The sequence below is a fragment of the Telluria sp. RB2R28 genome (assembly GCF_059685835.1).
In genome coordinates this window covers 625,405-738,591 of record NZ_JCASIK010000001.1, presented here as the reverse complement: position 1 = coordinate 738,591, position 113,187 = coordinate 625,405, and the positions used below count along the sequence as shown (strand labels likewise).

The window sequence follows — 113,187 nt, the reverse complement described above, 5'->3', positions numbered from 1 at the left end:
CTGGTTGGCGTCGCCCTCGTGGATCATGCCGATGCCGTCGATCCGCTGGCCGATGGCCTCGCCTGCGGACCAGCCGAACAATTCTTCGGCGCGGCGGTTCCACAGCGTGATGACCAGGTCGCGGTCCCATTCGATCACGGCCAGCGGAGTGTTCTCGATCAGGTAGCGGGTCTGGTCCAGCGCCCGTGCCAGCGCTGCACTGGCCTCGGTGCGCTCGGTGATGTCGTCGATGACGATCACGGCGGAGGCCAGTTCGGCGGCGCTCTCGCGCAGCGGCGCGCCGCTGACCGCGTACACACGGCGCGCGCCGCCCTGCACGCTCTCGATCATGGCATCGTCAAAGGCCCGGCCGCCGATTGCGCGTGCGACCGGTTCGCAGATCAGCTCCAGCATGCCCTTGACGCCGTCGGCCCCGAAGTGGCGCGCCATCTGCGTAGCCTGGTCGTTCGCCATCACGCAGCGGCCCTGGGCATCGACGATCAGCACACCGTCGGGCAACTGGCGCAACACGGTGCCGAGCAGGCTTTGCCACTGCGCGTGGGCACGCGTTTCAATCATTTCCTGGAACGTCGCATGCAGGCGCGCATGCAGCGCGATATTGTCGATCACCAGCGCGCCCAGCACGAACAGCGACGTGGACAGTCCGTACACGCGACCCGCATAGAAACCGAGGTCGTAGAGACCACTATTGAACACGCAGGACAGGCCCACTTCGAACACCCATGCCGCCATCGCCACCGTCAGCCAGACATCGAGCACGGTGCGCGGGCGCTTTTGCACCGTGGCGTACAGCACGTAGACCGACAGCGCAAGTATCGCCGCCGAGATGCCATGGTAGAGCGGCAAGGTACGCGTGCCGTCGATCAGCCTGGGCAGATACGGCGCGCCGGTCGTGCCAACCAGCACCAGCAGCGACACGAACAGCGCGGTCAGCAGCGCGCCGATGCGCATGAAGTGTGGCGGCAGCGGCGCCCCGGCCAGGCGCCCGCGCGCGCTGCGCGAATAGCCGAGCACGAACAGCGGATACAGCGCGTGCCAGGCCGCGTGCAGCCAGGCGGAGGTCTGAAGATTCCCGCCGAGGACGCCTTTGTCACCGAGCAGGCCGTGGAACGTGAGCATGTGGGCGCCGGCGATCAGCGCCGTGAACAGATAGCCGAGCGCAAGAATGCCCAGGGCCAGCGAGCGCCGCGTGTGGACATGACCGAGCAGCAGGATGCCGGTGACGAAATTACTGGCGATCAGTGTCGACAGATAGATCGGCAGGAATTCCGGCGCATGTGGCAAGGGCACGCCGGCTGCCGGCACCAGGACCGCAAACAGCAGCCCCAGTGCCGCCAGCACCATGACGGCCCAGCGCAGCTGGGCGCTGCCCGGCGGATGCTTGACCAGGTCGATCGGTTCTGCGAGCACACCATCTCTCATGAGGATTCCGCTGACGAGGTCTGTCGGAGATGCACAGTTTTCTGTATTGTTCTTTCTACAAAATATAGCCTAAATGAATATTGTTTGGCGCGTATTTATCCGCTTATCGTCCAGGAAACGCACTGGACCAAGCTTACGGCCTGCCTCAGGTGCCGGTCGTCACGGGGTAACCAGCGCCGTCAATGGCCGCCGCCAGCGGCGCCAATTCGGCAGCGCTGTCGATGCGGACCTTGCCGCTGGCAAGATCAATGTTCACCGTGGCGGCCGGGTCGACGGCGTGGACGGCGGCCGTCACGCGGCCAACACAGTGCTTGCAGGTCATGTCGGCAACAGTCAATTCATACATGGGAATCTCTCCTTTGGTTGGGGGCACGGGCGCCCCGGTGGTGGGGGTGGAATGGGGCGCCGCGCGCCAGCGGCGCAGCAGCAATGCGTTGGCCACGACGCTGACCGAACTGAGCGCCATCGCGGCGCCGGCCAGCACCGGATTGAGCAGGCCGAAGGCGGCCAGCGGCACGCCGATCAGGTTATAGACGAAGGCCCAGCCGAGGTTCTGGCGAATCTTGCGCCAGGTACGCTGCGAGACGTCGAGCGCGTCGGCCACCAGCATCGGATCGCCCCGCATCAGCGTGATGCCGGCGCTGTGCATCGCGACGTCGGTCCCGGTCGCCATCGCCATGCCGACATCGGCGGCGGCCAGCGCCGGTGCATCGTTGATGCCGTCACCGATCATGGCGACCGTGCGGCCAGCCTGGCGCAGCGCCGCGATGACGTCGGCCTTGTCGGCTGGCAGCACCTCGGCATGCACGCGCGTGATGCCGAGCGCGCGCGCCACGCCCTGCGCGGCCCCGGCGCTGTCGCCGGTGAGAAGCACGGGCGTGATGCCGCGCGCAACCAGTCGTGCGACGGCGTCCTGCGCGCCGGGCTTGAGACGGTCGCCGAACGCGAGCAGGCCAAGCACGGTGACGGCGTCGCCGCGCCGCTCGGCCAGCCAGGACACGGTGCGTCCGGCCGCTTCATGCGCTTCTGCCTTGCCGGCCGGTACGCCGAGTTCGTTCATCAGGCGCCGGTTGCCAAGCAGGATCGTCGCGCCGTCGACGCCGGCTTGCACGCCGCGGCCCGGCAGCGCGCGCCCGTCGGTCGCATCCGGCACGGGCAGCGCGCGCCGCGCCACTTCGTCCAGCACGGCGCGCGCGAGCGGATGGGCGCTGGTTTGCTGGACCGCAGCGGCCAGCGTGAGCAGGCGCGTTGGGTCTGGCCCTTCCAGCGCCAGCAACTGCGGGCGGCCTTCGGTCAGGGTGCCGGTCTTGTCGAACACGACGACATCGACGGCGTGCGCCGTTTCCAGTGCCTCGGCGTCCTTGATCAAAATGCCATGGCGCGCGGCCACGCCGGTACCGACCATGATCGCCGTCGGCGTGGCCAGGCCCAGCGCGCACGGACACGCAATCACCATCACGGCCACCGCGTTGAGCAGCGCGCCCTGCCAGTCACCCGTGCCCACGCCCCAGGCCAGCAGCGTGACGAGCGAAATGGCCAGCACTACCGGTACGAACACGGCGCTGACGCGGTCAACCAGGCGCTGGATCGGCGCCTTGGCCGCCTGCGCGTCTTCGACCATGCGGATGATCTGCGCAAGCGTCGTGGCGCTGCCGACGGCGCTGGCGCGCACCAGCAACAGGCCCTCCGCGTTCACGGCGCCGCCCACGACCGCGTCAAGCGGTCCCTTGGCCAGTGGCAGACTCTCGCCGGTCAGCAGCGACTCGTCGACGTGGCTCAGGCCCTCGAGCACGACGCCATCGGCCGGTACCCGCTCGCCGGGCTTGACCACCATGACGTCACCCACGCGCAAGGCCGCCAACGGCACGCGCACATCGGCGCCATCGCGGCGCACGAGGGCGTCGGCGGGCTGCAGGCGCTCCAGCGCGCCCAGTGCCTCGATCGTCTGGCGGCGGGCACGGCCTTCCAGCCATTTGCCGAGCAGCACCAGGGTGATGACGACGGCGGACGACTCGAAATACAGGTGGGGTACAGCATGCCCGCTCTGCGTCAGCAGCAGGTACAGCGACAGGCCGTAGGCGGCGCTGGTGCCGATCGCAACGAGCAAGTCCATATTGCCGGCGCGGGCGCGCAGCGCGCTCCAGCCAGCGCGGTAGAAACGCGCGCCGAGCCAGAATTGCACGGGCGTGGCCAGCAGCCACTGCATCCAGCCCGGCAGCATCGCGTCGATGCCAAACGGCGCCAGGAACATCGGCAACACCAGCGGGATGGACAAGAGCGCGCCGACGGCGACCGGCCACCAGGTGGCGGCGCCGGTCTTGACGGGCGCGGGCGGCGCATCAGCCGTCTCGATGCGGGCCGCGTAACCGGCCGCTTCGACGGCGGCCACCAGTGCTGCCGGTGGCGCAGCGCCGTCAATGCGGGCCTTTTCGGTGGCCAGGTTGACACTGGCGCCCGTGACGCCAGGGACGTGTGCCAGGGCTTTTTCGACGCGCGCCACGCAGGAGGCGCAGGTCATGCCATCGATCGCCAGTGTGACCGGCGGCTGTGCGGGAGAGGTAGTATTGGCATCCATCCGACAAGGATAAACCTTCCCACTACGGGAAGGTCAACACCCTCGTAAAGTCTGCCTGAGGTTAGCTGCCGAAGTTGAACAGCACGCCCACCGCGAGCTCGACCCACAGCGTGGCAAACACCAGCATCAGCACGCCGATGACGGCAACGCGCTGCCACAGGACCAGGCGCGCGACACGGCGGCCCGTGCGCAGACACGTCCAGCCAGCGCTGGCCAGCAACACTGCGGCCACCGTAAAATCGAAGCCGGTCCACTGAACACCATGCGCGAACTGCATCCCGGCCAGGGGAACGAGCAGGATCATCGCCGTTGCCAGCGCGACGCGCACGGCGTCGATGCCCATCGACGCGCGCAGTGCGCCGTCGTTCGGAGGGGCGTCCCCGCCGCCTGCCATTGTCATGAAATGCTCCGGTAAGTCGCCGGCCAATCGTGCCGGAGCCGCCAGTGTAGTCCTATTGCCGGCCCGATGACAGCCACGCTTGCAATCACGCATGCAAAAACGGGTTTTTCCTGAAACATTCTGTTACATTCGTAACGTGCCAGAGTTCATATACTGGCATACAGCTTCAATGGACCAGTCATCATGCGCGCCCTGCCGTCCGCTCTAATCCTGTCATGTGCACTTGCCTCGGGCACCGCGACGGCGCACGTGCCGCTGCTGGGCGCGCCGCCCGGCCTCGCCGTTACGACCGCGCAGTCGCCACTGATCGTGGCGCTGCGCGATGCCGAACGGCACCTTGCGGAGGCCGTCGCCACACGCGATGTCGATGCCCTGCGCGACCTGATCGCCACCGACTACTATCACGTCGAAACCAATGGCCGCGTGCGCACGCGCAGCGAATTCATGCAGGTACTGGCGCGCGACGACTACGAGTTTCGCTCGTACAGCAATGTGAGCATGGAAATCCAGTTGCTCGACAGCGGCCACACAGCCATCATCCGCGGCCGCATGCAGGCCGATCTGCAGCCAGCCGGCGGGCCGCGCGAGTTTCGCGGGCGCTATGTCCGCGTCTGGCAGCTGCAGACCGACGGCTGGCGCAACACGATGATGCAGAGTACCGAGATCCGGCCAGCACGTTGATCAGTGCCTTCGCGCTCACCCTGCGCGGCAGCCAATTGCAGATGCTGGTATTCTGGACAAGTCAGGGCGCACGCTGAACAGGTTTCAGCGGGTGCCCCGGGGTGTGCGTTGCCCATCCCACGTTGACCAGCACATGCACGACGCCGGGCCGTGACGAACATGGCCCTGGTGCCTCGCTTCATACCGGAACAGTGTTCCCAACCATCTGAACGGAGAATGATCATGCCATACGCATTGCCACCACTGCCTTACGCCTACGATGCCCTCGAGCCGCATTTCGATTCGCGCACGATGGAAATCCACCACACGAAGCACCATCAGGCCTACATCACCAACGTCAACAACGCGCTGAGCGAAGCTGGCGTCGCCGAGATGCCGGTCGAGCAGCTGATCGCCGACATCGGCAGCCTGCCGCAAGCCGTCCAGGGCGCCGTGCGCAACAATGGCGGCGGTCACGCCAACCATGCGCTGTTCTGGACCGTGCTGACGCCCGAAGGCGGCCAGCCAACCGGCAAGGTCGCACAGGCAATCGAAGACGACCTGGGCGGTTACGAGAAGTTCAAGGATGCCTTCACCAAGGCGGCGCAGACCCGCTTCGGTAGCGGCTGGGCCTGGCTGACCGTCGGCAAGGACGGCAAGCTGCTGGTCGAAAGCAGCGCCAACCAGGACAGCCCGCTGATGGGCCAGTTCGCCGGCATGTCGGGCGGCACGCCAATCCTCGGCCTGGACGTGTGGGAACACGCGTACTACCTGCAATACCAGAACAAGCGCCCTGACTACATCGCGGCCTTCTTCAACATCATCAACTGGGCGGAAGTCGAACGCCGCTACGAAGAAGCACTGGCAAAATAAGCCGGTGCCCGGGCCTGCCATGCAGGCCTTGCTTCACACGCGAGGCCGGCCATGACGCCGGCCTCGCGCCGTTTACGCCTGCATACACTTACATTAAGGGACACCAATGAAACTGCTGCTGGCTGGATCGAGCGGACTGGTTGGAAGCCACGTGCTGGAGATGGCGCTGGCCGACCCGAAGGTCACGTCGGTGGTGGCGCCCACGCGGCGTCCGCTGCCGGCGCACCCGAAACTGCAGGCGCCCGTCGTCGACTTCGACGCCTTGCCGCTGGACGCCGCCTGGTGGCAGGCCGACGCTGTCATCTGCACGCTGGGCACGACGATGCGCAGCGCCGGTTCGCAAGCTGCGTTCCGGCGCGTGGACCACGATTATCCGCTGGCCGTGGCCAGACTGGCGCGCCAGCACGGCACACCGTGTCATGTGCTGAACTCGGCCATCGGCGCCGATCCCGGCGCACGTTTTTTCTACAACCGCGTCAAGGGCGAACTCGAACGCGATCTGGCCGGGCTGGGATTCGCGTCGCTGACCCATGTGCGGCCGGGCCTGATTGGCGGAGAGCGCCGGGAACAGCGCCCGGGCGAACGCGTGTCCGGCATCATACTGGGACTGCTCGGGCCGGTGCTGCCGCGCCGCTGGCGCATCAACCCTGCCCCGCGCATTGCGCACGCCCTGATCGACGCCGCACTGCAGGCGCGCCCGGGCATGCACATCGTCAGCTCGGAGCAGCTGGCCTGAGCAGCCTACAACTTCACGTTCAGTGAAATATACGCGGCGCGGCCATTGCCCGATGAGAACATCGGCTGCGCCTGGCTTGCCGGCCAGAAGAAATTGTCGTACCACGCGTACTCGTAATTGCGGTCGGCGATGTTCTTGACCTGGACATCGATGCTGGTGCGTGGCGAGATCGCGTAGCGCACATTGGCGTCGAACAGCACGAAGCCGCCGAACTTGCCTTGCTCGTTCGGATTGTCGATGTAGTAGCTGCCCTGCGAACGGCCCTGCAGGCCGAAGCGCCAGCTGTCCGAATGCTTGTAGTCCAGGCTGACATTGGTGATGTGGCGCGGCGTCGAGAACACTTCCTTGCCGGCCAGCGAGACGCCATTCGCGCCCGTGGCCTTGAGCACTTCCGCCTTTTGCAGCGAGTGCGACAGCGACAGTTCGAGCTTGTCGGTGACCTTGCCCGACAGCTGGAAGTCGAGACCTTCACGGCGCGTCTCGCCCAGCCCGACCGTAGTGCCGGTGGCCGGCATATTCGCCACTTCGCCGGTGGCATCCTGGCGCCAGATCGCCAGGCGCAGGTCGCTGCGCGTGGTGGGCTTGAGCTTGACGCCGACTTCCTTGCCGGTATTGACCGACGCGTCGAAAGGCGTCTGGCCCGGCACCAGGTAGGCCGGCCCCACGGAACCCGTCAGGATCTGGAACGTGCGGCCCCAGTTGCCATACACGCTGACGTCCGTCGCCGGACTCCAGACCATGCTGAACTTGGGCTGCTTGATCCAGCCGTAATCCTGCAATCCCGCGCTCGTGCCACCCGCCAGCGGCTGGTTGCCCGTGAAGCGGTCAACGCGGTAGCCCGGCACGAGCTGGATGGTGTCCGTTGCCTTGATCACCGCCTGCACATAGGCACCGACATTGTTGAACTTGTAGCGGTCATCGTTCTGGATGCGGGCCGGCGTCGTGAAGTCCGTCGGGATGGCGAAGTTGTAGCGCAGGCGGCGGTAGCCGTTGTCCTGGCGCTCGGTATTCACACCGCCGTCGACCGTGACGCGCTCGTTCGCCCGCCATGTCAGGGTGCTCATGAAACCGAGCTGCTCTTCATCCCATAGACGGCGCTGGCGCGGTGCATTACCTTCGGGATTGCTGGTAAAGGTGACGCGGCGGTCGTCCTTGTATTCGTTGTAGTACAGCTTGTTGCTGAGGAACGCGTTCGGCGTGATGTGCCAGTCCAGGTGCGCGCTGGCATGGTGCATGTCGCGGTCGGTCTTGTCATTGGCGTTCTTGCGCGGTGACTGGCGGCGGTCGGCGTCCAGTTCCGCCGCAGTCAGGAAGCCCGGCTCGCCCGACGCGTGCTGGTAGGTGCGCACGACCAGGCCGGCCGTGACCGCCTTGTCGTCCGAGGTGACGAACCACTTGCCGCCGACCGTGTATTTGTTGGAGTCGCCGTTCGCGCGGTAGCTGTCAGTCAGCTGCCTGGCCACGAAATAGTTTTGTGCAAAGCCATCGGCTTCGCGGCCATATGCGGCCTGCACTTCGCGCGTGTTGAAGCTGCCGTAGGTGAACCGGCTGTCGAAATAATTGCCGCCCTGGCGCGTGCCGATATTCAGGTTGCCACCGATATTGTGCAGGCCATAGCGCGGGTCGTTCGTGCCGCGCACCACCTCGATATAGTCGACTTCGAGCGGAAAGATCATGTCGATGAAGCGCTGGTTGCCGCTGTTGACATTGCTCGGGATGCCGTCGATCAGCACCTTGATGCCATTGATATAGCCTTCGCCATTGAATGCGCGAAAACTCGCCTTGCCCGATTCGGCGCCCATCCGCGTTTCGGTCAGCTGCACACCAGGCAATTGGCCAACGAGCTCCCAGCTATTGGTCACGTTCTTGTCTTCGATCTTGTCCGCGCCCAGCACATCGACCGATGTCAGGACGCGGCTCGAACGCAGGGCGCCGGCATCGCGCTGGGCGCTGACGCGCACCTCGCCCATGACGATCGCGGGATCGGCGGCGTGGGCGAACGTGGAACCGAGGGTTGCCAGAGCAAGTGCATGGGCAACAGGAAGGAGCTTGAATGTCATCAGAAAGACCTTGTCATGGACAGCGCAAGCGGCAATGCTTGCTGAGTCAATAATGATAAACCATTATCAGTAGGGATGGCAATATGCCGGATGGTGCCGGGTATGTCCTGTTCTCAAACTCAGTTCGACTTCCCGAAGTCCGAAAACGCACGCGCCGTGCAGTACCACAAAGTAAAAGGCGAAAAAAACCGCAGTGCGGATGATGCCAGGCTTGGCGTCATCCGGACTGCGGCAGTTGCTCTAGAGGCAGATCAGCGGTTCGGCACCACGCGCCACACCGTATTGGCCAGGTCGTCCGCAATGATCAGCGCGCCGCGCGGATCGACCGTGACACCGACCGGACGGCCACGCGTCTTGCCATTGGCATCCCGGAAGCCGGTGGCGAAGTCGATTGCCGCGCCGGCTGGACGACCGTTGGCGAACGGCACGAAGATCACCTTGTAGCCCACCGGATTGTCGCGGTTCCAGCTGCCGTGTTCGCCGACAAACGCGCCATTAGCAAATTTTGCGCCCATCGTCGGCAGCGAGAAGTGCAGACCCAGCGCCGCGACGTGCGAGCCAAGGCCATAGTCCGGCTTGATCGCAGCCGCCACCTTTTTCGGGTTCGGCGGCATCACGCGCGGGTCGACGTTCTGGCCCCAGTAGCTGTACGGCCAGCCATAGAAGCCGCCCTCTTTCACCGACGTCAGGTAATCCGGCACCAGATCCGGGCCCAGCTCGTCGCGCTCGTTCACGACTGACCACAGCTGGCCCGTTTCCGGGTTCATCGCCAGCGCCGTCGGGTTGCGCAGGCCCGTGGCGTACGGCTTGTGGGCGCCCGTCGTCACGTCGATCTGCCACACCATCGCACGGTCGACTTCGGCTTCCATGCCGCGCTCGGTGATGTTGCTGTTCGAACCGATACCGACGTAGACATAGCGGCCATCAGGGCTGATGGTCATGGCTTTCGTCCAGTGGTGGTTGATCTCGGCGGGCAGCTGCGTGAGCGTGACCGGCGCCGCGGCAGCCTTGGTCTGACCCGGCTGGTAATCAAAGGTGACGACCGCATCCTGGTTCGCCACGTACAGCTTGTTGTTGGCAAAGGCCAGGCCGTATGGGGCATTCAGGTTCTCGGCGAACACGGTCTTGAGCTCGTACTGGCCATCACCGTCCGCATCGCGCAGCAACGTCAGGCGATTGCCGCCCTTGACCTTGGTGTTGCCCTGCGCCTTGATGTAGCCGGCAATGACGTCTTTCGGTTTGAGCTTGGCCGCGCTGCCGCCACGCCCTTCCGCCACCAGGATGTCGCCGTTCGGCAGCACCAGCATCTGGCGCGGGATCTTCAGGTCGGTCGCGATGGCCGTGATGCTGTAACCCTCCGGCACGGTCGGCTTTTGATCGCCCCATGCGGTTGGCTCGGCAATCTTCATGCTCGGGAACAGGCCGCGCTCGGGCGCCGGCAGTTTCGGATCCGGGCCGCTGGCCAGGTTGGTATTGGCTTCGTTACTGCAGGCGCTGGCCAGCAGGGTCATGCTGAACAGGGCAAGTGCGCTCGAGCGATTCATTTCAGTCCTCCCGAACGTGGGTTAAGGCCTACGACAGCGGTAATGCAAATCAGGATAAACACGATGACCGACAGCAACAGGCCGGTCGGCATGAGCGCCCAGGCATCCTTGGCATGCTGGAAAGCATTGACCAGGCCGATCACGAAGGTCAGCAGCAGCAGCACGAAGTAGTTCAATGGACGACCGGCCATTGGCCTGGCGCGCAGCAGATTGACCAGCGCGAACACGAGCGCCAGTCCGGCGAACAGCAAGGCGCCGGCGTTCAGCCACGAAGCAAAATTGCTCCACTGGATCTGGTAGGTGTTGTAATAGGTGTAATCGCTGAGCAATGCGCCGAGGAACAGCGACACGCTGCCTGCGAGCAGGATCGTGTGGAGCACGCCTGGCGCGCGGACATAGCCTGCGCTGGCCGTGGTGACAGTAGACATGGGGTTGACCTTATTGGTAATTTTGATAACGCAGACTATAGCGGCTATGCCAACTGACTGTCGCCTCGTTGAGCACGCCGCACATTGCGCGTCGTCTTCCGACCAATAATCCCGTTCACATAGCGATGGCGAAGACGATGTTCGCCCGTAGCACCGGGCTTCAATAAAGCGCTCAATGAAGCCTTCAATGAGGCCGTTGCGCCGCCAGTGCAATCCGGTACACGGCGCATGCGCCATCGGGCGCCGGCCGGTGGTCGATCGCGACCGTCAGCAAGGGGCGGCGGGAAGCGCCCGAGCCAGCCAGGGTCTCGGGCTGCATCTGCGCCTCCCCGGCAGCGCAGACATAGCGCAGGGGGCGCGCCACCGGCCAGTCGGTGCAGGCTTCCAGCCGGGCGTTGCGCGTGAATACCTGGAACACCAGCGGCAGCACGACACCACGCTGTGCTGCCGCCGATGCCTGCGCGGCATCGCACCACAGTTCGGCGCCATTGGGCGTATGGCGCAGCAGCAAGCCTTTGCGCAGCAGCAGCGCCGTCGTCTCGAGGCTGGGGATGAAGCGCAGGTCGATGGCCCTGCCCACCAGATGCGGGTGGCTGATCACGATGGCCAGCATGGGCCGGTACCTGGCCATCGCCTCAAAGCGTTCGCAGGAAAAGGCAACGGGGCAGGTGTTCCTGCAACGCTGCCATGCAGCGCGCGGCCATCTGCTCCTGGTCGCCGATGGCGTTGTCGCTGTCCAGGTCGCTGTCACGGGCACGGTCGAACTGCGCATACCACAGCACTGCCCCGCCTGCCCCCTGCCGCAGGATCAGGGAAACCCGCAGCAGCAGGGCGTCCTGGCGCACGGCGCCCTCGAGCAGGTAGAGGGCGCGGGGCCGGTCGGCCGGCGGCGACGCGCGGTCGGCGCTTGCCAGACTGAGCGAGTGGAGTTCACGGTACAGCCGGAATCCCAGTTCGTCGTTCAGGCCTGCAGTAAAGTGCGCGGCCTGCGCGTCGCCGCACAGGCAGATGAGTGGGCTGAACAGCACCAGCGGCGCAGCGACGCGGCTTGCGGGGCCTGCCGGCTGGCTGTCGGCGAGTGCGATGCGGGCGTGGTAACGGCCTTGCGGCACCGTGATGCGCAAGGGATCGGCGGCGCCCTCATCCGCATAATACGCCGTCAGGCGCAGGCGCAGGCGTCCGGCCTGAACCCGGACGATGGGATCGTCTGCGGGGAGATACGATGCCGGATCGCGGCCGAACACGGCAACGCCGATCTCGTGTTCCGGCGGCGAGGCAGCCGTCTCGTCGCACAGCAGCACGCGCTCGACCAGATAGTTGAGCAGCGCCGTGCAGCGGCGCGCCTTGGCAAATCGCTTGCTCGTCACCACACGCTGCAAGGCCTCGCGGACGACGTCATCGGAGCATGGCCGTGGCGCATTGGCGACGGCCGGTGTTCCGGTGATGAGTGACAATGCGGGGGGTTTCATCGTGCTCTCCTGTAGCGCGCGTCGTACGCACTGTGCCGAGTCATCCTATGGCAACCCCGGCGTCGGCGCCTTCCGGTTACCTTCCCGCGCCTGCACATATTGCAAGTCACTGATTCAAATGAGCAAAGTGGCTGCTGTCCCCTGCCCGCTCCCGCGCCTGCGGCCAGCGGCGCAGCGCGGCGCCCACCCAGATAATCACCGTCAGTGCAACTGAAAGATTGTCAGGTTTACAAAACCATCTTTCCCGTGAGATATTTACAGCCTACAAAGTCGGCGGGCCCTGTCCCGCCTGCCCCGGCCGACCGGGATGCGCTTGACCCACCCCCAGGGAGTGATCTTGAACTACGCATCACCACCGGAATTACGTGCGCTGCGCGAGGGCGACCCGCTGGTCGACAATGGCCGCTTCCTGCTTGGCGACTGGACGATCGACGTGGCCGCGCACCGGATCGCGCGCGGCGACGACGTGATCGCGCTGGAGCCGCGGCCGATGGCCGTGCTGGCTGAACTGTGCCGTCGTAGCGGCGAGGTCGTGACTGCCGATACCCTGCTCGATGCCTGCTGGCCCGCCCAGGTGCAGGGCGACAACCAGGTGCACAAGGTGATAGCCGGCCTGCGCCGGGCGCTGCAGGACGCAGCCGCCAGTCCCCGCTATATCGAGACAATCCGCAAGCAGGGCTACCGGATGATCGCCCCGATCCGCGTATTGTCCGATGGCGGCCCGCGCAGCCTGAGCGGCGCCTGGCGCGGCGCGTCGCCGTTTCGGGGACTCGAACCCTTCGGCACCGAACATGCGGCCGTGTATTTCGGCCGTGATGACGCCGTCAAGCAATTGCATCGGCGTCTTGGTGAGCAGCAGGCGCGGGGCCATGCGCTGGTAGTGCTGCTGGGTCCGAGCGGCTCCGGCAAGACTTCGCTGGTACGGGCCGGCCTCATTCCCGCCATGCTGGCCGCGCCCGCGCCGGGCGATGCGCGCGTGCGGGCTTGCACCGCGACGGTGCTGGACCTGGGTGCACTCGACGAGACCGGCCCGTGGCAGGCGCTGGCCGGCGCCCTGCTCGATTGGGAGATCGACGATGTCGCGCTGTTCTCGGGCCACAGCATCACCTCGCTGGCGGCGCTGCTGCGCGCCGAACCGGACGACGTGCTGCGGCTGCTGCGGATCGGTTTGCAGGCGCGGCGCGCCGGCAACCAGGACCTGCCGCTGCTGGTACTGGACCGCCTCGAGGGCCTGTTCGTCCCGGCCATGACCGCGGGCCTGCAGGAGTTTCTGGACTGTATCGGGCGGCTGGTACGCAGCAGCCTGGTGCTGGTGCTGGCCGTGTGCCGCAACGATGTCTATCCCAGCCTGTCGTCCCACCGCCTGTTCATGCACGACAAGGAATTTGGTGCGCACATGGACCTGGCCCCGCCCGATGCCCAGGCCATCATGCAGATGATCCGCCTGCCCGCCCGCGCGGCCAACCTGACCTATGGCAGCGATGCAAGCAGCCTGAACCGGCTTGACGACCGCCTGTGCGCCGATGCCATGCAGGCCGGCGACGCCTTGCCGCTGCTGCAATACACGCTGCAGGCCCTGTACCTGGCGCGCGCGCCGGGCGACGAGCTGACCTGGGCCGCCTACGATGCGCTGGGCGGACTGGAAGGCGCCATCGGCAGCCGGGCCGAGGCGATCCTGGCGGCCTTGCCAGTCGCCCAGCAGGCGGCGCTGACGCGCCTGCTGCCGCGCCTGGTGACCCTGTCGGCCGACGACGCCTCGCCCAGCAGCCGCTCGGTCACCGGCGCCAGCCTGGCCGACGTGCATGAGCGGGCACTGGTCGATGCGCTGATCGAGGCGCGCCTGCTGGTGGCCGACCGCCTCGGCGGCGGAGAAATCGGCTTTCGCGTCGCGCACGAAGCCTTGCTGCGCCGGTGGCCACGGGTCACTGCCTGGATTGCCCAGCACCGGGCAACGCTGACCGCCCGCGCCGAGCTGGGTCCGTGGGTGCGCCGCTGGCTGGACAGTGGCCGCGCCAGGGCATGCCTGTTGCCGCGGGTGCCGTTGCTGTGGCAATCACGGGATGCGGTGCGCGCTGCGCCGCAACTGTTCGGACGCGACGAGCATGACTTCGTGACGCGCTCCCAGGCGCGTCTCACGGCGCTGGCGCGCTGGCGCGTGGCCGCGCTGGCCGGCGCACTGGCGCTGGCGTTGAGCGCTGGCCTGGCCGCCGTGCACAACGCGCGGCTGGCCGAGACCGTAACCGCACGCGAGCACCAGAGCCGGCGCCTGGCCACCTTCATGCTGGGCGAGCTTGCCGACCAGCTGCGGCCAATCGGCAAGCTCGATCTGCTGGGCAGCATCGGAGAACAAGGCTTGCAGGTACTCAACCCGCAGGATGTCCGGGACGAGCTGCCGGCCGACACCTTGCAGCGCGCCAAAGCGCTGGTGGTGATCGGTGAAGTCAACAGCAGCCGCGGGACGCACCAGCTCGCGATGGCCGGCACGGCGCTGGCGCGCGCCTACGCCCTGCTTGCGGCCATGGGACCGGCGCCGGGCATCGATCCTGGCGAGTACTACAAGACGCTGGGCGCCAGCGCGTTCTGGCTGGGCCAGATCGCCTATGACGCCGGCCGCCTGGATGACGCCACGGTGCAGATGGCGCGCTATCGCGCGGCCAGCCAGGCCTGGCTGGCCGCCGCGCCAGCGCATCCCCAGGCACGGGCCGAGCTCGGATTTGCGCTTGGCAGCCTGAGTTCGATTGCGATGCGGCGCGGCCGCTGGGATGACGCGCAGCGCGGCTTCGAGGCATCGCTCGCGCTCAAGCTGGCGGTGCTGGCCGACCATCCGGAAGATATCGACGCGCAGGATGCGGTTGCCAGCGCGCGCGCCTGGCTGGGCCAGCTCGCGCATCTGAAAGGTGACAGCCGGCGCGCGCTGGCGTTGTACGACACCGCACGCGGCGTGCAGGGGCAACTGCAACAGGCACGCCCGGGCGAAGCGGTGCGGCTGCGCGATCTGGGCGTCATCGAGAGCCGGCGCGCCGAAGCCTTGCAGGCGCTGGGCCGGCCCCTGGATGCCATCGCGGCCAGGCAGGCGGCCGCACGCTGGATGCGCCAGGCGCTGGTCGATGGCGCCAGCAACGCCTTCTGGCAGGCCGAGAGCCTGCTGGCCGACAGCGCCCTGCTGCTGGCGCAGTCGGATGCCGGCATGCCCACCACCGCCGGGCTGGCCGCGCTGCAGCGCCGCCTGGCGGGTCACGACCAGGCCGGCCAGGCCATGCGCGAGTGGCGCCAGAGCGTCGTGCAGGCGCGCCTCGTGCGCGCCGGGCAAGCGCTGCAGGCACGCGACCCGGCCGAAGCGCGCGCCGAGGCCAGCGCCGCGGCGCAGGACATCCGCGGCCTGATGGCGCAGTACCCGTATCTGTGGCAGGGCCGGGAGCTGCAGGCACGGGCCGCCATGCTGCTGTTGCAGGCCGAGGCAGGCGCGGCGACTGCGTCCTATCCGGCCGCGCAGTGCAAGGCGGCGCGCAGCGCCTTGCAGCCGGCCGTCGACACGGGCCAGGCGGGCTTCGTGCGCGAAGCCTGGCTGGTGGCACGGGCATGTGCAGGAGAAGGCGCCGTCACCGGCGCCGATGTGCAAACGCTGACGCAAGGCGGCTACCGACCGCAATCGCCGGCATTTCTTAACGCAGTTTCAACCAGGATCGCACCATGACAACAGCAGCGCCGTTCTCCATTGCCGCATCCGTGCCAGGCAGTGCCCCCATCTTCTTCGTGGTGCCCGTCATTCCCGACGACGGCAGCGTGGAAAACGTGTTCTATTACGCGCAGGCTGGCAGCGACCAATATTGGGAAAAGATCTCGCCCAAGGACCTCGACGCCAGGCGTGGCGGGGGCGATGCGAATGGCGTCATGCTGTTCCAGCCTGACATCGAAGCCATCCTTCAGCACACGCACCTGACGGGCGACCGGCTCGACCGCAGCGTCACCCTGTACGCCGGCGTGGCGCGCACGCTGTCGGTCACGGTCGATCCGCTGCCGAGCGCCTGCCTGTTTGACGCCAACCGGTTCATGGTCATTCCGGTGGTTCCCCACACCACGCGCGGCGTGATTCTCGTGTTCAGCAAGCAGTCGACCGGCAAATCGCCCGCGCCCGTGTTCGAACTGATTGCCACCACGGATCCCGAAATCAAGAACGGCGTGGGCAAATAGACCGCCAGGACTACCCGGACTCACCAAGGGCGCGCGCTGCGGCGCCCCGCCAGTAGAATTGCGCACGGCTGCGCCAGATGATCAGCAGGGTTGCGCACAGCGTTGCCGTGGCGGCCCAGGCAAACGATCCTGCGCCGAAGTGGCCCAGCAACATGCCGCCCACCACGCTGCCGGCGAAGATCGCAAGATTCCACACCGTCGTCATCATCGACTGCGCCACATCCTGGCCAGGGCCGGATGCATTCGACAGCGACGTCACGAACAAGGTCGCCGCCCCGCCGAATGCCAGTCCCCAGATGGCAATCGCCACGTACACCACCGCTGGCGCGCCGGGCCACAGCGCCAGCATGACGCACGCCAGCAAGAACAGACCCGTGCTGGCCATGACCAGCTGGCGCAGCCAGCGGTCGACCAGCATCCCCACCAGCAGCAGGCTCAGTAACGCGGCGCCGCCGAACAGCGCAAGCAGGAAATCCACGCGCGGCGCCAGCCCGGCCAGCGTCACGAGCGGCGCGATATACGTGTACAACAGGTTGTGCGTGACGACGTACAGCAACAGCACCGCCAGCACGGTGTGCACGCCGGGCAGCGCGAACACTTGCGCCACACTCTGACGTTGTTGGCCGGGAATGGCGCGCAGCGCCGGCAGCCGCAGCACGATCCACAGCATCAGCAGCGCCGCCAGCGCACTGAGCGCGCCGAACGCGATGCGCCAGCCAACCAGGTTGCCGACATAGGTGCCAAGCGGGATGCCGACTGTCAGCGCCAGCGGCGTGCCCGCCATCGCAATGGCGATCGCCCTGCCCTTGTGCTGTGGCGCGACCATGCGCGCAGCGTAGCCGACCAGCATGGCCCAGGCCAGGCCCGCGGCCACGCCGCCCAGGAAACGGGCGACAAAGATCAGCGCCAGGCTCGTGGACAGCGCAGTGATCGTGTTGGCAATCACGAAGCCGGCCAGCGACGTGAGCAGCAAGGTGCGGCGGCCAACGCCTTGCGTGGCGGCCGCCAGCGGGATCGCGGCCAATACCGAACCCAGCGCGTAGATGCTGATCAGCTGGCCCATCACGGATTGCGAACTGTTCAGGCTGGCAGCAAGCTGCGGCAGCAGCCCGGCGGGCAGGACTTCGGTGAGGATGACGACAAAGCTGACCATCGTCAGCGCCAGCAGAGAGGTCAGTGGCAGCTTCGGGACGGCGGGTTGCTCACGGAGTTGGTCGGGGTGCGTTAAGGTATCTGGTGTCATGGGTAATGCAATGGCGAACGCCGCAGCAGCGACGCATGATTGACACACGAACAGCGGGGGTCAGGTCTGACATTCGGACACGATCTCGACAGTCGGCAGTCGTAACTAGCTAGAATCGGGCCATCCTGATACTGGACAAATTACCATTGGAAGTGGCCAAGGCTGAGGTCGTGTCTGAATGCCAGACCTGACCCCGCCTGTACGAACAGCGGGGGTCAGGTCTGACATTCGGACACGATCTCGACAGTCGGCAGTCGTAACTAGCTAGAATTGGGCCATCCCGATAATGGACAAATCGCCATTGGAAGTGGCCAAGGCTGGGGTCGTGTCTGAATGTCAGACCTGACCCCGGCTGTGACGCCGGCTGTACCGGCTGTACAAGCGTATTGTTCGGTTGATGCGACCGCAAAGAAAAAAGCCACCTTGCGGTGGCTTTTTTCATCGTTCTTGGCGGAGACGGTGGGATTCGAACCCACGATACAGGTATAAGCCGTATGCATCCTTAGCAGGGATGTGCCTTCGGCCACTCGGCCACGTCTCCAATCAGTACCAACGTTTCCGTCAGCGCTGAGTGCAAGCATCTTAAGGGTTGGTGCTCATTTGGTCAAGAAAACACACCCAAAAAATTGCAAACTGGCTTAACTTTGTTCGAGATTAAATGACTTGTGCAGGGCGCGCACGGCCAGTTCCATGTACTTCTCGTCGATCAGCACCGAAATCTTGATCTCCGACGTCGAGATCATCTGGATATTGATGCCCTCTTCCGACAGCGTGCGGAACATGTCCGAGGCCACGCCGACGTGGCTGCGCATGCCAACGCCCACGGCCGAGACCTTCGAGACCTTGGCGTCGCCGACGATCTTGGCTGCGCCCAGGATGTCTTTCTGGTCTTCCAGCACTTTCATCGCCTGCACGTAGTCGTTGCGCGAGACCGTGAAGGTGAAGTCGGTCTTGCCGTCCACCGACTGGTTCTGGATGATCATGTCGACTTCAATATTGGCTTCGGCGATCGGGCCCAGGATGTGGAATGCGACGCCCGGCTTGTCCGGCACGCCCAGGACGGTGATCTTTGCTTCATCGCGATTGAAGGCGATGCCGGAGATGACGGCTTGTTCCATATTGCTTTCTTCCTCAAACGAAATCAGGGTGCCGGAGCTGGCTTCTTCGGCCAGGGGCATCAGGGGATCGGTCAGCGACGACAGCACGCGCGTCGGCACCTGGTAGTTGCCTGCAAATTCCACCGAGCGGGTTTGCAGCACTTTCGAGCCCAGCGAAGCCAGCTCGAGCATTTCTTCGAAGGTGATCTTCGACAGGCGGCGCGCCTCGTCGACCACGCGCGGGTCGGTCGTGTAGACGCCGTCGACGTCGGTGTAGATCAGGCATTCGTCGGCCTTCAGCGCGGCCGCAATGGCAACCGCCGAGGTGTCCGAACCGCCACGGCCGAGGGTCGAGATATTGCCGTCCTCGTCCATGCCTTGGAAACCCGTGATGATGACGATCTTGCCGTTGGCCAGGTCGCGCAACACGCGCGTGTCGTTGATCGACTGGATGCGCGCCTTCGTGAACGACGAGTCGGTGCGGATGCCCGCCTGCCAGCCGGTGTACGAGACCGCGTCCTTGCCGATGGCCAGCAGCGCCATGGCCAGGAGGCCCACGGACACTTGCTCGCCGGTCGAGGCGATCATGTCCAGTTCGCGTGGATCGGGCTGGTCCATGATCTGCTTGGCCAGACCGATCAGGCGATTGGTTTCGCCCGACATGGCGGACGGCACGACGACGATTTGGTGACCTGCGTCGTGCCACTTGGCCACACGGGCCGCGACATTCTTGATACGGTCCGTCGATCCCATCGACGTACCGCCATATTTGTGGACAATTAAAGCCATATCAGGAAGGGTTCCAGCTAGGGGTAAGGATCAAAAAGGGACCCTCACTCTAGCATGGTGCAGCGCGGCATCACAAGGCTCGTTGGCGTAAAAGCTATACGAAAAGAAAATAACCTAATGCGTTTTGCAACGAAGTCAGCAGGTCCCTTTAGCCAGCGTTGGCTTCCCAGCGCAATTCGATCCTGTCCTCGCCGCCTTCCAGCACATGCGCGCAATCCATCCCGATGCCGGCGGCGAACAACAGCTCGCGACCACGGCTGACGGTGGGCAGGCGCTCGCGCTCCCAGGCCGGCACGCCCAGCGCCTGGAAGTGCGCCTTCAGGCCGCGCGTGGGCCGGTTGGCCGCCGTCTTGAGGCGCTCGCCGCCCTTGCGGAAATCGATCATCAAAGGCAGTGCGCGCAGCCAGGCGGCGTCGAAGCCGCGGGCGGCCGGCACGAAGTGCAGCACGCCGCCGTAGGCCGGAAACGCGATCGACGCTTCGCCCTGCCAGCGAAAGCGCTGCCCTTCCTTGACGAAGATGCCGAGATCGTCCGGGTCGCGCATGCCTTCCAGTTCGGGCAAGTGCGGCGTCAGGTACAGCTTGCCGCGGTGGCGGCGGATGTGGCAATCGGGATGCGTGACCTTCAGTTGCGCATCCTCGCGCGCCGAGAACAATTGCCAGACCATTTCGGCGAGCCACGCGGTCGATGGCATCGCCAGCCCACGTACGGCAAACAGATGGCGCAGGCAATTGTCAATGCGGTCGGCACTGAGCGCGCCGAGCACCGCGAGGTCGACCGCATCGCCATCCAGGCAGGCGGCCAGGTCCTGCGCCGCCAGTTCTTCGAGCATGCGCTGGGCCGACGCGACGTGGGCCGCGCCGCGCGCCAAGCGCGCCTGGAAGCCAGGAAAGTTCGCGGCCAGCGCCGGCATCACCTGATGGCGCAGCGCGTTGCGTGCATAGCGCGCATCCTGGTTCGATTCATCCTCGACCCAGCGCAAAGCGTGCGTCGCGGCGTAGGCCTCGAGCGAGGCGCGGGGCTGCGTCAGCAGCGGCCGTGCCATCACGGTAATGTCGTCGCCCAGCAAACCGGGTGAGCGGTTGGCCGCTTCCATGCCGGATAAACCGGCCGGGCCCGAGCCGCGCAGCAATTGCAGCAGCACGGTTTCGGCCTGGTCGTCGAGGTGGTGGGCGGTCAGCAGTAGCGTCGCGCCATGCGCACGGCACATGGCCCCCAGCGCCGCATAGCGTGGGCGGCGTGCAGCAGCTTCCACGCCGGAACCGTCGACCGGGATCGTCACGTGGCGATGGTTGAACGGCACGCCTAATTCAGCGCAGCTGCGTTCGCAGTGCGCAAGCCAGGCGTCGGCATTCGGGCTCAGGCCGTGGTGAACATGAAAGGCAAATAGCGGGATGCCCTGCTGCGTGCACCAGGCGCGGGCCAGGTGCAGCAAGACCATCGAGTCGAGGCCGCCGCTGCAGGCGATCGCGATCGAGGTGGGCGTGTAGGTGGTGAACAGGCGCGAGAGCGCCTCATTGCATGCTGCCGGGACCGATCCGGCTGGATCGGTCCCGCGATTGGTTCTGCTCACTGTTGAGACTCGCTTACTCTTGTTGCTTACTCTTCGCGCGGCGGCGTTTCCTTGAACTTACCGTATGCCATCAGCTTGGCGTGACGGGCTTCAAGCAGGTCCTTGGTCTTCATGCCCTGGAACTGGCGCAGCGTGTCTGCCAGTGCGCGCTTGAGCAATTGCGCCATCTGTTTCGGGTCGCGGTGCGCGCCACCCAGTGGTTCGTTGACGATCTTGTCGACCAGGCCCATGGCCTTCAGGCGGTGTGCGGTCAGGCCCAGTGCGTCGGCAGCATCGGCCGCGCGCTCGGACGTCTTCCACAGGATCGATGCGCAGCCTTCCGGCGAAATCACCGAGTAGGTCGCGTATTGCAGGATCAGCACGGCGTCGCCAACGGCGATGGCCAGTGCGCCGCCCGAGCCGCCTTCACCGATGATGGTGGCGATCAGCGGCACTTTCAGTTCGGCCATCACGTACAGGTTGTGACCGATGGCTTCGGACTGGCCACGTTCTTCGGCTTCAATGCCGGGGAATGCGCCCGGGGTGTCGACGAACGTGAAGATCGGCAGGCCGAATTTTTCGGCCAGCTTCATCAGGCGCATGGCCTTGCGATAGCCTTCGGGCTTGGGCATGCCGAAGTTGCGCATCGCGCGCTCTTTGGTGTCGCGGCCCTTCTGGTGGCCAATCACCATGCAGGGCTGACCGTTGAAACGGGCCAGGCCGCCGATGATCGACTGGTCGTCGGCGAAGGTGCGGTCGCCGTGCAGTTCATGGAAATCGGTGAAGATCGAGTTCACATAGTCCATCGTGTACGGACGCTGCGGGTGACGCGAAATCTTCGACACTTGCCACGGAGTCAGCTTGGCATAGATGTCTTTGGTGAGCTGCTGGCTTTTCTTGTCCAGGCGATCGATCTCCTCGGAGATATCGACGGCGGAATCATCTTGTACGAACCGCAGCTCTTCAATCTTGGAATCGAGCTCGGCGATCGGCTGCTCGAAATCGAGGAAAGTTAATTTAGTCATTGTCACTCCGGGGTAATGTCTTGGCCGTGCTCTGAGGCTGCGCGGCGGATCAGGGCGCTATTCTACCGTAAGCCGGTGGCGTGTCGGGCGGATCGGGGGCTCAGGCCGCAGGGGCGACCGGGTCCAGGCTGCGCCACAAATACCAGGTCGCCACCGTGCGCCAGGGTTCCCAGTTGGCCGACACCTCACGCGCATCGCTGCGCGAAACAGGTTCGCCCGAGAAATAGTTTTGGCTGATGCCCTGGATCAGGCCGGGATCATCCAGTGGCAGGACGTTCGGCCGCAGCAGATTAAATATCAAAAACATCTCGGCTGTCCAGCGGCTGATGCCGCGAATCCGGATCAGCTCGGCAATCACCGCCTCGTCATCCATTTCGGACCACAGGTCGGCGTGGACGCGCTTGGCCTTGAAGTGGTCGGCCAGGTCCAGGATGTATTCGGTCTTGCGTTTGGACAGGCCGCAGCCGGACAACTGGACTGCGCCCAGCTTGATGATCTGGCTCGGGCCCAAGGTCGGGCAGACCGCCAGCAGCTTGCCCCAGGCCAGATCGGCCGCCTTCGGCGTGACTTGCTGGCCGACGATCGAGCGCGCGAGCGTCGTGAACGGGTCGGGCTGGCCACGCAGGTGCAGGTCGCCGAACTGCGGGATGAGCTTGTTCATGATGCGGTCGCGCTGCATCAGTTCGCGCTTGGCTTCGGCCCAGTAGATGGGCACGGCGAGCGCATCGTGCGCCGGCGACGTGCCTGCCAATGCAGCCACGCTGCCCGACTTGTCCTTGTTCGCTGGCATTATGTACGGCGCCAGGTCGTTCCGTCGGCCTTGTCTTCCAGGACGATGCCCGCCTCCGTCAACCCCTTGCGAATGGCGTCGGCGCCGGCGAAGTCGCGCGCGGCCTTGGCGGCTGCGCGGCGTGCGATCGCATCCTGGATCGCCGCTTCGTCCAGGCCACCCTCGCCCGCATCGGGGCTACCCGCCTGCAGGAACGCCTGCGGTGAGCGTTCGAGCAAGCCGAGCACGGCGGCCAGCGCCTTGAGCTGGCGCGCGGCATCCACGGACCGGGTGCGGTTGACTTCGCCGGCCAGATCGAACAGCGCGGCCACTGCCAGTGGCGTGTTGAAGTCGTCGTCCATCGCGTCGCGCACGCGGCGGGCGTGGGCTTCGTCCCAGTCGACCGCGACCGGCTCGTTGCCAAGCTCGATCCCGTTCAGCGCTGTGTACAGGCGGGTCAGCGCTGCCTTCGCGTCGTCGATATGGACGTCGGAATAATTGAGCGGGCTGCGGTAATGGGCGCGCAGGATGAAGAAGCGCACGACTTCGGCGTCATACTTCTTGAGCACGTCGCGGATCGTGAAGAAATTGCCCAGTGACTTGGACATCTTTTCGTTATCGACGCGCACGAACCCGTTGTGGATCCAGTAGTTGACCATCGGCGCGCCGAACGCGCCTTCGGACTGGGCGATCTCGTTTTCGTGGTGCGGAAACTGCAGATCGGCGCCACCGCCATGGATGTCGAAATGTTCGCCCAGCGTCGCGCACGACATGGCCGAGCATTCGATATGCCAGCCCGGCCGGCCCTGACCCCACTGCGAATCCCATTTGGCATCAAGCGGCTCGGATTGTTTGGCGGCTTTCCACAGCACGAAGTCGAGCGGATCGCGCTTGCCGGTGTTGACGTCGACGCGCTCGCCGGCGCGCAGGTCGTCGAGCGATTTGCCCGACAGCTTGCCGTAGCCGTCGAAGCCGCGCACGGCGTAATTGACGTCGCCGTCTTCGGTCTTGTAGGCCAGGCCTTTCTGTTCGAGCTTGCCGATGATCGACAGCATCTGCGGGACATATTCGGTGGCGCGCGGCACGACGGTGGGCGGCAGGATGCCAAGCGCAGCCGTGTCTTCATCCATATACCCGATGAAGCGGCCCGTCAGCGAACCGATGGTTTCGCCATTCTCGACGGCGCGCTTGATGATCTTGTCGTCGATGTCGGTGATGTTGCGCACGTACTCGACCTCGTAGCCGGACGCCAGCAACCAGCGGTACACGACGTCGAACGCCATCATCATGCGTGCATGGCCAACGTGGCAGTAATCGTAGACAGTCATGCCGCAGACATACATGCCGACCTTGCCGGCGACCTTCGGGACGAAAACCTGCTTGTCACGCGCCAGCGTGTTGTAAATCTTGAGTTGGCTCATTGAATTTTCGGTTCGCACGAGGATGGCAAACGCTCGCCGGCGCCGCAACGACCATCCCGGCGCGGCATTGCATGCGCGCCAGCCGGACGGGTGCGGCGTGGGGTGCGCCTGGGGCCTCGGTGTTATTCTTATTTGATAGAATGGGACGTTGTTTGTAAGCGCTTCTCTTGTGCGCTTCAAGGAAAGTATAGCATTGATAAAAACCCGGCTGGCCCCATACGGACCAGCTTTATTTTTGGGACAACCCTTGACAGCGCCACGTGCGCGGTCCATCAGAGGAAGCCAGATGTCATCGTCATTCAACCGCCGCTTCGCCCTCGTGCGCGTCGCTGGCGCCACCGCTGCCCTCGCCTGCGGCCTCCTGTTCTCCAGCAGCGCGCTGGCGGCCGACATGCCGCAGTATTCGATCAAGACCAGCATGGGCGAGATCGTTGTCGAACTCGATCAGGAGAAAGCCCCCAAAACGGTGGCCAACTTCGCGGCCTATGCCAAGTCGGGCGCCTACAACGGCACGATCTTCCACCGCGTGATCGATGGCTTCATGATCCAGGGCGGCGGCATGAACGAAAAGTTCGAAGGCCGCAAGACACAGAAGCCCATCAAGAACGAATCGAACAACGGCCTGTCGAATCAGCCGTACACGATTTCGATGGCGCGCGAAGACAATCCTGACAGCGCCACCTCGCAATGGTTCATCAATGTGGCCGACAATTCGGGCATCGATTTTCCGTTCGTCGGCGGCTCCGGTTACACGGTGTTCGGCAAAGTGGTCAAGGGCCAGGAAACGGTCGACAAGATCAAGGCCGTCGTGGTTGACGACGTGCGCGGCATGCAGAACGTGCCGGTCGTGCCGATCAAGATTACGTCCGTGACGCTGCTCAAGGGCGACAAGCTAGTAAAATAACGGTTCCGCCGCGCCTGCATCCGGCGCGCACGCCCATCAACCAATTACAAGGACACCACATGACGACGATTCTCATCACCACCAATCAGGGCAACATCACCGCTGAACTGGACGCTGAAAAAGCACCGAAGACCGTTGCCAACTTTATCGACTACGTCAACAAGGGCCACTTCAGCAACACGATCTTTCACCGCGTGATCAAGGACTTCATGATCCAGGGTGGCGGTTTCGAGCCAGGCATGAAGCAAAAGCCAACCCCGGCAACCGTTGAGAACGAAGCCAAGAACGGCCTGAAGAACGACAAGTACACGCTGGCCATGGCCCGTACGTCGGACCCGCATTCGGCATCGGCCCAGTTCTTCATCAACACCAAGAACAATGCCTTCCTCGACTACCCGGGCCAGGATGGCTGGGGTTACGCCGTGTTCGGTAAAGTCACCGGCGGCCAGGAAGTCGTCGACGCGCTGAACAACGTCAAGACCAGCCGCGGCGGCATGCACTCCGACGTGCCGGTCGACCCAGTCATCATCGAGAAAATCGAAGTCCTGTAATGTTCGGCGCGCACCAGCATCAGTCGGTCTCATGAGCGTTCTCTTGAGCGCTCCCACGACGCTGCCTGCGCGCCCGTTCGCGCTGTTCATCTCCGACCTGCACCTGCAGGTCTCGCACCCGCGCACGCTGGACGCATTTCTACGCTTTCTTGCCGAGCGCGCGGTGCATGCCGAGCACCTGTATCTGCTCGGTGATATCTTCGAATACTGGGCCGGCGACGATGACGTTGCCGATCCGTTTCACCAGACCATCATCACGGCGATCCGCGCCGTCGCCGATGCCGGCGTGGCAGTCTATTGGATCGCGGGTAATCGCGACTTCCTGGTCGGGGCAGGCTTTGCGCACGCCGCGCACCTGACCCTGCTGCAGGAACCCCATGTCATCGAGGCCGGCACGCGCCGGATCGCGCTCGTGCACGGCGACGCGCAGTGCACGCTCGACACCAAATACATGGCATTTCGCGCCCAGGTGCGCGCTCCCGACTGGCAGGCACAATTCCTCGGCATGCCGCTCGCACAGCGCAAGGGCATCATCGCCGGACTGCGCGAAGGTTCGCGCGAAGCCCACACGGGCAAATCGTACGAGACGATGGACGTCACGCCGGATGCGGTAGCCGATGTGTTTGCCTCGCTCGATGCCGACGTGATCATTCACGGGCACACGCACCGGCCCGCCGTGCACGCGCACGGCGACAAGCTGCGCTACGTGCTGCCCGACTGGGAACTCGACGAGGTACCTGCCCGCGGTGGCTGGATCGCGCTGTACCAGGATGGCAGCCTCGTGCGCCACGACGTCGACGGCACCGTCCTGACATCCCTGTAGGGTGGGCGGCTGTGCCGCCCACGCGTTCAACGTAACGTGGTGTACCGGCGTGCGAGCGTCGCTCGAACGCGTGGGCGGGAAACCCGCCCACCCTACCCGCACTGGATAATCGCGCGTCTGCATATTGACCTCTGCGCCGCCACTGTTATACTCAACTACAACACCACTTCAACACACCACCATGAGGAGGCAGGCATGCGCATCACCCTGACGCTGCACCGAACCACCACGGAGGCCCCCGATGACCGTCGGCTGGAACGATAAAACCCCGATTTACCGCCAGCTCAAGGAGCGCGTCGTCGGCATGATGCTCGACGGCGATCTCAAGGCTGGCGACGCCCTGCCCTCGGTGCGCCAGATCGCCGCCGACTATCAACTCAACCCAATCACCGTGTCGAAGGCCTATCAGGAACTGGTCGACGAGAACCTGGTGGAAAAACGAAGGGGAATTGGCATGTATGTCACCGAAGGCGCCAGCGAGAAACTGCTGGCAAGCGAGCGCGCACGTTTCATCAGTGAAGAGTGGCCGGCGATGCTCGAGCGTATCCGCCGCCTGGGCCTGGACGTCAAGGAGCTGCTGACCAACGCGGACCACGGAGGTGCGGCATGAGCGCCGTCATTTCCGCGCGTGGCTTGAGCAAACACTACGGCAAGCGGGTCGCCGTCGACAGCATCGACATCGAGATCGCCGCCGGCCGCATCGTCGGCCTGATCGGCCCCAACGGCTCGGGCAAGACGACGACGCTCAAGGCGGCCCTTGGCCTGATCCAGTGCGAAGGCGAGCTGTCGGTACTGGGGCTCGATCCGCGCACCCAGCGCGACGAGCTGATGAAGGACGTCTGCTTCATCGCCGACGTCGCCATCCTGCCGCGCTGGCTGCGCGTGACGGATGCGATCGACTTCGTGGCGGGCGTGCATCCGCGCTTCGACCGCAGCAAGGCCGAACGCTACATCGCCAACACCAGGCTGACGCCGACGATGAAGGTCAAGGAAATGTCCAAGGGCATGATCGTGCAACTGCACCTGGCGCTCGTGATGGCGATCGACGCGAAGCTGCTGGTGCTGGACGAGCCGACGCTGGGCCTGGACATCATTTACCGCAAGGCGTTTTACCAGAACCTGCTCGAAGACTATTTTGACGAACACAAGACGATCGTCATCACGACGCACCAGGTCGAGGAAGTCGAGCACATCCTGACCGACCTGCTGTTCATCCGCGACGGCAAGATTGCGCTGGCCGCGTCGATGGAAGAGATCGGCGAGCGCTACGTCGAAGTCATGGTGGGCAGCGACAAGGTCGCGGCGGCCAGAGCGCTGCAACCGATCGACGAGCGCACCGTGTTCGGCAAATCCGTGATGCTGTTCGACGCACTGCGCGCCGGCGGCCTGTCCCGCACCCAGCTGGCCGCACTCGGCGATGTCCGCAACCCGAGTGTGGCTGACCTGTTCGTCGCCACCATGAAAGGAACCTACGCATGACTACGCCAATGAGCACCATGAAATGGCTGATCCGGCGCGAACTGTGGGAACACAAGGGCGCGTTCTTCTGGGCGCCGCTGGTCGTGGCCGCCGTGCTCGTGCTGCTGTTCGGTGGCGGCTTCCTGTACGCCATCATCGCCAATCCGTCGTTCCACGTGCAGGTCAGCGGGGAACAAATCATGACGGTCAATGGCTTGCCGCCTGCGGTGCTGGCCAAGCTGGCCGCGGCCGCTGCGTCGAGCTACTTGGTGATCACGGCGCCGCTGTTCTTCGTGCTGCCGGTGGTCGTGTTCTTCTACTGCATGGCGGCGCTGTACGACGACCGGCGCGACCGCAGCATCCTGTTCTGGAAGTCGCTGCCGATGTCCGATGCGCAGACCGTGTTGTCGAAGGCCCTGACGGCGTTGCTGGTTGCGCCACTGGCGACGATCGCGATCGGCATTGCGGCCTCGTTGATCCTGCTGGTGATCGGCCTGCTGGGCGGCGCCATCAAGGGCATCAACCTGATCGCGCCGGTGCTGGCCAATATCGACTTCTACCTGGCGCCGGTGTATCTGATCAGCTTCCTGCCGCTGTACATCCTGTGGGCGCTGCCGACAGTCGGCTGGTTGCTGCTGGTGTCGAGCTGGGCAAAGTCGCGCGTGTTCCTGTGGGCCGTCGGCGCGCCATTGGTGGCGCTGGCGATCCTGGCCTGGTTCGATTTCCTGGCCGGGCGTTTTGCCGGGGTGTCGATGAACGTCAAGTGGTTCGGCGAAGAGATCGTGGCGCGGGTGCTGCTGGGCGTGTTCCCCGGGATCTGGTTCGGTGAAGTCAATGGACAGGCGCTGGCGCAGCAGCAACAGGCCGGGCTCGATGGTCCGCTGCTGTTGGGTACCTCCTACAGCACGCTGCTCACGCCGGGTGTCTGGATTGCGGCCGCCGCCGGCTGCGCCATGATCTACGGCGCGATTCGCCTGCGCCGCTGGCGTGACGAGGGGTAAGCGCGATGCGACTTCCCTTCATCCTGATACTGGGCATGCTGCTGGGTGTGAGTGTAAGTGTGAGTGCGAGCGCCAGCGGTGCCGACACGCCACCGGACAGTCCCGAGACTATCCACGTCAACGCGATCCGCAAACCGGAAGTGCGCAAGTACACGGCGATCGTCGCGGGCTTGGACGCCTTCGAGCGCCATCACAGCATGGCACCAAAAGCGAAGATCCTGCGCTTCCGGGTCGAGCGGCGCGCCTGGACCGACAAGACGCCCAAGCCGGGTGAGGCGCCACTGGCGCTGCGCCTGGAAGGCAAGGACGGCTTCGTGCTGCCGCTGACCCTGAACGACGCGGTTGAGACGATCGTGCCGCGCAGCAGCGCTGCACTGGCGGCGGACAGCGAACTGGTCCTCAATCGGAAACGGCGGATGTACCGCGTGACGCCGCTGGTGCGCTCGCCTGGCCTGCCGGAGAATGTACGGCGCCTCGGCGACCTGCGGCTTGAATGCCACGTGATGGTCGCGATCGGCAAAGAGGAGCTTGGCCTGATGCGCACGCTGTTCGTCAACAGCGTGCTGCTGACGCCCAACTGGTGCAACTTCTTCAATGCCGAGCGCGAGGGCTTTCAGTTCGACACGCCGGAGCGTCTCGCGCGCGCCACCTTGCGTGAAGGTGATCGCATGAAAGAACTGCCGGTCGAAGGGCAGAGCTTTCGCACCGCCATGAACGATCCGGACTGGAGTGACGACGCGCTGATCGAGCTGGCGTTCGAGCCGGTTACTGGAACTGCTGGCGAAACGCCTCGAACTGGCCCTTGAGGTCTTCCATCTCGCCGCGCAGCGCGGCGACTTCTTCTTCGAGCTGCGCGATGCGACCACCCTGCGTCAGGTTGCTCGCGCTGCTGGACGTCTGCTCGCTGCCGGCCACGATGGTGATCTCGCCGCCCAGCAGCTGGCCGTACCGCGATTCCTTGGTGCCCGGCGCGCGCTCGAGTTTCACAACCAGCGGCGGGTATTTGTCGATCAGGAACTGCAGCGCCGTTTCGACATCGGCCACGGTCTTGAATTCGTGCAGGCGCCCGCTGCGGGTGCGGATCTCGCCGGCCGTCTGCAGGCCACGCAGCATCAGGATGGTGAGCACGGCCAGCTTGTCCTGCTCGAGCGTCCACTTGATTCGCATGCGGTGTTCATACTTGACGACGCGTGCGCCGGCCTGCGAGATGGCGTTCACGAGCTTGCGCTCGGCCAGGCGCTGCAGTGTATCGAGCACGACCGCTTCGCTGATCTGCATGACCGGATCGCGGCTCGACAACTGGTTGCAGCCATTGACGATCGCGTTGAGCGACATCGGATAATTATCGGGCGTCAGACCTTCTTTTTCGGCCAGTACGGCCAGCACGCGCAGCTCGACCGGATCGAGCACCGCCACCATTTCATTCGTCATGCGTTTCCTTGTTATGCCAAACGGTTCAGTTGTTCGAGGCGAGTTTACCACCGTCGTTGGCGCAGGATGGCCTGGCGTGTTTCGTCGCCGATTCGGGAAGAGTGTTGCTGGAGGGAGTTTGCTACTGCGGAGGGATGAAACTGCCAGGAATGCCGCGAGCGCAGCAATCCAGGCATGAAGAACAATCAGCTGTCGCGCCCGATGCGCTGGCGGCGCGCTTCATACAGGCAGACGCCCGAGGCCACCGACACGTTCAGGCTTTCGACCGAGCCGAACATCGGGATGCTGACCAGCACATCGCACGTCTCGCGCGTCAGGCGGCGCATGCCCTCGCCTTCCGAACCCATGACCAGTGCGGCCGGGCCCGAGAAGTCGGCTTCGTACAGACCCTTGTCGGCGTCGTCCGTGGTGCCGATCAGGAGAATGTCGCGCTCCTTCAGCTCGCGCATCGTGCGCGCCAGGTTGGTCACCGTGATGTACGGGACCGTCTCGGCGGCGCCGCTGGCGACCTTGGCGGCGGTGGCGTTCAGGCCGACCGCGCGGTCCTTCGGTACGATGACCGCGTGCGCGCCGACACCGTCGGCCACGCGCAGGCAGGCGCCCAGATTATGCGGATCGGTGATGCCGTCCAGGATCAGCAGCAATGGCGGACCTTCGATGGCGTCGAGCAGCTCATCGAGATTGCGCGCCAGCGCGAGCTGGCTGGCAAACGCAATCACGCCCTGGTGACGGCGGGTGCCGGTGATCTTGTCGAGGCGTGATGCCTCGACGGGCATGACGCGCACGCCGGCCGCCTTGGCGTTGGCGATCAGGTCCTTCATGCGGCCATCGTTGCGCTCGGCATCGACGAAGATTTCTTCCACCGACTGCGACTCGTGACGCAGTCGCGAGGTCACGGCGTGGAAGCCGAAAATCATTTTATTTTTCATTTGCTACTTTTCGAATACTTTCAGGGACTTACTTCTTGCTGGTTTTGGCTGCAGTCTTCGCTGCGGTCTTCGTTGCAGCTTTGGCCGGGGCCTTGACAGCCTTCGGCGCGGCTGGCTCAGCGACAGCCTTGGCGGCAGCCTTGCGTGGTGCAGCTGCCGCCTTTTTGGCTGGTGCTTTGGCAGCGACTGCCTCGGCCGGGGCCTTGGTTGCGGCTGCCTTGGCTGGCGTTTTGACCGCTGCTGCCTTGGCCGGGGCCTTGACTGCCGCTGCCTTGGCCGGCGCTTTCGCAGCAACGGTCTCGGCTGGAGCCTTGACTGCTGCTGACTTGGCTGGTGCCTTGGCTGCTGCTTTTTTCGCTGGCGCCTTCACCGCTGCTGCTTTGGCCGGTGCTGCCTTGGCCGGCACGTCAACTGGTGCTGCGGCGACTGGCGCTGTTACGGCAGCCGTCTTGGCAGCAGCCTTTTTGGCTGGCGCCTTGACCGCTGGCGCAGCCACGACTGGTGCTGCTGCAACTGGCGCCGCAACTGCAGGCGCTTTCGCAACCGCTTTCTTTGCTGCGGCTTTCACTGGCTTGGCGTCGGCAACCGGCGCTGGCGCTGGTGCAGCCGCGACCACGTCGTTGACGACGGCCTTGGTTGCACGTGGCTTGCGCGCTGGCGCTGGGGCAGCGACTGCTTCGGCAGGCTTTGGCGGCGCGACCGGTGCTGGTGCTGGCGCTGCTGCAACCGGTGCTGGTGCTGCAACCGGTGCCGGCGCTGGCTTCTGCGTCTGCGCTGGTGCTGGTTTCTGCGCCTGCACTGGCGCTGGTGCCGGCTTCGCTGCCTGCACTGGCGCCTGGGGCGTTGCTGTCGTCATCGGCGCTGCAGCTGCTGCCGCAGCGCGCTCGGCCGCCTTGGCCTTCTGACGGGCCTTGCGCGATTTCGGCTTGGCCTGTTGCGGCTCGATGCCATCCTGACCAAGCGGACGTGCAATCTCGAGCGGCGACTGCTGTGGACGGCCATTATCGTTGTTGCCGCCGTTGTTGCCCGGCTTCGGACCACGCGAACGACCACCGCGCGAACGCTTGCCGTTCCCGCCGTTGTTATTACCGTTGCCGTTGCCACCGTTGTGATTGTTGTTGTTGCTGCCACCACCATTGCCGCCATTGTTCTGACGACCATCATTCGTGCGTGGCTCGTTGCTGCGCTGTTCCTTGTTGCGGCCACCCTGATTGCGCTCACGGCCGGCATCGTCGCCCGACGACTCGGCGCCAGGCGCGGACGCCAGCGTCAGGTCGATCTTGCGCGATTCCAGATCGACACGTGCGACCTTGACGGTCACCTTGTCGGTCAGGCCATAGCTCTGGCCGGTACGCTCGCCGCGCAGCACGTGGCGCGCTTCATCGTACTGGAAGTAGTCGGCGCCCAGCTCGGTGACGTGCACCAGGCCTTCGACGAACAGCTCGTCCAACTGCACGAAGATGCCGAAGGTGGTCACGCCCGCGATGGTGCCGGTGTACTCTTCGCCGATCTTGTCTTGCATGAAGAAGCACTTGAGCCAGTTTTCGACGTCACGCGACGCTTCGTCGGCGCGGCGCTCGTTGGCCGAGCAGTGCACACCCAGGGCGTCCCAGATGGTCAGGTCTTTTTCGTTCTTCGGCGCCTTGCCGTCAGCCTTGTCTTTCGCGGCCTGCTTGCGGGCCGAGTTCGACTGCGTCGTGTTCAGCTTGGCCAGGTCGATGCCTTTCGGCTCGTACTTCTTGCCAAGCAGGATCGCCTTGATCGCGCGGTGCGTCAACAGATCGGGATAGCGGCGGATCGGGCTGGTGAAGTGCGCGTAGGCCTCGAACGCCAGGCCGAAGTGGCCGACGTTGTCCGGGCTGTAGACGGCCTGCTGCATCGAGCGCAGCATCATCGTCTGCAGCAGTTGTGCATCCGGCCGCTCCTTGATCTGCTGCATCACGGCTGCGTAGTCACGCGCGCTCGGCTTGTTGCCACCGGCCAGGTTCAGGCCGACCTGCTTGAGGAAGGTACGCAGCTGGTTCAGCTTTTCTTCGGTCGGCGTCGCGTGAATGCGGAACGTGCCCGGGTGCTTGTGGCGCAGCAGGAAATCGGCAGCGCACACGTTGGCCGACAGCATGCACTCTTCGATCAGGCGGTGCGCGTCGTTGCGGGTGCGCGGGATGATCTTTTCGATCTTGCCCAGCGCATTGCAAACGATATAGGTTTCGGTGGTTTCGAAGTCGATCGCACCGCGTTCCTGGCGTGCCTTGAGCAGCGCGCGGAACACCTGGTTCAGGTGTTGCAGATGCGGCACGATGCCAGGACGCTTTTTGGCTTGCTCGCCGTTCTCGTCAGCCAGGATGTCGGCCACTTCGTTATAGGTCATGCGCGCAGCCGAGTGCATCACGGCCGGGTAGAACTGGTAGGCGGTGACTTCGCCATCTTGCGAAACCACCATGTCGCAGACCAGCGTGCAGCGGTCGACCGCCGGGTTCAGCGAGCACAGGCCGTTCGACAGTTTCTCGGGCAGCATCGGGATCACGCGGCGCGGGAAGTAGACGGACGTCGAGCGTTCGATGGCGTCGGCGTCGAGCGAGTCGTTCGGTTTGACGTAATGGCTCACGTCGGCAATCGCGACCAGCAGGCGGAAACTGTTCACGCCCTTGATGGTCACCGGTTCGCAGTAGACGGCATCGTCGAAGTCGCGTGCATCTTCGCCGTCGATCGTCACCAGGGGCACGTCGCGCAGATCCACGCGGTTGGCCAGGTCGGCATCGATGACTTCGTTCGGCAGGCGCCCGGCCTGCTTGAGCGCGGCCGGCGAGAAGATGTGCGGCACGCCGAACTTGCGCACGGCGATTTCGATTTCCATGCCCGGGTCATCGAGCTCACCGAGCACTTCGACGATACGGCCGGTCGGCTTCTGGAAGCGGCCTGGCTGCTCCAGCAGTTCGACACTGACGATCTGCCCTGCGCGCGCCTTGCCGGTCGGGCCGGTGACGATCACGTCCTGGGCGATGCGCTGGTCTTCGGGCGAGACGATCCACGCGCCGTCTTCATTGAGCAGGCGCCCGATGATGTGCGTGTTCGCGCGCTGGACGACTTCGACGATCGAGCCTTCAGGACGGCCGCGGCGGTCCATGCCCGTCACGCGCGCCATGACGCGGTCGCCGTGCAGCACTTTCTGCATTTCACGGTCGGACAGGAACAGGTCGGGACCCGGTTCATCGGGAATCACGAAGCCAAAACCGTCGCGATGCGCGCTGACCTTGCCGGCCACGAAGGCGGAATGATCAGCCAGCATATAGGTGCCGCTGCGGTCGGAACGGATCTGGCCGTCACGCTCCATCGCGTTCAGGCGGCGGCCGAGGACTTCCTGCGCTGCGGGCTGAACATCAAGGGCATGTGCCAGGGCGGCTGCATCGAGCGATTCAGCGGCGTCGCGGAAGACAGCGAGGATTTCCTCGCGGCTTGGAATGGTATGAGTAGGTTGCTTCAAATCGATTCTTTTTTCTTTGGCCAGTAGAGCGCCGCACATCACATAAGGGCGGCAGCGTGGTTAATTGACACCATGACAGGCGTAGTGTAACGGAGGTCTATCCGATTCGCCTAACATGATGTGCGCCAACGACCTGCGCCCGTAACAGGATGCATGCGCAGAAAGCCTGCGCGGGGTACTTGCACATGAGTCCTTGTCGAGAACTTCACCTTGGGTCTTTGACTATTGAAAATGATCCGCTATAATCTCGCTCTCTTCAGCAACGGCGACAACGCCGGGGCGATGAAAAGCAATGGTAGCAGAGGATGTTTGATGCGCCGGTCAGCTATGTATCACGAATAGTTGATCTGGCGGAAAATGACAAACCCTGCTATTGTAGCAGAGATGTTCTTGCAGTGCCCACGTGGCGGAATTGGTAGACGCGCATGGTTCAGGTCCATGTGCCGCGAGGTGTGGGGGTTCGAGTCCCTCCGTGGGCACCAAAAAGTTCATCGGTTGTAAAGTTCGTGTAGTTGCAGTGCCCACGTGGCGGAATTGGTAGACGCGCATGGTTCAGGTCCATGTGCCGCAAGGTGTGGGGGTTCGAGTCCCTCCGTGGGCACCAAAGGTTTCAAGTAGTCGTAAGTAGCAGGCAGTATCGTTGTGAGTAGTCCCAGTGCCCACGTGGCGGAATTGGTAGACGCGCATGGTTCAGGTCCATGTGCCGCAAGGTGTGGGGGTTCGAGTCCCTCCGTGGGCACCAAAAGTCTATCTGGTAGTAAGCAGTCTGTAATATCGTTGTCAGCAGTTGCAGTGCCCACGTGGCGGAATTGGTAGACGCGCATGGTTCAGGTCCATGTGCCGCAAGGTGTGGGGGTTCGAGTCCCTCCGTGGGCACCAAAAAATGTAGTGAGTTTGTGGACCCCGTGTCCCGCAAAACGCCGTAGCCTTTGAAACAGGGTTACGGCGTTTTGCGTTGTACGTGCTGTTTTGTGGCGCGAGTTCAGTGCGTCGCCAGGTCGTCCAGGATCGGGCAGGCCGAGCGCGCGTCCCCATGGCACGATGCCGCCAGGCTCACGAGGGTGCGGCGCATCGCCGCCATCTCCGCGATCTTGCGGTCCAGCTCTTCGATATGCGTCTGCGCCAGTGCGCGCACGTCGGCACTGGCCCGGCCCTTGTCTTCCCACAGCGCCAGCAAATTCCTGATCTGGTCCAGCGAAAAGCCCAGCGCCCGCCCCCGATGGATGAATTGCAGCACGCGCACCTCGCGCTCGCTGTAGAGGCGATAGCCAGCATCCGTGCGGCGTGGCGCCGGCACCAGGCCGATCGATTCGTAATGGCGGATCATCTTGGCCGTGACGCCCGATGCGCGGGCGGCATCGCCGATGTTCATGCTGGGTGGGGTCGCTTGCACGGTGCACTCCGGTTGTCGTTCATGCACCAGCTTACACCTTCCCACAGTGGGAAGGACAAGTGCATGCTTGACTTGCGCGCCGGAACGGTCGAGCATGGGCGTCATGCAGATTCTTCGCTCTGCCGTCCTCGGGACGGCGCTCGCTGTCGTTTTTTCTTCCAGCCTGGCTGCGCCGGCGCCATATTACCAATGGCGCAGCAAGCTCACGGGCGCCCTGGCCTGTTCGCCGACGCCGCTGGGTGAAGGCTGGGTCAAGGCGACCGGTCCCTATCGTGACGCGCGTTGCGAAAAACCCATCGTTGTTAAATAATGAATCCGGCAGACGTCGTTTGTCTGTCATTGTTCAGCTTTCAAAAACAGCTTACCCACTGAGGAGACACCCCATGTTTACCAGCCCGGAACAGTTTGCCAACGCCACGAAAACCCTGTTCGACCTGCAGATGCAGACCTTCAATGCGCTGGCCGGCAAGACCGTCAAGGGCGTCGAGCAGGTCGTCGCCCTGAACATGAACGCCGTTAAAAGCACGATGGACAGCACGATGCAGGCGAGCCGTGACATCGCCCAGGCCAGCAATCCGAAGGCCGCATACGAGTCGCTCGCGGCGCGCATGCAGCCAGCCGCCGGCGTGACCAACGCGGCCGAGTACACGACGCAGTTGAAGGCCATCATCGACGACATGCACAACGAGTTCCGTGGCGCAGCCGATGCGCACGCCGTCGAAGCAAAGAACACGCTGTCGGCGCTGATCTATGACGTCACCCAGAACGTCAAACCAGGGTCCGAGAATGCGGTCCAGATCATGAAGGCGGCGATCGACAATGCCTTCAAGGGCTATGAGCAAGTGACGGCCGCCACGCGCCAGGCGGTGCAGACGGTCGAAGCGCAGTTCGAACGCGCCAGCACCATCGTCACGCCGGGCGGTGGCAAGCAGGACAAGCCCGAATAAGCCCAGGTAAGTCCGCCCGTCAGCAACCCGGCCCCTCAGGGCGCCGGGTGTTTCATCGGCTGGTCCGCCTGGTCGTCAATCCCCAGCAAATCTTCCAGCCGCGCCAGCGACACCTCATCCTTGATCACCGAACGCAGCCATGCGTGCAATGGCTGTTCGCCCCAACGCGCCGCTTTTTCCGCAAGATACGCGACCGGGCTGTGCGGCTCCGTGCGCCGGAAAAAATCGGCCACCTGGCGCAGCTGCGCCAGCGCCTGATCGCGGTGCCCGACCGGTCCGTCGAGCGGCGCCGGCCGCGCCACGGCGATGACGCCGCCCTGCCCTGCCGTCGCTGACGCAGCGCTTGTTACCGCCACCGGCAGGCTTGGTGAGATCAGGTCGATGACGTCGCGCAGCGCCGTGCGCGCCATGCTGTAGCTCGGTCCGTCGTTGCCCAGTTGCGCGTCGACGACGCGTTCCAGTTCGCTCAGGGCCGCGACGCCCGCTTCGCAGTCAACCAGCAGCGCCTGCACGAACGCCGGCTTGCCGCGTGCACGCAGCGCCTCCAGTTCGGCCACCGCGTCCGGCCCCCGTGCGCGCGCCACTTCCCATGCCTGCAGCGTCAGCGCGCCGCTCTCGTCGAGCGCGACACCCTTGGCCAGCGGCGCCACGCGACTGGCCAGCCAGGCCAGGATGCCGATGCGCCGCTCGACGCCGTCTTCGTCGGCCTGCGGATGCACGCCCTCCCAGTAGCGCTCGCACAGCGCGGCCACCAGGCCCAGGCCATCGGCCAGGCCGCGCATGCCGCCGGTCCGGGTGCTTGCCTCGGCCAGCCAGACGGCCAGTTGCAAGTCCTTGCTGCGTGTTTCGAGCAGTGCGGCGCAGCGTTTGCCGACGAACTTCCAGTCGGCTTCCTTGAGCGCCGTGACCCAGGCGCCCTGCTCCAGCGACGGATCGTCGGCCAGACGCGCGCGGGCGATCTCGTCGACTTCGGGCGCAAAGGCCAGGTCGGCGCCGCACGGATTGTCCGGGGTGATTGGTGTGAGCAACAGGTCGATAGCGAGCATGGCGTCTCCGTGGGGTCAAGTCTGCACTGGTTCGATCAGGTATTTGAATTTGCCGGCGCGGGTGGCGCCGACCTTCACGCGCGCGATGGCGCCGCCTTCCATCATCCGCGCCAGCACGCTGTCGGCGATCTCGGGCAGCAGCGTGCCGCCCAGGATGTTGTCGATATTGCGCGCGCCGGAATCGACTTCGGTGCAGCGGCTGAGCACTGCCGCCACCAAGGCGTCGTCGTATTCGAAGCTGGCCTTGTGATTCTCGAGCACGCGCGCACCGATGCGCGCGAGCTTCAGACGGATGATATTGGCCAGCACCTCGTCGCCGATCGGGTAAAACGGCACCACGCTCAAGCGGCCCAGGAACGCCGGCTTGAAATGCTTCATCAGGCTCGGGCGCAGCAGCTCGGCCAGCGCGTCGGGCGTGGGCAGGTCGGCCGCCGGCTTGTTCAGGCAGGCGGCCATCAGCTGGCTGGCGCCGACGTTCGACGTCAGGATGATGATCGTGTTGCGAAAGTCGATGACGCGGCCTTCGGCATCGTCCATCACGCCCTTGTCGAAGACCTGGTAGAACAGTTCGAGCACGTCGGGGTGCGCTTTCTCGGCCTCGTCGAGCAGCACGACGCTGTACGGATTGCGCCGCACCGCTTCGGTCAGCACGCCGCCCTCGCCATAGCCGACATAGCCGGGCGGCGAGCCTTTCAGGCCCGAGACGCTGTGCGCTTCCTGGTATTCGCTCATATTGATCGTGATGAGTTTGCGCTCGCCGCCGTACAGGATGTCGGCCAGCGCCAGCGCCGTTTCGGTCTTGCCCACGCCCGAAGTGCCGACAAACAAAAACACGCCCTTGGGCTTGTTCGGATCGTCGAGGTTGGCGCGCGCCGTGCGCACGCGCTGGGCCACGACGCTGCTCGCGTGGCGCTGGCCCAGGATGCGCTCGTCGAGCATCGCCTGCAGATTGACGACCGTGCGGATTTCATCCTTGACCATGCGTCCGAGCGGGATGCCCGTCCAGGCGGCGACGATGGCGGCAACCGTGTTCCCGTCGACCTGCACCGGCACCAGCGGCGCGTCGCCCTGCAGGCCGCGCAGGCGCTCGGCGAGCGCGCGCAGTTGTGCGCTTCCATCCCCCGCTGCGTTTGGTCCCGCCGCTTCGAGTTCCGCGCGCAGTGTGCCGATCTGGCCCGCCAGCGCCTGCTCGTCGGCCCAGCGGCCCTGCAGCGCGGCCTGCCCGGCCGCCGCACTGGCGCGCTCTTCAACCAGCGATGCCAGTGCGGACGCGTGATCCTCGCCAGCGCTGGCGTCGCGGCGCAGGGCGCCAATGCGGGCATCGACGCGCTCGATGTGGCGCCCGCAATCTTCCAGCAGCGCCGGCGTGGCGCTCTGGCCCAGCGCCACCCTGGCGCAAGCCGTGTCCAGCACGCTGATGGCCTTGTCCGGCAACTGGCGTCCGCTGATGTAGCGGTGCGACAGGCGCACTGCCTCGGTGATGGCCTCGTCGTAGATGCGCACGCCGAAGTGCTGCTCCATCAGCGGCGCCATCGCGCGCAGCATCGCAGCCGCCGTATCTTCGTCGGGTTCCTCGACCTTGATCACCTGGAAGCGCCGCGCGAGCGCCGCATCCTTTTCGAAATATTTCTTGTATTCGCCCCAGGTGGTTGCGGCGATCGTGCGCAGCTCGCCCCGCGCCAGCGCGGGCTTGAGCAGGTTGGCCGCATCGTTCTGGCCGGCCGCGCCGCCGGCGCCGATCATCGTGTGCGCCTCGTCGATGAACAGGATGATCGCGTGGGGGCTTTGCTTGATTTCGTGGATGACATTCTTGAGGCGATTTTCGAACTCGCCCTTGACGCTGGCGCCGGCCTGCAGCAAACCCATATCGAGCGTGTGGATCTCGGCGCCCTTGAGCACGTCCGGCACGTCGCCAAGCGCAATGCGCAGCGCCAGGCCTTCGACGACGGCCGTTTTGCCGACGCCTGCCTCGCCGGTCAGGATCGGGTTGTTCTGGCGCCGCCGCATCAGGATGTCGATCGCCTGGCGGATTTCCATGTCACGCCCGATGACCGGGTCGACCTTGCCGTCGCGCGCACGCGCCGTCAGGCACGTCGTGTACTGATCAAGGGCCGGCGTGGCGCGGCCTGCAGACTGCGCCAGCTCGGACGCAGCATCCGGCCCGGGCTCGCTGCTTTCCGCCGCCAGGTCCGTTTGCTCTACCGAGCCGCGCGTCAGGCGCTCGAGATCGTGCTTCAGGCGGTCGAGCGGGAAGCGCGCAAACAGCGGCGAGGCACGCTGCGCCAGTTGCGCCAGCGACGGCTCGGTCAGGAGTGCAAGCACCAGATGGCTGCTGCGGATTTGCGGAGGCCCGCCGGTGCCGAGCGACGCGATCAGCCAGGCGTGCTCGAACAGCAGCGGCAGATGGCGAGAAAACACAGGTGTGCGCGCGCTGCCGGTGGCAAAGCGCGCCACTTCGCGGCGCAGGTCCGCTTCGAGGCCGGTGAGGCTGATGTCGCAGTGGCGCGCGATCGCGGCCAGATCGCTGCCCGGCTGCTCGATCAGGCCAAGAAACAGGTGCTCGACATCGACTTCATACTGGCCCAGCCCGACGCAGATATTGGCAGCGCGCGTGGCCGCCGCGCGCGTCGTGTCGTTGAGCTTCGAGATCAGCGTCTTGAGATTGATGTCCATCGTGCCTCCTGGTCAGGTGGGGTCGCGGCCTTGGCAGGCCGGACGGTACGGTTGACGTCGTAGTGCAGCGACGACGGTTGCAGCACGGCGTTGAAGTTGATCGTCTCGTCCTGGCCGCCCAGCACGCAACTAGCGTGAATCACAAACTGCAGCCGATTGACGTCGCCCGCATCCGGCGCAAACATGGCGCGCACGCCGGACAGGCGCGGCTCGTGAAACGCGAGCGCCTCTTCGATGCTGCCGCAGACGGCGTCGCGATCAAGGCTGCTGGTCAGGCAAAACCCGGCGAAGTCGATCAGGCCGTAGTTGAGCAGCGACGCGCGCGCATGCGGGTAGCCGGCCAGGTCGGCGGGATCGAGCGCGAGGCGGGTATTGAGCAAGGCTTCGAGATCGCGCGCGATGCTGTCCTTGACGCGTTCGATGCCGGCCGGCGCGCCGGCCGCAAGATCGCGGCGCTCGTCCATCAGGCGGTCGAGCAGGCCTGGCGTACAGCCTTTCATGGTGTCTCCGAGGGGGGGATAATTACAAAGAACACGCGGCGGCGCGCAGCCGCCGCGTGGAAAGCGGCGGGCGCCGCTCAGACGATCTTGTTGGCCGCCAGGTCCCAGCCGCCCGAGGTGTTGCCGCCGGCGCCGCCGGTCACCTTTTGCTGGGTGTATTTCCACTTGATCTTCGAGAACTTCAGGCCCACTGCTTCGTGGATGATGCTGCCTTCGGCAACGCTTGGCTGGACACCGCCGATCAGCACGTTTTCAAGCTCGATCTCGAAGTACTTGATGCGCTCGCCCTGGCCATCGGCGCGCATGAATTCCAGCTTGGCCTTGGGGATGGTTTTGCCTGCCGAGCAGGTTTGCAACAGGATGGGCGAGGCCAGGTCGGCGAGCTTGGTCAGCGCGATTTCCTGGTGCTCGCAGCGCTCGGCAGTGTGACCGCCGCCGGTGGATGCCGTGGCCGACCGGGGCTGGCTCACGCCCCAGTTCACCGAGGTGCACTCGATCCAGTCCTTGTGCCGGTCATCCTGCGACTCGCCTTTGATCCCGTCGATCTGCAGGTACACGTCAATTGCCATGTTCTACTCCAAGTGTGATTGAAACGTCGGTTGAATAACAAGTTGGTTACAGCAGTCAGTTCTTGGTCGATTGCGGCAACTCCGCGACCAAACGGAGCGAAACGGACAGCTCGTCGAGCTGGAAATGCGGTCGCAGGAACGACACGGCGCGGTACACGCCGGGCCGGCCCGGCACCTCGGATACCTGCACGCTGGCTTCGCGCAGCGGGAACTGCGCTTTCTGGTCCTGGCTCGCGTTATCGTCGAGCAGGACGTACTGCGTCAGCCAGCGGTTCAGGTAATCCTCGACATTGGACGCTGCCGCGAAGCTGCCGATCTTGTCGCGCATCATGGATTTCATGTAATGCGCTATACGCGACACAGCAAAGATGTATTGAAGTTGCGACGACAGCACCGCATTCGCATTGGCCGCCTCGTTGTTGTACTTGCGCGCCTTCTGCGCCGACTGCGCCCCAAAAAACGCGGCGTACGACGTGTTCTTGCAGTGCACGAGCGAGATGAAGCCCAGGTCCGACATTTCCTTCTCGCGCCGGTCCGTGATCGCCACTTCGGTCGGACACTTCAGCGCCACCTCGCCCTCGTCGGTCTTGAACGTGTGGGTCGGCAGGTTTTCGACCAGCCCACCGCCCTCAACACCGCGGATTGCCGCGCACCAGCCGTAATCCTCGAACGCGCGCGTCAGGCGCGCGCCGAACGCATACGCCGCGTTGCACCACAGGTAGCGGGAATGGTCGCTGCCGTCGACGTCTTCGACGTAATTGAAGCCTTCGGTGGTCATGCCGTCAGCCGGGTGATACGGCAGCCGGCCCAGGAAGCGCGGCAGCGTCAGGCCGACGTAGCGCGCGTCTTCCGATTCCCGGAACGCCTTCCATTTCGCGTATTCGACGGTGTCGAACACCTTGGCCAGGTCGCGCGGCTTGCCCAGGTCGCCGAAGCTTTCAACGCCGAACAGTTCGGGGCTGGAGGACGTGATGAACGGCGCATGGCTGGCGGCGGCCACGTGCGACATCTGTTCGAGAAAATAGATGTCTTCGGGCTGGCGCGTGATCTCGAAGTCGCCGATCAGCGTACCGTATGGCGCGCCGCCGAAGGTGCCGAATTCTTCTTCGTAGATTTTCTTGAACATCGTGCTCTGGTCGAATTCCATGGCCGACTGGAAGTCTTTCACCAGCTCGCGCTTGGACGCGTTGAGCATGCGGATCTGCAGGTTCGCGCCGGTCGCGCTGTTTTTGACCAGATATTGCAGGCCCGTCCAGCTGCGCTCGAGCTTCTGGAATTCGGGCGCGTGCATCACGCTGGATAACTGGTCGGAGATCATGCGGTCGAGCTCCGCCAGCCGGGCGTCGATCGTGGCCGACAGGTTCGACGACATCACCATCGTGCCCTGCATGACCTGGCTGACCAGCTCCGAGATCAGGTCGCGCGCCCGCACATGCTCGCTGCTGGACGTGGCCACGCGGCTCTGTTCTACGATCTGGTCGAGCAGAGACGCATCCAGTTCGGGGGCGCCCGGCTGTGCGCCCGTTGATTCGAGGACTGCGGCCATCTCAACCCTCCTTGCCGGTGTCGCCCTGCTGCTTGCGCAGGCTGTCGAGCTTTTCGGTGTTGCCCAACACGTCGGTCAGGATGTCTTCGAGCTTGTCGTTCCCGGCCAGCTTGTTGCGCAAATCGGCCAGCTTGGTGCGCGCTTCGAGCAGCCTGGCCAGCGGCGCCACCTGGCGCACCACCGATTCGGGCCGAAAATCGGCCATCTCGCGAAACTGCAGCTGCACGCCGAACTCGCCGCCTTCCGGCGACAGGTGGTTGTCCACCTTGAAGCTCGCCACCGGCGCCACGCCCCCGAGCACCTCGTCAAAATTGCTTGCATCGACATTGACGAATGTGCGGTCCTTCAGGCGTTTCTTGTCGACCTGGGGATCGGTCCCGAAATCACCAACCACACCCACCACGAACGGCAGCTCCTTGTTCTCGGTTGCGTCGCCGATCTCGACGTCATACGTCATCTGCACGCGCGGCGCGCGCACTTTCTGCAACCGTTTTTGTACGCTTTCGTTCTTGGCCATGTCGACTCCAGTAAGGGATGGGATGACCGGCGTGGCCGGCCACTGGTGAGAAATGCCGCGTTATTTCAGGACGTCGAACGGGCTGCCGCCCGCAGGAGCAGGTGCAGGCCGCGACGGCGCCGCCGCCGTCTGGGTGGACGGCTTGCGCACCGGTGCGCGCGTGGCCGGTCGCGTACTGACCAGCACTTCTTCGCCCAGGCTGGTGCGCAGCAGCCTGGCCAGGTCTTGCGCCTCGCTGCGCACCGACCCCTGCAGATTGTTCTTGCGGGTCAGGTCGGCCAGCGCCTTGCTGGCCACACGCAGGCCGCTGACGGCCAGGATGCTGTAGGCCAGCGTGTCGTTGGGGTCGCGCGCCAGGGCTTCCTGGGCATGGCTGATCGCCTCGCCATACTGGCTGGCGTCGAAACGGATCTGCGCCATGCGTACCCACGGTTTCTTGTCGACGGGATGGGCCACGCTGGCAGACTTGAGCAATGCAATCGCTTTTTCGGGCTGGCGCACCGCCAGCGCCGCCTCGGCCTGCACGTAGATGTTCTCGGGCACGGCGGCGCGCGGGGTGTTCGTACTGGTGCCCGTACCGTCGGTGGCGCACCCGGCCAGGACGGCAACGCCGATCAGCATGGGTAACAGTCGTTGGCGAATCATGTTCGGCTCCGGTGGATAAACAAGCCACCATTATTCGCATCGGCACCCGCGTGCAGTTGTGCATGGTCAACAGCGCGTGCATTCAGCAAACAGATGTGGGATCGGTGCGCGAACGGGCGACGCCTTGCGCTGGCGCAGCGTATGCGGGCGGGAAACGGATTCAATCCAACGCTGGCGTTCAAGAAACTGCACAGGAGAACCGGATGACCCCAACCCACCGCTGCGCGCTGTTGATGCTCGCGTTCACGTTCACCGCAACGCTGGCTGGTTGCGGCAACGCCCCGCACGGTTCGTTCGCCAGTGCGGCGCTGGGCGCGGTGGGCCTGCGCAAACAGCCCGGGCTGCCCGAATCACAACAGCCGCCCCGTAACGTGCCACTGCGGCTGCACGCAGCCACACGCCTGAACGTCAACGAGCGCGGCCAGCCGCTGGCGCTCGCGGTGCGCCTCTACAAGCTGCGCCAGAAGGACGCCTTCGAAGAAGCGCCCTACGCCGCCTTCCTCGACCCGCAACAGGAACGCGAGCGGCTCGGCGCCGACCTGCTCGATGTCCGCGAAATCATGCTGGTGCCGGGGCAGCGCTACGAAGTAACCGAGAAGGTGGCGCGCGAAGCCGGCCATGTCGGCATCGTGGCGCTGTTCCACAACCCCGCGGCCGGCCATTGGCGCACGACGGTCAGCAGCGTGGAGGCCGAGCGCAACGGCGTGAATATCGGTCTGCACGCCTGTGCGATGAGTGTGGCCGGTGGCACCGTCAGTGGTGCAAGCACGCTGGGGTCTGTGCGCTGTCAATAAACATCGAAAACTTTCCTGCAAGCTAAGCATTTTCGGACACCAAGCGAGGCCGACGTGAGCATGCCATCCAAGGTCTTATGGGACGAAGGATTGTTCCTGCGGCCCCAGCATTTCCAGCAGCAGGAGCGCTACCACGATGCGCGCCTGAACCAGACCGCGTGCGCGCTGCATCCGTATTGCTGGGGCGTGCGCAGGATGACGATTGACCTGGACGCGCTCAGGAACGACGTACTGCGCCTGGAGGCGCTGTCGCTGCTGTTCCCCGAGGGCGAGGTGTACCGGGCGCCCGATGGCGACATCCTGCCGCCCCAGGTACGCCTGGCCGACCTGCCGCCCGAGCTGCAGACCGTCACCTACCACGCCGCCCTGCCGGCGCTGCGTGCCCATGGCGAGAACTGCACGATCAGCGCCGGCGTCGGCGACGGCTTGCACGAGCTGGAAGACACGCTACGCTTTTCCCGGCATGAGCTCGATACGCATGACCTGTACAGCAGCGCCGCCGAAGCCCCGGTCACCTACCTGCGCAAGGCGCTGCGGCTGGTGGCCGACGGCGACGCGCTCGAAGCCTACGAGAGCTTTCCGCTGCTGCGCCTGCGCCGCGTGGCCACCGGCGGCTTCGAGCCCGATCCCGGCTTCATTCCGCCGAGCCTGTCGATCGACGCGGTGGCCGGCCCGGGCCTGGGCCTGCATGGCGCGCTGGCGCGGCTGATGGAAAAGCTGCTGGCCAAGGTGACCGCGCTGTATGGCGACCTGCGCGAACCAAGCCGCAACGTGGTCGAGATCCGCGGCGGCGACGTGTCGGCGTTCTGGCTGCTGCATACGGCCAGCGCCGGCTATGCGGCGCTGGCCCATTACCTGCACCACCGCGAGCTGCATCCCGAGCGCCTGTACGGCGCGCTGCTGCATCTGGCCGGCGGCCTGATGACCTATTCGCGCAGCTACCGGCTGGACGACCTGCCCGCGTATGTCCACGCCGATCCGGGGCCGCCGTTCGCGCGCCTGGACGGCATCATCCGCGAACTCCTCGACACCGTGATCTCGTCGCGCTACTTCACCATCGCGCTGCACCACGACCGGCCGTCGTACTACCACGGCACGCTCGACTCGGGCCGCATCACGCCCCAGACCACGCTATACCTTGCCGTGGCCGCCGACATGCCGGCGCTGCGCCTGGTCGAAACCGTGCCGCTGCAATTCAAGGTTGGCGCGCCCGAAGACGTCGACCGCTGCGTGCTGTCGGCGCTTCCGGGCGTCAGGCTGCTGCACGCGCCCCAGGTGCCCAGCGCGATTCCCGTGCGGCCCGACATGGTTTACTTCGTCCTCGACGTGCGCGGGGCGCTGTACGACGCCATGCTCAAGTCGCAGGCGATGTCGGTGTATGTCCCCAACGGCCTGCGCGAGCTGCGGCTCGAACTGATCGCGGTGTCGGCATGAGCGCGTTTATCGAGCGCCGCGCCGCGCCCAAAGGCGATACGGGCGAGCGCGCCGTCCGCACGCAACGCCTCAGCGACATCATGTACGAGGGGTTCTACGCGCTGTTCCTGCTCAAGACCGGGTGCGGGCCGCAGGACAAGGTCGCGTTTGCCGACAACATGACGAACTTTCTGATGGACGTCGACCGCAACGCCAAGGCACTCGGGATCGCGGCCGACGATATCCTGGCCGCCAAGTACGCATTCTGCTCGGCGGTCGATGAAATCATCCTGCGCTCGACCTTCGACGTGCGCGACGCGTGGGAAACCCGGCCCCTGCAGCTGCGCGTGTTCGGCGACCAGCTCGCGGGCGAGCATTTCTTCCACCGGCTCGAGGACCTGCGCGCGCGCGGGGCGCAGCAGGTCGAGGCGCTCGAGGTCTTTCATATGTGCCTGCTGCTGGGGTTTCAGGGCCGCTACGCGCTCGACGGCAAGGACAAGCTCGACTACCTGGTGGCGCGCCTGGGCGACGAGATCGCCCGCATGCGCGGCCGCACGCGGGGCTTCGCCCCCCATGCCGAGCGGCCGGACCAGGTGGTCAACCGCGTGCGCAGCGACCTGTCGCTGTGGGTGCTGGGGGCGGTATTTACGGTGGCCGGGCTGGGTGCATACGTGGGTTTCCGGACCGTGCTGGGCAACGACACCGGCTACGCGCTGGCGCATTACAACGATCTGGTGACGCTGCCGCCGAAAGCGGCGAACGTGACGATCACATTGCCGTGAGGCGTTGACGTGTACCGTAGACGTGTACCGTTGACGGCCCCGGCCGGGAGGCCGGGGCGCTTTACTGGATCACCTTGAACTCGATGCGCCGGTTGCGCGCCCTTCCTTCCGGCGTGCGGTTGTCGGCCACCGGGCGGTCGGGCCCCTCGCCCGATACCGCGATCGATTCGGCCCCAATGCCCTGGGCCACCACATAGGCCTTGACCGCTTCGGCCCGCGCCTGGCTCAGCGACAGGTTGCCGGCGCGGGAACCGGCGTTGTCTGTGTGGCCGATGACGCCGACCTTGACGCCCTTGATCTTGTTCAGCGCGGCCGTCATCCCGTCCAGCACGGCGATGCCGGTGGGCGTGAGCGTTGCCTTGCCCGATTCGAACTCGATGATGCGGTCGGCCAGCGCCGTATCGAGCACCGCCTGCTGCGACACCTGCACCCGCAAGCCATTGTTGACCGTGTAAGTGGGATTCAGACTCGCCGCGATGTCGCCCGCGATCTTCTGGCGCTGCTCCTCGCTGGCCACGTCGCCGCGCAGGCTGACGCTGTTGCCGCCGATGTGCAGCTGGCCGCCTTTCACCAGGCGCAGGTTCGGACCGATCAGCCGGCCGACATACGTGTTCCAGTTGGCGGGTGTCGACACGGTGCCGACCGACAGCTGGTCGACCACACGCGCGGCGCCATAGACGCCGCGCAGGCGTTCCAGCAGCGCGGCCCCGGTCGCCTCGTCGGCCACGGTGCCAGTCACCAGCACCGGTGCTTCGGTCTGGCTCTGGGCCTGGGCCTGGGCTGCGCCGTGCTGCAGACCCGCCAGGCACAGCATGACGATCAGTGTGCGAAGTATCACGTCAGGCTCCGATGAAGGTTGTCATGAACAGCGTGCGCGCCAGCGCCAGCGGCAGATCGGGCTGGGCCAGCTGGCTGGCCAGCGCGCGCACGTCGGGCTCGAGCTGCAACTGCTCGTCGATCCAGGCCGTGTGCTGCAGGCGTACCTGCAGGTCAGCGCCCACCAGCGGATCGATCATGGCGCGCAGCGTGTCGGCCAGCGCGGCGCAAAAGCCCACCACCAGCACTGGCCGTCCGTCCTGGTGCGTGATGAACAGCGCCAGGTCGAACCCGGCGCGCCGCAGGAATGGCGCGATCAGCCCGAGCCAGAACGCGGCCACCGGATAGCGCGCTGCCGGGTCAGGCGGCAGCGGCAGCACGAGACTCTTGTCGAGCGTACGGGGCGGGCTGCGCATCACCGGCTGCAGCAAGAGGCCAAGCGCCAGCACCAGCCGCGCGACACCGCAGTCGCCCAGCAACGCGTCGAGCGAACCCACCGTGCCGGCATCGATCCAGGCCGTGCAGGCGCCAACATCACCCAGGCCAATCGTGCTGTCGGCGATCGCCTGCAACGACGCCGTGGGATCGGCATCTGCCAGCACGTTCGGGCAGATCTCCTGCAAAAACATCCACAGCGGGGCAAAAGCGACGGGACAGTGCGCCACGAACGCGGCCGGATCGGCCACCGTCAGCGTGCGCGTGGCCAGAAACGGAAAGCGCCGTCCCGACTGGTCGCGGCTGGCCAGCAGATGCCCGGCCACCGCGTGGTGGCGCGCCGGGCCGACGAGGGCGAAGCTCACCGGCGCCATGGCGTCGTAGTGCACGCGCCAGCGCGCATCGGACGGCAGCAGCGTCATCACCTGCGCCAGCCAGGCGTCGAGCATCCCGATCGTGGCCGGTTCGTGCGCCAGCTTGACGAAGTCGGCGCGCGCCGGCAGCTTGCCGAAGTAACCGATCCGGTCGGGGCGCATCACTGGCCTCCCGTGCTGGCCAGTGCGGGAGCCGCCGGCGTCGCCGCATCGAAGCGGCCGACGATTGCTGGCGGCAGGCGCATGCCACGAAAACCCTGGCCCTGCCCCTGCCCGCCCCCACCTCCGCCCGCTTGCGGGCTGCTGACGATCTTCAGATCCACCGCCACCGTCACATTGTTGCTGCTCCAGCGCAGCTCGAAGACGCCGCCGTCCTTCCTCGTGCGCTGCGCCGACTCGAACAGGCGCTGCAGGCCGAACTGGCCGGGCTGGTTGAACAGCTCCACGGTGCGGCCATCGAACGTCACGGCCGACACGCGCGCACCCGATACGCCCTGTGGCCCCGGATGCACCATATTGCTCCAGCTGGCCGGCGTATTGCGGTAACGGAGCTGCTGGCCATCGATCTCCAGCGTGTATTCGAGCGTGCCGGGCGCCGTGAGCGGCAGCACCTGGAACACGGTCTGCGCCGCCGTGCCGGCCGCTACGCCGTTGTTCGACAGCGGCGCGATCCAGGCCGGGAACGCCGCCACTGCCTGCGGCGCGAGCGAGATGCCGATGTCGGCCCAGGTGCGTGCGGCCAGCACGTCGCCGCGCCGCACCACGAGCGGGCCCATGGCCGTGCCCACGAATTTGGCCACCGCGCCGTCGGGCCCGAACACCTGGCCGATCTCGCCTGGCGTGGCCTCGATGCTCGCGCCTTGCGCGAACGGATACTTGGCCGCCAGCGTGCGCGTGAACGGCTCGACGACCTGCGCCTGCCAGGTCTTGTTGATCTCGGCCTCGGACGGCAGCACGATCATGGCGAAGGTCTGCGTCAGCGGCCGCACGAGCAATGGCCGCAGCGCGCTTTTCTGGCTCTCGCTCATCCCGGTGAGCATCTGTTCGTCGACGTAGCGCAGCGCCTCGGCCAGTTCCGAGCCGGTCCCTTCGAGCGTCTGCTGCATGAACTGCTTGGCGCCCGGCCCCGGGTCGCCCTGGTTCTTCAGCGTATTCAAGCGCGTGCGCAGGCGCGACAGCGCGTCGAGGTAGCCGGTCATCAATGACGCCTCCTTCTCTTTAGCGCCGACCAGGCGCGCCACGCCGGCGAATTCGCGGCCGATCGGGCCCGCGCTTTGCGGCCCCCCGGTCAACTCGGCGGGATCGATGGCATCGGCCAGCGTGCGCGCGTCGGACGGTGCCCGCCGCAGTATTTTTTGCTTGATCCACTCGGCAACGCCCCGTTCGGTCTTGCTCGCGGGCTGGCGCAACCCGCCGGGATTGTCCCAGGCCGTCTCTTCATGGATCGTGCGCAGCAGCCTGGCGATGGGCGACGTCTGTGGATCGCCCAGGCGATTCATCGCCTGCACGCTGGCGTCAAAGCCGCGCAGATCGGTGATCGCCACGCCCTGCACGAACTTGACCCACTCGCGCGCATAGTCGGCCTTGTACAGGTCGATCAGCGCCTTCTGGATCTGCTCCGGGCTGCCCTCGAGCGTCAGGTCGTCGCGCGCCGTGGTCTTGAGCACCCAGTCGACGGTATTGAGTTCGCGGTTCGAGGCTTCGCGGATCGCGCCCAGCACGAACTTGTCCCACGCCGCGCGGGTGAATGCGCCGCTGACCGCATGGCTGCCGGCGACCAGGGCGCTGTCCTGTTCGCCGACGATGCGCGCCACCGTCACCGCCGGGAAGCGGGTGGCGGCGCGCGTGCGGATGTCGGCGTACACGCGCTCGCGCGCCGGCGTGCCGCGCACCACGCGGCGCAGGTGCTCGCGGGTGGTGTCGAGCAGGCCCAGCTTGAGCGTCATCTGCGGCCAGGCCGGGTCGTCGATATTGGCCAGGTGAAAGCTCAGCAGCCGTTCGGCGCTGCGGATCATCTGCTCGCGCGGCATCGCGCCGCGGTGCGTTTCCAGCCAGCCGCGCCAGTAGCGCGTGAGCTGGTCGTTCAGGTGCCCCGGCTCGGCATGGGTTTTATCGCCCAGCATCAGGTAGGTCTTGAGCGCGTTGTAGGCGTCGCCGACGCTGGTAGGCGACGCATCCTGGTACGGCTGGCCAGGCCGGGCCGCCGGCGTGGCGGCCTGGCGCGCCGGATCGAGGCTGGCCGCGTTGCTGTTCACCTCCGTCAGCATGGTCTCGAGCGCGCCCGTCACCGGTTCGACCATCACGGCGCGCACGCCGGCGAAGTATTCGTCGCGCAGCTTGCGCGACAGCTGCCCGCCCTGGTACAGGCCGAAGCCCAGCGCCCACGGCTTGTCCTGGCTGTAGCCGTCGAGCAGCTCGATGCGGTCCTGCAGGATGTCGAGCGCTTCGAGCCGCGACTGCAGGTCGATGCGGCCGGCCTGCAGTTTGGTCACCTTGTCGAGATCGGCCTGCACATTGGCCACCAGCTGGCGGTTGCCCATGTAGGCCCAGGACCAGCCGCCCATCGCGCAGCCCAGCAGGATGGTGGCCGCGAAGAACAGCCCCAGCTTCCAGCGCGCCGCCGCCGGATGCGTGTAGCGCCTGACCAGGTCGCGGTCGGCGAAAATCACCTTGCGAAACAGGTCCAGCAAAAAGTAGCCGGACTGCCCGGCTGCCGGCTCCGTCACCGCGCCTTCACGATTGCCCAGCGCCAGGTCGAAGCGGCTGGCCACGCGCTGGCTCGACAGGTCCTGCACGCTGCCTTCCTGCAGCGCGCTGGTGAAGTAAAAGCCGCGAAACACGGGCTTGAACTGGTAGGTGTTTTCGTCGAACAGCGTGGCCAGGAAGGCGCGCAGCGGCGTCCTGATCGCCGCGAATTCGAGAGGAAACGTGAACACGCCGGGGCGCATCACGGTGCTGCGGTTGGCGCCCATGCCGGCCAGGCTCATCTCTTTCAGGCCATCGACGAGTGCCTCGAACTCATCGTCAAAAAAGGCCAGCACGTCCTGCGGTGCACTGCGGCGGTTGTAGCGCAGCGTGGCGCCCCAGATGCGCTCGCGCTCGGCCTGTTCGCTGCCATGGAAAAAATCCACGAAGCCCGCCACCAGGTCGACCTTCGTGAACACGACATACACGGGCGGATGCACGCCCAGGCGCTCGGTCAGCTCCTGCATGCGGGTGCGCAGGTTCTTGGCCAGTTCGTGCGATGCCGTGGCCGGCCCGGCCATCAGTTCGGCCACGCTGACGGCGATCAGGATGCCGTTGACCGGCGCGCGCTGGCGATGGCGGCGCAGCAGGTCGAGAAAGCCGAACCACTCGGCGCGGTCGTCTTCCTGCACCGAGTAGCGCCCGGCCGTGTCGAGCAGGATGCCGTCGGTGGTGAAGAACCAGTCGCAATTGCGGGTGCCGCCCACGCCCTGCAGGGCCTTGTTGCCGGGGATCGGAAACGTCAGTCCCGAACGGGCGATGGCGCTGCTCTTGCCCGCCGCCGGGTTGCCAATCACCATATACCACGGCAATTCGTACAGCGCCGCCGCGCCGCGCGTCAGGCCCAGCTTGGACGTCTTGATGGTGCTGACCGCATCGAGCAGGTTCTTGCGCAGCACGGCGACATCGCCCTTGCCGTTGTCGTCCATCCCATCGTCCGTGGCGTGACCACCGCCCTCGCCCTCGGCAATGGCCGACGCCAGCCTGGCGCCCTCGCGCGCGCGCCAGGCTCGCCGGATCATCCAGCCGGCGCCCCAGCAGCCGAGCAAGGCCAGGCCCGTGATGGCGGCCCAGACGATGGCGATGTCCAGCGCCACGGCGCCAAGCACCAGCAGCGCCGCGATGGCGAGCACGCCGATCAGGATCAGCATGCGGCTGCTGGTCAGGAAGTTCCAGAATCGCGCCATGGCGGGGCCCAGGTCCGTTGAAAAAAGAGTCTCACAGGAAATGCTCGCACGCGCATGGCTGCCGCCGCTTGAGCGGGCGCAACACGGTGGACTTGGTGCAGCGCCGGCGCTTGCAGGTTCAGCGTCGCCTCAGCGCCGCATCACCCCGCGCAGGCGCAGCTCGGTGTGGCCAAAATCCATCATCTTCCAGCGCCCGCCCCAGGTCAGGCCGAGCGACTCGGCCACCTGTCCGTAGGCCTGGTAGCCGCGCATCGCCCAGGGGTCTTTTTCGGAAATCACCAGCTTGCCGTCGCGCAGGAACGCGCAGTCGCCCGCCAGGCCATACTGGTGCCAGCTCTGGAAGGCGCGCGCATTGGTGACGTTGCTGCCACTGGCCGCCAGTGCATCCTGGCGCGCCGGGCTGCGGTAGCCTTCGAGCAACGCCATCTCGTAGCCGTGCTGCTCCTTCATGATCTTGAAGGCCAATAACAGGCGCGCGCTGAAGTCGGGATGCAGCAGGCCCCAGTTGCGGCTCGCGCCCACCAGCATCGGCCGTATCAGGTCGACTTCGGCGGTCGTGAAGACGTCGGGCGGCAGCGCCACCGGGGGCGCCAGTTGTTCGCCGGCCAGCAGCGCCGCCACTTGCTCATCCGGCAAGGCGGCGCTGCCCTGATATACCGGCAGCATGGCGGGATTGCTCAGCGCCAGCGCCAGCAGCGGCGGAATCAGGATTACCGGCGCGACAATGGCGAACACCACCCGATGCCGGCGCAGGAAGCGCAGCAGGCGCTCGCGCAGCGTGAGTGCGGCCGCATCGCGCGCGGCGCCCAGCGCCCGCCCGCCCGCGTGCCCCCAGGCGCCGGCATGCCGCACCAGCGCGCGCAGGCGGCCGATGCCGCGCGTTGTCAATGCGCGACCCGTCGGGAACACGGCCAGCCAGATCAGGCCGGATGCGCCACAAACGTACAGAAGCGCGATAAAAATCAGCATCGGTACCTCCAGGATTGTTTCTAATCGGAACTGGAAAAACCTAATCTTAGGAGTGCTGCCGTGCGTTCATCAGACGAACATCAAGCGAACCCCACGCAACCACATCTGCGGCCCGATCTGATGTCATCGGCGCGGCATGGCGGCAACGAAGACAGCATTCTCGCCAGGCTCGAACGCGAGCCGGCGCGCCGCGCCGCGCCCGGCGGTGCAGGCGTGCGGGTGGCCTGGTATGGCGGCGCCGTCCTCGTCGCGCTGGGGTTGACGGGCGCCCTGGCCTGGCTGGCGGCGGGGCAGGACAGCCCGCACAAGGTCGAACCCGCGCACGCAGGCATGGCGGCGCGCGCGATCGTGGCCGACGAACCTGCTGCGCCGCCGGCGGCGGCCATCATCGTCGACGCTGCGCCAGCGTCCGTGGTCAGCACAGAGCACGGCCTGCCGCCACCGGTGCCCCCGCTGCGCCTGTTGCGACCGGCGGACGGGGCGCGAGTACCCGTCAAGTCCACGCGCACGGCTGCTGTGCCCGAGCGCAGCGCGGCCAAGTCCATGGTCCCGGCGCCGGCCCCGCTCCAGGCGCGCGCAAGCGTACCGCGCCAGGCTACGCGGCCGGCGAAACATGCCGGCGCGGCGCGTGTAACCGAAACGCCCGACAGCGATGTCGCACTGATCTCGGCCATCATCTATCACGCCAATGGCCACGCCCTGCCAGAACCGGAGGTGAACCCGGACCGCTGCGATGGCGACGCCTGTCGTCCACGGCCAACGCGCTAGCGCCGCACGGGACGATCGCGCCGAAACTGCTGGATTCCCCGTCCGCCCGGGCTTATACTGTACATAAGAACAGTAACGCGGGTGGTCATGATCAGGTTGTTGGAAAACGAGTTTTATTATCTGGACAACTTTCAGCGCGTTCTCGACTGGATCGGCGAACGCTATGCCGACCTGCTCGACGCGCAGGAGCACGCGTTCCTGGCCGCCTTCCCTGCCCTGCCGCACGCAGCGCGCGCATTGTTCGTGCGCATGGTCATGCGAAAAGGCACGCTGTTTCGCGCCAGTAAACTCCGCTACGCCGAGATCGGCTGCCCGGTCGAGGCGGCCGGCCACCTGCTGGGCACCGGCTGGATCGAAGCCGATCCCGAACTTTCGCTCGACGAACTGTTCGACCTGCTCTCCAAGCCCGAAGTCGCCCAGGCCTTCCCGCACCTGCGCCAGAAAAGCGCGCGCAAGGGCGATCTGCTCGAGGCCTTGCGCGTCGACTGCGCCGATCCCCGCCGCTTCTCGGGCTGGTACGGCGACTGCCCCGACGTCGCCTGGCGCATCCTCGTCAAGCCCCTGTGCGACCGCCTGCGCCTGGTTTTCTTCGGCAACCTGCGCCAGGGCTGGACCGACTTCGTGCTGTCCGACCTGGGCCTGTTCCGCTACGAGCAGGTCGACATCTCGCCAGCCTCGCGCGGGTTTCGCCAGCGCGCCGACATTGACCACTACATCCTGCTGCACGCGTGCCGCGAGCGTTTCGCTGCCGGCGAAGCCGTCGAGGATGTCGTGCGCGACCTGCCCGAACATGCGTTCGACAACGACTGGCTGGCCAGCCGGCGCGAAAAGCTCGTGTTCCAGATCGGCCAGCATTACGAAAAGCAGAAAGACTGGGATGGCGCTTTTGCCGCCTACGCCCGCTGCCGCTACCCCGGCGCGCGGGGCCGCGCCATCCGCGTCCTTGAAAAACACGAGCGCTTCGACGACGCCTGGGCCCTGCTGACCGAAGCCCAGGCCACCCCCGAGAACGACGCCGAGCGCCAGCACCTGGCCCGCATCGCGCCGCGCCTGGCGCGTCGCCTGGGCCACGCGCGCCTGGGCCGGCTGCCGAAGACCGAAGTGCAGCGCATCGACCTGTGCCTGGCGCCACCGAACGGCGAGCGCTGGGTCGAGGGCGCGGTGCGCGACCATCTGGCGCAAGAGGGTGCACCCGTGTTCTACGTCGAGAATGCACTGGCCAATACGCTGTTTGGCCTGCTGTGCTGGCGCGCCATCTTTGCCGCCATTCCCGGCGCCTTCTTCCACCCGTTCCATCGCGGGCCGGCCGACCTGTACAGCGCCGATTTTTACGCGCGGCGCCTGGCCGAGTTTAGCGCCTGCTTCGATGAACTCGATTCCGGCGCCTACCGCGACACTATCCGCGCGACCTACCGCGACAAGGCCGGCCTGCAGTCGCCCTTCGTGCACTGGGACGGCATCAGCCTCGAGCTGGTCGAACTGGCGCTGGACTGCATCCCGGCCGCGCACCTGCGCAAGTGGTGCGAGCGGATCCTGGCCGATGTACGCGAAAACCGCACGGGCTTTCCCGACCTGATCCAGTTCTTCCCCCTCGAAAAACGCTACACGATGATCGAAGTAAAGGGTCCGGGCGACCGCCTGCAGGACAACCAGCAGCGCTGGATCGAGTACTGCGCCGCGCATGCGATGCCGGTGGCCGTCTGCTACCTGGTCTGGGATCTGGCGCCCGAGATGGCGGCCTGATTTGACCGGCGCCACGCACCCCGCCTACACGATCGCCGTGCGCGCGCTGTGCGAGTTCACCGCCAAGGCCGGTGACCTCGACCTGCGCTTCACGCCCTCGCCCAGCGCGCAGGAAGGCATCGCTGGCCACGCCGTCGTCGCCGCGCGCCGGGGCGACGGCTACCGCGCCGAGCTGCCGCTGTCGGGCGAATGGAACGACTTGCGCGTACGCGGCCGCGCTGACGGCTACGACGAACACGAAAACCTGATCGAAGAGATCAAAACCCACCGGGGCCGCCCCGAGTCCATCCCCGACAACCACCGTCACCTGCACTGGGCGCAGGTGCGCGTGTATGGTCACCTGCTGTGCCAGGAGCGCGGCCTGGATGCGGTCAACCTGGCCCTGGTCTATTACGACATCGGCAGCGGGGTCGAAACCGTGCTGCGCGAGCAGCGCGACAGCGCGTGGCTGCAGACCCATTTTGCCGGCCTGTGCGAACGCTTCTCGAGCTGGGCTGCGCAAGAAAGCGCGCACCGCGCCGCGCGCAACGATGCGCTGACCCAGCTGCGCTTTCCGCACGCCGACTTCCGGCCGGGCCAGCGCCATCTGGCCGAGAGCATCTACCGCGCCAACACGAGCGGGCGCTGCCTGCTCGCACAAGCGCCGACCGGCATCGGCAAGACGGTCGGCAGCCTGTTCCCGACGCTCAAAGCGATGCCGCAGCAGGGCATCGACAAGGTGTTCTTCCTGGCCGCGAAGACGCCGGGCCGGCGCCTGGCACTGGATGGCGCGGCCAAACTGTGCTCGGCAACTTCAACCCCGCTGCGCGTGCTGGAACTGACCGCGCGCGACAAGGCCTGCGAGCATCCGGATAAAGCGTGCCACGGGGACGCCTGCCCGCTGGCGCGCGGCTTCTATGACCGCCTGCCGGCCGCGCGCGCCGCTGCGGCCGAGGTGCTGGTGCTGGACCGCGAAGCGCTGCGCACGGTCGCCCTCGAACACGACGTCTGCCCATACTACCTGGGCAGCGAGATGACGCGCTGGGTCGACATGATCGTGGGCGACTACAACTATTATTTTGACGGCGGCGCGATGCTGTACGCGCTGGCCCAGGCCAACGGCTGGAAGGCCAGCGTGCTGGTCGACGAAGCCCACAACCTGGTCAACCGCGCGCGCTCGATGTACAGCGCCGAGATCGACCGCGAGCTGCTGCGCGCCGCGCGCGCCGTCGCCCCGCCCGCCGTCAAGAAAGCGCTCGAACGCGTCGGGCGCGCCTGGACCAATGTCGACAAGGGTGCGCCCGCACCGTACCAGCTGCTCGAATCGATGCCGGCGAAACTGGTCGACGCGCTGCAGGACGCGTCCAGCGCCATCAACGAACACCTGGCCGCGTTCCCCGGCCCGCTCGAACCCGACCTGCAGCGCTTCCATTTCGATGCCTTGCAATTTGCGCGCCTGGCCGAGTCGTTCGGGCCGCACTCGCTGGTGGACTTGTCGCGCGACGCCGACCGCCCTACCTTGCGCGACTCGACCATCTGCATCCGCAACGTGGTGCCGGCGCCGTTTCTCGGTCCGCGTTTTGCCGCCTCGCATTCGAGCACGCTGTTCTCGGGCACGCTCGGCACCTGGCAATACTGCACCGACACGCTCGGGCTGCCGGCCGACACGGCCTGGGTCGAGGTGGATTCGCCGTTCACGGCCAGCCAGCTCGACGTGCATGTCGCCAAAGGCATTTCGACCCGCTACCAGGCGCGCGCCGCGTCAGTGCAACCGATTGCCGAACTGATCGCCCGCCAGTTCCACGAACGCCCCGGCAACTACCTGGCCTTTTTCAGCAGCTTCGACTACATGGACCAGGTGGCAAGTGCCCTGGGCCGACTGGATCCGGGCGTGACGGCCTGGCGCCAGGAACGCCGCATGAGCGAGACCGCGCGCCAGGGCTTCATCGACCGCTTTGCCATTGGTGGCGCCGGCGTGGGCTTTGCGGTGCTGGGCGGCGCGTTCGGCGAAGGGGTCGACCTGCCGGGCGAGCGCCTGATCGGCGCGTTTGTCGCCACGCTCGGCCTGCCGCAGGTGAACCCCGTCAACGAGCAGTTGCGCGAGCGGATGCAGACGCTGTTTGGCGCCGGCTACGACTACACGTATCTGTACCCTGGCATCCAGAAAGTGGTGCAGGCGGCCGGCCGCGTGATCCGCACCGAGCAGGATCGCGGCGTGGTGTGGCTGATCGACGACCGCTTTGCGCAGCCGGGCATCCGCGCGTTGATGCCGGCCTGGTGGGAACTGGGCGCGCACAACTCGCGCTGAGCGCTTACGCCAGCAGTTCGCGGATACGCTGGTAGCCGCTGCGGCTGATGGGCAGCTTCACCCCGCTTTTCAGCACGGCGCAGTGATTGTCCTTGCTCACAGGTTCGATGCGCGCGATCGCGCCCAGATTGACGATGTGCGAACGGTGGATGCGCACGAAGATGGCGGGATTGAGCTGCGCCTCGAGTTCGGCCAGGCTGCCGAGCTTGAGGTACTGCCTGCCGTCCGCGCAGACCGCGACATAATCGTCCTGAGCCTCGATGTAATCCACGCTCGCTGTTGGCACCACGTGCACGCGGGCACCATCGCGAATCAGGATGCGCTCGATGGGCGTATGGCGTGCCGCTGCCTCCTTGACCACCGCCTCGATCTGCGCCGGCTGGGGCGTGCGCAGGCGCGCCTGGGCCAGCGCTTCGCCAAGGCGTGCGCGTGAGAACGGCTTGAGCAGATAGTCGATCGCATGCACCTCGAACGCGCGCAGCGCGAACTGGTCGTAGGCGGTGGCGAAGATGTAGTGCGGCTTGCTGCCGGCCAGTTCGACCACCTCGAATCCGTCAAGTTTCGGCATCTGGATGTCGAGGAAGACCAGGTCAGGGTCGAGCTCCGCGATCGCCTTGACGGCCTCAAAACCATTCGCGCATTCGCCGACGATCTCGACGTCGGCGTGCGTCGTCAGGTATCCGCGCAGCACGGCGCGCGCCAGATGTTCATCGTCCACGATCAGAACCCGCATGCTGTCAGTCTCCCATGTCTGCGGGCAGGATCAGGTCCACCCGAAAAATCGCCCCATCGCGCATTGCATGCACGCTCGCGTCGATGCCATACACGGCGTGCAGGCGCTGGCGCACGTTCGCCAGGCCGACGCCACCGCCCTTGCCGGCGGGCCCACCGTCCGGATCGACGTCGTTCTCGACCCGCAGCTTCAGTTGCGAGCCGGCGCGCGTCGCGTGCACGCGCACCACGCCGCCCTGCGGCAGCTGCCCGATGCCATGCTTGACCGCGTTCTCGACCAGCGGCTGCAGGATCATCGGCGGCAGCAGACAGCGCGCCGCGTCATCCGCCATCTCGCACGCGAACGTCAGGCGCGGCCCGAAGCGCACCTGCTCGATCGCCAGGAAGCGCTGCGTCAGTTCGACTTCGTCGGACAGCAGAACCTTGCGGTGCGCCTCGAGTCCCAGCGTATGGCGAAAGAAGCCAGCCAGCTCCAAGGTCATATCGCGCGCGGCGTCGGCATCGATGCTGGTGAGCGCGCTGATCGAATTGAGGCTGTTGAATAAAAAGTGCGGGTCGATCTGCGTGCGCAGCATGCGCAGTTCGGCGTCCTGCGCCAGCAGCTTCAGTTGGAGTTCGCGCGTTTCCAGCCGGCGCGCGCGCTCAAACTCCAGTGCCAGATAATGCGCGCACGCCGTTATCCCGTACAGCAGCACGCCCACACCAAACATCACCGCCACTACGGGTGGCGACAGCAGCACGCCGCCCATCGAAGGCGCCAGCCAGCGCCACAATGCCGCCCATGCTACCGCCGCCGCGCACCACAGCAAGGCCGCGCTGGCGGCCGTGACAAAGAACACGACCAGCACCGAGTGCAGCGACCTGGTTGCCAGCGGATAGGCGCGGCACAGGTAGTAGCTCGAATAGCCGCACACGCTCGCATACACCAGCATCAGCGGCAGGGCGAATAGCAGGCTGGCCGGGATGCCGGCGCCAGTGGCCGCGTTCAGCAGCCCCGCGAGCATCAGCCCCAGCATCAGCCAGGCCGCCAAATAGAGCGCGGCGCTGCGCCCGGCCCAGAACATCCGGCCCATCAGTTGCGGATTTCCACACCGCCCATGATCGCGTAGCCGCGAATGACGAGGCGTTTGCTGCCATCGGGCGGCACCACGGTCTTTTCTTCGAAGCCGCCCAGGATCGGCGTGCCAAGCAGGATCACGGTCCAGTCGGGCGGACACTTGATGGTCACGCCGCCCCAGAATGCGAACACATTGATCACCGCCTCGCCACGGATCGAGGCGCTGCGCATATCGAGTTCACACCCGCCCATGACCGCCGTAATTTCACCGCCGCGAAAATCCTGCGTTGCCACGCGGCGCTCGTAGCCGCCCAGGATTGCCGTGATGTCGACGGTCTCGCCGCTGCCCGTATCATCGAGCATCCCGGCGCCTTGATGGGCGGCGACGCTGCCCGGCATGCCGCGGCTGCGCAGCGCCTTGGCGACGAGGAAGCCGCCCAGGCCAATCAGGATCAGCGGCCACAAGGTGCGCACACTGAAGTCGATGATGTCGAGCCGGTCGAGCATCATCAGGATACCCACGCCAACCAGCGCAGCGCCGAGCAGCGTGCCACCCTGGCTGCGTGTATCGCACAGCTTGACCGTGCCCACGATCACGAACAGCATCGGCCAGAAGGAAAACGCCCGGTGCATGTCAACCAGGCCGAGGTTATCGAGCAGGAACAGAAGCCCCATGCCGATGACCAGCACGCCAAGTACGACCTGGCCCGTCACGCCCCTGGGCAAGCGATCATTTTTCATGGCGGCCCACCTTTTGGTTATTGAAGAAGCGGCGTGCGATGAATGGATCGAGCACGAGCTTGATGCCCCACATCAGGATGAACAGCGGCCAGCTGTTACGGAACGTCAGGCCGAATGCATTCTCGAGCACGGCAAACAGCCACAGGCCAGTAAACACTGTCCACAAGCCATTGCCGAATTCCTTGGGACTCGGGTAACCAATGGTCTGGCTGATGCCGACGGCGACCAGCAGCAGCGGCGCGTAGTGCCAGTAGTCTTCGGCATTGATGTAGTACAGGCGATCGAGCAGCACGACGGCGCCAACGACGATGAGCAGCAAGCCCCAGACAATTTGCTTGCGCCAGCGATAGGATTCTTCGGATTGCATGGTGCGGACCTCCTTGTGATCGAATAGGGATCACGATAGCAAGGGTCGGCACGGCGGGGAAAGTAGTTTTCGGCGAATGGCGAACCCATACCGGCGAATGGCGAATGGACGCCCCTGATGAACATACAGGCGAAAAAAAACCCGCCGTGTGGCGGGTTCAGTGTGCAGCGCAGGTACTATCAGGCAGCGCTGGCGGCTTCCTGGCGCTTGATGAGGCCTTTTGGCACGTTGCGGTACTTGGCGCGTGCTTCGGCCTGGCGTACGGCTTCACGTGCGATATTGGTGCGCTTGATCTCGATGCGTTCTGCCTTGCCGCGATGTTGGGCGATGTGCTTGCTTCCGATTCTGCTGGTCATAACGGTCTCCTTGGTTGAACTATGCGCCGCGTCCTTGACAGGACGTCGACGCGAAAACGTGTGCGAAGGCTAGTTGCGGGTCGGGGCGATCTTGAGCGCCGTCGGGATCAACATTGCCCAGCCAAGCTGGCGCCGGATCTCTTCGGGTGCCGGTGGCGGCTTTGGATCACGCGAGCGGCGCGCTAGATATTCACGCACCAGGTGCTTCGCTGGATGCTTGACATCGTACATCGCAACCTCCGCTTCCTTGTTACCCGGTGCAGGCACGACGCCCGCAACGGTCATGAAATTGGTGCCGATCCTCGAGGCGACCGGCTAACCTGTTGAGGTGTCGGATGGCTGCGAATTACTTCGCGCGTTCCTCACTCAGACAGGAGCATCTTAACGGCTGCGCTCAGGATTCACCGTTAGATGCCGCACACTTTGGGCGTCAATACGGTTGAGCTGGTTAAATGCGTCTGAGACGAACAGAGCCGTAGGGTGGACGGCTATGCCGTCCACGCGTTCAGTGGTACGCGAGATCACGTTGAACGCGTGGACGGGGAACCCGTCCACCCTACCCCTCCACGCCATCTTGGCCACAGCACCCCGTTTGCGAGCCGTCCCCCGGTCAGAACTTGTAGCGCAGGTTCAGATAATACTGGCGACCGCTGACGTCGAGCTTTTGCTGCTCTTCTTCGCTGTAGCGATATTGCGCGCGTTTGGCATTGGTCAGGTTGGTCGCGCTGAACGCGAGCTCCAGGTTGTCGGTGAAGTAGTAGTTGGCCGACAGCGCCAGCGTCGTCACTGCATCGGCATACGTTGGCGCGGTCGGCATCGCCACGCCGTTGATCACGGTCAGGCCCTGGCTGTTGGCCGTTGGCGCCGGCGCCGTCGTGCTGTTGACGTATTCGCCGCGGTAGTTTGCGACCAGACGCGCCGACAGCTTGCGGTCTTCATAGTACAGGCCCAGGTTGCCAGTCCATTCGGATGCCCCCACCATCGGCCGGCCATCGTCGACCTTCGTCTTGGCGCGGCTGATGTTCGACGTGAAGCCGAAGTTGGTCTTGCCGAACGGCTGCTCGTACTGCAGCTCGATGCCGTTGATCTTCGCGCCCTGCTGCGAGGCGGTGTTGATGAAGAAGGACTTGACGGTCTGGTCGCGAGGATCCTGCAGGTCGATCGTGGTGCTGCCCACCGCGCCCGTTTTCGGATAGCCGTCGATCGACGAATGGAACACGCTCAGCGCGATGATCGAGCGCGGTGCGAAGTACCACGACCACGACAGGTCGACGTTGTCGGCCGTTTGCGGTTCGAGGTCGGGATTCGGCCCCGTGACGCGGCAGCCATTGGCGTCGCAACCCGGCGTGCCGAAGCCGCTGCCCAGCAGGTTGTAGTTCTGACGCCCGATCGTGCGGCTCACGCCAAAGCGCGCCAGCATGTCGTTGCCCATGTCGTAGCGCACGTTCAGGCTTGGCAGCCAGTTGTCGAAGGTGCGCTTGGTGGGCGTCTTGTAATACATGATACCGGCCAGTGGATTGAACGGCGTGCCATCGAAGAACGCGGTGGCGTCGCCGGCATCGGTGATCGCGCCCGGATAGGCGGCGCAGGTTACCGGCGGCTGGCCCGGCGCGACGCGCTGGCAGGCGCCAGCGGGAATCGGCGTGGCGATATTGGCTTTCACTTCGGTGCGCGAGAAGCGCACGCCGACGTTACCCGACCAGCGATCGCGTTCCAGGTTGGCCATCAGGTAGGCGGCGCTCTGGCGTTCCTGCATGTCGATCTCGGAACTCACGCGGCGCTCGAACGCGTCGCTCGTGACCTTGGTATTGGCCGCGATGTACTCCTTGATCGCTTCCGGCGTGTACGTGAAGCCGGTATTGTCCCAGCCGGCCGGGCCATCCAGGCCATCGCCGAAGTCACCGGGGAACGCTTGCCAGCCGGTGGTTGGCGTCGGCGTATTGGACGTGACGCGGCCCGTGGCCGGGTTGAGCGTGATGCCGTTGCGGAAGGCCGGGCCGCGGCGCGCGCTGGTGCGCTTGTGATCCGAGAAGCGCACGCCGCTTTCCAGCGACTGGAAGATGCCGCGGTCGACGCGGTATTCGGCGTCGAATTGCGCGCTCCACTCCTTGTCAACGGTGCGCACACCCGAAGCCGCGCGGTCGACGATGGTGTAGCCGCTGCCGTCAGCGTTCAGGCCGGGCTGGTTGCCGCCCGCGTTCTGGTACTGAACGAACGGTGCGTCATGCAGGCTGCCGAGCGCGTATGAAATGCCGGTGCCGTAGCGGGCCAGCGTCAGGCCCTGATCGAGTTCGGTGGTGCCCACGCCGCGCGTGGTCGACAGCAGCGTCTTGATCGTGAGGTCGTCGTTGACACGGTACTTGGCGTCCAGGTCGAGAAATGAGCTCTCGGCCTTGGCGCCGTCGCGGTAGAAGCCTTCCGAGTTACCGACGTACTGTGGCGTGGTCCCGTTCGGGAACACGATGTCGGCGGCCTTCAGCACCTTGAGCTGGTTGCCATACACGGTGGTTTCGTTGACGATGACCGGATTGCGGATCTGCGCAAATACCTGCTGGCCGTTCGAATTCGTGTTGGCGGCAGCGGCGACGGTGCTGCCCAGCGGCGCGTTCTTCCCGAGCAGCATGGAGTAAATGGCGCTCGACGTCAGGCGGCCGTGGTTGTCGGCATCCATCGACGAATGAAAGCCCGTGAGCGTCACGTCGAAATCGCGGTTCGGCTTGAACTGCAGCGACAGCATGCCGCCCTTGCGGTCGCGCACGGATTCGACAAACTCCGAGCTCATCGAGCCCGGCAGGCGCACACCGTTCAAATCTGCCGCCGTGTAACCGGTGCCGGCGAGCGAAGCATCGGTGATGCCTTTCATCGTGCTGGTGTTGATCACGTCCCAGCCACTGTTGGTGCCGTACGCGAAACGCGACACCGAATCGCGCCGCACGTAGCGCTTTTCAGCAAACAGCGCAGCCAGCACGCCGAAAGTGCCAGCCTCGTTCTTCCAGTTGACCGAGCCGTTCATGTCCGGCGCGTAGCGGCCCGGCAGGTCGGCGTAGCTGGCGCCGACGCTGATCACGCCCGACAGGTTCTCCTTGGCCGACAGGGGTTTACGCGTGGAGACGTTGATGGTGCCGGCCAGGCCGCCATCGACGATATTGGCCTGCGATGTCTTGTAGACGACAGCCTGCTGCAGCACGTGCGATGGCATCAGGGACAGGCTGGTCGAGCGCGAGCTCGAGCCCTGATCGGCCACGTACCAGTCGGCGCTGCTGACGGCGTGGCCATTGAAGATGATCAGCGACATGTCCGGGTTGGTGCCGCGCATCGAGACCTTCTCGGCCTCGTCATAGTCGGTGCGTACCGCCACACCCGCCAGGCGCTGCAGCGAATCGGCCAGGTTTTTGTCAGGCATCTTGCCGACGTCTTCGGCCGTGATCACCTCGACGTTGGCCGACGCATCGCGCTTGACCGCCAGCGACCGGGCCAGCGACGCGCGGATGCCCGTCACTTCCACGGTCTGCATCGGCACTGCGGCTGGGGTCTCCTGGTCCTGCGCTTGCGCCTGCGCCAGCACTGGCAACGTGGCAAGGCTCCAGACGGCCATCGATACGGCCGCGGCAAGCGGCTTCTGCTTGAACATCATCTCTCTCCTGGGAAGGGTGCGATTCTTGGTAAAGTAAGGCAAATTTTTAAATGCTTGTGCCGAGTATTGATGATGGATTGCCATGATGAATAATCACTTGTGTTCGCTTTCGTATAACTGGGAGGAATGCATGTTTCCGTTGGGTTGCTCAGGTTATGGGCACATGCGCAGAATTCATTATCCCCAGCGCACACGCCGGATTAGCGTGACACTTTCCCCTCTCCCGAGATGACCGCCATGCGCCTTGCCTGCCTGCTTCTTGCCAGCGCCGTCCTGACCGGCTGCGCCAGTCCCCCTGCCGCCACGCCGCCAATCCCGGGCGCGCCGCCGCCACCCACGCCGCTGGCGGCCCTGCTGGACAAGCCGATCTACAAGATGACGCCGTTCGAGACCGGCCAGTACATCCCGCACATGCAGAGCGCGCAGCCCGACCTGCGCAAGCGCATCGCTGCGATCGGCCGCCAGAACATCGGCCAGCCGTACTCACTGAACCTGCTGGGCGAGTTCCCGTTCGAGATCCACGACAGCTTGCCGATGTACAGTCTCGAACAAAGCGATTGCGTCGTCTTTGCGGAACACACGTATGCGATGGCGCTGTCGCAATCGTGGGAAGAATTCTTCTGGATGCTGCAGCGGATCCGCTACCGTGACGGCGTGATCGGCGTGGCCACGCGCAACCATTACACCGAGCTGGACTGGAACGTGGCCAACCGCTGGCTGGTCACCGACATCAGCGCCGACCTGGCCGGCCCGAACGGCCCCGGCTATGACATGCGCGTCGACCGCGCGCGCTTTCTGCGCACGCGCCACAACACGGTGCGCGACATTCCCGTCGAAACGAGCCGCCAGACCTACGTGCCGAAAGACCGCGTGGCCGCCATCCTCGACAAGTTGCAGGAAGGCGACTTCGTCAACGTGATCTCGACCCGCAACGGCGAGTACTGGGCCTCGCACGTGGGCCTGGTGGTGCTGGGGCCAAACGGCGAGCGGCACTTCCTGCATTCGTCGGCGCCGAAGGTGCGCGAAGAAACGTTCGCGTCGTACATGGCGCGGGTGGCCGGACGCGAAGCGGACAATGCGCGCGCCGGCAAGCCCGGCCAGATGCTGGCCGGCTTCAAGTTCCTGCGCCTGAACGAGACGATCACGGTGCCGCCAATGGCGCCGCAGCCGCGCCCTGGCCACCCGGGCGCGTAATACATTGCTTTGCGTTCCCTGCTTGCCGGGCCGGGAACGTTACCCTCCTACGTTTGAATCTTCATTCAAGAAATAGGGAATTAGAAATTTAATTCCCTGATTCTATTTCTATTTTCATCAAACCGTTTGAATAACGCTTGATCGCTGATATCCCTGAGCGCTGTTGAGTGACCTCAATTCCGCCATCCACTCAGGGTCGGATAATCAACTCGCGAATAACGGGCGCTCAATTCCGTGGTAATTCGATCCGTATATCGAAGCAATCGTGGCCCATTTCTTTATTAGTTTCCCGAATCAATTTCTTGGAGTGTAGTAGCCGATTTTTCAAGCGACGAAATGCTTGCCACGCCTGCTCAACAGTGCTTCATGGTGGCCGCTCTGCGTACAGCATGGTGCCAGGCAGATGCAGCAATTGCTTTTAACGTAGACGCGTCGCTTGTTTTCAAAGATCGTTCTTTTCTTTCGACAGAGTTATTTATTTTCGCATTATGTTATTTTTTTTCATCGCACTATTAGCCAATTGATTCAAAGTCAGTCATGCCTTCGATGACTCAGGCGGCACAACGCCAATAACACGCTGCTGCGCGATCATCCTGAGTAATTGCCGGTTTTAATTTACCTGCATCTGCCATTGTTACTGCCACTGTTTCTGCCACTGTCACTGTCGAGGAACCCATGCGAGACGAGATCAAATCAGTTCACCTGGAGCAGCTGCTGACCCGGCTGCGTGAGCGCCACGCCGTGATCGGCATCATTGGCCTTGGCTACGTCGGGCTGCCACTTGCGCTGCGCTACGCTGCCGAGGGCTTTCACGTACTGGGGATCGACATCGACGCCGCCAAGGTCGACCAGCTCAACCGGGGCGAGAGCTATATCGCCCATATCAAGGGGCCGACAATCGCTGCGGCGCGCGCCGCCGGGCTGGTTGCCAGCAGCGACTTTTCGCGCGTGGTCGAAGCCGATGCACTGATCATCTGCGTCCCTACGCCCCTCACCGCGTACCGCGAGCCCGATTTGTCGTACGTGATCGGCACCGTCGAGTCGCTACTGCCCCATATGCGCCCCGGACAGTTGCTGTCACTTGAAAGCACCACCTATCCCGGCACCACCGAAGAAGAACTGCGGCCCCGCCTGGAAGCGCGCGGCCTGCGCGTCGGCCACGATGTGTTCCTCGTGTTCTCGCCCGAACGCGAAGACCCCGGTAACCCCGACTTCCACACCCGCACCATTCCCAAGATTTGCGGCGGCTCCACCGACGCCTGCCTGGAAGCCGGCCTGGCCCTGTACCGGCAGGCGATCGACACCGTCGTCCCGGTCAGCTCGACCCGCGCGGCCGAACTGACCAAGCTGCTGGAAAACATTCACCGCGCCGTCAACATCGGCTTGGTCAACGAGATGAAAATCATCGCCGACCGCATGGACATCGACATCCACGAAGTCATCCGGGCCGCCGCGACCAAGCCGTTCGGCTTCACCGCCTACTATCCCGGTCCAGGCCTGGGCGGTCACTGCATCCCGATCGACCCGTTCTATCTCACCTGGAAGGCGCGCCAGTTCGGGCTGCACACCCGTTTCATCGAGCTGGCCGGCGAGATCAACAGCGACATGCCAGCCTGGGTAATCGCCAAGGTGGCCGACGCGCTGAACAGCCGCAGCCGCGCCGTCATGGGCAGCCGCATCCTGGTGCTGGGTATCGCCTACAAGAAAGACGTGGAAGACATGCGCGAGTCACCCTCGGTGGCGCTGATGGAATTGCTGCGCGCGCGTGGCGCCGTGGTCGAGTATTCCGACCCCCATGTGCCGGTCTTCCCGCGCATGCGCGAGCATCACTTCGACCTGTCCAGCGTCGAACTGACACCGGCGTCGCTCGCCTCGTATGACGTGGTGCTGCTGGCCACCGGCCACAGCGCCTTCGACTATGAACTCGTGCGCCAGAACGCCAGCCTGATCGTGGATACGCGCGGGGTGTTTCCGAACCGCTCGCCCAACGTCGTGCAGGCTTGAGACCAGGGACAGCGCATGCAATCCATCGACCCGCGATCGCAAGACGAACCGTCGCGCAGCCTGATCAACAGCCGCATCCAGGCCGTTCTCGACCACGGCCAATACATCATGGGGCCTGAAGTCGCCGAACTGGAACAACGCCTGGCCGGCGACACGGGCGCGCGCCATTGCATCACTGCGTCCTCTGGTACCACGGCACTGGCGATCGCCCTGATGGCGCTTGGCATCGGGCCAGGTGACGACGTCATCACCACGCCGTTTGCCGCCAGTGCGGCGGCCAAAGCGATCGTGCTGGTCGGCGCCAGGCCCGTGTTCGCCGACATCGAGCGCGCCACGTGCACGCTCGATCCGCAGCTGATCGAAGGAGCGATCACGCCGGCCACGCGCGCGGTCATACCGGTCGCGCTATACGGCCAGCCGCCAGACATGGACGCCATCAACAGCATCGCCGCCCGCCACGGGCTTGCCGTGATCGAAGACGGCGCACAGAGTTTTGGCGCTACCTACCGCGGGCGCCAGAGCGGCAATCTGTCGACGATCGGCTGCACGAGCTTTTTCCCGACCAACCCGCTCGGTTGCTATGGCGATGGCGGCGCCCTCTTCACGAACGACGATGCGTTCGCGGGCGCGATGCGCGATATCCGCATGCACAGTCAGGCGCGTCGCCATGCGCACAACCGTTTTGGCCACGATGCTTGCATGGCGACGCTGCAATGCGCGATCGTGCTGGCCAGGCTGGAACGGTTCGATTGGGACATCAGGCAGCGCCGCCGCATCGCGGCTGCGTACGACGAGATGCTGCAGCCGCACCTGTCCGTCGTTGGCTGCCGCCCCGACCGCACCAGCGCCTGTGCGGGGTATGCGGTGCTGGTCGAGCAGCGCGAGCAGGTGCGCGCCATCCTGGAGCACGCTGGCGTCCCGACTGCCGTGCACTACCCGGTGCCGGTGCACCGGCAGCCTGCCTACGCCCAGCTGGCGGCCGATGCGTCGTGCCCCGTCGCCGACGCGATGGCATCATCCCTGCTGAGCTTGCCGATCGGGCCTCACCTGGTGGCGGCGGATGTCCGTCATGTGGCCCAGTGCCTGCTGCGTGTAACGGAGCAGCTGCAAGCGCGGGGCGTGGAATCGGTCGAACTTTTGGGATGACGCGATGGCCGCGAGCGGCCGAACCTCGTCCGGTTGATGACCGGCGGCGATTGCGATCGACCAGAAGGCGTCAGCGCATCTCTTCGACGAGCTTGAGTCCCTCGGCAAAGCGCCAGACACGGCGGATCTCGATCACATCGAAGTTCGCGGCGACATTCGGCGGAAACGCAGCGTAGCGGGCGTTCAGGCGCACGAAGCGGCGCACGGCATCGTCCATGTCGGCGCGGCCGCTCGAACGCACGATGGTGATCTCGTCGATACTGCCGTCGCTGCGCAGCGAAACGCTTACCAGGGGATCGATGCGGACGTCGCGCAGCGACAGGCGCGCGCCGCCGAGCACCGCGTTGCGCTCGAGTTTCTGTCGCACGCTGTCAACGTACAAGCGCAGCGGCGCATCGCGCTCGCCGCCGTCGGCCACCACGCGACGGTTGCCGGCCGGCCGATCGCGCGGCAAGCCGGAGCCGTCCACGTTCGGGATCGTTACCCCGCGCAGCAACTCGCGTGCGCGATTGCCGGGCAAGCCAGCCATGACGCCCGGCCCCGGCTGGGCGCCTGCACCGCTGCCCATGCCGACGCCGGCGCCAACGCCGTCCGTGCGCGTGGCGGCAGCACCGCCAGCGACTGGTCCGGCGCCTGCTCCCGCAGCGGGTCCGGCAGCCTGCGCCTGCACGCGCTGCGCCGCCTGACGGGCCGCTTCTTCGGCAGCGCCCCGCGCCAGCCGCTCGGCGTCCACGCGCGCCTGCTCGGCCGCTTGCTGGCGTGCGCGTTCCTCGGCGAGCCTGCGCTGCGCCAGTTCCTCGACGCGCTGGCGTTCGGCGGCTTGTTGACGCGCCTGTTCCTCGGCCAGCCTGCGCTGTGCGATTTCCTCGTTGCGCTGGCGCTCGTCCGCTTGCTGGCGTGCGCGCTCCTCGGTCAGCCTGCGCTGTGCCAGTTCCTCGCTGCGTTGCCGCTCAGCTGCTTCCTGCACCACGCGCCGCGCGGCATCCTCGGCGCGCTGGCGTGCTTGTAACTGGGCCTGCGCCAGGGCTTCCTGCGTCGCCGCTTCCTGCGCCGCGCGCTGTGCGGCCAGGTCGCGCGACGCGGCGGCCTGTCGTTCACGCTCCAGCAGCGCCTCCTGATCGCGCAGCACTTGCTGCTGCACTAGCTGTTGCTGTTGCTGTTGCTGCTCGGCGAGCCTGCTTGCTTCGGCAGCGTTGCGTTGCGCATCCACCTGTGCCTGTGCCAGCCGCGCCTGCTCCTGCTCTCGCTGCAAGGCAAGCTCCTGCTGCATCGCCTGCTCACGCGCCACGCGCTCCGCCTCGGCATCCACGACAGGTTCCGGGACGACTGGTATCTCGCTGACCGCCACTTCCTCGGGCGCGTCGACCGGCTCGGTAACCGTTGGCAGCGAGCTGGCGTCAACCTCGGGCAACGGCACCGCAACAGTGAACTCGGATTCCGGGTTCGCTTCCATGGCAATCACGGGCGTCGCCACGTCGCGCAGAACACGCTTGGGCGCCACTGGCACTGGGCGACGCGGGCGTGTCTTCGGCGCCACTGCAGCCTGCACAACCGACGGCTGCTGCGGCGGCGGTGGGGGCGGCAGATCGACCAGATGCAAGCCGCGCGCAGGCGCCGGCGCTGGCGCTGGCGGGACAGCGGCGACGGGCAGCGCAGGCGGGGGCTGGACAGGTGTTGGGACTTGCGGCGCTGGCACAGCAGCGACGGTTGGCGCCGGCTCAGGTACATGCGCTGGCAGAGGGGGCGGCGCAGGCACAGCCGCTGGCGCGAGCACAACGCTGAGCGGTCCGCCACCGCCGGCATCGCTGCCCGGCACGCCGAACTGCAGCGACAACAGCAATGCATGCAGCAGCACCGAAATGGCAATACCGCCTGCCAGGCGCCGGTTGCTGCGGGCGTGGCCGGCGCGGCGCGTGCTCGCGGTGGCAGGATGCATGGCGTCGTGGGGAGGTATTGTCAGGCTTGCATCTTAGCGTTAACGCGGCCGTATGGCGATCACGCCGCCTTGCCTGGCGTCCGGATATTGGACGTGCCCGGCATACCACCGACCAGCGCCGCCAGGCTGGTGCGTGCCTGCCACCACGGCGTACCTTCCAGTGTCTGCCGGCAGCTCGGGCATTCTTCGAGTGGATTGCAATCGTGATCCAGCGCCACGTAATTCACGCCAACCACCGTCTTGCCCTGGTAGCTGTCCACCCGACCGGAACCCGCCTTGGCCCCAGACCTGGCTGCACCGCCGGCTGGGGCAGATGCCGAGGTGGATGCAGACGCAGATGCAGCATCAATCCACTTGGCAAATGGCTCAGTAGCGACGCCATCGGCCACATACCAGCGGCGGCGGGTGGGATTCCAGCGGGCGCCGAGCGCCTTGGCGGCGTCCTTTTCGGCGTAGGGGACGGTGAGAAAAACCATGTGCGAACTGCTCCGGGATCGATGTGCTTGCGGATTGCTATTCTACCGCGCCGGACTGGTCGCCGGACCGCGCCAGGGACGCCAGCCAGCATCAGACTCAAGGCTCCTTCTGGCGCCGGGCCCAGGCGGCGTCGCTGTCGCGTTGCTCGCGCCGATCCTTGCGCCAGGTATACAGCAAGTTGCCGATGGTGCTCAGCAAGGCGCTGAACATGCCGATCAGCGCGCCGATATCTGTCAGCGTCAAGTCGGTGGCCAGTCCGGCCAGGTTCGCGTCCATCAGACGCTGGAATGTTTCAATGATCATCGTGTCTCCCCTGTGCTTGCGGCGTTACCTGCACCGGCAAGCCCACGCCTACCCTGCGCCACATCAATGCGATGGATGAAAGTATAGGAAAACTATACCACAGCAGTAAAGAAAAGCTATACTTCAATGTATAGATTTCCTTTACCATAAGCATATGGACCTACAAACAATGATTGCTAACTGGGTGAAAGAAGCGCGCACCGCCGCCGGCTTGTCCGGCACGGCGCTGGGCGCCCGTCTTGCGCTTGAACTCGGTACCGAACGTGGCCATACCAAGGCCAATATCTCGCACTGGGAAAATGAAAAGCACAGCCCCAACCTGAAGCAGTTGCTGGCGATTTCCCGGGTCACCGGCTGCCGCTTGCCGGCCGACATTCTGGCGCCGCTGGGCGGTGGCCCGGCACATGACGGCAGCGCCGTGCCCGGCCTGCCTGGGCTGCCAGGGTTGCCCAACCTACTTCGCGTGGTGGCCGAAGGCGATGACGACGCCTTTGTGCCCATTCCAATGGTCAAGCTGCGCTTGTCAGCGGGCATCACCGGGTACCGGGCCGAGCCGGAAGCGCGCGATGGCGGCACGCTCGGCATGCGCCGCACCTGGCTGGAGCGCAACCAGTACAGTCCCTCGCATCTGATCGCGATCTACGTCAAGGGCGAAAGCATGGAGCCTTCGCTATACGCCGGCGACATCGTCGTCATCAACACGCTCGACACCAAGCCGGTCGCAGGCGCCGTATTCGCGTTCAATGTCGAGGGCGAAGCCGTCGTCAAGCGCCTGGCGCGCGAGGCAGCCCAGTGGTGGCTCACCTCCGACAACCCGGACCAGCGCACCTACCACCGAAGGCTATGCCAGGGCGACGAGTGCATCGTGATCGGCCGCGTCGTGCGCAAGGAAAGCGACCGCATCTGACAGGCGCCGCCCGCTGTCAGGCGAACACCTGCGGCGCCCGTTCCAGAATGCGCCGCAGCGCCGGATGGTGTACCCGGCGCTCGACGGTCACGGCATAGACCTGCTCGACAATGGCGTCGATCACCCCCACTGGCGCCAGACCGTATTGCGCGCACAGTGAGTCCGCGAGCACGGTCGGGGCCGCCATGAAGCCCGCACCGGCGCCAGCAAAGGCGCCCAGCAGCGCACCGTCATCGAATTCGCCGACGACGATCGGGCGCAGGCCCTGGGCCTCGAGCCAGGCCATCAGCTGGCTGTGCAGGGCCGCGCCCTGGCCCGGCATCAGGAATGGCGCGCCTTTCAGGCGCTGCGGAAAATCGCCGGCCCAGCGCTGGCACACGTCCGGGTGCGCCACGACCGTCACGGTGCTCGATCCGAGCAAATGACTGTGGCCGCGCACGGCGCCGCCGGGCGGCAAACCCTGGTCCGAGATCAACAGGTCGAGGCGGTGCGCGCTGAGGTCTTCCATCAGGTCGCCAAATTGCCCTTCGCGACAGACCAGGTGCATGGCAAGCCCTGCGTCACGGGCAGGTTGCAGTAGCCGGAAGGCCATCGTCTTGGCGATCACGTCGCACAGGCCCACCCGCAATGTCTCGGTCTCGGTGAACAGGCCACGCCGTACCGCCTGCTCCAGTTCATTACCGAGACTGAAGATCTGGTCCGTATAGCGCAGGACGGTTTTGCCAGCTTCGGTCAGCACCAGCCCGCGCCCTTTCTTGCGTAGCAGTTCCTCGCCAAACTGGTTTTCCAGCAGTTGCAATTGCGTGCTGATTGCCTGTGCCGAGACGTGCAACTGCTCGGCCGCGCGCACGACGCTGCCCGCCGTAGCGACTGCATGAAAGTACTGCAGGTGCTTGTAGTTCATTCGCCATTACCACCAAAAATATTGAGAATTGCTAAAGATTATTCGATTTTACTTTAGCATTGCGCAATCGTATATTGGTGACTCAGTTCACATGAAGCGAGGAAGCAATGAGAAATTACCCAACCGACAGTCCCAAGGCCATGAGCCGCCTGCTGGCCCTGGCGATGATCGCCGACGGCCGCCTGGCGCCCCAGGAGCTCAAGACGCTGCACCGCAGCGGCGTACTCGAGGTGCTGGGCGTAAGCGAAGACACATTCGACGATGCCGCCGGCGAGCTGACCCAGGATCTGCTGGCCCACAGCACGAACCACGCTGCCGGCATGGTCGAAATCGAACCGGCGACGATCGACGCGCTGCTGGACGAAGTGCAGGATCCAGCGCTGCGCGCGCTGGTGCTCAAGGGCATGCTCGAGATCGTGCGGGCCGACCAGATGATCGATCACCGCGAGCGTCGCCTGCTGCGCCGCGCGCTGGCGGCGTGGGGTGACGGCAGCGAGCCGTTCCCGGCCGCAGCGTGATGACCGTACCGCACGGCACTTACAAAGCGTAACCATGTCGGCGCATTGGCGGATATTGCCAGGCCTATAATCGGGGCATCCCAATGCCCGAGGCCTGCCATGTCCGCCTACCCCACGCTGGATTTTCTGGATGACCTGACCCGGTCGGAAATGAACTGGGCCTGGCGCCTCGAACTCGATCCCGTGCGGGACCCCGAACTCGGCCAGTTCTACGGCCGCACCGCTCGCTACAGCACAACCGATCCGTATGCGGGCGAGGACGATATTTTCGTGTTCCATGCCACCGCCGGCATGGGTTACACGGTGCAAAGCAGCAGCTATTACGATCCCTTCCTGCTACGGATTTACGACGACGCCGGCAATGCCATTGCCGCGGACGACGGCAGTGGCGCCTACGGCTACGATTACGCAGCGTTCACGGCAGCCTATACGGGCTGGTACTACATCAACGCCTCATGGGATCAGGATTATTACGACACCTACGCCAGCGTGAACGTGTACGAGAGCCGCTTGCCCACGACCACTTGGATCGTCGGCACGGACGCGCACGATACCTTGTACGGCACGCGCACGAATGACATCGTCGATGGCGGCGCAGGCATCGATACCTTCGTGCTGGAAGGCCGGCGCAACGAATACACCGTCAGCCTGCGCGATGGCGCGATCACCGTGACCGACCTGGTGGGCTACGACGGCACCGATATCCTGCGCAGCGTCGAGCGCCTGTCGTTCGACGATGGCGCCTTCATCTCGTATGAAACGCAGGGCTTTCCTGCCGAGGCTTATCGCTTGTACCAGGCTGCGTTCGATCGCACGCCCGACGCGGACGGGCTGGGTTACTGGATCGGGCAAATGGGCCAGGGCCAGTCGTTGAGGTCAGTGGCGCAGGCATTCGTCGATTCGCCCGAATTCAAGAGCCAGTACGGCGCCGCGCCCACGGACGCCGCGCTCGTCACGGCGCTCTATGCGAATGTGCTGGACCGGGCACCGGACGCCGCCGGCTTCGCCTACTGGCTTGACGCGCTGGAACGCCATGCGATTACCAAGGCTGACCTCTTCGTGCAATTTAGCGAAAGTGCGGAAAACCAGGCGCAGGTCGTCGGCTCGTTGCAGGCTGGGTATGAGTTCATCGTGACGTGATGGGAAACCGCGCTCCAAAGCGGCGCCCGGCTTGAAGGAGCCGGCCGCCCGACTTACAACTTGAAAGGCCGTTGCTCTAACGGCCTTTTTCTCGTCTGATCAACATGGCGCAGTGCTCGCCTGCGCCATGCGGTTTCTGGCTCTCCCCATCCACGTGCTTACTCTTGTCGAAAGTCGATTGAGAACAGCACGCCAGCTCAGTGTTCAGACATCAATGTCCTTGAATTGCGCGCGTTTACCGAGACAAGGCCTGATGGTCACTACGCCGCAGAGCGAAGTTGTTGTTAATTCATTCTTTCCACGGAAAAAAAAATCAAACCAACACAAAAAGACATTGGTTATCTTGTAAAAAAGTCTATAATTTTGCAATTTTTTCAAGACGCTTTTTGGGTGGAATTTCGCGTCTACCCCCTTACACGCGCTTCCTGCGGCCGAACCGGAGAAATGAATTGGTATTGAAGATAAATGGTTCCTTGGCTGATTGCAAAATGCGACCAGCAGGTGCCTCGATTGCAAATGATCTGGCCGGACGGGCGGTGCCCGTGTTTCTGATGCGCGATCTCGCGCGGCAAGGTTGATCAATGCCGACTTGGCTAGCTGTGCGCACTGAACGCCCCGCGTCTTACCGCAATACGATCGCGATGATCATCGCGTTTATCACTTTAGGATTTATCTATTTTAATTTGCTGCATGGAGACGCCGTCTTTTTAGGCAGCCACTATAAACCGCGCATGGACAGCTTCGCCATCATCACGCTTTCAGCGTTGTGCATGGGGTTCGCGTTACTATTTTCAGGCACGCCGCGTTTTCCTGAGCAAAAGCCATATTCATTGAGCGTGCTGCTGATACTGACGATGGCATGTTGCGCTGTTGTCGGGTTTTATTCGTTTACCAACCATGCCTGGTGTGCAGATGAGTATGCCTATCTGTTTGAGGCCGACACGTTCAGAGCACTTCGGCTCTGGAATTCGCCACCACCACTCGGTGACGCACAATCCACGTATTACATCTGGGTGAAGGACGGCAAGTGGGTTGCGCAATATCCCCCTGGCTGGCCTCTGATATTGGCCCTGTTTGGAGGATCGTTTCCAACCGGCCGCCTGGCCAACGGCGCCTGCACACTCATTGCCGCCTATGCTGTGTACGAACTGGTAAAAGCGCGCGCAAATCGCGAAGCAGCCTGGCTGTCCGTTTTGTTTTTTGTTATCTCGCCATTTGTTCTGTTACATGGTGGATCGCTCTTTTCTCATACATCCGCAGCTGCCCTTGCTGCCGTGACGATGCTGGTTTCACATAAGGTCACGCAAGCGCCGCGCGCTGCTCTGTTAATAGCACTTGGCATCTGCATCGGAATGCTCGGCCTGACACGTAATGTTGCAGCGCTGGCAGTCATTGTCGCTGTCGCGGTGGAGCAAGTTCGCGGTGGACGGCTGGTATCCAAAGCCATGTTGATCACCCTTGGCGGTGCGCCGTTCCTGATTGGATTGCTGGCCTACCAATATGCGATTACCGGTCACCCGACGATGCCTGTGTACTGGTATGCAGGACGCACAGTAGACCACCTGTACTTCGACTTGCCGTCCATTCTGATCGGCTTGCGACACACCGCAGTACACCACGCAGAATTGGCGCTCTTTACGAGTCCCTTGATACATGTGATTTGGTTGGCAGCGCTCTGGAAAATTATCAGGAACAAACGGTTTGTGGGTGCTGACCTGATTTTTCCGATCGGTATTCTGATCTTCGTTTTCTATCCGCTTCACCCAGGTTTTCGCATCGGCCCTCGCTACTATCTCGATTTTTGGCCGCTTGCGGTCGTCACGATCGGGTCAGCTCTCCCGCTGTTTCATGGCGGATGGCGCTACCTCTATCGTAAAACCATTGCCCTCTCGATCATCTACGCTGGAATCATGTCAGTGTTCCTCGTATTTGCATTGCGCGATATAACGCAGAGCAAGTTCGAGATGTATGAACGGATAAAAGCTGATGGCTTGACCAACGCCGTCGTCTGTGTCGACACGCACTCGGACCGGGAAGATATCTACGCCAAACTGGAAGGTTATAACGCAGCCCGTAATGGCATCGAACTTGGTGATCCGGACAAAGCGGCGCAAATAGATGTTATCTATGTGTCCTGCGACAAAACAACGTTATCCGAAGTGAAGGCGGCATATCCCCAGCGCACGCTATGGGAATACAAGAGCGCGTCCTCGCGACAGCCAGGCATTCTGCAACCGATGCAGCCGTGATTCCCGCGCTTCTCCATTGCCTGCATGGAGGAGCACGGTATCGCGGCGAGAAACACGTTGCTCATCTATTGCTTCTGGAACGCATGGTATTTGGGCGCTGAGCCAAGCCAGCCTTCGAGCTTGTTCACTGCACAGCAAGGATCCATGCCCGGGGCGCTGTGGAATTGGTTTCCTGACCCGGCTTCGCTACTGTCGGTATTTTTTACAACATAACAAAGTCACATATTATTGCTCTTGCAAGTGCATGAAACTTATAGGTATTTCCCGCTGGCACGGGAATTGCTAGACGGTTGGCTCCGATCTAACTCTATCAATTACAAAAATGATCAAGACCATCATCGCAATCGCAGCTGGCGCCCTTTTCTCAATGAACGCATCCGCTGGGTACGTGCAATATGAGCTGACTGGACCCGTCTCAGGCACGTTTGTCCAACACGACACCGACCAGTCGATGGCGTACTTCAACTTTGACGTAAAAATTAACGGAACGCCATCTGGCTTCCGCTTTAATTTTCAGCAGCAGCACTCGGAAGGCGCCACTCAGCTTACCTATGCTCAGACCCATTTCATTGGAAACGGTCCATCGAACTTCGGCATTTACAGCGATTTTGGAGGCGACCAACGGACGTACTTCAACATAGCCTTCGCGCGTGGTGCAGACGGGAGATACAATTACGTCGCAAAGTATTCGAGCTCGATCATGTTCTCAAATGGATATGAGCAATTCGATGGTCAACATACTGGCTATGCAACGGTTGGGAAAATAAATCCTGACTTCGTGCGTAGCCTGGATCAGATGGGCGGCTATTACGACAATCTCAATACCCGCTTTGTGCCACTTTACATTGGCCCCAATGTCAGTGACATTCCTGAACCAACGAGCCTTGCACTGCTGGCCGTTGGCGCATTCGGCCTTCTGAACATTCGCAGTCGTCGTCAAGCGTAAGAAACCGATCGACCTACAAGAATTTAATTTCGATCCAATATCTATAAATTATAAAATGATCAAATCAATTATCGCACTTGCCGCCGGTGCACTTTTTTCCGTCAATGCTTCCGCGGGCTATGTGCAGTACGACCTGAACGGACCGTTATCTGGACACGTCATCCAGCACGATACTGACAAGTCGATCGCATATTTCAATCTAGATCTCTCTATTGATGGGGTGGGCCGTCCGTTCCGTATGTGGTTAGCACCTCAAGCTGGTGATGGAAGTACGCAGCTCACCTACGCCACTACTTCATTCCGCGGACAAGGGCCAACGAATTTTGGTATATACAGCGACTTCGGGGCCGATCAATACACGAGCTTGGGTGTTACTTTCTCGAGAGGAATTAACGGCGATTTTAGCTACGTGGCAAACTATACGAGCTCGATATTTTTCATTGGAGGCTTCCAGGACTTTGCTGGTCAGCATATTGGCTCTGCCTCAGTTGGGATAGTCAATCCTCGGTTTGCTGCGGAGCTAGATGAACTTGGTGGGTATTACGACACTCTTTATACTCATATAGTTCCTACCTTTGTTCCAGAGCCGGACAGCATTGCCCTCCTAGCCATTGGAGCAATAGGTTTCCTGAGCACGCGTCGCCGCTGTCAGGCGTAATCTCACGCGTGGCCCGCGATCCCATGATCCGGGCCTATCAAAACGATCGCTTGCGCCGACGCGCCCTCGCCCGCCATCACGTCGATATGCGCCTCTGGCTTTGCCGAATACCGCTTATCGAGCACGATGCAGACCACCTGCGCATCGTCCGCCAGATCATCCCGTTGCACCTGTCCTTCACCCCTTGAGCACGTTGTCTGCCTCGGGCTTCTTCGTGACCGCGATCGAGCCGGCAGCGGCCAGCGCGAGACGCAAATTCGACCAGCTCGCAGGTATCCGCACACTCAGGCTGACCGAGAGCACGTCGCCGACCTAAGAATGGAGGCGTCCTCAAGCGTGTACTTCGCCGGCGGGTGCCCGCGCTCCAAGGACTCGAGCCGCTCGTCGCGATGCGCGTGCGCAGAGCGATGCGGTACTCGATGGCATTGCCGCCTTTGTGCTGATTGCAGGGCACGCACTGCTTGTGCGTGTCGTCCTCGTGGAAGCGCAGCGCCGGCTGAGCGCCGTCCAAGCGGTAGTGGCCCGCATCTCGAACACCAGTGTGGTGCCAGGCCATAGCTGATGCAGCGCAGCGCCTCGGCGCGCGCGCGGATGGACCGGTTGAACACGGCCTGGACATCAGCCAGGTGCTCGGTGCGCGTCTTTAGCCTGGCCCTGGGTTCGCGGGTCTGCCTGGCGTCCAGACGCTGCCGCTCGGCCACGGCGAACACGGCGCCGCAGTCCGGGCCGCACACCTTGTGCGTCATGTCGCGCTGCTGGAAGCGGTTGCTGTGGAGCGCCCCAATGCCCGCAGCGCACAGATCAGCCGCCCCGACGGCGTAACCCGATGCATCCAAGTCAGCCTGTACAAGTTAAGCAAGACAAGGGCAGCCAGCACGGCGACGTGCCAGGGACCAAACGCAGATGCCGGAAAAGAAGTGGCGTTGGGGCCGATAGTCAGCTCACGCCGCGCGTGTATCGCCGGCGGCCGGAGCGTGTGAAACCCGGAAAATTGACATTTGAATAGCACAAGCCGAATTGATTAGCGCGCTGCACGAAGAGTAGGCAGCGAGCGAATGCGGCAAGCGTTTGAAAGTAGCGAGGAATCTGGCCCGCCCTGAGGGAATCGAACCCCCGACCCACAGCTTAGAAGGCTGTTGCTCTATCCGACTGAGCTAAGGGCGGTGCAAAACGATGAGACCGGAAAACAAAACAGGCCGTCGATGACGGCCTGTTCTGATGAATCTTGCTGGTCGGAGTACAAGGATTCGAACCTTGGACCCCCTGGTCCCAAACCAGGTGCGCTACCGGGCTGCGCTACACTCCGCCGTGGGCAACATTATATGCCAATCATTCGCGAAGCGCCAGCCCTTGTGGGGCTCAATTCCAGCGCACCGCTCGCACTATTTATGCCGACAACTTGGCAGCAATCCGGCGTGCAAGGCTGTCGGCAAGTTCTGCCTCTTTCGCCTCGACCATCACGCGGATCAATGGCTCGGTACCCGATGCACGGATCAGCACGCGGCCGTTGTCGCCCAGCTCGCGCTCGACCGCTTCCTTCTCGGCGACCATCGCCGCATCGGCCGTCCAGTCGAAGCCTGGTGCGACTTTCTTGTTGATCAGGGTTTGCGGGAACAAGGTGAGCTCGTTGCAGCATTCGGCTAGCGACTTGTTGCCGCGCACCAGCGCTGACAGCACTTGCAGGGCCGAGACGATGCCGTCGCCGGTGGTGTGCTTGTCCAGTGCCAGCAGATGGCCCGAACCTTCCCCGCCGAACAACCAGCCACGCTCCCTCATGACCTCGAGCACGTAGCGGTCGCCCACCTTGGCGCGTGCAAAGCCGATGCCCATTTCCTTGAACGCCACTTCGAGCGCCATATTCGTCATCAGGGTACCCACGGCGCCGGCCACGGGGCCGGTGCTCATGCGGTCGCGCACCATCACATAGAGCAGTTCGTCGCCGTTGTAGACGCGGCCGGTGGCGTCGACCATGATCAAGCGGTCGGCGTCGCCGTCGAGCGCGATGCCCAGGTCGGCCTTGTTGGCGACGACGGCTTCGGACAGCGCTTGCGGCGCGGTGGCGCCAAAGCCGGCGTTGATGTTGAAGCCGTCCGGCTGTGCGCCAATGGAAATGACTTCGGCGCCCAGTTCATGGAACACGTGCGGGGCGATGTTGTAGGCGGCGCCGTGGGCGCTGTCGACGACGATCTTCAGGCCGCGCAGATCGAGCTCGTTCGGGAACGTGCTCTTGCAGAATTCGATGTAGCGGCCCTGGGCGTCGCGCAGGCGCGATACGCGGCCGAGCTTGTCCGACGACACGCAGCCCATCGGCTGGTCGATCGCATCTTCGATTTCCAGTTCCACTGCGTCCGGCAGCTTGGTGCCATGGCCGGAAAAGAACTTGATGCCATTGTCCTGGAACGGGTTGTGCGACGCCGAGATCACGACACCGGCCTGCAGGCGCAGTGCGCGCGTCAAGTAAGCGATGGCCGGGGTCGGCATCGGGCCAGCCAGCATCACGTCAACGCCCGCCGCCGAGAAGCCGGACTCCAGCGCTGCCTCGAGCATATAGCCCGAGATGCGCGTGTCTTTGCCGATCAGGACGACGGGCCGGCCGCTGCTCGATTTTTTTCCTTTTGCCAGCACGGTGCCGGCGGCATAACCGAGGCGCATGACGAAATCAGGGGTGATCGGTGCTGCGCCCACGAGGCCGCGAATGCCATCGGTGCCGAAATATTTCCGTGCCATCTAGTTCTCTTTTCTCTTATTGAAACGAATTTTTATGGATGCATGGCCGCGTGCCATACCTTCAGCGCATCGACCGTCTCCGCAACATCATGCACACGCACGATTCTAGCGCCCTGCGCTACCGCAGCCAATGCCGCGCCGACACTACCGGCGGTGCGCTGCTCGACCGGACGGCCAGTGACGGCGCCGATCATCGACTTGCGCGACATACCGGCCAACACGGGCAAGCCAAGTTCATCACGGATGCGGCCCAGGCCGCGCAGCAACGCGTAGTTGTGCTCGACCGTCTTGCCGAAGCCGAAGCCCGGGTCGACGCAGATGCGGCTGCGCTCGATGCCGGCCGCCGTCATCGCATCGATGCGTGCGCCCAGAAACGCAATCACGTCACCCACGACGTCATCATACTGGGGCGCCTGCTGCATCGTGGCTGGCGTGGCTTGCATGTGCATCACGCACAGGCCGCAGTCGCTGTCCTGCACCGCTTCCAGTGCGCCCGGCGTACGAAAGCCGTTGACGTCGTTGATCATGTCGGCGCCGGCGATCAGCGCTTCGCGCATGACCTCGGGTTTGGTGGTGTCGACCGACAAGGCGACGTCCAGCGTGCGCAGCGCGTACAGCGTCGGCATCACGCGGTGCAGCTCTTCATCGAGGGGCACGCCAGGGGAGCCAGGGCGGGTCGACTCGCCGCCGATGTCGATCATGGTGGCGCCATCGCGGATCATGGCTTCGGCGTGCGTGAGCGCAAATTCCAGGCCCTGGTAGCGGCCGCCGTCGGAAAATGAGTCCGGCGTGATATTCAGGATGCCCATCACGACGGGCTCGAGGGACGCGGCGCCATCGAGCGCGAAGCTGAACTGGCCGCATTGCAGTGTCTTGTTCATGGTGTCAGTAGTACGGGCGCAGCAAGCTGGGTCAGCAAGCAAGCGCCATCATGAAAAAAGGCACCCTTGCGGGTGCCTTCGTGGGGTAGCGCGAGCGTCAGGCTGGTGCGGTGGCGTTTGGCGCCACACCGCCAGGGCCGCTGTCGCCTGGCGGCGTGCGCTTGGTCAGCACCGTCGTCGGCTTGCGTGGCTCCTGGCCGGCCATGATGTCGTTGATCTGGTCGGCGTCGATGGTTTCCCAGTCGAGCAGCGCCTTCGTCATCATCTCGACCTTGTCGCGGTTCTCTTCCAGCAGGCGACGCGCCAGGGCGTACTGCGTGTCGAGGATCGCGCGGATCTCGGCGTCGACCTTTTGCTGGGTCGCTTCCGAAATGGTCTTGGTGGCGCCGCCGAAGAAGCCTTCGTTCTCGCTGTCTTCGTAGACCATCACGCCCATGCTGTCGGACATGCCGAAGCGGGTCACCATCGAACGCGCCAGCTTGGTCGCACGCGAGAAGTCATTCGATGCGCCGGTGGACATCTGGCCGACGAAAATCTCTTCGGCGATACGGCCACCGAACAGGATCGAGATTTCCTCGAGCATCTTGTCTTTGTAGCCAGACAGTGCGTCGTGCTCAGGCAGCTGCCAGGTCAGGCCCAGCGCATAACCGCGCGGCATGATCGTGACCTTGTGCACTGGGTCAGCCTTTGGCAACAGCTTGGCGATCACTGCATGGCCCGACTCATGGTAGGCCGTGTTGCGGCGCTCTTCTTCGCGGATGACCATCGACTTGCGTTCAGGACCCATGAAGATCTTGTCTTTCGCATCTTCGAAATCGATCATCTCGACCAGGCGCTTGCTGCGGCGGGCTGCAAACAGCGCGGCTTCATTGACCAGGTTCGCCAGATCGGCGCCCGAGAAACCAGGCGTACCGCGGGCCAGGATGTCGGACTTGACGTCGGTGCCGATTGGCACTTTACGCATGTGCACGTTCAGGATCTGTTCGCGGCCACGGATGTCCGGCAGACCCACCATCACCTGACGGTCGAAACGGCCTGGACGCAGCAGCGCTTTATCCAGCACGTCGGCGCGGTTGGTGGCAGCAATGACGATCACGCCCGATTGCGCTTCGAAGCCATCCATCTCGACCAGCAGCTGGTTCAGCGTCTGTTCGCGTTCGTCGTTGCCGCCGCCCATGCCGGCGCCGCGGTGACGACCGACAGCATCGATCTCGTCGATGAAGATGATGCACGGCGAATGCTTCTTGGCGTTCTCGAACATGTCACGGACACGGCTGGCACCGACGCCGACGAACATCTCGACGAAGTCGGAACCCGAGATCGAGAAGAACGGCACTTTGGCTTCGCCGGCGATAGCACGGGCCAGCAGCGTCTTACCGGTGCCCGGAGGACCGACCATCAGCACGCCGCGCGGGATACGGCCGCCCAGCTTCTGGAACTTGGTTGGATCGCGCAGGAAGTCGACGATCTCGGAGACTTCTTCTTTTGCTTCATCGCAACCGGCGACGTCCGAGAACGTCACGGTGTTGTTGGTTTCGTCGAGCATGCGTGCCTTCGACTTGCCGAAGGAGAACGCGCCGCCCTTGCCGCCGCCCTGCATCTGACGCATGAAGAACACCCACACGCCGATCAAGAGAAGCATCGGGAACCACGAGATGAAGACCTGCTGCAGGAACGAAGGCTCTTCTGGTGGCTTGACATCGAAGCGCACGCCGTATTCGCGCAGGTCGCCGATCAGGCCGCGGTCAAGACCGGTGGCGGTCGCGCGCACCTTGGTGTCATCAGCGCGCGTGGCGGTGATGTTGGTGCCCTCGATCAGGACTTCCTTGATGCGGCGCGACTTCACTTCATCGAGCAACTCGGAATAAGCGATGGTCTTGCTGCCGCCAGCGACGCTGTGGGTGTCAAACTGCTTGAACAGCATGAACAACAGCAGCGCGACGACCACCCAGATGGCGGATTTGGAAAACATATTATTCACGAGCACTCCTCCGATGCGTACGCATCTCTACCGATTTCAGTATTCTGATTTTACCCGCAATAGGCCAACGCTGCCACGCAACTCCAGCCGTAGTGTCGAAATACCATCGAATGACTGTCTTATTCATTCCCGACATCGCCGACTGCCCGAAACGCAGTCGCAATACAAGGGATCACGCGGCAGATGTGGTGGCCGCGCGGCTGAATTTCAAGGGGCGATCTGTCACCACACGCCAATTACACGCTTGGATTTTTCAGACCCCTGCCCAACAGGAAAATCTCGGACGATTTATCGCGGCTGGCCTTGGGTTTGATTTGCTTGACGGTCGTAAACTCGAGGCGGAATTTCTCCAGAATCTGGGTAAAACCCATGTCTTTAAAACACTTCACCAGGAGGGCGCCGCCCGGCTTCAGATGCGCCTGCGAGAATTCGATCGCCAGATCGATCAGATGTTCCATGCGGGCGGCGTCGGCGTGGCCGATACCCGACAGGTTCGGCGCCATGTCCGACAGCACCACGTCGACCTTGCGATCGGCCAGCACGACGTCAAGCTGCGTCAGCACTTCTTCTTCGCGGAAGTCGCCCTGAATATATTGAACATCGGCGACCGGTTCCATTGGCAAAATATCCAGGCCGATGATGGTACCGTGAATGCCGCCGCCGTCCTTGCCGGCCAGCTTGCGCCGCGTGTACTGGGCCCAACTGCCCGGCGTGCAGCCGAGATCGACAACAACATTGCCCGACTTGATGAGTTTCTCGGCCTCGTCGATTTCTTTCAGTTTGTAGGCGGCACGGGCGCGGTAGCCCTCTTTTTGTGCGAGTTTGACATAGGGATCGTTAATATGGTCGTGTAACCAGTTTTTGTTTAATTTGTTCTTGGCCATTCGCGTAGAATACTGCTTTTATAGGTCCATCAAAAATTTATTATGCTTAAACTCACTCCGGCCGAGCGCAGTGCTCTGCGCGCAGAAGCCCACGGGCTCAATCCTGTTGTCATGATCGGCGCCGACGGCCTGACCGAATCCGTGATGAAGGAAGTCGCCAACAGCCTCGACTCGCACGGCCTGATCAAGGTGCGCGTGTTCGGTGACGACCGCGAAGCGCGCGTTGCCATGTACGACAAGATCAGCGCCGACCTCGACGCGGCGCAGGTCCAGCACATCGGCAAGCTGCTGGTGCTGTACCGTCCGAAAGTCGAGACGGCCAAGGAACGCAGCAGCAAGGCCGGCCCGGGCATGCGCGAAGTCACGATCGTCAAGGCCAGCGCCAGCGGCACCAAAAAGCCGAGCGTCACCAAGGTCATGCTCAAGGGTAACGAGCGCGTGACGGCAGGCGGCAACATCAAGCGCGCCAAGCCGCGTCAGACCAGCTCCAAGAAGAGTTCGCTGAACAAGTAAAAAAAACCGGGGCAACCCGGTTTTTTTTATATCGGTGTCGCGTACGGTGGGTTAAAAATTACCGCAGCTTGACGAGCAACCACGCCCCCAGCACGCTCTGGATCATGTGAAACACCTGCGACACCCCATGCATGACCGCAAACTGCGTCCAGTACGGCGACGCACGCACGCCCACCTCACCGGCCAGCACGCGCAAATGCGCCATCCCGGGCTGCAAGCCCACGAAAATCACCAGTGCGCACGCCAGCATCGCGATCACGAGCCAGCCGAGAAAGCGCCGGCGCGGCGGGGCAAGGTCGGTCGAGCGCCACAGCAACAGCGCCAGCACAACCGCACAGCCGATCGACAGCCACGCCTGGCGCGTGAGCAGCACGGCGACCAGATCCCCGGCCTGACCGCTGCCGAGCACCTTGAACGCCGCCGGCGCCGCGATATAGCCCAGCGCCCACAGGCTGCCGGTCCACAGCGCCGCCACCAGCAGGCGCGCCGCCGGCAGGCGCCCTGCCCGGCCCGGTGCCTGACCTGCTGCGAGCCCCTGCGCGCCGCTGTCCATCAGATGTAGCGCACTTCCAGGATTTCGTATTCGCGCGGGCCGGACGGCGCCTGCACTTCAACGACGTCGCCGGCGTATTTGCCGATCAGCGCGCGCGCGATGGGCGACGTGATCGAGACCTTGTTCATCTTGAGGTCGGCTTCGTCCATGCCGACGATCTGGTACGTGACCTTCTGGCTCGAATCGAGGTCTTCCAGGTCGACCGTGGCGGCGAACACCACGCGGCCTTCGGCGTCGAGCGTGGTCGGGTCGATCACCTGCGAGGTGCTCAGCTTGCTTTCCAGCTCGGCGATACGGCCTTCGACGAATGCCTGGCGCTCCTTGGCGGCATCGTATTCGGCGTTCTCGGACAGGTCGCCATGCGAACGCGCTTCGGCGATCGCGTCGATCACGCTGCGGCGTTCCTTCGTCTTGAGCTGGTGCAGCTCTTCTTTCAGGAGTTCTGCGCCGAATTTGGTCAGTGGTGTGGTCATGGTTCTCTGCTTGTGATTTATTTGACGAATGTACCGAAGCCGCAAGAAAGCGAAAACCACAGAGGCACGCGGCGCCAAGGCCGCGCGAGCTCTGTGGTTGACTGGACTTCCAGTGTGACGGGTACTGCGTCTGCTTAGTTTAAGGTTTTATGCAGACCTTGTAAATCATACACACGCAGTTCGTCGATATGCGGCATGCCTTCGATGGCCGCTTCGGCGCCGGCGATCGTGGTGTAGGTCACCACGTGGGCGGCCAGCGCCGACGTACGGATCGCGCGCGAGTCGACGATCGCGCTGCGCTTTTCTTCCACAGTATTGACGACCATGACGATTTCGCGGTTCTTGATCATGTCGACGACGTGCGGACGGCCTTCCAGCACCTTGTTCACGGCGCGCACTGGAATCCCGGCGGCGGCGATCACGGCGGCCGTGCCCTTGGTCGCGACCAGGTCGAAGCCCAGCGCCACCAGGTCACGCGCCACGCTCGTTGCGCGCGGCTTGTCGGACGACTTCACCGACAGGAACACGGTGCCCGAGCGCGGCAGCTTGATGCCGGCTGCCAGCTGCGACTTGACGAAGGCTTCGCCGAAGGTCATGCCAACGCCCATCACTTCGCCGGTCGATTTCATCTCAGGGCCCAGGATGGTGTCGACGCCCGGGAACTTCACGAACGGGAACACGACTTCCTTCACGCTGAAGAATGGCGGGATCACTTCCTTCGTGATGCCCTGCTGCGCCAGCGTCTGGCCAACCATGCAGCGCGCGGCGATCTTCGCCAGCTGCAGGCCGGTGGCTTTCGACACGAATGGCACAGTACGCGACGCGCGCGGGTTCACTTCCAGCACGAACACGGTATCGACGGTCTGGCCGTTTTCTTCCTTCTGCTGGATCGCGAACTGCACGTTCATCAGGCCGACCACGTTCAGGGCCTTGGCCATCAGCGAGGTCTGGCGCTTGAGCTCATCGATCGTCGCTTGCGTCAGCGAGTACGGTGGCAGCGAGCAGGCCGAGTCGCCCGAGTGCACGCCAGCCTGTTCGATGTGTTCCATCACGCCGCCGATGAAGGTGGCTTCGCCGTCCGAGATGCAGTCGACGTCGACTTCGATGGCGTCGTTCAGGAAGCGGTCGAGCAGCACCGGCGAATCGTGCGACACCTTGACCGCTTCGCGCATGTAGCGCTCGAGGTCACGCTGCTCGTGGACGATTTCCATCGCGCGGCCACCCAGCACGTACGACGGACGCACGACCAGCGGATACCCGATTTCTTCGGCCAGCGCCAGCGCGTCGGCTTCGGTGCGGGCGGTACGGTTCGGCGGCTGGCGCAGGCCCAGCTCTTGCAGCAGCTGCTGGAAACGCTCGCGGTCTTCGGCGGCGTCGATCATGTCCGGCGAGGTGCCGATGATCGGCACGCCGTTGGCTTCCAGGTCCAGCGCCAGCTTCAACGGGGTCTGGCCGCCGTACTGGACGATCACGCCCACCGGCTTTTCGAGCTCGACGATTTCCAGCACGTCTTCCAGCGTCAGCGACTCGAAGTACAGGCGGTCGGACGTGTCGTAGTCGGTCGAGACGGTCTCTGGGTTGCAGTTGACCATGATGGTCTCATAGCCGTCTTCGCGCATCGCGAGGGCCGCGTGGACGCAGCAGTAGTCGAACTCGATGCCCTGGCCGATGCGGTTCGGACCGCCGCCCAGCACCATGATCTTCTTCTTGTCGGTCGGGTTCGACTCGCACTCTTCGTCGTACGTCGAGTACATGTACGCGGTGTCGGTCGAGAACTCGGCCGCGCAGGTGTCGACGCGCTTGTAGACCGGACGGATATTCAGTGCGTGACGGCGCGCGCGGACTTCTTCGGGCTTGACCTTCAGCAGGAACGCGAGGCGACGGTCAGCAAAACCTTTTTGCTTGAGCTTGTACAGCAGCGGCTTGTCCAGGCTTTCCAGCGTCTGCGTCTCGAGCCACAGCTCGATGTCGACGATTTCCTTGATCTGCACGAGGAACCACGGATCGATCTTGGTCAGGTTGTGCACTTCTTCGAGCGTGAAGCCCTGGGCAAACGCGTCGCCCACGTACCAGATGCGATCCGGACCCGGCTCGCCCAGCTCTTCTTCGATCTTTTCGCGGTCACGCGTTTTTTCGTTCAGGCCATCGACACCGACTTCCAGGCCGCGCAGCGCTTTCTGGAACGATTCCTGGAAGGTACGGCCCATGGCCATCACTTCGCCCACCGATTTCATCTGCGTGGTCAGGTGCTTGTCGGCAGTCGGGAATTTCTCGAACGTGAAGCGCGGGATCTTGACGACGACGTAGTCGATCGACGGTTCGAACGAGGCTGGCGTGGCGCCGCCCGTGATGTCGTTGCGCAGCTCGTCGAGCGTGTAGCCGACGGCCAGCTTGGCTGCGACCTTGGCGATCGGGAAGCCGGTGGCTTTCGAGGCCAGTGCCGAAGAACGCGAGACGCGCGGGTTCATCTCGATGACGATCATGCGGCCGTCTTTCGGGTTGATCGCGAACTGCACGTTCGAGCCGCCCGTATCGACGCCGATTTCACGCAGCACGTCGATCGACGCGTTGCGCAGGATCTGGTATTCCTTGTCGGTCAGGGTCTGCGCCGGTGCGACGGTGATCGAGTCGCCCGTGTGCACGCCCATCGGATCGAGGTTCTCGATCGAGCAGATGATGATGCAATTGTCGTTCTTGTCGCGCACGACTTCCATCTCGTACTCTTTCCAGCCCAGGAGAGACTCTTCAATCAAGAGCTCCGAGGTTGGCGAGGCTTCCAGGCCTCGCTTGCAGATCGCTTCGAATTCTTCTTCGTTATAGGCGATGCCGCCGCCGCTGCCGCCCATCGTGAACGACGGACGGATGATGGTCGGGAAGCCCATCTCGCGTTGCACGACCCACGATTCTTCCATCGTGTGCGCCACGCCCGAACGCGCCGAACCCAGGCCGATCTTGGTCATGGCGTTCTTGAACTTCAGGCGGTCTTCGGCCTTGTCGATCGCTTCCGGCGTCGCGCCGATCAGCTCGACATTGTATTTTTCGAGCACGCCATGGCGGTGCAGGTCGAGCGCGCAGTTCAGCGCGGTCTGGCCGCCCATCGTCGGCAGGATCGCGTCCGGGCGCTCTTTCTCGATGATGCGCTCGACGACCTTCCAGGTGATCGGCTCGATGTAGGTCACGTCCGCCGTTTCCGGGTCGGTCATGATCGTGGCCGGGTTCGAGTTCACCAGGATGACCTTGTAACCCTCTTCGCGCAGGGCCTTGCAGGCTTGCGCGCCGGAGTAGTCGAATTCGACGGCCTGGCCGATGACGATCGGGCCGGCGCCGATGATCAGGATGCTTTTGATGTCACTACGTTTTGGCATATTATTTTTTCTCCGCTGCTTGCATCAGGCCGATGAAGCGGTCAAACAGGTAGGCGACGTCGGTCGGCCCAGGCGAGGCTTCCGGGTGACCCTGGAAGCAGAACGCGGGTTTATCGGTACGCTCGAAACCCTGCAGCGAGCCGTCGAACAGCGACACGTGCGTGACGCGGCAGTTTGCCGGCAAGGTGGTCGGATCGACCGCAAAGCCGTGGTTTTGCGACGTGATCAAGACCTTCTTGGAATCGAGGTCCTGCACCGGGTGATTGGCGCCGTGGTGGCCGAACTTCATCTTCATGGTCTTGGCGCCGGAGGCCAGCGCCATGATCTGGTGACCGAGGCAGATGCCGAAGGTCGGGATGCCTTTTTCGATCAGCTCGCGCGAGGCGGCGATGGCGTAGTCGCATGGTTCCGGGTCGCCCGGGCCGTTGGCCAGGAAGATACCGTCCGGGTTCAGCGCCAGCGCGTCGGCGGCGGTGGACTGTGCCGGCAGCACGGTGACCTTGCAACCGCGCTCGGCCAGCATGCGCAGGATGTTGCGCTTGACGCCGTAGTCAAAGGCGACCACGTGGTACTGGGGATTGGTCTGCTTGCCGAAGCCTTCGCCCAGTTTCCATTCGGTTTCGGTGAATTCGTAGGCGTTCTTCACCGAGACGACCTTGGCCAGGTCCATGCCGGCCAGGCCGGGGAACGAGCGCGCCAGTTCGAGTGCTTGCGCGGTCGATGGCTCGGCGCCTTGCGCGGCGGTGAGGATCGCGCCGGCCTGGGCGCCCTTCTCGCGCAGGATGCGGGTGAGCTTGCGGGTGTCGATGCCGGCAATCGCGACAACGTTCTCGGCCTTCAGGTAGTCGCCGAGCGACTGCGTCGAGCGGAAGTTGGAGGCCAGCAGCGGCAGGTCGCGAATGATCAAACCAGCGGCGTGCACTTTCGATGCTTCCACGTCGGTCGTGTTGACGCCATAGTTACCGATGTGCGGGTAGGTCAGCGTAACGATCTGACGCGAATAGCTCGGGTCGGTAAGGATTTCCTGGTAGCCGGTCATGGCGGTGTTGAACACCACTTCGCCGGTCGTGTGACCGACGGCGCCGATGGAATAACCTTTGAAGATGGTCCCGTCAGCAAGGGCCAGAATGGCCGGAACAGAGGGGCCGGAAAAGAATGGCGGCAAGGGCAACTCCCGTAAAAGTTGCCGTAGCTGCGCCACGTCAGACCGACATCCAGCTAACCCCGCTGCACTGCTTGCGCCGGGTGTTGGAGGTCATGTTGAATGAGGGTTGGTGGGTATGCGCTACGGCGAAGTTTGAATTAGATAAACTTCCGAATTATAGCGCGTGCAGCGGCATTCGGCAATGCGGCGTTGCAGCAAATACGGGCGCCGATGATGCAAAGATCACGCGCCCGCACGCTCGATTTACGCCGCGCCCAGGGCGGCGATACCGGCTTTGGCGATTTGGACATCCTCGTGCGATTTCACGCCCGAGACACCGACCGCGCCGATCACGTGGCCATCGACGATGACAGGCACGCCCCCCTCGAGCATGCCTTCGAGCTTCGGCGCGCTGAGGAACGACATGCGCCCGCCATTGATCACGTCTTCATATACCTTCGACTCGCGGCGGCCGAGCGCGGCCGTGTTAGCCTTGCTGGGTGCGATGTGCGACGAGATCGGCGGCGCGCCGTCCAGGCGCTGCTGCCACAGCAGGTGGCCGCCATCGTCGACGATGGCAATCGACACGGCCCAGCCGTTAGCGAGGGCTTCGGCTTCGGCGGCAGCGCCGATCTGTTTGGCGTCCGCCAGGGTCAGGTAAGGTTTGGTGTTCATCGTGGGCTTTCTCAGGGAACTTGCTGTTTGAGTTTCAGTTTGGCCTTGATTTGCGGCATGACGGCGGCGGCGGCCTGCTCGCCCGCCAGGATGGCCAGGTTGCGGCCACCGAAATCGCTCGAGCCCATGTTGCCCAGTGCGGGCGTGATGACGACGTCGGCATCCTTGAGCTCGAAGTGATTCAGGCGCTGGCCCATGATCGAGAAAGTCTGCATCAGCACGTCGAGCGAGCTGGCCGTGGCGGCGCCCTCGGTCGCGCTCGAGATATTGACCGCGATAATGAAATCGGCGCCCATGTCGCGCACGTAGCGCACCGGCACCGGCGCGACCAGGCCGCCATCGACATAGCTCTTGTTGCCGATGACGACTGGCTGGAACACGCTCGGCACGCTGGATGACGCGCGCACCGCCATGCCCGTGTTGCCGCGGCTGAACAGGATCGGCTGGCCCGTTTTCAGGTCGGTGGCCACGGCGCCGAAACGCAGTTTCAGCTTTTCAATGGGCACGTTGTTGACGGCCTTGTTCACATAGCTCTGCAGCGCTTCGCCCTTCAGCAGCCCCGTCGATTTGCTGAACAGCGGCAGCGCCCAGTCCGAGATGGTGGCTTCGTCCATGGTCATCGCCGTCTTTTGCAGCGCAAAGCCGTTCACGCCCGACGCATACAGCGCGCCGACGACCGAGCCGGCGCTGGTGCCGACGACGATTTCCGGGTAGATGCCCTGGGCTTCGAGCGCCTTGATGACGCCGATGTGGGCGAAGCCGCGCGCAGCGCCGCCACCGAGGGCCAGGCCGATACGGATTTTCTTGGGAGGCAATGGCGCCGCCTTGGGGGCGGCAACGGGAGTGACAGGAGCCGGGGTCGGGGTGCTGCCGCAGGCGGCCAGCAACAGTGCGGCGCAGGCCACGAGGGAAGTACGTCGAGAGAGCATAGAGGAGGCCGATAAGAACGAGGCACGATTGTACATCGGCGCGTTCTTGATGGCATGCCTGAGCGGGCACGACGGCAAGCCGGTGATTCGCTGCGCGCGGAGCAGTTGCAAAAATGTTTTGAAATGAGAATGATTCGCATTATAATTCTTGTCGCAATACTGCCCGTCTGATCCGATCAACAACCACAAAGCGCTCACCATGACCAAAATTCTGCTCTCCTCCCTCGTCGCCATGCTGGTCGCAGCGCCTGCCGCACAGGCCCACCAAATCTGGTTCGAGCAGGACGGCAAGGCGGTCAAGCTGCAATTTGGCGAGTTTGCCCTGAACCAGCGCGAAACCACGCCGGGCCTGCTCGACAAGTTCGGCGCCCCGAGCGCGACGCTGCTGGGCGCCAAGGGCGAACGGACGCTCAAGCTGGACAAGACGGCCAAGGGTTACCTGGTCAGTGGCGCCACGCCAGCGGCGGGTGACGCGATCGTCGCTCAGGACAATGCCTACCCGAGCTGGGAAACGGATGAGAACGGCAAGAAGCTGAACCACATCTGGGTGCCGGCCGCGCGCATGGCCACCAACTTCGCTGCGCAGCAGCCAAAACTGACGCTCGACCTCGTCCCGACCGGCAAGGCCGGCGAATTCAAGGTGTTCTACAAAGGCCAGCCCCTGCCGAAAGCGAAGGTCAATGCGATCGTCCAAAGCGGCTGGGCGAAAGAGGCGGAGTCGGATGAGAGCGGCGTCGTCAAGTTCGACATGCCATGGAAAGGCCTGTATGTGCTGGAAACCGAGCACACCGACAAGACGGCAGGCGAGCGCGCTGGCCTGAAATACGCGACGTCGAGCTATACCACGTCGCTGAGCGTGGTGCAGCCAAAGGGCATCGCGGCCGTTGCGGCTGGCCCAGCCATGGCGCCAAGCGCCGAACACTGATCCGGCTCACCGTGCATCCAGTGCCGCCATCCGTCGTCTGAAGAAAGGCCCGGGCTCATGACCACGATCACCTGGCGCTACCGTGGCGGCGTCACCGCCCGCGCGGTGGCCGCGATCGGCGGCGGCTATGTGCTCGCAGCGCTTGCCGGCGCACTGATCGCGCTGGCGCTGCCGCTGCCACGCGCCGATGCCGTCACCATCGCCACGCTGCTGGCGTTCGTCATCTATCCCTGCGTGATCCTGTGGGTCTTTGCCACGCGCAGCGCACTGCGCGCCTGCGTTGGCGTGGCCGGGACGTGTGCGGTGCTGGGCGCGATCTTGTGGCTGGTCGGGGGAACGGCATGAAGGACGGCTTGCGGCAATCGATGGCGTGGGTGCATACGTGGGCTGGCCTGCTCGTGTGCTGGCTGCTGCTGCTGGTGTTCATGGGCGGCACGGCGGCGTATTACCGGCACGAGATCACGTTCTGGATGAAGCCCGAGCTGCACGCGGCAGCCGCTGCGCCGGCCACGCTCTCCCCGGCGCAGTCGGCGCAACTGGCCGTGCGCACGTTGCAGGAACGCGCGCCCAAGGCGACGCGCTGGACGATCGACCTGCCCGACGAGCGCAATCCGCTGATCCAGGCCGCTTGGCAGAATCCGCCGAAAAAAGACATGACGCGCGCAGAGCGCCGCAATGCGCTGCGCGACCAGAATGTCACGCTGGACCCGTCGACGGGCCTGGCGACCGCCAAACCGCGCGACACCCGTGGCGGCGAATTCCTGTACCGCCTGCACTTCGACCTGCACTACATGCCGGCCATCTGGGGCCGTTGGATCGTTGGCATTGGCGCGATGTTCATGCTGGTGGCGATCATCAGCGGCGTGATCACGCACAAGCGCATCTTCAAGGACTTCTTCACGTTTCGGCCGAAAAAAGGCCAGCGCTCGTGGCTGGATGCGCACAATGCGACTGCCGTGCTGGCACTGCCGTTTCATTTGATGATCACCTACACGGGCATCGTGACGCTGATGTTCATCTACATGCCCGCGCCCACCAAGGCGCTGTACGGCGACGAGCAGAACACGATGTTCAGCGACGTGTTCGGCAACTTTGAGCGCGGCAAGCCGGCGGACATCGCCGCGCCGCTGGCCGATATCGCGCCAATGCTGCAACAGGCCGAACGGGCGTGGGGCGTGACGCCATCGCGCGTAGCAATCAGCCATCCGAACGATGCGGCGGCGCGCGTGGAATTGTATCGGCCGTCGGGCCAGCAGTTGTCGAACCTCGAGCCGGCAATGACCTTCGATGGCGTCAGCGGCGCCCTGGTGTCGCAGACGCCGCCAATGAGCACGACGCTGTCCACCCGCGCCGCCATCTACGGCATGCACCTGGCGCACTTTGCCGATCCGCTGCTGCGCGCACTGTTCTTCGTGTGCGGCTTGGCCGGCAGCGCGATGGTCGCCACCGGCGCGCTGCTGTGGGGCGTGCGGGAACGCCAGTCGTACGCCAGGATCGTGGCCAACGGCGGGCGCGTCGGCTTCGGCGTGCGCCTGGTCGACGCACTGAACATCGGCGCCATTGCCGGCTTGCCGATCGCATTTGCCGCCTTCTTCTGGGCCAATCGCCTGCTGCCGGTGGACATGGCCCAGCGCGCCAGTGCCGAAGGCAACTGGTTCTTCATCGCCTGGGGCGCCGCGGCCCTCCTCGCGCAGATCAGGCCGACACGCGCGATGTGGCGTTTCCAGCTAACGGTGGGTGCGGTGCTGCTGGCCGGGATCCCGGTGCTAAATATCTTCACGACCAATTCACACCTGGGCGTGTCGCTGCTGGGCGGGCCGGGCCTGCGACCGGTGGCGGCGTTCGACATCGTCGTCCTGATACTGGGCGCGTTGCTGGGCTGGGCCGCCTGGTGGCTGGGGCACAAGGCAAAACAGAAAGCAGCGAAAAAGCAGACGGCGGCTGACGCCGGATCGACCTCGACCATGGAGCCCGTATGAGCATGCTATTTCTCAGCAGTGTTTCACTCGCATTCAGCGCATTCGCCGCCAAAGGCATCGTGATGGACCGCCACTACGCCGACCTGCACGGCCGCGGCAAGGCGCCGGCGCCAGCCCTGAGGATGCGCATGCGCGCATTGGCATGGCTGGGCCTGGCACTCTCCTTCGCCGCCTGCATCGCCGCCCGCGGCTGGCACGTCGGCCCGGTGCTGTGGTGCGGCGTCCTGTCGGTCGCCGCCTGGACAGTCGCCGCCATGCTGCAATACGCCCCCCGCAAAGTCGCCCAAGGCGCCTGGGTCGGCATCCCGGCAGCCGCCCTGACCACCGCCCTCCTCCTCCTGCACTAACCCTTAATAACAATTAGGGTCAGAGTCGAATTGTTGGGTAATTTCCCACTCGCACCACGACGTTTTTCCGACCCTCAATTTCCTCACTCCAGCTTGCCCAAAAGACAATTAGGGTCAGAGTCGAATTGTTTGACAACTTTCGAAGTTGCTCATTAATTCGACTCTGACCCTCATGGTTTAGACGTCAAATCGCCGAAAAAAGTCGCTCGATCTATTGAACGGCACCTTTATTTGCTTGTGCCCATCGTTACAGTCGAAATCAATTGTTCTTCTCGTCCAGGCGCCTGAAAAACAATCAGGGTCAGAGTCGAATTATTGAGCAATTTCCCAGAATTGCCATTAATTCGACTCCGACCCTGATTGTCTCAAACAAACGTTTCCGTGCAATTCGTGATCAACCGGAAGATCTCCCCGGCATGTCACAAAGTTGTCAAACAATTCGACTCTGACCCCAATTGGAAGGCAATTGCTTCTGGGGTCGGAGGGTTACGCTGGGAGCGAGGTGTTGGGGAGCGTAGCGGCGAAGGTGCTGCCTTTGCCGGGTTGTGACGTGATCGTCAGCTTGCCGCCGTGGCGCAGCAGCACGTGCTTGACGATGGCCAGGCCGAGGCCCGTGCCCTGCGTTTCGCGCGAGCGGCTCTTGTCCACACGGTAGAAGCGCTCGGTCAGGCGCGGAATGTGTTCCGGGTCGATGCCGATGCCGCAGTCGGTCACGGCGAACGCCAGCGCATCCGGGCCGCGTGACCATGCCAGGCGGATCGTGCCGCCGTTGGGCGAGTAGCGCACCGCGTTCGATGCCAGGTTGGCGAAGGCGCTGCGCAGTTCTTCCATGCTGCCCATGACGTCCGGGCCGTCCACGGCCACCTCGATCGTGTGCCGGCCGCCCGACAGCGCGCGCGCTTCGGCGGCGATGGATTCGACCAGAATCTTGATATCCACCCGCTCGCGCTTGAGCGGGAATTCGTCCGACTCCAGCCGCGACAGCGTCAGCATGTCCTGGATCAGCCGCTGCATGCGCTGCGCCTGCTCCGTCATCAAGGTCAGGTGCGCCGTGCGCGTGGTCACGTCCAGGCCCGGGTCGGCCATCGCGATTTCCAAGAAGCCCACGATCACCGTCAGCGGCGTGCGCAGTTCGTGCGACGCGTTGGCGATGAAGTCACGCCGCATCGCTTCGATCCGCTCGGTGTCGGTCGCGTCGTGCGTGACCAGGATCTGGCGCCGGTTCTCGAACGGGATGATGCGGCATTCGATCTTGCGGCCCCGGAACGCCAGCGTCAGCGGCTGCTCGTAGCGGCCCAGGATGATGTAGTCGATGAAGTCCGGATGGCGCACCAGATTGGTCACGCGCAGGCCCTTGTCGCGCTCCATCGTCAGGCCCAGATGGCGCTCGAGCGCCGGGTTGCACCATTCCAAAAACAGCACGTCGTCCATGATCGCGACGCCTTCCGGCAGCAGGTGCATCGCCTGGCGGAAGCGGGCCAGCCACTCGGTCAGCTCGGCCTGGTGCTTCTTGTCGTCGCGCCGCAGGTGGTACAGGCGCGCGAACGCTTCGGTCCAGGCGCCCCAGCCGTCAGGCAGGCGCGTCTCTTGCGGATGCTCGAGCCATTCGCCCAGCTTCTGCAGATACGAGAGCTGGACAATGATGGCCGTGACGGTGGCGGCCAGCGCCAGCGACAGCCCGGCCACCAGCCCCAGCCACCACCAGACGAGGCCCGCAAAGGCAAACAACAGCCCCAGGCGCAACAGCGCCGGGACCCAGAACAGCAACTTGGGATTCATCGCGTCCTTCGACACAGACTATTTTTCGGACAGCATGTAGCCGACGCTGCGCACCGTGCGGATCAGGCCATCGGCCGATTTCAGCGCCTTGCGCAGCCGCAGCACATGCACGTCGACCGTGCGCTCTTCGATCACCGCATGGTCGCCCCACACCTTGTCGAGCAACTGGGCGCGCGAAAACACGCGCTCGCGGTGCGCCAGCAGGTACTTGAGCAGCTTGTATTCGGCGTTGCCGATGTCGATCTGCTGGTTCTCGACCGTCACGGTGCAGCTGTTCGGATCGAGCGTCACGCTGCCGGCGCGCAGCGGCGCTTCGGCCAGGTGCGGGCTCTTGCGGCGCAGCAGCGCGCGCGAACGGGCCAGCAGCTCGCGCGGCGAGAACGGCTTGGTGATGTAGTCGTCGGCGCCGCTGTTCAGCCCCGCCAGCTTGTCTTCTTCCATGCTCTTGGCGGTCAGCATGATCACCGGCAGCTCCTGGAAGTCGCGGTCGGCGCGCAGGCGCGACAGCAAGCGCAAGCCGCTCTGGTCGGGCAGCATCCAGTCCAGCAGCAGCAGGTCGGGCTTGCCCCGGCTGATGCTGTCCCAGGCGCCGGCCGCCGTATCGGCCGTGCGGATTTCCCAGCCCGCTTCGCGCAGCGAATAGGTCACCAGTTCGACGATCGCCGGCTCGTCCTCGACCACGAGGACGGAGGTGGTGTCGGCCATGCTCACAGTACCGGCGGCTCGCCGAGCGTCGGCTTGCTGTGGCGGATGTCGCGGCCCTCGACCACGTAGATCACGTATTCGGCGATGTTCTTGGCATGGTCGCCGATGCGCTCGATGGCCTTGGCCACCCACAACGTGTCGAGCGCCGACGAAATCGTGCGCGGGTCTTCCATCATGAACGTGACCATCGTGCGCAAAATCACGCGGAATTCGTGGTCGACCACTTCGTCGCCCGCGATGATCTGCAAGGCCTGCTTGCCGTCCAGGCGCGCGAACGCGTCGAGCGAATCGTGCAGCAGTTCGGACGTCGCCTTGGCGATCGTGCGGATCATGTCGAAATGGGCAAAGCCCGTCGCGCCCCGCTCGTGCAGGCTTTTCGCCGTGCGCGCAACCTTGGTCGCTTCGTCGCCGATGCGCTCGAGGTCGGTGATCACCTTGATGGTGGCCATCACGGTGCGCAGGTCGTTCGCGGTCGGCTGGCGTTTCACGATCAGGTGGCTGCAGGCGTCGTCCAGCGCGACTTCAAGCTGGTTGACGGCCTGGTCTTCGGCCATCACGCGCTCGGCGCGCGCGATGTCGCCGATGCGGAAGCATTCCAGCGCCTCTTCGAACTGGGTTTCCACCATGCCGCCCATCAGCAAGACCTGGGAACGGATCCCTTCGAGTTCCTGGTCGTACTGCTTGGATGAATGCTCGCCTGTCATACAAACTCTCCGTCAATATTCTTGTGAAGCCGGACCAAGTGGGCCGGCCGATAAAGTCTCAGCCTGTTCAATCAACCGAAACGGCCGGTAATATAGTCCTGCGTTTCCTTGCGCGCCGGCTTCATGAAGATCTGGTCGGTCTCGCCGAATTCGACCAACTCGCCCAGGTACATATAGGCGGTGTAGTCGGAGCAGCGCGCGGCCTGCTGCATATTGTGGGTCACGATGGTGATCGTGTAATCCTGCTTGAGTTCGCTGATCAGCTCTTCGATCTTGGCGGTCGAGATCGGGTCCAGCGCCGAGGTCGGCTCATCGAGCAGCAGCACGTCGGGCTTGACTGCCACACCGCGCGCGATGCACAGGCGCTGCTGCTGGCCGCCTGACAGCGACAGGCCGCTCTTGGACAGCTTGTCCTTGGCTTCTTCCCACAGCGCCGCCTTTTTCAGGGCCCACTCGACGCGCTCGTCCATCTCGCCTTTCGACAGGTTCTCGTACAGGCGCACGCCGAACGCGATGTTGTCGTAGATCGACATCGGGAACGGGGTCGGCTTCTGGAACACCATGCCGACCTTGGCGCGCAGCATGTTCACGTCGACGCCTGCGTCGAGGATATTGCCGCCGCGGTACATGATCTTGCCTTCGGCGCGCTGGCCCGGGTACAGGTCGTACATCCGGTTGAGGGTGCGCAGCAGCGTCGACTTGCCGCAGCCCGACGGGCCGATGAAGGCCGTGACCTGCTTGGCGTGGATGTCGAGGCTGACATTCTTCAGACTCTGCGTTTTACCGTAAAAGAAGTTCAGGCCTTCGATTTCGATCGTCTTGGCTTTGGCCGCAGCCGGGGTCGGAGTCGTATTGAGCATGGCTTGGTTCATCACTTTATCGTTTATCAGAGTGAATTAATTCGGGGTTTTTTGGCTGAACAGCGTACGCGACAGGATGTTCAGCAACAACACGGTCGTGGTCACCAGCAATGCACCGGCCCAGGCCAGCGAGCGCCAGTCGTCATACGGGCTCATGGCGTAGGTGTAGATCACCACCGGCAGGTTCGCCAGCGGCGCATTCATGTCGTGGCTGTAGAACTGGTTGTTCAGCGCAGTGAACAGCAGCGGCGCGGTTTCACCCGTAACGCGAGCCACGGCCAGCAGCACGCCGGTAACGACGCCGGCCTTCACGGCGCGCAGGCGCACGGTCAGGGCCACTTTCCAGTGCGGCGCGCCCAGCGCATACGCCGCTTCGAGCAGGCTGGGCGGTACGAGGCGCAGCATGTTGTCGGTAGTGCGCACGACGACCGGGATGGCGATCAGCGACAGCGCGATCGTGCCGGCGTAGCCCGAGAAGTGCTGAACCTTGGCAACGTAGATCGCGTACACGAACAGGCCGATCACGATCGACGGAGCCGACAGCATGATGTCGGTCACGAAGCGCGTGACTTGCGCGAACTTGTTGTTCTCGCCGTACTCGGCCAGATAGATACCGGCCAGGATGCCAACCGGCGTGCTGATCAGCGTCGACAGGCCAACCATCATCACGCTGCCCAGAATGGCATTGCGCAAGCCGCCACCGGGCGTGCCCGGGGCCGGCGTGTCAGCGGTAAACAGCGTGGCCGACAGGCCGCCCAGGCCGTTGTACAGCAGCGTGAACAGAATCCAGGCCAGGAAGGCCAGACCGATGCCCATCGCGCACACCGACAGCGTGATGCCGATGCGGTGCGCCAGCAGGCGACGGCGATACACCGGGTTCTTGGTAGCAGTGTTCATCTTATTTCGTACCTTCGTTACGGGACATACCAAGCAGCATGATCTTGGCCGCCGACAGCACGATGAACGTGATGCCAAACAGGATCAGTGCCAGCGCAAACAGCGACGACGAGTGCAGCGTGCTGGCTGCTTCGGCAAATTCGTTGGCGAGCGTCGACGAAATCGAATTACCGGGCGAGAACAGCGACGCCGACAGCGAGTGCGCGTTACCAATCACGAAGGTCACGGCCATCGTCTCACCCAGCGCGCGGCCCAGGCCCAGCATGACGCCGCCCACCACACCGTTGCGGGTGTATGGCAGCACGACCTTGCGCACTACTTCCCAGCGCGTGCAACCGAGGCCGTATGCCGATTCCTTCAGCACGGTCGGCACGATTTCGAACACGTCGCGCATCACCGACGCGATGAACGGGATGATCATGATCGCCAGGATCAGGCCGGCGGTCATGATGCCGATACCCATCGTCGGGCCCTGGAAGATGACGCCGATGACCGGCAACTGGCCGATGGTTTCCTTCAGCAACGGCTGCACGTGGTCGGCGAACATCGGCGCGAACACGAACAGACCCCACATACCGTAGATGATCGACGGCACGCCGGCGAGCAGCTCGACGGCAGTGCCCAGCGGGCGGCGCAGCCAGGCCGGGCAGATCTCGGTCAGGAACAGTGCGATACCGAAGCTGATCGGGAAGGCAACGGCCAGCGCGATGATCGAGGTGGCCAGCGTGCCCCAGATGGCGATCATGGCGCCGAACTCGTCGTTCACCGGATCCCATTCGACGCGGGTGATGAAGCCCGGGCCAAACTGCGAGAACGCCGGCGCGGCGCCGATGGCCAGCGAGATGATGATCCCGATCAGCACCGCCAGGACCGTGGCAGCAAACAGCAGCGTGATTTTGTGGAAGAAGAAGTCCTGGATGCGCTGGTTGCGCATTGTCGTGCGCAAGGCGGCGTAACGACGGGCGTCTTCGGCTGCAGCCTGTTCAGGCAGGTCCTGCACGGACAAGGATGGGTGGGCGCTCATATGTGTGGAAGACTCGCTATAAGACTCGTAATCAATATCGTTTTGTCAATATCGCTGGCATGCAGAAGGACCGGTCGAGCCGGTCCTTCGATGGTGAAAAAGTATGGATTACCAGAGCGCCTTGCCGGTGGTGTCTTTCAGATTGGTGCGCCAGGCGTCCTGCACGAGCTTGATGACAGGCGCAGGCATTGGCACGTAATCGAGTTCGGCGGCCGAGGCAGCGCCATTCTTGTACGACCAGTCGAAGAACTTCAGCACTTCCTTGCCCTTGGCCGCGTCCTGCGCTTTGTGCACGAGGATGTACGACGCGCCCGTGACTGGCCAGCTGTCCTTGCCTGGCTGGTCGGTCAGGATGACCGCGAAGCCCGGGGTGCCCGACCAGTTGGCGCCAGCGGCGGCGGCCTTGAAGGCGTCGTCGCTTGGCTGCAGGAACACGCCATCCTTGTTCTGGAGCTGGGTGTGCGACATCTTGTTCTTCTTGGCGTAGGCCCACTCGACGTAGCCGATGCCGCCCTTGATGCGCTGCACGTTGGCGGCCACGCCTTCGTTGCCCTTGCCGCCCACGCCCACTGCCCACTTGACGGTGGTGCCGGCGCCGACTTTCGTCTTCCATTCCGGGCTCGACTTCGACAGGAAGTCGGTCCACAGGAACGAGGTACCCGAGCTGTCGGCGCGGCGCACGACGGTGATGTCGGCGTCCGGCAGTTTGACGCCCAGGTTCAGCGCGGCGATCTGCGGCGCGTTCCACTTGACGATCTTGCCCATGTAGATGTCGGCGATGACGGCGCCGCTCAGTTTCATCTGGCCCGGGGCGATGCCTGCCAGGTTCACGATCGGCACGACGCCGCCCATCACGGCCGGGAACTGGAACAGGCCGGCGGCGTTGAGTTCAGCCGCTGCCAGCGGCATGTCGGACGCGCCGAAGTCGACGGTCTTGGCCTTGATCTGCTTGATGCCGGCGCCGGAACCGACCGACTGGTAATTCAGGCCGTTGCCCGATGCTGCCTTGTACAGCTCGGCCCATTTGGCATAAATAGGGTAAGGGAACGTCGCGCCTGCGCCGGTGATGTTGGCGGCCTGGGCGGTTGCGGTGAATGCCGAAGCGGCAACAGCGATCGAAACGAAGAGATGCTTCATGCGCATATCTGATCCTCTGAAAATAGAACGACGGGACGATCCCGCTGACGATGAAGCGCAGTCTAGCGGGCGAATATGACAAGTTCATGACATATTCTGAAATGTGACACGAACATGACACCGCCGCAAGCATGGCATTGCCGGTGGGGACGCGGCGCGCGGCTGGGCGGTCACCGATATTTTTCGACCGTCGCGCGCCTTGTAAATACCGTGCCAGCTGCTAACCTGAAGTGTCGTTGTCACATGGAGGGGATGCTTAACGGCGTTGATGATTGTATGCTGGACATGATGGTCATGGGGATCCTGGGCGGGCTGGCGGCGCTGGTCGCGTTCGAGATCTACCAGGAAGTACGTGGCAGTGCCAGGCAACTCGAAGACCGCTATCACGAATAGCGACAAACCCGCTCAGCGGGTCAGACAGCAAGCGGCGAGGCCTCAGGGCGCTCGCCGCTTGTCGCATGGCACATCGAGATCAGCGCAGGAAGCGCGCCAGCGCCGTCACCGCTGCCAGGTCGAGGCTCTGGAACTTGAACCCCACTTTGTACTCACCGCTGCTGAAGATGCAGTGCAGCGCTTTGGCATGGGTGTCGATCGTCGTGAAGCGGCCGTCGATCATCAGGTCGAAACGCAGCTGGCCGGCGAGCCCGACCGGCACCGGGTCGGGGATGTTGACACTGATGCCGTTGGTGCTGACATCGACGCTCTTGCCGGTGAACGGCGCCCGGCCGTCGATGGCCAGCAAGACTTTGGTACGCAATACTTTGCGCGGGGACTGCCTCTGCTCTTGTAACACGTGTTTCCCATGATGCCTGATAAGAGACACTATTATAGGAACATCCACGGGTTCCGGCACGGCATTGTTGAGCCGCTCCGATTGGCCACGTGGCTAGTCGAGTTCGCGCAGTTTGTTGAATGCTTCTTCGATGCGTTCGACGGCGATGATCGTCATGCCCTCGATTTTCTGCTTCGGCGCATTCGCCTTCGGAATCACGGCAATCGAAAAGCCCAGCTTGGCCGCTTCGCGCAGGCGTTCCTGGCCACGCGGCGCCGGCCGGATTTCACCGGCCAGACCCACTTCGCCAAACACGACGAGCCCGCGTGGCAACGGTTTACTACGCATCGATGAATTGATCGCCAGCAGCACGGCCAGGTCGGCCGCCGGTTCGGTGATCTTCACGCCGCCGACTGCATTGATGAACACGTCCTGGTCGAATGCGGCAATGCCGGCGTGACGGTGCAGCACCGCCAGCAGCATCGCCAGCCGGTTCTGCTCAAGGCCGACGGACAGGCGGCGTGCATTGGGCAGATGGCTCGTGTCGACCAGCGCCTGGATCTCGACCAGCAGCGGGCGCGTGCCCTCCTGCGTGACCATGACGCAGGAGCCCGGCACCGGCGTGTCATGCTGCGACAGGAACAGCGCGGACGGATTCGACACACCTTTCAGACCCTTCTCGGTCATCGCGAACACGCCCAGCTCGTTGACGGCGCCGAAGCGGTTCTTGATCGCCCGCACCAGGCGGAAGCTCGACTGCGTATCGCCCTCGAAATACAGCACCGTGTCGACGATGTGTTCGAGCACGCGCGGGCCGGCCAGCGCGCCCTCTTTCGTCACGTGGCCGACCAGGATGATGGTCACGCCGGTCTGCTTGGCCACGCGCGTCAGTTGCGCCGCGCATTCGCGCACCTGGGCCACCGAGCCGGGGGCTGACGTGAGCGCGTCCGAATACACGGTCTGGATCGAGTCGATCACCGCCACTTCGGGCTTCAGGTCGGCGATCGTGCCGAGAATTTTCTCGAGCTGGATTTCGGCCTGCAATTTGAGGTCTTGCGCGTCGACCGCGAGCCGGCGCGCACGCAGCGCGATCTGGGCGCCGGATTCTTCGCCGCTGACATACAGCGTGGAGCGCGTTTTCGACAGGCTGGCCAACGCCTGCAGCAGCAGCGTCGACTTGCCGATGCCCGGGTCGCCGCCAATCAGCACGACGCCGCCGGCCACCAGGCCGCCACCCAGCACGCGGTCGAATTCCTCGATACCGGTGCCAAAGCGCGGGACGTCGATCGCCTCGATATCGGCCAGCGACAGCACCGGCGCGGTCTGCGCCAGCGCGCGGTGTGGGGTTTGCGACATGCGGTTCACGCCGGGCGCCTCGACGACGGTTTCGACCATCGTGTTCCAGGCCTTGCAGTCGGCGCACTGCCCCATCCAGCGGGTGGCGATCGCGCCGCATTCGGAGCAGGTGTAATTGGTTTTTGCTTTTGCCATGTTCTCTATCGGTTATCCATCAGTGCCCAGGCGGCCTTCGGCGATGCGCACGCGCGGCGCGACAGCGCACATCAATTCGTAGCCGATCGTGCCGGCGGCCTGCGCCACGTCATCGATCGGCAGGCCGTCGCCCCACAGCGTGACCTTGCTGCCGATGCGCGCATTGGGCACCGGCGAGAGGTCGACCGTCATCATGTCCATCGAGACGCGGCCGATCAGCCCTGTGCGCACGCCATCGACGATCACCGGCGTGCCGTGGGGCGCGCTGCGCGGGTAGCCGTCTGCGTAGCCACAGGCGACGACGCCGATCGTCATCGGGCCGTCGGCCACGAAACGGCTGCCATAGCCGACCGTGTCGCCACGCTCGATGTGCTGGATGCCGATGATTTCCGAGCGCAGCGTCATCGTCGGGCGCAGGCCGAAATCGCCCGCGCTGCGCCCGCCCGGCGTGCCGCCGTACAGCATGATGCCGGGGCGGACCCAGTCGTTGGACAGGTGTTCTGCCAGCTCAGCCTGATGCAGCACGCCGCCCGAATTGGACAGGCTGCGCTCGCCGGGCAGGTCGCCGGCGCCGATCTGGAAGCGGCGCACCTGCTCGGCGATGGTCAAGAGCGGATGTTCCAGTTCGTCGGCGTTGGCGAAGTGCGTCATGTGCGTGATGTTGCGCACGTCGGGGATTGCGCGCAGCCGCTTGTAGGCGGCCGCGTACTCGTCGGGGCGCAGGCCCAGGCGGTTCATCCCCGTGTTCATTTTCAGGTAGACGTCGATCGGGCGGTAGAGCTGGGTGTATTCGAGCAGCTTGATCTGCTCGACCGAGTGCACGGCCGTGACGATATTGTGTTCGGCCAGCAGGGGCACGTCGGCCGCTTCGAAGAATCCCTCTAATAAGAGGATTGGCTTGATCCAGCCAAGTTCGCGCAGGCGAATGGCGTTTTCGAGCTCGATCAGTGCCAGGCCATCGGCCGTGGCGAAGCCGTGCATCGCGCGTTCCAGGCCGTGGCCGTAGGCATCGGCTTTGACGACCGCCCAGATCTTCGCCATAGGCGCGCAGGTGCGGGCCTGCGACAGATTGTGATGCATCGAGTCCGGGTGAATAGTGGCAAAGAGTGGGCGCGGCATGGTCGGCGATCGGGATGAAACCGGTACGAAAAGTGGGAGTGGCTATTCTACCGGAGCAGGCCACGGGGCGTTGCCGGTGCAGTCACGGGGCATCGTATTGGCTTCGCCACGCCAGCCATTCATGGTATAAAGCAACCCGGACCGAACTTTAGAATTTTAGAATGAACCGTGGTTTTTATACCATCATGGCGGCGCAGTTCTTCTCGTCGCTGGCAGATAACGCGCTCCTGTTTGTCGCGATCAGCCTGCTCGTCGCAATGGACGCCCCGGCATCGCTCACTCCGCTGCTGAAGCTGTCGTTCGTCCTGTTCTATGTGTTGCTGGCCGCCTTCGTCGGCGCCTTCGCCGACGCGCTCAACAAGGGCCGCGTGATGTTCATCGCGAACATCATCAAGGTGTTCGGCTGCGCGCTGATGTTCTTCACTGTCCACCCATTGATTTCGTACGCCGTTGTCGGCTTCGGCGCGGCCGTGTATTCGCCCGCCAAGTACGGCATCCTGACCGAGTTGCTGCCACCGGAAAAACTGGTGCCGGCCAATGGCTGGATCGAAGGCTTGACGGTGATGTCGATCATCCTCGGCACGGTGCTGGGCGGCACGCTGGTCAGCCCGCGCGGCTCGGGCTTTTTGCTCTCGTTCGACCTGCTGCCGCGCCTGGGCATCGACACACCGGCCGAGGCCGCAATGGCCGTTGTCGTCGCAATCTATATCCTGGCCGCCATCTTCAACCTGCGCATCCCCGACACCGGCGCGCGCTACGAGCACCAGGAACGCAATCCGATCAAGCTCATCACCGACTTCGCCAATTGCTCGGCCACGCTGTGGCGTGACAAGCTGGGCCAGATCTCACTGGCGGTGACGACCTTGTTCTGGGGCGCTGGCGCGACGCTGCAATTCATCGTGCTCAAGTGGGCTGAAGCATCGCTCGGGCTGCCGCTGGACCAGGCAACGAACCTGATCGGCGTGGTCGCGATCGGCGTCGCGCTGGGCGCCGCGATGGCCGCCCGCATGATCCCGCTGCGCAAGTCGCTCACCGTGATCCCGATGGGCATCATCATGGGCCTGGTGGTGACGAGCATGGTATTCGTAAAATCGGTCACGCTGGCCTACCCGCTGCTGGCCTTCATCGGCTTCCTGTCGGGCTTCTTCGTGGTCCCGATGAACGCCCTGCTGCAGCACCGCGGCCACGTCCTGATGAGCGCCGGCCACTCGATCGCCGTACAGAACTTCAACGAAAACCTGTCGATCCTGACGATGCTCGCCGCCTACGCAGTGATGATCACGCTGAACCTCGACCTGAACATCATCATCGTCATCTTCGGCCTGTCCGTCGCCGGCATCATGCTGCTGATCCAACGCCGCCACCTGATGAACCAGCGCGAACACGACTCCCTCGGCCTGATCGGCGAAGGCAAACACTAAAACTAGGGTCAGTGTCGAATTGTTTGACAACGTTTCGCCTGACCCCTTTCCGTATAGCTTGCCCTGCTCGGCATATGCAGCAGGCAATAGCTCAGAGCAGCCACTATGTCCCCAGCTTTCTCGCTTTCGTGAGAAATTGCTCAATAATTCGACTCTGACCCTAATTGTCTGGCAGGCCTGAACTTGCCGGGCAATACGCCTTTGTCAGCGCTTTCCGAACCGGTTCAGTCATCGGCTGAATTTGATGCCGGCAGTCAAACTAAACGAATCCAGCAAGCAAAAAAATAATTAGGGTCAGAGTCGAATTGTTTGACAACTTTGGGGAATTACCCATTAAATCTACTCTGACCCTACTTTATTTAGCGGGCTCATCGTCAGGGCTCAAGGCAGGGTCGGGGGCTATTTATTGGGCAATTCGGGAAATTGCTCAATAAATCGACTCTGACCCTCATTGGGGGTTAGGGGTGGGTGGCCTGGGCGCGGGTGCGCCAGTCGTTGGGGACGATGAAGCCGCGGTCGGCTTCTTCCAGCGCGTCGTCTTGTATGCGGACTCTTGCGATCAGCGCTGGGGTGTTTGATGCGGCGAAGCGGTCGGTCAGTTCGGTTTCCAGTTGTGCGCGGGTCATTGTCCAAGTCGGTGCAGCAGTGCGCAGTGGCGCCAGCCATTCGAGTTTTGGCAGGATCACGTAGGTGTCGTCGGGCAGATTGTCCAGCTCGCTCAGTGCGCACCAGAAGCCGCGGCAATGGCCTTGCGTGATGCCTTGCATTGCCGGCCAGTGACCAGCGGGATAAAACAGCCAGCCCTTGACCAGCGCGCCGGCTTTGTTGACGGGACGTGGTAGTTGCGCTTGCGCGGCCGGGTGCTGGCCGAGTGCAAGCTGGCGCTCGAAGATCTTGCGCATCTTCAGGCCCAGCGTATCGGCCAGGTTGGGGCCGACCAATGTGTCGAGACCCCCTGCGCCGCCTTCGCCCTGCAGATAGAACTTGGTCGCGAACTCGATGTGCTCCAGCGCATCCGGGCCATTGTCGAGCAGGAAGTCGAATTCGCCGACCGTGTCGTTGCGGTTGGCGCGGATTTGCAGGCCGTGCGCGACCAGCCGCCCCTGCTGCGCGAAGTAGAACGCCATCAGCTTTTCGGCGTACAGCCCCAGTCGGGTGTAGGGTTTCTCGCCGAGCGCGGCGCTCAGCGCCGATGGGTCGGCGTCCAACTGCGCAAGCCAGGTGGCGACCTCGTCCGTGACGGGCCCCAGCGTCGCCACGCGTCCGGCCCATGCCGGTGCGGCGCCATCGAGCAGATCAGGCGAGTCGAGCAGCCAGGCCAGCGCGCGCACCGGTGGCAGCGTCAGGTGCCGCCAGCGCGCGTGGAACGCGGCCTGGTAACTAGTTACGGGGTTCAAGCGAACGCGCCCGGCACAGGTCGGCCCAGGCGAGCGCCTTGTCGGCGCCGCGTAGCAGCAATTCGCCCGGATGCAGCGTGGCGACCAGTGGCACCTCGTTCAACGCATGCACCTGACCGCGCACGCCGGCCAGCGGCTCGGTCAGCGCGCGGCCCAGCAGGCCGTTGGCGGCGACCTGCCCCATCGTCAGCACGGTCGTTGCCCCCGTCAGCGCCAGCTCGCGCTCCAGGAATGGCCGGCACGCCGTGATTTCCTCAGGCGTCGGGGCGCGCTCGCCGCCCCTGGCGTTGACCGGGCGGCACTTCACCAGCGGCGTGACATACGCATCGCGCTCGCGCGACAGGCCGACGGCGTGCAGCATATTGCCCAGCAGTTTGCCCGCATCGCCCGTCAGCGGCTGACCGGCCTGCTCGTCGAGCGCGCTCGGCGTACCGGCGGCGATCAGCCAGCGCGCCTGGCGCGGTCCGTCGCCATACACGGGCTTGCGCCCTTCCCCACAGGCGCAGTCCTTGCAGCCGGCAATCGCCTGGCGCAAGCCCGCCCAGTCGAGCGTCGACACGTCGGGCGCGGCCGGCGCGGCGTCACTGCCGTCGTCCCACGCAGCGTCAGTGGCGACAGGCGGCGGATTGCGATACGGCGGCGCCGACAGCGGCGTCATCCCGCGCGCGACGGGCGCAGGATCAGGCACCGGCACCGGTGTAGAAGCAGGTGCAGCAACAGCAGGAGCAACAGAAGCAGAAGCCGGCACCACCGCCGGCGCAGCATCGACCGCAGCACCAGCATCGCTGTCAACGACGTCGTCACCAGCAGCATCCGTCGACGGTGCAGCCGCCGCCCGCAACTGCCACAACGGCCCGATCCCCATCTCGTTCAGGAACAGCGCATCGCGCCCGCTCACGGTCTTCATAAATCCAGCCTCATCACGATGGCATCTTCACGGCCCGCGGCGCCGGCCGGATAGTAGCCCTTGCGGCGCCCGATATGGACGTAGCCATGGCGCCGGTACACGTCCAGCGCGCGCTCGTTCGACGGCCGCACCTCGAGCAGGATCGACGTCATTCCCTGGCTGCGCGCGCGCGCCGCCAGCACGGCCAGCAAGCGCCGCCCCAGTCCCTGGCGCTGGCGATTCGCCGCCACCGCGACGTCGAGCAGGTGCGCTTCGTCCAGCGCGTACATCAACAGGTAGTAGCCGGCCAGCTGGCCCGCATCATCGCGCACGGTCCAGCAATCGTAGCCGCTGTTGAGCGAGTCGATGAAGTTCCCGCGACTCCAGGGAAACGGAAACACGCTCGCCTCCAGCGCGCACACCTCGCCCACGTCGGCCGCCGTCATCGGCGCCAGTTGCAGGCCAAGATCTTGCAGGTCGCTCATGCGGCGGCCTTGGCGGCATTGATCACCAGGCGCTCGGCCGTGGTGAACGCGATCTTGTTGCGCAGGTAAATCGGCTGCGCCTGCGCCGCCGGCACGCCCTGCCCGGCCGCCAGTGCGTCAACGGCAAGGGGCGCCATCTCACGCGCATGTGGCACGATGTCCGCCATGGCGCCGACCGCAAATGCCTGCCCGACAAAGGCATCTGCGTACGCCTCGAAGCCGTTGCCACACGCCTGCAGACCAGCCACCGCCAGCGGCGCCACGGCCTGCGGCGCGCTCAGCGTGGGCGCCACCACCTCACGCCATGCGCCATCGAAGCGATACTGCGCCCAATAGACTTCGCCCATGCGCGCGTCGAGCACCGCCAGCACCTCGGTCGCGCCGCAGCGCGCCCGGCAGCTTTCAGCCATCGCGGCCAGCGTGACCATCGGCAGCACGGGCAGATTGGCGCCATACGCCAGCCCCTGCGCGACGCCGCACGCCGTACGCACACCGGTAAACGACCCGGGACCGGCCCCGAAGGCAATCGCGTCGCAGTCTGCCAGCGCAATGCCGGCTTCGCGCAGCAGTTCCTGCACCATCGGCAGGATCGATTGCGAGTGACTGCGCACGCCGGCCGTAGCGCGGGCAATAACGGCGTCGTTGACCAGGAGCGCGCAAGACGCCAGCTCGGCCGAGGTTTCAATGGCAAGAATGGTAGGCATCCCGTATTTTAACCGCTTGGCCGGGCGCCATCCATGCCGCTCGGCCTTCCCCGCCACATTGCGGCGCAACACGGAGTAAAATGCGCTCCATGCATAGCCTGACCCTCGATTCCTCGACCCTCGACGCCGCCGTCGCCGCCGTCAATGACGACGCCTGGACGGTCGCCTGCCTGTGCGCCG

The 113,187-nt window shown here is 64.2% G+C and carries 101 protein-coding genes, 7 tRNA genes and 2 pseudogenes (2 of these 110 cut by a window edge); 41 read left to right on the top strand and 69 right to left on the bottom strand.

Annotated features, from left to right (window positions below):
- The 3 genes from AC56LV_RS03335 to AC56LV_RS03325 all read right to left on the bottom strand — a co-directional run.
- Positions 1-1,410 carry the 5' portion of a PAS domain S-box protein gene (locus tag AC56LV_RS03335; protein WP_499556009.1) on the bottom strand. The gene continues 1,335 nt to the left of window position 1, outside the view, so 1,410 of the gene's 2,745 nt are visible here — the first part of the coding sequence; it begins with the start codon at positions 1,408-1,410; the stop codon falls past the left edge of the window.
- 157 nt (positions 1,411-1,567) lie between these two features.
- Positions 1,568-3,997, bottom strand: a complete 2,430-nt coding sequence (locus AC56LV_RS03330; RefSeq protein ID WP_499556007.1) for a heavy metal translocating P-type ATPase — start codon at positions 3,995-3,997, stop codon at positions 1,568-1,570.
- Positions 3,998-4,058: 61 nt separating this feature from the next.
- Positions 4,059-4,397 carry a hypothetical protein gene (locus AC56LV_RS03325; RefSeq protein WP_499556005.1) on the bottom strand — a complete coding sequence of 113 codons (339 nt, stop codon included), beginning with the start codon at positions 4,395-4,397 and terminating at the stop codon, positions 4,059-4,061.
- Positions 4,398-4,580: 183 nt separating this feature from the next.
- Here AC56LV_RS03325 and AC56LV_RS03320 point away from each other — a divergent pair, with 183 nt between their 5' ends.
- The 3 genes from AC56LV_RS03320 (at position 4,581) to AC56LV_RS03310 (ending at position 6,666) form a co-directional block, all read left to right on the top strand.
- Positions 4,581-5,078: a nuclear transport factor 2 family protein gene (locus AC56LV_RS03320; RefSeq protein WP_499556003.1), complete on the top strand. Its 498-nt coding sequence runs from the start codon at positions 4,581-4,583 to the stop codon at positions 5,076-5,078.
- 222 nt (positions 5,079-5,300) lie between these two features.
- The gene (locus tag AC56LV_RS03315; RefSeq protein WP_499556001.1) at positions 5,301-5,930 is read left to right on the top strand and encodes a superoxide dismutase; all 630 of its coding nucleotides are present in this window, start codon (positions 5,301-5,303) and stop codon (positions 5,928-5,930) included.
- A gap of 106 nt (positions 5,931-6,036) precedes the next feature.
- Positions 6,037-6,666 (top strand): NAD(P)H-binding protein, encoded by a 630-nt coding sequence (locus AC56LV_RS03310; protein ID WP_499555999.1) that lies wholly within the window; start codon positions 6,037-6,039, stop codon positions 6,664-6,666.
- Between the two features lie 5 nt (positions 6,667-6,671).
- Here AC56LV_RS03310 and AC56LV_RS03305 read toward each other — a convergent pair whose 3' ends face one another.
- The 5 genes from AC56LV_RS03305 to AC56LV_RS03285 all read right to left on the bottom strand — a co-directional run bounded on the left by AC56LV_RS03305 (position 6,672) and on the right by AC56LV_RS03285 (position 12,167).
- Positions 6,672-8,726 (bottom strand): TonB-dependent receptor, encoded by a 2,055-nt coding sequence (locus tag AC56LV_RS03305; RefSeq protein WP_499555997.1) that lies wholly within the window; start codon positions 8,724-8,726, stop codon positions 6,672-6,674.
- Between the two features lie 251 nt (positions 8,727-8,977).
- On the bottom strand, positions 8,978-10,237 hold the full coding sequence (locus AC56LV_RS03300) for a PQQ-dependent sugar dehydrogenase (RefSeq protein ID WP_499556773.1): 1,260 nt from the start codon (positions 10,235-10,237) through the stop codon (positions 8,978-8,980).
- Positions 10,238-10,266: 29 nt separating this feature from the next.
- Positions 10,267-10,698, bottom strand: a complete 432-nt coding sequence (locus tag AC56LV_RS03295; protein WP_499555995.1) for a DUF2231 domain-containing protein — start codon at positions 10,696-10,698, stop codon at positions 10,267-10,269.
- A 184-nt stretch (positions 10,699-10,882) separates the two neighbouring features.
- On the bottom strand, positions 10,883-11,311 hold the full coding sequence (locus tag AC56LV_RS03290; RefSeq protein WP_499555993.1) for a hypothetical protein: 429 nt from the start codon (positions 11,309-11,311) through the stop codon (positions 10,883-10,885).
- Positions 11,312-11,333: 22 nt separating this feature from the next.
- Positions 11,334-12,167, bottom strand: a complete 834-nt coding sequence (locus AC56LV_RS03285; RefSeq protein ID WP_499555991.1) for a hypothetical protein — start codon at positions 12,165-12,167, stop codon at positions 11,334-11,336.
- 337 nt (positions 12,168-12,504) lie between these two features.
- On the opposite strand from AC56LV_RS03285, the gene AC56LV_RS03280 reads away from it, so the two are divergent.
- Positions 12,505-15,861 (top strand): nSTAND1 domain-containing NTPase, encoded by a 3,357-nt coding sequence (locus tag AC56LV_RS03280; protein WP_499555989.1) that lies wholly within the window; start codon positions 12,505-12,507, stop codon positions 15,859-15,861.
- Positions 15,858-16,358: a hypothetical protein gene (locus AC56LV_RS03275; RefSeq protein ID WP_499555987.1), complete on the top strand. Its 501-nt coding sequence runs from the start codon at positions 15,858-15,860 to the stop codon at positions 16,356-16,358. The genes AC56LV_RS03280 and AC56LV_RS03275 overlap by 4 nt, the downstream gene beginning before the upstream one ends.
- Positions 16,359-16,368: 10 nt before the next feature.
- On the opposite strand, the gene AC56LV_RS03270 is transcribed toward AC56LV_RS03275, so the two are convergent.
- The 7 genes from AC56LV_RS03270 to cysS all read right to left on the bottom strand — a co-directional run bounded on the left by AC56LV_RS03270 (position 16,369) and on the right by cysS (position 24,254).
- Complete coding sequence (locus tag AC56LV_RS03270) at positions 16,369-17,601, bottom strand: MFS transporter (RefSeq protein WP_499555985.1); 1,233 nt, start codon at positions 17,599-17,601, stop codon at positions 16,369-16,371.
- Between the two features lie 448 nt (positions 17,602-18,049).
- A tRNA-Ser gene (locus tag AC56LV_RS03265) sits at positions 18,050-18,142 on the bottom strand.
- 97 nt (positions 18,143-18,239) lie between these two features.
- The gene (locus AC56LV_RS03260; protein WP_499555983.1) at positions 18,240-19,487 is read right to left on the bottom strand and encodes an aspartate kinase; all 1,248 of its coding nucleotides are present in this window, start codon (positions 19,485-19,487) and stop codon (positions 18,240-18,242) included.
- A gap of 148 nt (positions 19,488-19,635) precedes the next feature.
- Positions 19,636-21,060, bottom strand: coding sequence for a tRNA lysidine(34) synthetase TilS (tilS, locus tag AC56LV_RS03255; RefSeq protein WP_499555981.1), 1,425 nt, complete (start codon positions 21,058-21,060; stop codon positions 19,636-19,638).
- 26 nt (positions 21,061-21,086) lie between these two features.
- Positions 21,087-22,064 carry an acetyl-CoA carboxylase carboxyltransferase subunit alpha gene (locus tag AC56LV_RS03250; protein WP_183551355.1) on the bottom strand — a complete coding sequence of 326 codons (978 nt, stop codon included), beginning with the start codon at positions 22,062-22,064 and terminating at the stop codon, positions 21,087-21,089.
- A gap of 100 nt (positions 22,065-22,164) precedes the next feature.
- Entirely contained in the window at positions 22,165-22,854 is a 690-nt protein-coding gene (locus AC56LV_RS03245; protein WP_258837698.1) for a DNA-3-methyladenine glycosylase family protein, read from the bottom strand.
- Entirely contained in the window at positions 22,854-24,254 is a 1,401-nt protein-coding gene (gene cysS, locus AC56LV_RS03240) for a cysteine--tRNA ligase (RefSeq protein ID WP_499555979.1), read from the bottom strand. Before cysS ends, AC56LV_RS03245 begins: the two co-directional genes overlap by 1 nt.
- A 286-nt stretch (positions 24,255-24,540) precedes the next feature.
- On the opposite strand from cysS, the gene AC56LV_RS03235 reads away from it, so the two are divergent.
- From AC56LV_RS03235 to AC56LV_RS03205, 7 genes are all read left to right on the top strand, one after another.
- Positions 24,541-25,158, top strand: a complete 618-nt coding sequence (locus AC56LV_RS03235; protein WP_499555977.1) for a peptidylprolyl isomerase — start codon at positions 24,541-24,543, stop codon at positions 25,156-25,158.
- Between the two features lie 59 nt (positions 25,159-25,217).
- The gene (locus AC56LV_RS03230; RefSeq protein WP_183551345.1) at positions 25,218-25,709 is read left to right on the top strand and encodes a peptidylprolyl isomerase; all 492 of its coding nucleotides are present in this window, start codon (positions 25,218-25,220) and stop codon (positions 25,707-25,709) included.
- A gap of 43 nt (positions 25,710-25,752) precedes the next feature.
- On the top strand, positions 25,753-26,532 hold the full coding sequence (locus AC56LV_RS03225) for a UDP-2,3-diacylglucosamine diphosphatase (protein WP_499555975.1): 780 nt from the start codon (positions 25,753-25,755) through the stop codon (positions 26,530-26,532).
- Positions 26,533-26,773: 241 nt separating this feature from the next.
- Positions 26,774-27,142, top strand: coding sequence for a GntR family transcriptional regulator (locus tag AC56LV_RS03220; protein ID WP_332530081.1), 369 nt, complete (start codon positions 26,774-26,776; stop codon positions 27,140-27,142).
- A complete protein-coding gene (locus AC56LV_RS03215; protein WP_499555973.1) occupies positions 27,139-28,011 on the top strand; it encodes an ABC transporter ATP-binding protein in 873 nt (290 codons plus the stop codon). The genes AC56LV_RS03220 and AC56LV_RS03215 overlap by 4 nt, the downstream gene beginning before the upstream one ends.
- The gene (locus AC56LV_RS03210) at positions 28,008-28,991 is read left to right on the top strand and encodes a hypothetical protein (protein WP_499555971.1); all 984 of its coding nucleotides are present in this window, start codon (positions 28,008-28,010) and stop codon (positions 28,989-28,991) included. Before AC56LV_RS03215 ends, AC56LV_RS03210 begins: the two co-directional genes overlap by 4 nt.
- Before the next feature lie 5 nt (positions 28,992-28,996).
- Positions 28,997-29,797, top strand: a complete 801-nt coding sequence (locus tag AC56LV_RS03205; protein WP_499555968.1) for a hypothetical protein — start codon at positions 28,997-28,999, stop codon at positions 29,795-29,797.
- Here the strand turns inward: AC56LV_RS03205 and AC56LV_RS03200 are convergent.
- From AC56LV_RS03200 to rnr, 3 genes and pseudogenes are all read right to left on the bottom strand, one after another.
- Positions 29,757-30,422, bottom strand: coding sequence for a YceH family protein (locus AC56LV_RS03200; protein ID WP_258837690.1), 666 nt, complete (start codon positions 30,420-30,422; stop codon positions 29,757-29,759). The two genes, AC56LV_RS03205 and AC56LV_RS03200, sit on opposite strands and share 41 nt — an antisense overlap.
- 185 nt (positions 30,423-30,607) lie before the next feature.
- Positions 30,608-31,351: a 23S rRNA (guanosine(2251)-2'-O)-methyltransferase RlmB gene (gene rlmB, locus AC56LV_RS03195; protein ID WP_499555965.1), complete on the bottom strand. Its 744-nt coding sequence runs from the start codon at positions 31,349-31,351 to the stop codon at positions 30,608-30,610.
- 1,180 nt (positions 31,352-32,531) lie between these two features.
- A pseudogene (gene rnr, locus AC56LV_RS03190) lies at positions 32,532-34,832 on the bottom strand (ribonuclease R); the annotation flags it as partial.
- A gap of 397 nt (positions 34,833-35,229) precedes the next feature.
- Here rnr and AC56LV_RS03185 point away from each other — a divergent pair.
- The 4 genes from AC56LV_RS03185 to AC56LV_RS03170 all read left to right on the top strand — a co-directional run bounded on the left by AC56LV_RS03185 (position 35,230) and on the right by AC56LV_RS03170 (position 35,711).
- Positions 35,230-35,314: transfer RNA gene (locus AC56LV_RS03185), tRNA-Leu, on the top strand.
- Positions 35,315-35,351: 37 nt separating this feature from the next.
- A tRNA-Leu gene (locus AC56LV_RS03180) sits at positions 35,352-35,436 on the top strand.
- A 53-nt stretch (positions 35,437-35,489) separates the two neighbouring features.
- Positions 35,490-35,574 (top strand) — tRNA-Leu (locus AC56LV_RS03175).
- Between the two features lie 52 nt (positions 35,575-35,626).
- Positions 35,627-35,711: transfer RNA gene (locus AC56LV_RS03170), tRNA-Leu, on the top strand.
- 103 nt (positions 35,712-35,814) lie between these two features.
- Here the strand turns inward: AC56LV_RS03170 and cueR are convergent.
- Positions 35,815-36,204: a Cu(I)-responsive transcriptional regulator gene (gene cueR / locus AC56LV_RS03165; RefSeq protein ID WP_499556772.1), complete on the bottom strand. Its 390-nt coding sequence runs from the start codon at positions 36,202-36,204 to the stop codon at positions 35,815-35,817.
- A gap of 115 nt (positions 36,205-36,319) precedes the next feature.
- On the opposite strand from cueR, the gene AC56LV_RS03160 reads away from it, so the two are divergent.
- Both AC56LV_RS03160 and phaP read left to right on the top strand, forming a co-directional pair.
- Entirely contained in the window at positions 36,320-36,535 is a 216-nt protein-coding gene (locus AC56LV_RS03160) for a hypothetical protein (RefSeq protein ID WP_499555963.1), read from the top strand.
- 73 nt (positions 36,536-36,608) lie between these two features.
- Positions 36,609-37,172 carry a TIGR01841 family phasin gene (phaP, locus tag AC56LV_RS03155; RefSeq protein ID WP_499555961.1) on the top strand — a complete coding sequence of 188 codons (564 nt, stop codon included), beginning with the start codon at positions 36,609-36,611 and terminating at the stop codon, positions 37,170-37,172.
- 35 nt (positions 37,173-37,207) lie between these two features.
- On the opposite strand, the gene tssA is transcribed toward phaP, so the two are convergent.
- From tssA to AC56LV_RS03120, 7 genes are all read right to left on the bottom strand, one after another.
- The gene (gene tssA, locus AC56LV_RS03150; RefSeq protein WP_499555959.1) at positions 37,208-38,218 is read right to left on the bottom strand and encodes a type VI secretion system protein TssA; all 1,011 of its coding nucleotides are present in this window, start codon (positions 38,216-38,218) and stop codon (positions 37,208-37,210) included.
- Between the two features lie 15 nt (positions 38,219-38,233).
- Entirely contained in the window at positions 38,234-40,891 is a 2,658-nt protein-coding gene (gene tssH, locus AC56LV_RS03145; protein ID WP_499555957.1) for a type VI secretion system ATPase TssH, read from the bottom strand.
- Positions 40,867-41,391, bottom strand: coding sequence for a type VI secretion system baseplate subunit TssE (gene tssE / locus AC56LV_RS03140; RefSeq protein ID WP_499555955.1), 525 nt, complete (start codon positions 41,389-41,391; stop codon positions 40,867-40,869). The genes tssH and tssE overlap by 25 nt, the downstream gene beginning before the upstream one ends.
- A 77-nt stretch (positions 41,392-41,468) precedes the next feature.
- Positions 41,469-41,960, bottom strand: a complete 492-nt coding sequence (locus tag AC56LV_RS03135) for an Hcp family type VI secretion system effector (protein WP_183551309.1) — start codon at positions 41,958-41,960, stop codon at positions 41,469-41,471.
- A 55-nt stretch (positions 41,961-42,015) separates the two neighbouring features.
- A complete protein-coding gene (gene tssC / locus AC56LV_RS03130) occupies positions 42,016-43,506 on the bottom strand; it encodes a type VI secretion system contractile sheath large subunit (protein WP_499555953.1) in 1,491 nt (496 codons plus the stop codon).
- A gap of 1 nt (position 43,507) precedes the next feature.
- Positions 43,508-44,023: a type VI secretion system contractile sheath small subunit gene (gene tssB / locus AC56LV_RS03125; protein WP_183551302.1), complete on the bottom strand. Its 516-nt coding sequence runs from the start codon at positions 44,021-44,023 to the stop codon at positions 43,508-43,510.
- A gap of 60 nt (positions 44,024-44,083) precedes the next feature.
- Positions 44,084-44,668 carry a tetratricopeptide repeat protein gene (locus AC56LV_RS03120; protein WP_499555951.1) on the bottom strand — a complete coding sequence of 195 codons (585 nt, stop codon included), beginning with the start codon at positions 44,666-44,668 and terminating at the stop codon, positions 44,084-44,086.
- Positions 44,669-44,871: 203 nt separating this feature from the next.
- Here AC56LV_RS03120 and tssJ point away from each other — a divergent pair, with 203 nt between their 5' ends.
- From tssJ to icmH, 3 genes are read left to right on the top strand one after another with little or no spacing between them, the layout of a single operon-like run.
- Positions 44,872-45,462: a type VI secretion system lipoprotein TssJ gene (tssJ, locus tag AC56LV_RS03115; RefSeq protein ID WP_499555949.1), complete on the top strand. Its 591-nt coding sequence runs from the start codon at positions 44,872-44,874 to the stop codon at positions 45,460-45,462.
- Between the two features lie 54 nt (positions 45,463-45,516).
- Positions 45,517-46,896, top strand: a complete 1,380-nt coding sequence (gene tssK / locus AC56LV_RS03110; RefSeq protein ID WP_499555947.1) for a type VI secretion system baseplate subunit TssK — start codon at positions 45,517-45,519, stop codon at positions 46,894-46,896.
- A complete protein-coding gene (gene icmH, locus AC56LV_RS03105; RefSeq protein WP_499555945.1) occupies positions 46,893-47,657 on the top strand; it encodes a type IVB secretion system protein IcmH/DotU in 765 nt (254 codons plus the stop codon). The genes tssK and icmH overlap by 4 nt, the downstream gene beginning before the upstream one ends.
- Positions 47,658-47,718: 61 nt before the next feature.
- On the opposite strand, the gene AC56LV_RS03100 is transcribed toward icmH, so the two are convergent.
- From AC56LV_RS03100 to AC56LV_RS03085, 4 genes are all read right to left on the bottom strand, one after another.
- Positions 47,719-48,495: an OmpA family protein gene (locus AC56LV_RS03100; RefSeq protein WP_499555943.1), complete on the bottom strand. Its 777-nt coding sequence runs from the start codon at positions 48,493-48,495 to the stop codon at positions 47,719-47,721.
- A gap of 1 nt (position 48,496) precedes the next feature.
- Entirely contained in the window at positions 48,497-49,444 is a 948-nt protein-coding gene (gene tagF, locus AC56LV_RS03095; protein WP_499555941.1) for a type VI secretion system-associated protein TagF, read from the bottom strand.
- Positions 49,444-53,214 carry a type VI secretion system membrane subunit TssM gene (gene tssM / locus AC56LV_RS03090; RefSeq protein ID WP_499555939.1) on the bottom strand — a complete coding sequence of 1,257 codons (3,771 nt, stop codon included), beginning with the start codon at positions 53,212-53,214 and terminating at the stop codon, positions 49,444-49,446. The genes tagF and tssM overlap by 1 nt, the downstream gene beginning before the upstream one ends.
- A 129-nt stretch (positions 53,215-53,343) precedes the next feature.
- On the bottom strand, positions 53,344-54,183 hold the full coding sequence (locus AC56LV_RS03085) for a M15 family metallopeptidase (RefSeq protein WP_499555937.1): 840 nt from the start codon (positions 54,181-54,183) through the stop codon (positions 53,344-53,346).
- 60 nt (positions 54,184-54,243) lie between these two features.
- Between AC56LV_RS03085 and AC56LV_RS03080 the strand changes: the two genes are divergently transcribed.
- The 3 genes from AC56LV_RS03080 to AC56LV_RS03070 all read left to right on the top strand — a co-directional run bounded on the left by AC56LV_RS03080 (position 54,244) and on the right by AC56LV_RS03070 (position 58,981).
- Positions 54,244-54,951 carry a hypothetical protein gene (locus AC56LV_RS03080; protein WP_499555935.1) on the top strand — a complete coding sequence of 236 codons (708 nt, stop codon included), beginning with the start codon at positions 54,244-54,246 and terminating at the stop codon, positions 54,949-54,951.
- A gap of 87 nt (positions 54,952-55,038) precedes the next feature.
- A complete protein-coding gene (locus AC56LV_RS03075) occupies positions 55,039-56,694 on the top strand; it encodes a VRR-NUC domain-containing protein (protein ID WP_499555933.1) in 1,656 nt (551 codons plus the stop codon).
- A 1-nt stretch (position 56,695) separates the two neighbouring features.
- Positions 56,696-58,981: an ATP-dependent DNA helicase gene (locus tag AC56LV_RS03070; RefSeq protein WP_499555931.1), complete on the top strand. Its 2,286-nt coding sequence runs from the start codon at positions 56,696-56,698 to the stop codon at positions 58,979-58,981.
- A gap of 4 nt (positions 58,982-58,985) precedes the next feature.
- Here the strand turns inward: AC56LV_RS03070 and AC56LV_RS03065 are convergent, their stop codons facing one another.
- The 7 genes from AC56LV_RS03065 to AC56LV_RS03035 form a co-directional block, all read right to left on the bottom strand.
- On the bottom strand, positions 58,986-59,714 hold the full coding sequence (locus AC56LV_RS03065) for a LytR/AlgR family response regulator transcription factor (RefSeq protein ID WP_499555929.1): 729 nt from the start codon (positions 59,712-59,714) through the stop codon (positions 58,986-58,988).
- A gap of 4 nt (positions 59,715-59,718) precedes the next feature.
- Complete coding sequence (locus AC56LV_RS03060; protein WP_499555927.1) at positions 59,719-60,786, bottom strand: sensor histidine kinase; 1,068 nt, start codon at positions 60,784-60,786, stop codon at positions 59,719-59,721.
- Positions 60,786-61,511 carry a LiaI-LiaF-like domain-containing protein gene (locus AC56LV_RS03055; RefSeq protein WP_499555925.1) on the bottom strand — a complete coding sequence of 242 codons (726 nt, stop codon included), beginning with the start codon at positions 61,509-61,511 and terminating at the stop codon, positions 60,786-60,788. The genes AC56LV_RS03060 and AC56LV_RS03055 overlap by 1 nt, the downstream gene beginning before the upstream one ends.
- Complete coding sequence (locus AC56LV_RS03050; RefSeq protein ID WP_499555923.1) at positions 61,501-61,878, bottom strand: LiaI-LiaF-like domain-containing protein; 378 nt, start codon at positions 61,876-61,878, stop codon at positions 61,501-61,503. Before AC56LV_RS03050 ends, AC56LV_RS03055 begins: the two co-directional genes overlap by 11 nt.
- Positions 61,879-62,057: 179 nt before the next feature.
- A complete protein-coding gene (locus tag AC56LV_RS03045) occupies positions 62,058-62,234 on the bottom strand; it encodes a hypothetical protein (RefSeq protein ID WP_499501812.1) in 177 nt (58 codons plus the stop codon).
- Positions 62,235-62,303: 69 nt separating this feature from the next.
- The gene (locus AC56LV_RS03040; protein WP_499555921.1) at positions 62,304-62,519 is read right to left on the bottom strand and encodes a hypothetical protein; all 216 of its coding nucleotides are present in this window, start codon (positions 62,517-62,519) and stop codon (positions 62,304-62,306) included.
- 325 nt (positions 62,520-62,844) lie between these two features.
- Entirely contained in the window at positions 62,845-65,868 is a 3,024-nt protein-coding gene (locus tag AC56LV_RS03035; RefSeq protein WP_499555919.1) for a TonB-dependent receptor, read from the bottom strand.
- A 237-nt stretch (positions 65,869-66,105) separates the two neighbouring features.
- Here AC56LV_RS03035 and AC56LV_RS03030 point away from each other — a divergent pair, with 237 nt between their 5' ends.
- The 3 genes from AC56LV_RS03030 to AC56LV_RS03020 all read left to right on the top strand — a co-directional run bounded on the left by AC56LV_RS03030 (position 66,106) and on the right by AC56LV_RS03020 (position 70,212).
- The gene (locus AC56LV_RS03030) at positions 66,106-67,062 is read left to right on the top strand and encodes an N-acetylmuramoyl-L-alanine amidase-like domain-containing protein (protein WP_499555917.1); all 957 of its coding nucleotides are present in this window, start codon (positions 66,106-66,108) and stop codon (positions 67,060-67,062) included.
- Positions 67,063-67,737: 675 nt separating this feature from the next.
- Positions 67,738-69,066: a nucleotide sugar dehydrogenase gene (locus AC56LV_RS03025; RefSeq protein ID WP_258837662.1), complete on the top strand. Its 1,329-nt coding sequence runs from the start codon at positions 67,738-67,740 to the stop codon at positions 69,064-69,066.
- 15 nt (positions 69,067-69,081) lie between these two features.
- Positions 69,082-70,212, top strand: coding sequence for a DegT/DnrJ/EryC1/StrS family aminotransferase (locus tag AC56LV_RS03020; RefSeq protein WP_499555915.1), 1,131 nt, complete (start codon positions 69,082-69,084; stop codon positions 70,210-70,212).
- Positions 70,213-70,282: 70 nt separating this feature from the next.
- On the opposite strand, the gene AC56LV_RS03015 is transcribed toward AC56LV_RS03020, so the two are convergent.
- The 3 genes from AC56LV_RS03015 to AC56LV_RS03005 form a co-directional block, all read right to left on the bottom strand.
- Positions 70,283-72,148, bottom strand: coding sequence for an energy transducer TonB (locus AC56LV_RS03015; protein ID WP_499555913.1), 1,866 nt, complete (start codon positions 72,146-72,148; stop codon positions 70,283-70,285).
- A gap of 59 nt (positions 72,149-72,207) precedes the next feature.
- The gene (locus tag AC56LV_RS03010) at positions 72,208-72,624 is read right to left on the bottom strand and encodes a DUF5710 domain-containing protein (protein ID WP_499555911.1); all 417 of its coding nucleotides are present in this window, start codon (positions 72,622-72,624) and stop codon (positions 72,208-72,210) included.
- A 97-nt stretch (positions 72,625-72,721) separates the two neighbouring features.
- The gene (locus tag AC56LV_RS03005) at positions 72,722-72,928 is read right to left on the bottom strand and encodes a hypothetical protein (protein WP_499555909.1); all 207 of its coding nucleotides are present in this window, start codon (positions 72,926-72,928) and stop codon (positions 72,722-72,724) included.
- Positions 72,929-73,097: 169 nt separating this feature from the next.
- Between AC56LV_RS03005 and AC56LV_RS03000 the strand changes: the two genes are divergently transcribed.
- Positions 73,098-73,835, top strand: a complete 738-nt coding sequence (locus AC56LV_RS03000; protein ID WP_499555907.1) for a S24 family peptidase — start codon at positions 73,098-73,100, stop codon at positions 73,833-73,835.
- Positions 73,836-73,851: 16 nt separating this feature from the next.
- Here the strand turns inward: AC56LV_RS03000 and AC56LV_RS02995 are convergent, their stop codons facing one another.
- A complete protein-coding gene (locus AC56LV_RS02995; RefSeq protein WP_499555905.1) occupies positions 73,852-74,739 on the bottom strand; it encodes a LysR family transcriptional regulator in 888 nt (295 codons plus the stop codon).
- Positions 74,740-74,846: 107 nt separating this feature from the next.
- On the opposite strand from AC56LV_RS02995, the gene AC56LV_RS02990 reads away from it, so the two are divergent.
- The 5 genes from AC56LV_RS02990 to AC56LV_RS02970 all read left to right on the top strand — a co-directional run bounded on the left by AC56LV_RS02990 (position 74,847) and on the right by AC56LV_RS02970 (position 80,250).
- Positions 74,847-75,257 carry a tellurite resistance TerB family protein gene (locus AC56LV_RS02990; RefSeq protein ID WP_499555903.1) on the top strand — a complete coding sequence of 137 codons (411 nt, stop codon included), beginning with the start codon at positions 74,847-74,849 and terminating at the stop codon, positions 75,255-75,257.
- A gap of 99 nt (positions 75,258-75,356) precedes the next feature.
- A complete protein-coding gene (locus AC56LV_RS02985) occupies positions 75,357-76,397 on the top strand; it encodes a DUF4214 domain-containing protein (RefSeq protein ID WP_499555901.1) in 1,041 nt (346 codons plus the stop codon).
- 641 nt (positions 76,398-77,038) lie between these two features.
- On the top strand, positions 77,039-78,646 hold the full coding sequence (locus AC56LV_RS02980; RefSeq protein WP_499555899.1) for a glycosyltransferase family 39 protein: 1,608 nt from the start codon (positions 77,039-77,041) through the stop codon (positions 78,644-78,646).
- Between the two features lie 322 nt (positions 78,647-78,968).
- Positions 78,969-79,592 carry a PEP-CTERM sorting domain-containing protein gene (locus AC56LV_RS02975; RefSeq protein WP_499555898.1) on the top strand — a complete coding sequence of 208 codons (624 nt, stop codon included), beginning with the start codon at positions 78,969-78,971 and terminating at the stop codon, positions 79,590-79,592.
- Positions 79,593-79,647: 55 nt separating this feature from the next.
- Positions 79,648-80,250 (top strand): PEP-CTERM sorting domain-containing protein, encoded by a 603-nt coding sequence (locus AC56LV_RS02970; RefSeq protein WP_499555896.1) that lies wholly within the window; start codon positions 79,648-79,650, stop codon positions 80,248-80,250.
- 2 nt (positions 80,251-80,252) lie between these two features.
- Here the strand turns inward: AC56LV_RS02970 and AC56LV_RS02965 are convergent, their stop codons facing one another.
- On the bottom strand, positions 80,253-80,420 hold the full coding sequence (locus AC56LV_RS02965) for a hypothetical protein (RefSeq protein WP_499556794.1): 168 nt from the start codon (positions 80,418-80,420) through the stop codon (positions 80,253-80,255).
- A gap of 14 nt (positions 80,421-80,434) precedes the next feature.
- Between AC56LV_RS02965 and AC56LV_RS02960 the strand changes: the two genes are divergently transcribed.
- Entirely contained in the window at positions 80,435-80,566 is a 132-nt protein-coding gene (locus AC56LV_RS02960) for a hypothetical protein (RefSeq protein ID WP_499556793.1), read from the top strand.
- Between the two features lie 81 nt (positions 80,567-80,647).
- On the opposite strand, the pseudogene AC56LV_RS02955 reads toward AC56LV_RS02960, so the two are convergent.
- The 7 genes and pseudogenes from AC56LV_RS02955 to AC56LV_RS02925 all read right to left on the bottom strand — a co-directional run.
- Positions 80,648-80,806 (bottom strand): annotated as a pseudogene (locus tag AC56LV_RS02955) (recombination protein NinG); the annotation flags it as partial.
- Between the two features lie 531 nt (positions 80,807-81,337).
- Positions 81,338-81,414: transfer RNA gene (locus AC56LV_RS02950), tRNA-Arg, on the bottom strand.
- 65 nt (positions 81,415-81,479) lie between these two features.
- Positions 81,480-81,556: transfer RNA gene (locus AC56LV_RS02945), tRNA-Pro, on the bottom strand.
- Positions 81,557-81,636: 80 nt separating this feature from the next.
- Positions 81,637-82,977, bottom strand: a complete 1,341-nt coding sequence (glmM, locus tag AC56LV_RS02940) for a phosphoglucosamine mutase (protein WP_183551135.1) — start codon at positions 82,975-82,977, stop codon at positions 81,637-81,639.
- Between the two features lie 32 nt (positions 82,978-83,009).
- Positions 83,010-83,858, bottom strand: a complete 849-nt coding sequence (folP, locus tag AC56LV_RS02935; protein WP_499555894.1) for a dihydropteroate synthase — start codon at positions 83,856-83,858, stop codon at positions 83,010-83,012.
- 97 nt (positions 83,859-83,955) lie between these two features.
- A complete protein-coding gene (ftsH, locus tag AC56LV_RS02930) occupies positions 83,956-85,839 on the bottom strand; it encodes an ATP-dependent zinc metalloprotease FtsH (RefSeq protein WP_258837589.1) in 1,884 nt (627 codons plus the stop codon).
- Between the two features lie 236 nt (positions 85,840-86,075).
- Complete coding sequence (locus AC56LV_RS02925; protein ID WP_183551130.1) at positions 86,076-86,723, bottom strand: RlmE family RNA methyltransferase; 648 nt, start codon at positions 86,721-86,723, stop codon at positions 86,076-86,078.
- Between the two features lie 42 nt (positions 86,724-86,765).
- Here AC56LV_RS02925 and yhbY point away from each other — a divergent pair, with 42 nt between their 5' ends.
- Positions 86,766-87,236, top strand: coding sequence for a ribosome assembly RNA-binding protein YhbY (yhbY, locus tag AC56LV_RS02920; protein ID WP_183551125.1), 471 nt, complete (start codon positions 86,766-86,768; stop codon positions 87,234-87,236).
- A gap of 58 nt (positions 87,237-87,294) precedes the next feature.
- On the opposite strand, the gene AC56LV_RS02915 is transcribed toward yhbY, so the two are convergent.
- The 6 genes from AC56LV_RS02915 to AC56LV_RS02890 form a co-directional block, all read right to left on the bottom strand.
- Entirely contained in the window at positions 87,295-87,789 is a 495-nt protein-coding gene (locus tag AC56LV_RS02915; RefSeq protein WP_499555892.1) for a DUF4149 domain-containing protein, read from the bottom strand.
- The gene (greA, locus tag AC56LV_RS02910; protein WP_183551119.1) at positions 87,789-88,262 is read right to left on the bottom strand and encodes a transcription elongation factor GreA; all 474 of its coding nucleotides are present in this window, start codon (positions 88,260-88,262) and stop codon (positions 87,789-87,791) included. The genes AC56LV_RS02915 and greA overlap by 1 nt, the downstream gene beginning before the upstream one ends.
- A 134-nt stretch (positions 88,263-88,396) precedes the next feature.
- Positions 88,397-91,627 carry a carbamoyl-phosphate synthase large subunit gene (carB, locus tag AC56LV_RS02905; RefSeq protein WP_499501790.1) on the bottom strand — a complete coding sequence of 1,077 codons (3,231 nt, stop codon included), beginning with the start codon at positions 91,625-91,627 and terminating at the stop codon, positions 88,397-88,399.
- Between the two features lies 1 nt (position 91,628).
- Complete coding sequence (carA, locus tag AC56LV_RS02900; RefSeq protein ID WP_258837584.1) at positions 91,629-92,792, bottom strand: glutamine-hydrolyzing carbamoyl-phosphate synthase small subunit; 1,164 nt, start codon at positions 92,790-92,792, stop codon at positions 91,629-91,631.
- A 243-nt stretch (positions 92,793-93,035) separates the two neighbouring features.
- On the bottom strand, positions 93,036-93,446 hold the full coding sequence (locus AC56LV_RS02895; protein ID WP_499555890.1) for a GlcG/HbpS family heme-binding protein: 411 nt from the start codon (positions 93,444-93,446) through the stop codon (positions 93,036-93,038).
- Positions 93,447-93,457: 11 nt separating this feature from the next.
- Positions 93,458-94,375: a patatin-like phospholipase family protein gene (locus AC56LV_RS02890; RefSeq protein WP_183551109.1), complete on the bottom strand. Its 918-nt coding sequence runs from the start codon at positions 94,373-94,375 to the stop codon at positions 93,458-93,460.
- Between the two features lie 199 nt (positions 94,376-94,574).
- Between AC56LV_RS02890 and AC56LV_RS02885 the strand changes: the two genes are divergently transcribed.
- Genes AC56LV_RS02885 through AC56LV_RS02870 form a run of 4 tightly spaced genes read left to right on the top strand, consistent with a single transcriptional unit; the run spans position 94,575 to position 97,626 of the window.
- A complete protein-coding gene (locus AC56LV_RS02885; protein ID WP_499555888.1) occupies positions 94,575-95,300 on the top strand; it encodes a DUF4198 domain-containing protein in 726 nt (241 codons plus the stop codon).
- Positions 95,301-95,357: 57 nt separating this feature from the next.
- Positions 95,358-95,645: a DUF3649 domain-containing protein gene (locus tag AC56LV_RS02880; protein WP_499555886.1), complete on the top strand. Its 288-nt coding sequence runs from the start codon at positions 95,358-95,360 to the stop codon at positions 95,643-95,645.
- Positions 95,642-97,279 (top strand): PepSY-associated TM helix domain-containing protein, encoded by a 1,638-nt coding sequence (locus tag AC56LV_RS02875; protein ID WP_499555884.1) that lies wholly within the window; start codon positions 95,642-95,644, stop codon positions 97,277-97,279. The genes AC56LV_RS02880 and AC56LV_RS02875 overlap by 4 nt, the downstream gene beginning before the upstream one ends.
- On the top strand, positions 97,276-97,626 hold the full coding sequence (locus tag AC56LV_RS02870; RefSeq protein ID WP_499555882.1) for a DUF3325 domain-containing protein: 351 nt from the start codon (positions 97,276-97,278) through the stop codon (positions 97,624-97,626). Before AC56LV_RS02875 ends, AC56LV_RS02870 begins: the two co-directional genes overlap by 4 nt.
- A 486-nt stretch (positions 97,627-98,112) precedes the next feature.
- Here AC56LV_RS02870 and phoR read toward each other — a convergent pair whose 3' ends face one another.
- The 10 genes from phoR to alr form a co-directional block, all read right to left on the bottom strand.
- Complete coding sequence (phoR, locus tag AC56LV_RS02865; protein ID WP_499555880.1) at positions 98,113-99,405, bottom strand: phosphate regulon sensor histidine kinase PhoR; 1,293 nt, start codon at positions 99,403-99,405, stop codon at positions 98,113-98,115.
- 18 nt (positions 99,406-99,423) lie between these two features.
- Complete coding sequence (locus tag AC56LV_RS02860) at positions 99,424-100,110, bottom strand: response regulator (protein WP_183551095.1); 687 nt, start codon at positions 100,108-100,110, stop codon at positions 99,424-99,426.
- A 2-nt stretch (positions 100,111-100,112) separates the two neighbouring features.
- Positions 100,113-100,814 (bottom strand): phosphate signaling complex protein PhoU, encoded by a 702-nt coding sequence (gene phoU, locus AC56LV_RS02855; RefSeq protein WP_183551093.1) that lies wholly within the window; start codon positions 100,812-100,814, stop codon positions 100,113-100,115.
- Positions 100,815-100,885: 71 nt separating this feature from the next.
- Positions 100,886-101,674 (bottom strand): phosphate ABC transporter ATP-binding protein PstB, encoded by a 789-nt coding sequence (gene pstB / locus AC56LV_RS02850; protein ID WP_258837575.1) that lies wholly within the window; start codon positions 101,672-101,674, stop codon positions 100,886-100,888.
- Positions 101,675-101,710: 36 nt separating this feature from the next.
- On the bottom strand, positions 101,711-102,571 hold the full coding sequence (pstA, locus tag AC56LV_RS02845; RefSeq protein ID WP_183551089.1) for a phosphate ABC transporter permease PstA: 861 nt from the start codon (positions 102,569-102,571) through the stop codon (positions 101,711-101,713).
- A 1-nt stretch (position 102,572) separates the two neighbouring features.
- Positions 102,573-103,595 (bottom strand): phosphate ABC transporter permease subunit PstC, encoded by a 1,023-nt coding sequence (gene pstC, locus AC56LV_RS02840; protein WP_258837573.1) that lies wholly within the window; start codon positions 103,593-103,595, stop codon positions 102,573-102,575.
- 108 nt (positions 103,596-103,703) lie between these two features.
- Positions 103,704-104,738, bottom strand: coding sequence for a phosphate ABC transporter substrate-binding protein PstS (gene pstS, locus AC56LV_RS02835; RefSeq protein WP_499555878.1), 1,035 nt, complete (start codon positions 104,736-104,738; stop codon positions 103,704-103,706).
- 466 nt (positions 104,739-105,204) lie between these two features.
- A complete protein-coding gene (locus AC56LV_RS02830) occupies positions 105,205-105,525 on the bottom strand; it encodes a PilZ domain-containing protein (RefSeq protein ID WP_499555876.1) in 321 nt (106 codons plus the stop codon).
- A 93-nt stretch (positions 105,526-105,618) separates the two neighbouring features.
- Positions 105,619-106,995: a DNA repair protein RadA gene (gene radA / locus AC56LV_RS02825; RefSeq protein WP_183551078.1), complete on the bottom strand. Its 1,377-nt coding sequence runs from the start codon at positions 106,993-106,995 to the stop codon at positions 105,619-105,621.
- Positions 106,996-107,007: 12 nt separating this feature from the next.
- Complete coding sequence (alr, locus tag AC56LV_RS02820; RefSeq protein WP_499555874.1) at positions 107,008-108,114, bottom strand: alanine racemase; 1,107 nt, start codon at positions 108,112-108,114, stop codon at positions 107,008-107,010.
- A 161-nt stretch (positions 108,115-108,275) separates the two neighbouring features.
- On the opposite strand from alr, the gene lplT reads away from it, so the two are divergent.
- Positions 108,276-109,535 (top strand): lysophospholipid transporter LplT, encoded by a 1,260-nt coding sequence (lplT, locus tag AC56LV_RS02815; RefSeq protein WP_499501777.1) that lies wholly within the window; start codon positions 108,276-108,278, stop codon positions 109,533-109,535.
- Positions 109,536-109,993: 458 nt separating this feature from the next.
- On the opposite strand, the gene AC56LV_RS02810 is transcribed toward lplT, so the two are convergent.
- The 4 genes from AC56LV_RS02810 to tsaB are packed head-to-tail and all read right to left on the bottom strand — an operon-like array spanning position 109,994 to position 113,007.
- Positions 109,994-110,932: a DUF1853 family protein gene (locus tag AC56LV_RS02810; RefSeq protein ID WP_499555872.1), complete on the bottom strand. Its 939-nt coding sequence runs from the start codon at positions 110,930-110,932 to the stop codon at positions 109,994-109,996.
- Positions 110,916-111,839: a uracil-DNA glycosylase gene (locus tag AC56LV_RS02805; protein WP_499555870.1), complete on the bottom strand. Its 924-nt coding sequence runs from the start codon at positions 111,837-111,839 to the stop codon at positions 110,916-110,918. The genes AC56LV_RS02810 and AC56LV_RS02805 overlap by 17 nt, the downstream gene beginning before the upstream one ends.
- Positions 111,836-112,303, bottom strand: coding sequence for a ribosomal protein S18-alanine N-acetyltransferase (gene rimI, locus AC56LV_RS02800; protein ID WP_499501774.1), 468 nt, complete (start codon positions 112,301-112,303; stop codon positions 111,836-111,838). Before rimI ends, AC56LV_RS02805 begins: the two co-directional genes overlap by 4 nt.
- Positions 112,300-113,007, bottom strand: a complete 708-nt coding sequence (gene tsaB / locus AC56LV_RS02795) for a tRNA (adenosine(37)-N6)-threonylcarbamoyltransferase complex dimerization subunit type 1 TsaB (protein ID WP_499555868.1) — start codon at positions 113,005-113,007, stop codon at positions 112,300-112,302. The genes rimI and tsaB overlap by 4 nt, the downstream gene beginning before the upstream one ends.
- Positions 113,008-113,096: 89 nt before the next feature.
- Here tsaB and AC56LV_RS02790 point away from each other — a divergent pair, with 89 nt between their 5' ends.
- Positions 113,097-113,187, top strand: the beginning of a protein-coding gene (locus tag AC56LV_RS02790; protein ID WP_499556771.1) for a thioredoxin family protein. 335 nt of this gene lie beyond the right edge of the window; only the first 91 of its 426 coding nucleotides appear in the window; the start codon lies at positions 113,097-113,099; the stop codon falls past the right edge of the window.

Excerpts from the sequence above, each read along its gene's own strand:
- AC56LV_RS03330 (WP_499556007.1), bottom strand. The coding sequence starts at position 3,997 with ATGGATGCCAATACTACCTCTCCCGCACAGCCGCCGGTCACACTGGCG.
- AC56LV_RS03325 (WP_499556005.1), bottom strand. The coding sequence starts at position 4,397 with ATGACAATGGCAGGCGGCGGGGACGCCCCTCCGAACGACGGCGCACTG.
- AC56LV_RS03320 (WP_499556003.1), top strand. The coding sequence starts at position 4,581 with ATGCGCGCCCTGCCGTCCGCTCTAATCCTGTCATGTGCACTTGCCTCG.
- AC56LV_RS03315 (WP_499556001.1), top strand. The coding sequence starts at position 5,301 with ATGCCATACGCATTGCCACCACTGCCTTACGCCTACGATGCCCTCGAG.
- AC56LV_RS03310 (WP_499555999.1), top strand. The coding sequence starts at position 6,037 with ATGAAACTGCTGCTGGCTGGATCGAGCGGACTGGTTGGAAGCCACGTG.
- AC56LV_RS03305 (WP_499555997.1), bottom strand. The coding sequence starts at position 8,726 with ATGACATTCAAGCTCCTTCCTGTTGCCCATGCACTTGCTCTGGCAACC.
- AC56LV_RS03300 (WP_499556773.1), bottom strand. The coding sequence starts at position 10,237 with ATGACCCTGCTGGCCAGCGCCTGCAGTAACGAAGCCAATACCAACCTG.
- AC56LV_RS03295 (WP_499555995.1), bottom strand. The coding sequence starts at position 10,698 with ATGTCTACTGTCACCACGGCCAGCGCAGGCTATGTCCGCGCGCCAGGC.
- AC56LV_RS03290 (WP_499555993.1), bottom strand. The coding sequence starts at position 11,311 with ATGCTGGCCATCGTGATCAGCCACCCGCATCTGGTGGGCAGGGCCATC.
- AC56LV_RS03285 (WP_499555991.1), bottom strand. The coding sequence starts at position 12,167 with ATGAAACCCCCCGCATTGTCACTCATCACCGGAACACCGGCCGTCGCC.
- AC56LV_RS03275 (WP_499555987.1), top strand. The coding sequence starts at position 15,858 with ATGACAACAGCAGCGCCGTTCTCCATTGCCGCATCCGTGCCAGGCAGT.
- AC56LV_RS03270 (WP_499555985.1), bottom strand. The coding sequence starts at position 17,601 with ATGACACCAGATACCTTAACGCACCCCGACCAACTCCGTGAGCAACCC.
- AC56LV_RS03260 (WP_499555983.1), bottom strand. The coding sequence starts at position 19,487 with ATGGCTTTAATTGTCCACAAATATGGCGGTACGTCGATGGGATCGACG.
- AC56LV_RS03250 (WP_183551355.1), bottom strand. The coding sequence starts at position 22,064 with ATGACTAAATTAACTTTCCTCGATTTCGAGCAGCCGATCGCCGAGCTC.
- AC56LV_RS03245 (WP_258837698.1), bottom strand. The coding sequence starts at position 22,854 with ATGCCAGCGAACAAGGACAAGTCGGGCAGCGTGGCTGCATTGGCAGGC.
- cysS (WP_499555979.1), bottom strand. The coding sequence starts at position 24,254 with ATGAGCCAACTCAAGATTTACAACACGCTGGCGCGTGACAAGCAGGTT.
- AC56LV_RS03235 (WP_499555977.1), top strand. The coding sequence starts at position 24,541 with ATGTCATCGTCATTCAACCGCCGCTTCGCCCTCGTGCGCGTCGCTGGC.
- AC56LV_RS03230 (WP_183551345.1), top strand. The coding sequence starts at position 25,218 with ATGACGACGATTCTCATCACCACCAATCAGGGCAACATCACCGCTGAA.
- AC56LV_RS03220 (WP_332530081.1), top strand. The coding sequence starts at position 26,774 with ATGACCGTCGGCTGGAACGATAAAACCCCGATTTACCGCCAGCTCAAG.
- AC56LV_RS03215 (WP_499555973.1), top strand. The coding sequence starts at position 27,139 with ATGAGCGCCGTCATTTCCGCGCGTGGCTTGAGCAAACACTACGGCAAG.
- AC56LV_RS03210 (WP_499555971.1), top strand. The coding sequence starts at position 28,008 with ATGACTACGCCAATGAGCACCATGAAATGGCTGATCCGGCGCGAACTG.
- AC56LV_RS03205 (WP_499555968.1), top strand. The coding sequence starts at position 28,997 with ATGCGACTTCCCTTCATCCTGATACTGGGCATGCTGCTGGGTGTGAGT.
- AC56LV_RS03200 (WP_258837690.1), bottom strand. The coding sequence starts at position 30,422 with ATGACGAATGAAATGGTGGCGGTGCTCGATCCGGTCGAGCTGCGCGTG.
- rlmB (WP_499555965.1), bottom strand. The coding sequence starts at position 31,351 with ATGAAAAATAAAATGATTTTCGGCTTCCACGCCGTGACCTCGCGACTG.
- cueR (WP_499556772.1), bottom strand. The coding sequence starts at position 36,204 with ATGAACATCGGCGATGCCGCCCGCGCATCGGGCGTCACGGCCAAGATG.
- AC56LV_RS03160 (WP_499555963.1), top strand. The coding sequence starts at position 36,320 with ATGGGCGTCATGCAGATTCTTCGCTCTGCCGTCCTCGGGACGGCGCTC.
- phaP (WP_499555961.1), top strand. The coding sequence starts at position 36,609 with ATGTTTACCAGCCCGGAACAGTTTGCCAACGCCACGAAAACCCTGTTC.
- tssA (WP_499555959.1), bottom strand. The coding sequence starts at position 38,218 with ATGCTCGCTATCGACCTGTTGCTCACACCAATCACCCCGGACAATCCG.
- tssH (WP_499555957.1), bottom strand. The coding sequence starts at position 40,891 with ATGGACATCAATCTCAAGACGCTGATCTCGAAGCTCAACGACACGACG.
- tssE (WP_499555955.1), bottom strand. The coding sequence starts at position 41,391 with ATGAAAGGCTGTACGCCAGGCCTGCTCGACCGCCTGATGGACGAGCGC.
- AC56LV_RS03135 (WP_183551309.1), bottom strand. The coding sequence starts at position 41,960 with ATGGCAATTGACGTGTACCTGCAGATCGACGGGATCAAAGGCGAGTCG.
- tssC (WP_499555953.1), bottom strand. The coding sequence starts at position 43,506 with ATGGCCGCAGTCCTCGAATCAACGGGCGCACAGCCGGGCGCCCCCGAA.
- tssB (WP_183551302.1), bottom strand. The coding sequence starts at position 44,023 with ATGGCCAAGAACGAAAGCGTACAAAAACGGTTGCAGAAAGTGCGCGCG.
- AC56LV_RS03120 (WP_499555951.1), bottom strand. The coding sequence starts at position 44,668 with ATGATTCGCCAACGACTGTTACCCATGCTGATCGGCGTTGCCGTCCTG.
- tssJ (WP_499555949.1), top strand. The coding sequence starts at position 44,872 with ATGACCCCAACCCACCGCTGCGCGCTGTTGATGCTCGCGTTCACGTTC.
- icmH (WP_499555945.1), top strand. The coding sequence starts at position 46,893 with ATGAGCGCGTTTATCGAGCGCCGCGCCGCGCCCAAAGGCGATACGGGC.
- tagF (WP_499555941.1), bottom strand. The coding sequence starts at position 49,444 with ATGCGCCCCGACCGGATCGGTTACTTCGGCAAGCTGCCGGCGCGCGCC.
- tssM (WP_499555939.1), bottom strand. The coding sequence starts at position 53,214 with ATGGCGCGATTCTGGAACTTCCTGACCAGCAGCCGCATGCTGATCCTG.
- AC56LV_RS03085 (WP_499555937.1), bottom strand. The coding sequence starts at position 54,183 with ATGCTGATTTTTATCGCGCTTCTGTACGTTTGTGGCGCATCCGGCCTG.
- AC56LV_RS03075 (WP_499555933.1), top strand. The coding sequence starts at position 55,039 with ATGATCAGGTTGTTGGAAAACGAGTTTTATTATCTGGACAACTTTCAG.
- AC56LV_RS03065 (WP_499555929.1), bottom strand. The coding sequence starts at position 59,714 with ATGCGGGTTCTGATCGTGGACGATGAACATCTGGCGCGCGCCGTGCTG.
- AC56LV_RS03060 (WP_499555927.1), bottom strand. The coding sequence starts at position 60,786 with ATGGGCCGGATGTTCTGGGCCGGGCGCAGCGCCGCGCTCTATTTGGCG.
- AC56LV_RS03055 (WP_499555925.1), bottom strand. The coding sequence starts at position 61,511 with ATGAAAAATGATCGCTTGCCCAGGGGCGTGACGGGCCAGGTCGTACTT.
- AC56LV_RS03050 (WP_499555923.1), bottom strand. The coding sequence starts at position 61,878 with ATGCAATCCGAAGAATCCTATCGCTGGCGCAAGCAAATTGTCTGGGGC.
- AC56LV_RS03045 (WP_499501812.1), bottom strand. The coding sequence starts at position 62,234 with ATGACCAGCAGAATCGGAAGCAAGCACATCGCCCAACATCGCGGCAAG.
- AC56LV_RS03040 (WP_499555921.1), bottom strand. The coding sequence starts at position 62,519 with ATGACCGTTGCGGGCGTCGTGCCTGCACCGGGTAACAAGGAAGCGGAG.
- AC56LV_RS03035 (WP_499555919.1), bottom strand. The coding sequence starts at position 65,868 with ATGATGTTCAAGCAGAAGCCGCTTGCCGCGGCCGTATCGATGGCCGTC.
- AC56LV_RS03030 (WP_499555917.1), top strand. The coding sequence starts at position 66,106 with ATGCGCCTTGCCTGCCTGCTTCTTGCCAGCGCCGTCCTGACCGGCTGC.
- AC56LV_RS03025 (WP_258837662.1), top strand. The coding sequence starts at position 67,738 with ATGCGAGACGAGATCAAATCAGTTCACCTGGAGCAGCTGCTGACCCGG.
- AC56LV_RS03020 (WP_499555915.1), top strand. The coding sequence starts at position 69,082 with ATGCAATCCATCGACCCGCGATCGCAAGACGAACCGTCGCGCAGCCTG.
- AC56LV_RS03015 (WP_499555913.1), bottom strand. The coding sequence starts at position 72,148 with ATGCATCCTGCCACCGCGAGCACGCGCCGCGCCGGCCACGCCCGCAGC.
- AC56LV_RS03010 (WP_499555911.1), bottom strand. The coding sequence starts at position 72,624 with ATGGTTTTTCTCACCGTCCCCTACGCCGAAAAGGACGCCGCCAAGGCG.
- AC56LV_RS03005 (WP_499555909.1), bottom strand. The coding sequence starts at position 72,928 with ATGATCATTGAAACATTCCAGCGTCTGATGGACGCGAACCTGGCCGGA.
- AC56LV_RS03000 (WP_499555907.1), top strand. The coding sequence starts at position 73,098 with ATGATTGCTAACTGGGTGAAAGAAGCGCGCACCGCCGCCGGCTTGTCC.
- AC56LV_RS02995 (WP_499555905.1), bottom strand. The coding sequence starts at position 74,739 with ATGAACTACAAGCACCTGCAGTACTTTCATGCAGTCGCTACGGCGGGC.
- AC56LV_RS02990 (WP_499555903.1), top strand. The coding sequence starts at position 74,847 with ATGAGAAATTACCCAACCGACAGTCCCAAGGCCATGAGCCGCCTGCTG.
- AC56LV_RS02985 (WP_499555901.1), top strand. The coding sequence starts at position 75,357 with ATGTCCGCCTACCCCACGCTGGATTTTCTGGATGACCTGACCCGGTCG.
- AC56LV_RS02980 (WP_499555899.1), top strand. The coding sequence starts at position 77,039 with ATGATCATCGCGTTTATCACTTTAGGATTTATCTATTTTAATTTGCTG.
- AC56LV_RS02975 (WP_499555898.1), top strand. The coding sequence starts at position 78,969 with ATGATCAAGACCATCATCGCAATCGCAGCTGGCGCCCTTTTCTCAATG.
- AC56LV_RS02970 (WP_499555896.1), top strand. The coding sequence starts at position 79,648 with ATGATCAAATCAATTATCGCACTTGCCGCCGGTGCACTTTTTTCCGTC.
- glmM (WP_183551135.1), bottom strand. The coding sequence starts at position 82,977 with ATGGCACGGAAATATTTCGGCACCGATGGCATTCGCGGCCTCGTGGGC.
- folP (WP_499555894.1), bottom strand. The coding sequence starts at position 83,858 with ATGAACAAGACACTGCAATGCGGCCAGTTCAGCTTCGCGCTCGATGGC.
- AC56LV_RS02925 (WP_183551130.1), bottom strand. The coding sequence starts at position 86,723 with ATGGCCAAGAACAAATTAAACAAAAACTGGTTACACGACCATATTAAC.
- yhbY (WP_183551125.1), top strand. The coding sequence starts at position 86,766 with ATGCTTAAACTCACTCCGGCCGAGCGCAGTGCTCTGCGCGCAGAAGCC.
- AC56LV_RS02915 (WP_499555892.1), bottom strand. The coding sequence starts at position 87,789 with ATGGACAGCGGCGCGCAGGGGCTCGCAGCAGGTCAGGCACCGGGCCGG.
- greA (WP_183551119.1), bottom strand. The coding sequence starts at position 88,262 with ATGACCACACCACTGACCAAATTCGGCGCAGAACTCCTGAAAGAAGAG.
- carB (WP_499501790.1), bottom strand. The coding sequence starts at position 91,627 with ATGCCAAAACGTAGTGACATCAAAAGCATCCTGATCATCGGCGCCGGC.
- AC56LV_RS02895 (WP_499555890.1), bottom strand. The coding sequence starts at position 93,446 with ATGAACACCAAACCTTACCTGACCCTGGCGGACGCCAAACAGATCGGC.
- AC56LV_RS02890 (WP_183551109.1), bottom strand. The coding sequence starts at position 94,375 with ATGCTCTCTCGACGTACTTCCCTCGTGGCCTGCGCCGCACTGTTGCTG.
- AC56LV_RS02885 (WP_499555888.1), top strand. The coding sequence starts at position 94,575 with ATGACCAAAATTCTGCTCTCCTCCCTCGTCGCCATGCTGGTCGCAGCG.
- AC56LV_RS02880 (WP_499555886.1), top strand. The coding sequence starts at position 95,358 with ATGACCACGATCACCTGGCGCTACCGTGGCGGCGTCACCGCCCGCGCG.
- AC56LV_RS02875 (WP_499555884.1), top strand. The coding sequence starts at position 95,642 with ATGAAGGACGGCTTGCGGCAATCGATGGCGTGGGTGCATACGTGGGCT.
- AC56LV_RS02870 (WP_499555882.1), top strand. The coding sequence starts at position 97,276 with ATGAGCATGCTATTTCTCAGCAGTGTTTCACTCGCATTCAGCGCATTC.
- phoR (WP_499555880.1), bottom strand. The coding sequence starts at position 99,405 with ATGAATCCCAAGTTGCTGTTCTGGGTCCCGGCGCTGTTGCGCCTGGGG.
- AC56LV_RS02860 (WP_183551095.1), bottom strand. The coding sequence starts at position 100,110 with ATGGCCGACACCACCTCCGTCCTCGTGGTCGAGGACGAGCCGGCGATC.
- phoU (WP_183551093.1), bottom strand. The coding sequence starts at position 100,814 with ATGACAGGCGAGCATTCATCCAAGCAGTACGACCAGGAACTCGAAGGG.
- pstB (WP_258837575.1), bottom strand. The coding sequence starts at position 101,674 with ATGCTCAATACGACTCCGACCCCGGCTGCGGCCAAAGCCAAGACGATC.
- pstA (WP_183551089.1), bottom strand. The coding sequence starts at position 102,571 with ATGAACACTGCTACCAAGAACCCGGTGTATCGCCGTCGCCTGCTGGCG.
- pstC (WP_258837573.1), bottom strand. The coding sequence starts at position 103,595 with ATGAGCGCCCACCCATCCTTGTCCGTGCAGGACCTGCCTGAACAGGCT.
- pstS (WP_499555878.1), bottom strand. The coding sequence starts at position 104,738 with ATGCGCATGAAGCATCTCTTCGTTTCGATCGCTGTTGCCGCTTCGGCA.
- radA (WP_183551078.1), bottom strand. The coding sequence starts at position 106,995 with ATGGCAAAAGCAAAAACCAATTACACCTGCTCCGAATGCGGCGCGATC.
- alr (WP_499555874.1), bottom strand. The coding sequence starts at position 108,114 with ATGCCGCGCCCACTCTTTGCCACTATTCACCCGGACTCGATGCATCAC.
- lplT (WP_499501777.1), top strand. The coding sequence starts at position 108,276 with ATGAACCGTGGTTTTTATACCATCATGGCGGCGCAGTTCTTCTCGTCG.
- AC56LV_RS02805 (WP_499555870.1), bottom strand. The coding sequence starts at position 111,839 with ATGAAGACCGTGAGCGGGCGCGATGCGCTGTTCCTGAACGAGATGGGG.
- rimI (WP_499501774.1), bottom strand. The coding sequence starts at position 112,303 with ATGAGCGACCTGCAAGATCTTGGCCTGCAACTGGCGCCGATGACGGCG.
- tsaB (WP_499555868.1), bottom strand. The coding sequence starts at position 113,007 with ATGCCTACCATTCTTGCCATTGAAACCTCGGCCGAGCTGGCGTCTTGC.